Genomic DNA, 115343 nt, shown 5'->3' with positions numbered 1-115343 from the left:
GATGCGCCCCGGCCCGCAGTTCGCCGACCAGGATGCCGAGGGCGCCCTGCAGGGTCTGCGCTTCTCTGACACGTTCGGCCGCGCGCCGCGACCGCCGCCAGCGGAGCCCGGCGGTCCCGACCACGGCCGCACCCGCCAGTGTGACCGGCAGCGGCAGGACGACCAGCGACGTCACCGCGACCGCTGCCGCCACCACCCACGGCATCCGCGCTCCGCTACGAGACCCGAATCCCTCCAACCGTTTTCGCTGCCCGAGGCGCCTGACGCCGCCCGGCCGGGGCGCGACCAGCACAGCCAGTGCCAGCATCAGCGCGGGACTCACGACCGGCCCCGAGCTGCCAGCAACTCGCCCAGCGCGGGCCGCCCAGGGCCGAGGCCCCGCTCGACGTGCCATGCGGTCACGGCCGTGACAGTCCCGTCCGGGGCGCGGCGCAGCACCGCGATCTCGCTCAGGTGCCGTCGCCCATCACGAGCACGCGCGGTGTGCAGCACCACCTGGCACGCGGCCGACAGTTGCGAATGCAGCGCCGCCCGGTCCAACCCGCCGACCGCCGCCAACGCCTCCATACGGGCGGGCACCTCGGCGGGGCTGTTCGCGTGGACCGTCCCGGCACCGCCCTCGTGGCCCGTCTTAGATGCCTACTCCGTGAACGTTCGGTACGTCCGCGGAGAGTCTCTTTCCCGGCGTCACGGACGCCCAGTAGCAATGCGTTCGTCACATTGCTACTGGGGAGGTTGGGACTTGCTCGAAGATGGATTCACTGTCCGAAGGATCGGTCACTCCGGTGGCCGGCAGTCGTACTGGATTTTCACGCCGTCAGGGGAACTGCACCGGCCATCGCTGGATGTCTTGACCCGGTTCGGCCCGTCAACTCAAGAAACGTATGCCTACAGCCTGGTTGATCACCTCAACTGGCTTCACGTGAACCGCAAGCCCACGACCGCGGTGACGCTCGATGACCTGCGCCGCTATATGAATGGGCTCACCGGGCAAGCTGACGGTGTCTACGGGGTGCCCTGGCGGGCGCCGAAGCAAAAGCCGTTGGGCGCGGCGGCAGCAGCCAACGTGGCCACCATCGTGAAGGCCTACTACCTCGCCTTGGCAGCGAAAGGACAGGCCAGCGGTGAACTGGTCGCCGGCTTCGAGACCGCGCCCAGGACGGCGAAACGCAAAGGCTCGCGGCAGGTCACATCAAATCCGTTGGCGCCCCGCAAGTCTGCACGCCGACCACGATTCCTGGCGGACTCAGTGGTGGCGTCGTTGTTCGAGCCGTCGGTGCTGACCACCGCGCGTGATCTGATGATCGTCACCTGGCTTCACGACGGTGGTCTGCGGGTCGGCGGCATGTGCGGCCTGCGTTTTTGCGACCTTCACCTGTCCGACAACCACCCGTGCGGCCAACGCGCCGACCCGCATATCCATATCGTCGGCCGGGATGACAACCCCAACCGGGCACGAGCCAAGGCGTATGCGTCTGCCGGTCTGAGCGTGGACGGCTATGTCCTGGACGGGGTCATCCGCGCAGTGAGTCCGGCCATGATCAGCACGTTCTATGGGTACCTGCTCGACGAGTACCACCCGATTGCGCATCTGGTTGACCACGAGCAGGTGCTGGTGCATCTGCGGGGCACCTCGCCGGGCCGGGCGCTGACCACCTCGGCGGTGCGCAAAATGCTGCGACGCTCGTGCCAGCGCGCCGGTCTGAATGCCCGCATCACCCCGCACGCGTTCCGCCACCGGGCCGCAGCAGCGTTATATGCGGAAACAGATTTCAACGCGGAGATGGTCGCTCAGGAGTTCGGCTGGACCAGCCCGTCCATGGTCACCGAGTTATACGGAAAGTCGGCGAACCGCGAGGCGATGAAGCACCTGCATCGTGTGTGGGAGTCGGCCCCCGGATTGTCCAGCGGCACCGACGGCGACGGAGCCCAGGCATGAGCACCGAAGCCGCGCTCAGCGAGCTCTCCGGCCCTACCCTGGTTGATACCGCCTCGGACTATATGCAGCTGCCCGCGCAGCAGCGGTACGAGCTGATCAGCCAGAAGTTTCCAGCGTGGTTGTTGGCGGAGCCGATCGTGTTCCCGCGCAACCATTCCACCTACGGGTGGGCCTGCCCCGTTGAGGGGTGCCTGGGCCTGCCCGGGCAGACCTACACCAGCATCATGTGCATCCTCCACGCACAGGAATTCGCTGCGATCAAAGAGTCGACGACTCTCGCCGAGTTCGTCGCCACCGCACGCCCGACAGGTTCCCGAAGCTGGGGGTGGGGCTTGGAACGCCGCCCGGGGTGCTCCATCTGCGGTGACAACCGAGAAGCAATAGGCAACGGACTGTGCTCGCAACATGCTAAACGTCGGCGCAGAGCCAGTCGCGAGGGCGACTTCAGTGAAACTGATTGGTGTGCAACACAAGAACCACTACCGCCCTTCGGCACCGAGTGCTCGGTGCGGCTCTGCGTCCGAGACGCTGACTGCGGTCAGTTCGAGGGCCCAAGCAAGCGCAACCTGTGCCGCACCCACCTGAGCGGCTGGCAGCTGTGGAGGAGGCGACGCGGAACCCCGCCGTCGGTGGCGATGTTCGAGGAATGGCTGGCCTCACCCGCGACGCGTGAAACGGTGCGGACTCCCGATAGTCGCGGAGAACTGCATTTGGCTGGCCTGCCCGCGGGTTTGCAGCGCGAAATTCGCTACGGGCTCGACCGTCACGCAAAAACGGCGCGGCGCACGCAGTGGCGGCCCTGGGACATCCAGGCGGTAGTGGACCAACTCGCGAAGTCGGGTGCTATATCGCTGATCGACCCGTTCGTGGATGCGATGGCCGACGATCAGGACAACAGGGCCCAGCAGCGCATCTGGCGGGATCTGCCCATCGCGGCGCGCAGCCTTCTGCTGACTAAAGAGACCGCGAAAGAGGCGGGCTGGTTTGACCATGTCGTCTCTGGGGGGAAAGCGTTTCCCGGCAGTCAAATTGGTGAGCGGCGTCGTTCGGTGTGGGACCTCACACGCATCTCCCAGCGTTGGCTGCGAGACGCGCTGTGGGATTACCTCTATGACCAGTCCCTTGAACCCGACGGGAAACGGGTCTCGACGGGGACGGTGTTTTACCGACGCTCGGGAACCGTGCTGTTGTCGTACGTTCTGGAACAAATACGCCCGGACCGCGGGAACGATCCGGCGCTGCTGCATGCCGTCGACGCGCTCACGATCAAAGAACTGGTCAATCTGTGGTTCAAGGAGCAGATCCCTGTCCCACCGCTGATTGACGAAGCCCGAAAGGCTGACGGGGTGCTGGTCGAGCGCTCCCGCCACGTCTTGATGCGCAATGCGCATATTGTGTTGGCGCACAGTAAGGAACGCGGCCGGGCATCGACGGTGCCCGAAGATTTCCTTCTGCGGTTTCCTGATTTCCCGGTTCCCGCCAGAAACCCGCTGCCCCGGCCGTTGAGCTTCGGTGATTATCAACTGCTCGTCGATCCCGACAATTTGCGTGCCCTCGACGAATTGGATTCCGCCGAGGTGGGCTTGTCTGACATCTGGCTGGTACAGGCTTTTCAGGGTGGCCGGATCAGCGAGGTTCTGAACCTTCGCCTGGGCTGCATCGGGATGGTCGGGGTCGCGCAGCCGTACCTTTGGCGCGACATCAGCAAAATCAACGTGGTCGATTACGGAATACCTTGCCACGTACCGGTTTACGAGCGTCTATTGCGCCGCCAGGCGATCACCAAGGCCAAGCTGCGCAACCGTTACCGCAAGCGCCTTGCTGCGCTCGACGGTTCCGGGCGTGAGCGGCTCGAGGCCGAATGGGAACGAACGATGCCGTTGTTCCCCGGTGCGCATCTGAATCCGGATCTGACCTTGGAGGTGTCCTACACCTCGTTCAGCAATGCGTGGAGGAAGTGGTTTGCCGGTCTGGGCCTGTCCGGGATCACCACCCACCAGACCCGTGCAACGCTCGCGACATCGCTGCTCAACAGCGGCGCCCCGGCAGAACTGGTCCGCCAGCTGCTCGGTCATTTCTCCGACGAAGCACTCGCGCACTACGCCCGCTACAACGACGCAAGTATGGCCAAGCACCTCAAGCAGATCTGGGCCGCCGGACCAGGAACCAACAAGCCCGGCACCATCCTGCTGCGGCCCGGCGACCTGGACGCCGATCCGGCGGCGGTGCGCGACAGGATCGACTTGGCGGTGATACCGGTGGAGCACGGCATCTGCCGATACGGCCCCGTGGTCGGCGGCGAAAGCTGCCCCTTCTCGAAGAACTGCACCAGCGGTCCTCAGGGCCCGTGCGAGCACTTCGCCCTCACCGGTGCTGATCTGGCGTACTGGGAACGCAAGCGCGACGCCGCTTTTCACTTCGCCGAGGGCGCCCCTAACGAGGACGCCCGCGACTACATCCTGTCCGCGTGGGACCCTTGGCAACCCGTTCTCGCCGGACTGCGCGAGGCCCTCGATGAGCTCGGCCTGCTCGAAGAAGCCGAAAAGCTCGACCTGCGCAGCCCGACACATGACTACTTCCATCCCGTGTTCACCACCGGATGGACGCTCGACCAACTTGCGCCACCGGCCCAAGGATCGGAGACGACGACCGCATGACTGCGCACAGTCCAAATCCACGAGTTGCCGCAAAGCGCCGACGCCCAGTGGAAGCGATCGAGAAGCGGGCACACCGCAGCATCGAGTGTGAACAACGGGTCCGAAAAGCGTTGAGCAGACTCACGAAAACCGGTATTCCGTTCACCGTCAAAGACGTGTGCGACCTCGCCGGGGTCGGCAAGACATTCATCTACGACCCGCGCCATCCCGAGCTGACCCAGGCCATCCTCGACGCGCGCAACGCCTCGCAAATCGCCGTTACGACCCGGGCTGAAGACCGCGTTGACGGTCGAACCTCGTCCTGGCGCGAAAGAGCCATCAACGCCGAAGGGCTCGCCAAGAAACTCAAAGCCGATCTAGCCGAACGGGATTCACGCATCGCCGATCTTATCGGCCAACTCTACGACCCCGACGGCGTGCATCTCGTTGACGAGAACGCACGTCTGCGAGGCCTGCTAGCCGTAGCCAATCAGAACCTCAAAGACGCGCACATCGAAGTGCAGAAACTCACTCGATCACTCGACGGGGCGCGGGCCAACGTCAAACGCGAACGACAGCGCAACGTGACGCAACTATTTGGCGCTGGCGGCCCGGAGCTGCGTTAACGCGGCCAGACCGAAGCGTCGTAGCGCAGTCACTCGAAAAGGAGACCTATGAGCCAGTCACAAAGGCCGGTGTGTGTCGAAATGGGCGATCGCTCCGGTGCACTCGAGCACGTCGATCACCAGACCGGCGTCAGTGAGCCACCGGTGGGCGTCGGTCCGTGTGCCCGCAGGGCCAAACGCGCCCGCAGCCCGCAGCCCGGTCATGTAGATGTCAGCGCGGCGGAGTTGTCCACGAACGGCGAACTCGCCGATCAGACGACCGCCTGGGCGCAAACACCGCGCGATCTCCGCCACCGCGGCGGCCGGCTCCGGGACACAGTGCAACCCGTTGAAGCACACGCACAAATCGAACCGGCCATCGTCGAAAGGCATGTGTTCGATGCTGCCCTCGATCAGGGTGGTCCGATCGCGATGTTCGGCAGGAATTCTGCGGCGGGCAAGCTCCAACATCGGCGCCGAAATGTCCAAGCCCACGTAGCTGACGTCCTGATCGGGTCGCAACCGACGCATCGCGATCCCGCCACCACACGGCACATCGAGAATCTCTGCACCGCTCGGCATGTCGCCGATCACGTCCATCGCGCGATAAACACGATCAACGTCAGCACCCATCACAAGACGGCCAAACCGGCGAGCGGCAGACTCCTGGCCCATCGCCCAGTCATACGACGCCCCCACGGTCTTCGCGAATGTAGGACTTTGCCAAACCCGACTCACATTGGCCACAGCGCCCAACCTAACCACTCGGAGAACTCCAAGCGGGGCATCGCCCCGTCCCTAATGCCCCGCACCCTTCGCACTGTCGCGAACGCGTCCTCAACATTGTCAAGTGGCCAAATGATGGTTGACGAAAATTTTTGGCAACTAATGGGTGGGTTGAGCGCGGCGAGCAGATCCACGACCTCCGCACCGCGCACTTCGCCGACGACGATGCGATCGGGGCGCATCCGCAGTGCCTGCCGAACCAGGTCGCGCACCGTCACCGCGCCGACGCCTTCGACGTTGGCGCCGCGAGCCACCAAGCGGACCAGGTGCGGATGGCGCGGCGCCAGCTCGGCGGCATCCTCGACGCAGACGATCCGCTCGGCGGGATCGACGGCCCCCAGGAGCGCCGACAGCATGGTGGTCTTGCCGGCTCCGGTTCCGCCGGAGACCAGGAACGCCAGCCGCGCCGCAACGATGTCGGCGATCAACGAGGCGGCGGGCGGCGCGATGGCCCCGGACCCGACGAGGCCGGTCAGGTCTTGGGTCGCGGGTCGCAGCACCCGCAGCGACAGGCAGGTGCCTGCCGCGGCGATCGGGGGCAGCACGGCGTGCAACCGCACATTCAGGCCACCGCCGATCCCACCGAGGTGGCCGTCGACCCAGGGTTGCGAGTCGTCCAGGCGGCGGCCGGCAGCCAGCGCCAGCCGTTGCGCCAGGCGCTGCACGGCGGTCTCGTCCGGGAAACGGATCGTGCTGCGGCGCAACCCGTTTCCGTCGTCTACCCACACCTCGTCGGGTGCGCTGACCAGCACGTCGGTGGTACCGGGTGCCCGCAGTAGCGGTTCCAGAATCCCGGCACCGGTCAGTTCGGTCTGCAGCAGCCGCATGCCGGCGAGCACGTCGCTGTCGGCGAGCACACCGCCGGACTCCGCGCGGATGGCGGCAGCCACCGCGTTCGGATGCAGCGCACCGCTGGTCTGCGCGGCCAGTCGTTCCCGGACGCGGTCCACCAATGACGACGTCATGCCGCCTCCCCCGGCTGCTGGTGCAGCACCGCGAGCACACGGCGGGCGGCCACGGTCAGTGGCGACCGGCGCCGCAGACTACGACCGAGACCGCCCCGCTCCAGCGCACCGTCGAGGTTGCTCTCCGCACGCATGGCCGCCAGCAGCGGCAGCCCCAGGATCGTCGCCATCTCCGCAGCGCGAAGGCCGCCGGGCGCGGGGCCCCGGACCACCAGGCCGACATTCGGGTTGACCGCCGTCACCCAGTCGGCCACCACCCGGGTCGCCGCGCAGGACCGCAGCTCCGCCGGTGCCACCACGACCACGAGATCGGCTGCCGCCAGCACCGTCTCGGCCGCGGGCGACGACTGCCGCGGCACGTCGCAGATCACGGTGGCGCCGGCGCGGCTCCCGGCCTCGACCACCGCGGCGAGCGCCGTCGGTCTCAACTCGACGCCGGCGCGTCCGGCCGACAGGACCACCACCCCGCGCCGGCGCGGCAGCGCATCACGCAAGGCCGGAAAGCTGAGCCGCCCGCCCGCTGCCGCGAGATCCGGCCAGCGCAGGCCGGCATCACACTCGGCGCCGAGGGCCAGGTCGATGCCGCCGCCCCAGGCGTCGACATCAACGAGCAGACACTCGCGGTCCGGTTCGGCCGCGGCCTGCGCCAAGGCGATCGCAAACACCGATGCACCGCCGCCCCCGCGGCCACCGATCACCGCGACGACGGCGCCGCGGCGCCCATCGGATTCGCCGGCCGCGGCTTCGGACAGGACACCGACCAGTCCGGACTCCTGGCCGGGCAAGGTGATGACCGCCTGCGCACCGATCACCATCGCGGCCTCGAACTCGCGGGTCCCCGGCGTGTCGGCGGCGATCAGGAGCACCGCGGGCCGCCGTGGCATCCCCAGCTCGCGACAGCGCTGTGCTGCCTCGACATCGAGCAGCACTGCCGCGGCGCCGACCCAGGCTTTACGGCCGGAAGGCTCTGCCGCGTACACCACCCGAATCCCCGCCGCCGCCGCGATCCGCTCGATCTCAGCGCGCAGTCCGGCGTCGGAGATCAGCGCCAAGGCCCCGGTGGTTGCCATGGGTCCACCGTGCTGCGCAGCAGGCCGCGGCACCAGAGCGCACACGCAGAATGTGGATGGATCGCAAACTGTGGACAACTTTATTGACGGACTCGTGAGAATGTCGTTCCGCAACTTTTCGCGGACTACCCGCGATGTTCGGAGAACCGGGATTGCGGTGGCCGCGCCACACGCGGAAAAGAAAAGTCTGGCGTCGATAGAAAGGCGCCGAAGAGGCCCCGCCTCGGGAAAATTCACCACCCCTGAAAAAGGGACGACCCCCGCCAGGGGGGGAGGAGGCGGAGGTCGTCGTGGATCAGCCCCGGGGGGTCGGGCTGATGCACACCCGGCGCTAGCCGGGTAAAGCCCACTATACACACGTCAACAGGGCTCTGCGCAACTGTTGATTGTCTGTGAAAGGGGCGTGTCAGCACGTCAATCGCCGCGACAGTCACGCCACCGGCGACCGACACGGCGACGCCGTTGCCAACCCGGTACTGACGTTCCGGGGCATATGCTGGGAGCCGTGACCGCATCCGATCCGGCCGCCCAGGCCGCGGCCGCGCCGCGCCAGGAAGCCGAGTCGAGCGGTCCGGTGCGCACCGCAGCCTTCTTCGATCTCGACAAAACGGTGATCGCCAAGTCCAGCACCCTCGCTTTTAGCAAACCTTTTTTCAACCAAGGTCTGCTGAATCGGCAAGCTGTGCTCAAGTCCACCTACGCCCAGTTTCTGTTCCTGATGTCAGGTGCCGACCACGATCAGATGGACCGGATGCGGTCCTACCTGACCAACATGTGCACCGGCTGGGACGTGGAACAGGTCAAGTCGATCGTCTCCGAGACGCTGCATGACATCGTCGACCCGCTGGTCTTCGCCGAGGCCGCCAACCTGATCGCCGACCACAAGCTGTGCGGCCGCGACGTCGTGGTGGTCTCGGCGTCCGGCGAGGAGATCGTCGCACCCATCGCCCGCGAACTCGGGGCCGACCACTCGATGGCCACGCGCATGGTGGTCGAGGACGGCAAGTACACCGGCGGCGTCGACTTCTACTGCTTCGCCGAAGGCAAGGTCCAGGCAATCGAGGAGCTAGCCGCCCGCGAGGGCTATGTGCTCGAGCACTGCTACGCGTATTCGGACTCGATCACCGATCTGCCGATGCTCACGGCGGTCGGTCACCCCGCGGTGGTCAATCCCGATCGCGCCCTGCGCAAGGAGGCCGTCGCTCGCGGCTGGCCCGTGCTGACCTTCACGCGTCCGGTCTCGCTGCGGGACCGGCTGCCGGCTCCGTCCGGCGCTGCGGTCGCCACCACTCTGGCCGTCGGCGCCAGCGCCCTCGCCGCCGGCGCGGTGACGTACTCGCTGCTCCGCCGCCTGAACTTCTGAAAGCTACTGGCGAGTTGCTGGGTCCCTTGGAGTAACAATCACAAATCGCCGGCGATTGGCCCTTGATGTGACTGCGGTCACGTAGTACAAAGGAAGCACGGAAGCCCCCAAGGCCAAGACCGAACCGGAAGAGAAGGTTCGACCTCCCGAAGCGGGCATCCCAGCACGGAATACCGGCACCCACGCGGAGCACATACCGCGATGATGGTAAAAGCGTTGTGGGCCTGCGTAATTGCGAAGAGCGAACGGCTAAGAGAATTCCTTGGGTGGAGTTGTAGCCGCAGCGCATTGCAAGGACGCCGAGGCCACCCACACAACCCAACAAGCACGCTTGGTAACCGGGGTTCCGTGCTAGCGGGCGGCGAGCCGAGTCAGATGCACTCTGACGACGGAGCGCCGCCCGCTTTTATGTCTGCGTGTTTGCTGGAGGGCGGTCGCGCCGGGCCGCTACTTGGCGGAAGCCTGTGCGATCGACAGCGCTTCACGAGCCCCGGAATGCAGACCGCGACTGCTGAAGATCAACCACGCGGTCAGCCCGTCAGCCGTCCCCGACGCGAAGCCCCGTGCCACGGCACGGTATTGGCCGACCTCGCGCATCCAGTACATCTCGGGCACCCCGAGGCCGTGCGGGTCCAGTCCACTGGACATGGTGATCAGCCTCGACACCGCACGCGCCACCACACCGTCGGCCACACCGAACGGAGCCAGGCTCAGGAGTTCGCCATGAGCGACGGCCGCGAGCACCGTCGCCGGCACCCGGCTCCCGCCACCCACGAGCTCGCCGAGCAGCTCCAGCCGCCGGCCCACGTCGGGGTCATCGGTGCGAGGCCGGCCGAGCTGGTCCGCGTCGGTGAGATCCGCGGCCGCCAGCGAATGCAACCGGGCCATCGCCTGCAACGGCGCCCGCTGCCACACTCCGACCAGCGCTGTCGCGCCACCTTCGAGGGCCTCGGCCACCCGCAGCGCACCGGCCAGCACGGCGTCGGCACGCTCGCCTTTCGCCGGGGCCTCGCCGTCCTTACTGAAACTCAGGGAGCCACCGTCGAGCACCGACGACGCCCGCGCAGCCCGCATCGAGGCCTCGGCCGCGGTGGCCGGCCAACCACGCAGGTTCACCTTGTGCCGATGGGCCTTACCGAGCGCTTCACGCGCCTCGTCTCCGGCCTCGGCCACGCCGGGCAGTTCTGCCAAAGGAGCCAGCGGGTCAGGTGCAGCCACGACCGCACAGGGTAGTGCCACCAGGTGGCCACCACCAACGTCACGGTGGCGGGCCACCACCAACGTCATTGCAACCTGCCAGTGACTACGCTCACAGCCATGACACAAGACACCGCTGTGCCACAGGCTTACCCGCCGCCTGCCGAGTTCGCCGCGCAGGCCAATGCCACTGCCGCGCTGTACCAAGAGGCCGACGCCGACCGCCTGGATTTCTGGCGCCGCCAGGGTGAGCGGTTGTCCTGGGCGACCCCGTTCACCGAGGTCCTGGACTGGTCAGGCGCACCGTTCGCGAAGTGGTTCGGCGACGGCAAGCTCAACGTCGCCTACAACTGCGTGGACCGCCACGTCGAGGCCGGCAACGGCGACCGTGTCGCGATCCACTGGGAAGGCGAGCCCGTCGGGGACGCCCGCGACATCACCTACGCCCAACTCAAGGACGAAGTCAGCAAGGCCGCCAACGCCCTGACCGCCCTGGGCCTGCGCGCCGGCGACCGCGTCGCCATCTACATGCCGATGGTGCCCGAAGCCATCGTCGCGATGCTGGCCTGCGCCCGGCTCGGCGCGATGCACTCGGTGGTGTTCGCCGGGTTCTCGGCCACCGCGCTCGCCGCCCGCGTCGAAGACGCCCAAGCCAAGCTCGTCATCACCACCGACGGCCAGTACCGCCGCGGCGTGGCCGCCTCGCTCAAGTCCGCCGTCGACGAAGCGGTCGCGAACCAGCCGTCGGTGCAGCACGTCCTGGTGGTCAAGCGCACCGGCATCGACGTCGACTGGACCGAAGGCCGCGACCTCTGGTGGCACGAGGCCGTCGACTCACAGTCGACCGAGCACACCCCGGAAGCGTTCGACGCCGAACAGCCGCTGTTCCTGCTGTACACCTCCGGCACCACCGGCAAGCCCAAGGGCATCGTGCACACAAGCGGCGGCTTCCTGACCCAGGCCTCCTACAGCCACCACAACGTCTTCGACATCAAAGCCGACGACGTGTACTGGTGCACCGCCGACATCGGCTGGGTCACCGGGCACACCTACATCGTCTACGGCCCGCTCTCCAACGGCGTGACGCAGGTGGTCTACGAGGGCACGCCCACCTCGCCCACCGAGCACCGGCACTTCGAGATCATCGAAAAGTACGGCGTCACCATCTATTACACGGCGCCGACGCTGATCCGCACCTTTATGAAGCTGGGCCACCAGATCCCCGCGGCGCACAACCTGTCGAGCCTGCGGGTGCTCGGCTCGGTCGGCGAACCCATCAACCCCGAAGCCTGGCGCTGGTACCGCGAACACATCGGCGCGGGCACCACGCCCATCGTGGACACCTGGTGGCAGACCGAGACCGGCGCCATCATGATCTCCCCCCTCCCGGGTGTCACCGCCGCCAAGCCCGGCTCGGCCATGACCCCGCTGCCCGGCATCAGCGCCAAGATCGTCGACGACGACGGCAACGAACTGGTCCCCGGCGCCGACGAGGAAGAACACGTCACCGGCTACCTGGTGCTCGACAAGCCGTGGCCGTCGATGCTGCGCGGCATCTGGGGCGACAACGAACGCTTCAAGGACACCTACTGGTCCCGCTTCGCCGAGCAGGGCTGGTACTTCGCCGGTGACGGCGCCCGCTACGACGCCGACGGCAACATCTGGGTCCTGGGCCGCATCGACGACGTCATGAACATCTCCGGCCACCGCATCTCCACCGCCGAGGTCGAATCCGCCCTCGTCGGACACTCCGGCGTGGCCGAAGCCGCCGTCGTCGGCGCCACCGACGCCACCACCGGCCAGGCCATCTGCGCGTTCGTCATCCTCAAAGAATCCGCGCACGGCGGCTCGGCGAACATCGTCGAAGAACTGCGGGCCCAGGTCTCCACCGAGATCTCCCCCATCGCCAAACCACGCGAAATCCACATCGTCCCCGAGCTGCCCAAGACCCGCAGCGGCAAGATCATGCGCCGCCTGCTGCGCGACGTCGCCGAAGGCCGCGACCTCGGCGACACCTCCACCCTCGTCGACCCCAGCGTCTTCGAGGCCATCCGCGCCAGCAAGTAGGTCCACGCGAAACGGCCCCTTCTCCGACGAGAAGGGGCCGTTTCACATTGATGGGCTAGATGGGCTGGTAACCCGCACCCGGCCGGCTCTTGGCGTCGAGATCGGCGATCACCGCGTTGATCGACACCGTCACGGCCGGGGTGTGCAGCGGCACGTACTTGACGACGCACGTCGGCAGGTCATCGCTGAAGGCCCCGTGGATCATGCCGACCAGCTTGTTGTTCACGGTGACCGGCGCACCCGAATCGCCCGGCTGGCCGCACACCTGGTCCACGATGGTGCCCGGGTCCTGGCCCGGGCCCCAGGTGACGCCGCAGGTGTAGCCGGTGGTGCGGCCGAGCTTGCACGCCACCTCACCGAAAGCCGGGTCCGGGCCGATGCCGTCGATCTGGAATCCGTTGACGGTGTTGAGAGGCTGCACCTTGGCCGGGTCGAATTCGATGACGGCGTAGTCCAGGGGCTGGCTGCCGGCCACCATGACGCCGAGCGTGCCGCGGTTTTCGGCGCCCTCAGCCGACACCAGGTGGCCGGGACCGCCGCAGTGTGCCGACGTGAAGCCGACCAGCTTGCCGCGGTTGTCATGCCCGATCGTGGTCAGGGTGCAGAAGGTGTCGCCGTCCACGACGATGCCCGAGCCACCGCCCAACGGGACCGGTGCGTCCGCGTGGGCAGGTACCCCGACCGACGTACCGAACAGGGCAATGGCCATCCCAAACATCGAAGCAAGCACGGGTGCCGAACGCATCGGGGCAGTGTATCGCTGGCCCGGATCGTTAACCGGCGCCCTACGTGGCAACATATGCCAGGACTACACCGACGCCGGGAGGACGTGTTCGTGAGCAATGGCGATCGCAAGAATGGCGCAGTTCCAGCCACGGTGACCTCGATCCCGCTGGTGGATCCGCATGCGCCCAAGGCTGATCCGTCGATCGGCGATCTGGTCAAGGAAGCCACCGCGCAGATGTCGACGCTGGTGCGGGCCGAGGTCGAACTGGCGCGCGCCGAGATCACTGCTGATGTGAAGAAGGGCCTGACCGGCAGCGTCCTGTTCATCGCCGCACTCGTGGTGCTGTTCTACTCGACGTTCTTTTTCTTCTTCTTCCTCGGTTCGCTGCTGGAGCTGTGGCTGCCGAGCTGGGCGTCGTACCTGATCGTCTTCGCGCTCATGGTGCTGACGACCGGTGCGCTGGCATTCGTCGGGTTCCTCAAGGTCCGCAAGATCCGCGGCCCACGAGACACCATCGCGACAGTCAAGGAGGCCAAGGTGGCGCTGACGCCTGGCCACGACAAGCCCTCGAGTCAGATCACCGCCCGCTCGGCCTCTAGCGACACCTCAGGCTGGTAGTGCCGCCACCTGATCCGTCGGTCGTCCGGATCGACGGTCCGTGGCGACACCTTCAGGTGCACGCGAACGGGATTCGCTTCCACGTCGTGGAGGCAGATCCGGGCTCAAGCCAGACCGGTTCGTCCGGCGAGCGCCCGCTGGTGATCCTGCTGCACGGATTCGCCTCGTTCTGGTACTCGTGGCGGCATCAGCTGCGCGACCTGCGCGGCGCCCGGGTGGTCGCGGTGGACCTGCGCGGCTACGGCGGCAGCGACAAACCGCCGACCGGCTACGACGGCTGGACCCTGGCCGGGGACACCGCCGGCTTGGTGCGCGCTCTGGGGCACAGTTCCGCTGTGTTGGTGGGGCATGCCGACGGCGGCCTGGTCTGCTGGGCTACCGCGATGCTGCATCCGCGATCAGTGCGGGGTATCGCGCTGATCAGTTCACCGCATCCGGTGGCGCTGCGCTCGTCGACGCTGACCGATCGGGACCAGCGCGCGGCCCTGTTGCCTGCGATGCTGCGCAACCAGGTGCCGTGGTGGCCCGAACATGTCCTCACCCGCCGGGGCGGCGCCGCCGTCGAGCAGCTGGTCCGCAGCCGCGCCGGCGCTGCCTGGCCGGCGTCGGAGGATTTCGCCCAGACCGCCGCGCACCTGCGCACCGCGATTCAGATCCCCTCGGCGGCGCACTCCGCGCTGGAGTACCAGCGCTGGGCGGCGCGCAGTCAGGTCCGCGGCGAGGGCCGGCGCTTCATGCGGGCGATGAAACAGCGCACCCCGGTACCGATCCTGCACCTGCACGGCACCGCGGATCCCTACGTGCTCGATGATCCGGTCCGCCGGACCCAGCGCTACGCCCCGCAGACCCGCTTCGTATCCGTCACCGGCGCAGGCCATTTCGCGCACGAAGAGCAGCCGTCGACCGTCACCTCGGAGCTGTCGACGTTCCTGCACCAGCTACCCGGCTGAGATGCACTTTCCGGTCGGCACCGCTTCGGAGTTGTCGACCTTGGCCATCTGCTTGGCCACCTCGTCGGCGGTGAGGACGAAGCCGGTATCCGCGTCGTCGACCGCGGCGCCGAACACGACGCCGAGCACCTTGCCACTGCCGTCGATCAGCGGGCCACCCGAATTGCCTTGGCGGACATTGCCTCTGATGGTGTAGACCTCACGCGTGACGGTCGTGGAGTGGTAGATGTCCGGCCCGTTGAGTTTGATGACCTCGCGGATGCGGGCCGGGGTCGCGGCGAACTCGCCGCCGCCGGGGTAGCCCATCACCACCGCGCCGGTCCCGGTCGCGGCCTCCTGCATGTCGAACTTCAGCGGCGGCGCGGGCAGGTCGGGTGCGTCGAGAATCGAGATGTCGGCCTCGGGGTCGTAGGAGACGACCTTGGCGTCGTAGCTCTTGTCGTCGACCTGGACGGTGACGCTGTTGGAGCCGGCCACCACGTGGGCGTTGGACATCACCCGGCCGGGCGCGACGACGAAGCCGGTGCCCTCGAGCACTTTCTGGCAGCTCTGTGCGACGCCGCGGATCTTCACGACGCTGCCCTTGGCCGCGGCCACCGCCGGATCGCCCACGAGCGCGGGATCAGGAGCCGAGACGCTGACGATCGGGGTGCGGCCGAACGGTTGCAGCACCGATGGCAGGCCGGAGGTGTTCAGCAGCGCCGAGAGCCGGGTGGGCACGCGCTTCAGCCACGCCGGCGCGAGGTCGTTGACCTCCGAGAGCACCCGCGAGCCGTTCACCGCCGCAGCCAGATTCGGCTGGTCGGACGACGTCAGCGGCGTGGCCAGCAGCCAGGCGGCGACCAGCACCGCGACCAGTTGCAGGGCCATCCCCACGACCGAGTCGAGACCGCGCACCACCTCGTTGCGCATGGCGCCACGGACCGCGCGGCCCAGCACCACACCGGCGATCTCGCCGACCACGACCAGACCCAGGATCAGGAACAGCGCGATGAAGAGCTTGCTGCGGGCGCCGTCCACGTGCGCCACCACATGGGGCGCGAGCAGCACGCCGGCGACCGCGCCGAGCACCACACCGAGAAAAGACAGCAGCGAGCCCAACGCCCCGGACCGCCAGCCCGAGACGGCGGCGACGAAGGCGACGGACAGAACGGCCAGATCCAGCCATTGTGAAGGTGTCATGGTTGATCCACACGGTAGCCGTTGGAGTCCCCCAGCAGCGCCATTGCCGCCTCGAGTTCGTAGTCCCGGTCGGCGTTCCACGGCTGTGCCCAGCCCGCTACTTCCAGGATCGCCGAGATCACCTGAGCGGTGAAGCCCCACACCAGCATCTGGTTGAGCAGAAATGCCGGACCGGCGAACCGCCGGGTGTTCTCCTTGCGGTACACCATCAACCGGTTCTCCGGATTGACGAAGGCGCGCACCGGAACCCGCGCGACGATCGCGGTCTCCGCCGGGTCGACGGCGAGGACCGGACCGGGATCGGGCGAGTACGCGAGCACCGGGACAACGTGAAAACCCGAGGGCGGGATGAACATTCGGTCCAGCGTCGTCAGCACGTGCAGCCGAGACGTGTCGATACCGGTTTCCTCGGTCGCCTCGCGCAATGCGGTCCCGACGGGACCGTCGTCCTCCGGATCGGACGCACCGCCCGGGAACGCGGCCTGCCCGGCATGGTGCCGCAGCGTCGAGGCGCGGACGGTGACCAGCAGGTCGGCGTCGGGCGGCAGCGCACCGGCCGGGGCGTCCGGCGCCCCGGAGAACAGCACCAGGACGGCGGCGTCGCGCTTGTTGCCGGTCAGTGTCGCGGTGGCACCCGCTGCGGTGATGGCCGCCAGCACCGTCGCCGGCACCCGGCGGCGGTAGGCCTGCGGCAGGTCCGGTGCGTTGTCGACGAGTGGCCGCAGCCAGGCCGGGGCGGCCTGTGGGTTCAGCACGTTCACCCCGACACTCCTAACGCTTGAAGATTCACCACTTTGAATTCACTGCACTGGCGATCTCGTCGGCACTGGTGAACGGCCGGGGCAGGACCTGAGCAACGCTACCGTCCGGGCGCAGCAGCACGGTCGCAGGCATCACGTTGGGCACGCGCAGCGCGGCAGCGATGAGGCGGCGGCCGTCCTGCAGCATCGGCAGCTTGACGCCGAGGTCGGCCAGGCGCAGCAGGCCGGCGGTCTCGTTCTCGTCCTGATGCACCGTCAGCACCGTCACCTTGGTGCCCATGCGGCGCTGATACTCGGCCAGCGCGGGCAGTTCGTCGGCGCAGGGGCCGCACCAGTAGGCCCACAGGTTCAGCACCACCGCGCGCCCGGCGACGGACTTCGCGACGTCGACCGGCACACCGTCACCCGCGCAGTCGACCGTGATGCCCTGCAGGGCCTGCGGTCCGGGCCCGGCCTGCGGCGCGGGACACGGCGGCAGCGCCGCCTTGGCACGCGGTCCGGCCAGTGCCGCCGGGGTGTCGGCGTCGCGATGGGCCCGGGTCCCGTTCAGCTGGCCGGTCTGCTGGCCCGACGGCCCGGATGCGGTCCGGTCGTCGCCGAGTTGACGCCACAGCGCCACACCGAGAACGACGAACACCGCCAGCACGACGACGGTCCAGCGGGCGGACCGACTCACTCGGTGATCCCGGCCAGCGCCAGCAGATGCTCGGTCTCGGGTCCCTTCACCAGGGCCGCGGCGGCCGCGAGGTCCGTCGGCCCGATGCCGTAGGACGGGCAGTCGCGGGCCAGCACGCACACGCCGCACGCCGGCGTGCGGGCGTGGCAGACCCGGCGTCCGTGGAAGATCACGCGGTGCGACAGCAGGGTCCACTCCTTGCGCGGGATCAGTTCACCGACCGCGAATTCCACCTTGACCGGGTCCTCTTCGGCGGTCCAGCGCCAGCGCCGGACCAGCCGGCCGAAGTGGGTGTCCACCGTGATGCCCGGGATGTCGAAGGCGTTGCCCAGGATGACGTTGGCGGTCTTGCGGCCCACCCCGGGCAGCGTGACGAGTTCGTCGAGGGTGTCCGGCACCTCGCCGTCGAAGCGGGCCACCAGTTCCTGACCCAGCCCGATGATCGAGTTGGCCTTGTTGCGGTAGAAACCGGTGGGCCGGATCAGCTCCTCGAGCTCGGTCCGGTGGGCCTGCGCATAGTCCAGCGCGGTCGGGTATTTGGCGAACAGCGCCGGCGTCGTGAGGTTCACCCTCTTATCCGTGCACTGCGCCGACAGGATGGTGGCCACCGCGAGCTCCAGCGGATTGGTGAAATCCAGCTCGCAGTAGACGTGCGGGAACGCTTGCGCGAGTTCACGATTCATTCTCCGAGCGCGACGCACCAGACCCAGGTGGGTTTCGCGGTCGTATTTTGCGGTGGATCGTCGCGCAGGCACGCCGGTAAGCGTACTGAGAGAAGTCGGTAAGGATACTTTGACCGGCGTCGTTTCGTGATCACCCTGAGACATTCGGCGTGTTTACTTCTGCGTGTGTCCTGGTTGCTGGTTGTGTGCATTCCCGGGTTGCTGATGTTGGCAACCTTCGGGTTGAGCCGCCTCGAAGCCATGCTCGATACGTCCAAGGAGACGTACACCGCAGCCGACGTCAAAGCGTTCGTCGACAAGGTCAAGACCGCGTGGTCACAGCAGGCGGCGGCCGCGGACACATTGCCGCACCGATCGGCACCCCGATTCGAGGAACCTCGCGCGCTGGCGGCCCCGTCGCCGACGCGGGACAACCCGCTCGGAGCCTTCGGTGAACCCGAACTACCCAGCCGCACCTATGCCCACTATGCGAGCAATCCGCAATTTCGCGAGACTCGCCAGGCGAATCGTGTGTAGCGTGGCTGGTTGCGAAACGGCTTACCACTAGACTGACTTTGTTAACCAGTTCACTGGCTAGCTTGCGCGCGTTTTTTATCACTCACCAGCCTTAGGGAGCAACGTGGACGAGATCCTGGCGAGGGCCGGAATCTTCCAGGGTGTCGAGCCCACCGCGGTATCCGCACTGACCAAACAGCTGCAACCGGTCGACTTCCCCCGTGGACACACCGTGTTCGCCGAGGGCGAGCCGGGCGACCGCCTCTACATCATCATCTCCGGCAAGGTGAAGATCGGCCGCCGGTCACCGGACGGCCGCGAGAACCTGCTGACCATCATGGGTCCGTCGGACATGTTCGGTGAGCTGTCGATCTTCGATCCGGGTCCCCGGACGTCGAGCGCCATCACCATCACCGAGGTGCGCGCGGTCTCGATGGACCGCGAGGCGCTGCGGGCGTGGATCGCGGACCGCCCGGAGATCGCCGAGCAGCTGCTGCGCGTGCTCGCCCGCCGGTTGCGCCGCACCAACAACAACCTGGCCGACCTGATCTTCACCGACGTGCCCGGTCGCGTGGCCAAGCAGCTGCTGCAGCTGGCCCAGCGGTTCGGCACGCAGGAGGGCGGCGCGCTGCGCGTCACCCACGACCTGACCCAGGAAGAGATCGCCCAGCTCGTCGGCGCCTCCCGCGAAACCGTGAACAAGGCGCTCGCCGACTTCGCGCACCGCGGCTGGATCCGGCTCGAGGGCAAGAGCGTGCTGATCTCCGACTCGGAGCGTCTGGCGCGCCGAGCGAGGTAGTTCTGACGCAGATGCCCCCGCACGCACCGCGTGTCGGGGGCATCGCTGTTTGGTCGTCCTAAGCAGTCCGCAGGTAATCCAGCTGGGCCTGCACCGATTTCTCGGCGGCGTCCCACAGCTTCTGGTCGACGTCGGTGTAGACGTGTTCGACGACCTGCCGCGCCGACGCCTCGTCCCCGAGCACCCGCAAGGCGCCGCGCACCTGATCCAGTCGTTCCTCGCGGTGCGCGAGATACATGGCCGTCACCTCGGCGAGGTCGGCGAGGTCCGGACCGTGGCCGGGCAGGACGGTCCGCCCGCCCAGCCCCTGCAGTCGCCGCAGCGATTCCAGGTAGTCGCGCAGGCTGCCGTCCTCGTTGTCGATGACGGTGGTGCCACGGCCCAGGACGGTGTCAGCGGTCAGCACGGCATCGTCGACGACGAACGACAGCGAATCCGCGGTGTGTCCGGGCGTCGCCATGACCTTGATCCGCAGACCCGCCGCGTCGATCACCTCGCCGTCGGTGAGCGGTCCGCCCAGGCCCCGCAGAAACCCGCTGCCCACCGACCGCACCACGGCCCCGGTCATACCGACCAGCTTGTCGATGCCGCCGGTGTGGTCCTCGTGCTTGTGACTGATCAGCACCAGCGGAACCTTGCCCAGCGCCGCGATCCGCTCCAGGTGCGCATCGTCGTCGGGCCCCGGGTCGACGACGACCATCTCGTCGCTACCCGGCCCGCGCAGCACCCAGGTGTTGGTGCCGTCGAGTGTCATGATCCCGGGGTTGTCGCACAGCAGCACCGAGGCCGACTCCGTTACCGGCCGCAGCACGCCATACGCGGGATGATTCATAAGGACACAACCGCCCTCCCGATGGTCGATCGCTTACGCGATCTCCACGATGAGCTCCACCTCAACGGGAGCATTCAACGGCAACTCGGAGACGCCGACCGCCGACCGGGCGTGCGCGCCGGCCGGGCCGAACACCTCGCCCAGCAATTCGGACGCCCCGTTGATCACCGCGGGCTGGCCGTTGAAGCCAGGCGCCGAGGCGACGAATCCGACAACCTTGACGATCCGCACCACCGAGTCGATGCCGACCAGCGCGTGCACGGCGGCCAGCGCGTTGAGGCCGCAGATCCGGGCCAGCGCCTTGCCGTCGTCCGCGGTGACCTCAGCGCCGACCTTGCCCTCGGCGGGCAGCTGGCCGCCCTGCATGGGCAGCTGGCCGGAGGTGTAGACGAGGTTCCCGGTCCGGACCGCGGGAACGTAAGCGGCAAGTGGCGCAACAACTTCCGGCAGTTCGATACCGAGTTCGGCCAACCGGTCCGAGACGCTCACTTGGGCCGCTTCAGGTATGCGACGTGCTGCTCACCGCTCGGGTTGGCCAGTACCGAAACCAGCTCCCACCCGTCCTGGCCCCACTGGTCGAGGATCTGCTTGGTGGCGTGGATCAGCAATGGGACGGTGGCGTACTCCCACCGGGTCGGTTCGCTCATGTCGCCGAGCTTATCGGCCGAGGGGTACCGCATGGTTAACATGCTGGGGTGACCTCCGAATCCACGGGCCAAACCCATACCGGTTGGCCCGCGCGCCTGGACCAAGCGCGCCTCCATTTCGTCACCGGCAAGGGCGGTACCGGCAAGACGACGGTCGCCGCGGCGCTGGCGCTGGCGCTGGCCGCCCGCGGCCGCAGCGTTTTGCTGGTCGAGGTCGAGGGACGTCAGGGCATCGCCCAGCTCTTCGACGTGCCACCGCTGCCGTACGGGGAACAGAAGATCGCCACCGCCGAGGGCGGCGGGCTGGTCAACGCGCTGGCCATCGACACCGAGGCCGCGTTCCTGGAATACCTGGACATGTTCTACAACCTCGGCATCGCCGGCCGCGCCATGAAGCGCATCGGCGCCGTCGAGTTCGCCACGACGATCGCTCCCGGCCTGCGTGACGTCCTGCTCACCGGCAAGATCAAAGAGGTCGTGGTCCGTAACGGCAAGACCGCCAAGGAACTCAAGGGACAGCGCCCCTACGACGCCGTCGTGGTCGACGCCCCGCCGACGGGCCGCATCTCCCGCTTCCTCGACGTCACCAAGGCCGTCTCGGACCTGGCCAAGGGCGGCCCGGTCCATTCGCAGGCCGACGGCGTCGTGAAGCTGCTGCACTCGGAGCTCACCGCCATCCACCTGGTCACGCTGCTGGAGGCGCTGCCCGTGCAGGAGACCCTGGAGGCCATAGAGGAGCTCCGCGAGCTCGAGTTGCCGATCGGCAGCGTCATCGTCAACCGCAACATCCCGGCGTACCTGTCACCGGACGATCTGGCGAAGGCAGCCGAGGGCGTCGTCGACGCCGACGCGGTGCGTGCCGGACTGTCCGACGCCGGAATCACGTTGTCCGACGGCGACTTTGCCGGACTGCTCACCGAGACCATCCAGCACGCGACGCGCATGATGGCGCGCGCCGAGAGCGCCGACCAACTCGACGCCCTCGAAGTGCCCCGCCTCGAACTGCCCGCCCTCCCCGACGGGGTCGACCTGGGCAGCCTGTACGAACTCGCCGAAGCGCTCGAGCAGCAAGGGGTTGGCACCAAATGAGCGGCAAGCCCTTGAAGCTGGACATGCACGCGATCCTGTCGGACACCGCGAACCGCGTCGTGGTGTGCTGCGGCGCAGGCGGCGTCGGCAAGACCACCACGGCCGCCGCGATGGCGCTGCGGGCCGCGGAGTACGGCCGCACAGTCGTGGTGCTGACCATCGACCCGGCCAAGCGCCTGGCGCAGGCCCTCGGCATCAAGGACCTGGGCAACACCCCACAGCGGGTGCCGCTGGCTCCCGAGGTACCGGGTGAGCTCTACGCGATGATGCTGGACATGCGCCGCACCTTCGACGAGATGGTGGTGCAGTACTCCGGCGAGGATCGAGCCGACTCGATTTTGGAGAACCAGTTCTACCAAACCGTCGCCACGTCACTCTCGGGCACGCAGGAGTACATGGCGATGGAGAAGCTCGGCCAACTGCTGGCCGAGGACAAGTGGGATTTGGTCGTCGTCGACACCCCGCCGTCGCGCAATGCCCTGGACTTCCTGGACGCGCCAAAGCGGCTGGGCAACTTCATGGACAGCCGCCTGTGGAAACTGCTGCTGGGACCGGGCCGCGGCATCGGCCGCCTCGTCACCGGGGCGATGGGCCTGGCGATGAAGGCGCTGTCCACCGTGCTGGGTTCGCAGATGCTCTCCGACGCGGCCAGTTTCGTTCAGTCACTGGACGCCACGTTCGGCGGGTTCCGCGAGAAGGCCGACCGCACCTACGAACTGCTCAAGCGCCCCGGCACGCGGTTCGTCGTGGTCTCGGCCGCCGAGCCCGACGCGCTGCGCGAGGCGTCGTTCTTCGTCGACCGGCTGTCTCAGGAGCAGATGCCGCTGGCCGGCCTGATCCTCAACCGCACCCACCCGATGCTGTGTGAACTCACCGCGGACGCAGCCGACGAGGCTGCCGCCAAGCTGGAGAAGTCCGGTACCGACGGCGACGCTCTGGCCGCGGCGACGCTGCGGATCCACGCGAACCGCACCATCATCTCCAAGCGTGAGGTGCGGTTGCTGTCGCGATTCACCGGAGCCAACCCGCACGTGGCGTTGGTGGGCGTGCCGTCACTGCCGTTCGAGGTATCGGACCTGGAGGCGTTGCGGGCCATCGCCGATCAGATCACCGGCGACATCGTCAAAGCCTGAGCCCTGGCGCCGTTCAGGTTCCGGCGCGCTCGACGGAGATTCCGGTGAGGCACTGCTCTTTGTCCCGGATCCCGAAGTTGAGCTTGCCCCAGCTGTAGCTGACGCTCCACACGAACTCTTCGTACGCGGAGTGGCCGGTCGGTGCGTGCGTCTGTTCCGCAGCCGGATACCGCGCACGCACCATGTCCGTCGTGATGCACGGGTTCGGGTCGACGTCGACGGACGCGAACAGCCACTGCCCGTCGTTGCCATACGTCCTGGGGTTTCGGCGCGGCCACGCTTACTCCCTGTGTCGGGTGTGAGCATGCGGCGGCGAGCAGGACACAGGTGAGAACAGCAACGAGCATTCTCACGGCGGTGGCCCAGAGCATGGCGTGATGGGCAGCAGGTTACCGCAGGGAACTGCGGTAATGCGTTGCGCTACAAGAAAATCAGACCGCGTTGCGGTGCTTGCGCTGGGTGGCGAAGAACTCCGCCCAGGACACCACCTCGGGGTGCTGCTTGAGGAGGGCACGGCGCTGGCGCTCGGTCATGCCGCCCCAGACGCCGAACTCGACGCGGTTGTCGAGGGCATCGGCACCGCATTCGACGATCACCGGGCAATGCCGGCAGATGACCGCGGCCTTGCGCTGCGCGGCGCCGCGGACGAACAGCTCATCCGGGTCGGCCTGTCGGCATCGGGCCTGGGAAACCCAGGCGATTCTGGCTTCAGCTTCAGGTTGGACCACACCCTGCATCGCGCCGTTTCCGGCCTGGGGAGCGATAGTCGCGCGAACTACTGGCTGTGTACCTGCCACCAGCGATCCCTTCGTCACACCGTCTCCCGACGGCTGAGTCCTCCCGAGTAGACCACTGATGCGATCTACGCCACATTGCGGCTAGTAGTGTTACCTAGATCGCATTGTGTGTTCAAGTTAGGTGGTCAGGGGCCGATTGCGCAATGGGTCTGGGGCCGCTTTTTTGGGACGTGTGTCCAAACGTTAATTTTTGCCCGTGTCGCAGCCCCCTAGATGCCCTAAGGACGTGGTAATCGACCAGCACTCGGCCGCTGGCTACCACGGTCGCTAGGCTGTACCCCATGTCCGAGCGACCGCAGAATCGTCCGCCGACCGCGGTCACCGTCATCAAGATGACGTGGTGCTGCCTGCTCGCCAGCGTGGTCCTCGCCGCGATGATGTTCCCGCTCATCGGGGGTGTCGGCCTGATGTCCAACCGGGCATCCGACGTCGTGGCCAACGGTTCGGCACAGCTGGTCGAAGGTGACGCGCCCGCCGTATCGACCATGGTGGACGCCAAGGGCAACCCCATCGCCTGGCTGTATTCGCAGCGTCGCTTCGAGGTTCCGAGCGATCAGATCGCCAACACCATGAAGCTGGCCATCGTCTCGATCGAGGACAAACGGTTTGCCGAGCACAACGGGGTGGACTGGAAGGGCACCCTGACGGGCCTGTCCGGCTACATGTCCGGCTCCGCCGATACGCGCGGTGGATCCACCATCGAGCAGCAGTACGTCAAGAACTATCAGCTGCTCGTGGTGTCTCAGACCGACGCCGAACGGCGGGCCGCCATCGAGACCACACCGGCCCGCAAGCTGCGTGAGATCCGCATGGCGCTGACCCTGGACAAGACGTTCACCAAGTCCGAGATCCTGACGCGCTATCTGAACCTGGTGTCGTTCGGCAACGGGGCGTTCGGCATCCAGGACGCCGCCCAGACGTACTTCGGCGTCAACGCCTCCCAGCTGAACTGGCAGCAGGCCGCGCTGCTCGCCGGTATGGTGCAGTCCACCAGCGGACTGGACCCGTACGTCAATCCCGACGGCGCCCTGGCACGTCGAAACCTGGTGCTGGACACCATGATCCAGAATGTCCCCCAGGAAGCCGAAGCGCTGCGGGCCGCCAGGGCCGAGCCGCTCGGCATCCTGCCGCAGCCCAACCAGCTGCCCCGTGGCTGCATCGCCGCCGGTGACCGCGCCTTCTTCTGCGATTACGTGCTCGACTATCTGTCGAAGGCGGGGATCAGCAAGGACCAGGTGGCCAAGGGCGGCTACCTGATCCGCACCACCATCGACCCGGACATCCAGAACTCGGTCAAGTCGTCGATCGACGGCATCGCCTCCCCCGGCATCGACGGCATCGCCAGCGTCATGAGCGTCATCCGCCCCGGCAAGGACAACCACCAGGTGGTGGCGATGGCCAGCAACCGGACCTACGGCCTGAACACCGCGGCCGGGGAAACCATGCAGCCGCAACCGTTTTCACTGGTGGGTGACGGCGCCGGATCCATCTTCAAGCTGTTCACCACGGCCGCCGCCATGGACATGGGCATGGGCATCAACGCGCAGCTGGACGTGCCCGGCCGGTTCGAGGCCAAGGGCCTGGGCAGCGGTGGCGCCAAGGGCTGCCCGAAGGACAAGTGGTGCGTCGAGAACGACGGCCGCTACCGGGCCAGCATGAACGTCACCGAAGCGCTGGCATCGTCGCCGAACACCGGTTTCGCCAAGCTGATCTCGCAGATCGGTGTCCCGCGCACCGTCGACATGGCGGTCAAGCTGGGGCTGCGGTCCTACGCCGCGCCGGGCACCGCCCGGCCGTACGACCCGAACAGCAACGAGAGCCTGGCCGACTTCATCAAGCGGCAGAACATCGGCTCGTTCACCCTGGGACCGTTCGAGGTCAACGCCCTCGAGCTGTCGAACGTCGCGGCCACGCTGGCCTCGGGCGGCACCTGGTGCCCGCCCAACCCGGTGGACAAGGTGTACGACCGGCACGGCAACGAGGTCTCGGTGACCACCCAGACCTGCGAGCAGGCGGTCCCCGAGGGCCTGGCCAACACATTGGCCAACGCGATGAACAAGGACGCCATCAGCGGCACCGGCGCCGCGGCCGCGCAGTCAGTGGGCTGGACCTTCCCGGTATCGGGCAAGACCGGTACCACCGAGGCCCACCGGTCGTCGGCGTTCCTGGGCTTCACCAGCGCGTACGCCGCCGCCAACTACATCTACGACGACTCGCCCACGCCGTCGGACTTGTGCTCGTTTCCGCTGCGCCAGTGCGGCCGCGGTGATCTGTACGGCGGCCACGAACCGGCCCGGACCTGGTTCACCGCGATGAAGCAGTTCACCCCGCCCAACGTGGTGATGCCGCCGACCGACCCGCGCTACGTGGACGGTGGACCGGGCTCGAAGGTGCCGAGCGTCGCGGGCATGGACATCGACCTGGCACAGACCCGGGTGAAGGAAGCCGGCTTCCAGCTGGCCCCGCAGCCGTCGTGGGTCAACAGCGCGTCGCCGTCCGGTTCGGTGATCGGAACCTCGCCGTCGGGACAGACCATCCCCGGCTCGATCGTCACGATCCTGGTGAGCAACGGCATCGCGCCGCCTCCGCCGCCACCACCACCAGTGGGGATTCCGGGCCTCGACGGCTTGCCGCCGGTGCAGATCGGGTCGACGGTCGTGGAGATTCCGGGCCTGCCGCCGATCACCGTGCCGGTGCTCGGTCCCCCGCCCCCATAGGCCCGGCCGAAACCTCAGAACGACCTAAGCCAACCCTGTGGGCTTTCTAACGATGACCAGCGACAACGGGCGAATTGCCGCAGCGAGCAAGTAGGCTGCCTGCATGTCTGCCATCGCCCGCAACGCCGCCGTCACAGTCGCCGGATCACTTGCTGCAGGCCTCGCCTACGCGTCGCTCATCGAGCGCAACGCGTTCGTGGTCCGCGAGGTCACCATGCCGGTGCTGACGCCCGGTTCGTCGCCGCTGCGGGTGCTGCATCTGAGTGATCTGCACATGATGCCGGCGCAGCGCCGTAAGCAGGCGTGGCTGCGCGAGCTGGCCCGCTGGGAGCCGGATCTGGTGGTCAACACCGGAGACAACCTCTCGCACCCGAAGTCGGTGCCGGCCGTGGTGCAGGCGATGGGCGATCTGCTGGCGGTGCCCGGCGTGTTCGTGTTCGGCAGCAACGACTACTTCGCGCCGAAGCCCAAGAACCCGGCCAACTACCTCTTTAGCAAGCACAAGCGGATCACCGGCCGGCCGCTGCCGTGGCAGGACCTGCGCGCGGCGTTCACCGAGCGCGGCTGGCTGGACATGACCCACACGCGGCGTGAGATCGAGGTCAACGGTCAGCTCATCGCCGTGGCCGGGGTCGACGACCCGCATCTGGGTCGCGACCGCTACGACACCGTCGCCGGACGGCCCAACCCGGCGGCCAATCTGTCGCTGGGCGTCACCCACGCGCCGTACACGCGCGTCCTGGACCGCTTCGCCGACGACGGCTACCAGCTGGTGCTGGCCGGGCACACGCACGGCGGGCAGCTGTGCGTGCCGTTCTACGGCGCGCTGGTGACCAACTGCGACATCGACACCTCCCGGGTGAAGGGTCCGTCCCGCTGGGGCGCGCACACGCAGCTGCACGTGTCCGCCGGTCTGGGCACCTCGCCGTACACGCCGGTGCGCTTCTGCTGCCGGCCGGAGGTGACGCTGCTGACGCTGGTGGCCGCACCGACCGGTGGCGGGCACGCCGGCATCGGCGCCGACATGACGCAGCCTGCCGTCTCGGCGCGGTGACCGCACCGGTGGCGGCGCGCAACGTCGACCGGGACTGGGTGGACAACGCTGTCCGCCTGATCGAGGCCGACGCCCGGCGCAGCGCCGACACCCATCTCCTGCGTTATCCGTTGCCTGCCGCGTGGAGCGCGGGCGTCGACGTCCAGCTGTATCTCAAGGACGAGAGCACACACATCACCGGCAGCCTCAAGCACCGGCTGGCCCGGTCACTGTTCCTGTACGGGTTGTGCAACGGCTGGATCGGACCGCAGACGACCGTCATCGAGGCGTCGTCCGGGTCGACCGCGGTGTCCGAGGCCTATTTCGCGGCGCTGCTGGGGCTCGAGTTCATCGCGGTGATGCCGTCGTCGACCAGTGCGACCAAGATCGAGCTCATCGAAAACCAGGGTGGCCGTTGCCATTTCGTCGAGCAATCGTCTCAGGTATACGCCGAGGCCGAACGCCTGGCGCGCGAGACCGGCGGCCACTACCTGGATCAGTTCACCAATGCCGAACGGGCCACCGACTGGCGCGGCAACAACAACATCGCCGAGTCGATCTTCTCGCAGCTGCGCGACGAGACCCATCCGATTCCCGAATGGATCGTGGTCGGCGCCGGCACCGGCGGCACCAGCGCCACGATCGGTCGGTTCCTGCGCTACCGGCGCCATGCCACCCGGCTCTGCGTGGTGGACCCGGAGAATTCGGCGTTCTATCCGTCGTGGGCCACGGGCGACCGGGAGGTGTTCACAGGGGCGTCGTCGCGCATCGAGGGCATCGGCCGGCCGCGAGTGGAGCCGTCGTTCCTGCCCGGCGTGGTGGACGCCATGGTGTGCGTCCCCGATGCGGGCTCAGTGGCCGCAGCGCGGCATGTGAGCAAGGTTCTGGGCCGCCGGGTGGGTCCGTCCACGGGGACGAACATCTGGGGTGCGTTCGGGCTGCTGGCCGAGATGGTGGCGCAGGGCCGTAGCGGTTCGGTGGTGACGCTGCTCGCCGACAGCGGCGACCGCTACGCCGATACCTACTTCGACGACGCGTGGGTCAGCAGCCGCGGGCTGGACTCGACCGATGCCGTGGCGGCCTTGACGGAGTTCGAGCGCTCCGGCCGCTGGGCGTGACCCTGACGGCCGATCCAGGCCGTCCGGTAGTCAGAAGTCGCGAACAGCCACAGCGCCGCCAGACCGAAGAATCCGCAGTAGAGCAGAGCTCCCAATCCGGTCATGTTCATCCCTCGCTTCGTCGCGTTCGGCGGTCGTTTCACCACAGTTACCGGATTAAACGCACGATGCGGGTAAATGCATCCCGATGACGGACGTGATCTTCGCCGCTGGCCCCATCTACCTGCGGCTACATCACCCGGCAAGGGCCGTTTGGCTTCTGAGGGCACCGGTGCGATACGCTGTCGTGGCTTCACACGGGGTGTGGCGCAGCTTGGTAGCGCGCTTCGTTCGGGACGAAGAGGTCGTGGGTTCGAATCCCGCCACCCCGACTCGTGTGATCGCAGGTAGAGGCCCTGACCGGGAATTCCGGTCGGGGCCTTCTTACTTCCCAGTCCGCAGCTGGTCCGCAGTGGCTGCCAGAGACCGCATTCGCGCGGCATCTAGTGCAACTGAAACTTGCTCCAGGTCGTCGGGGAACAGGTCGGCATACGTATCCAGGGTCAAGACCGCAGAAGCGTGTCCCAGCATCGTCTGAACAGCCTTGACGTTGGCCCCGGCGCTGATCGACAAGGACGCTGCCGTATGACGAAGGTCGTGAGGCGTGACGGTGGGATACGCCGGGTCTGCTTCCTGAAGCCGTTGGACAGCCATGTTGAACACCCGCGGCCGCCACGTCGACACTCGCAACAATGCTCCGCCGGGTGACGTGAACACCAAATCGTCTCGTCGCTTGCCGATCATGATCGCGGCCAGCGGATCAGCAAGGAACGCAGGGAAGGGCACCGAGCGACGCTCGTGGGATTTGGGTGACGACCACACCACACGTCCCTTGACCTCGGCGACCGCCTCACGGATATTTACCCTCCGGCGGAGCATGTCGAAGGACTCCACCCGTAGCGCTGCCATCTCGCCCCAGCGCAGCCCGGTGTAGGCCAGGAATCGAACAACAACGGCGTACTCGCCGACCTCGCGGGCCAGAAGCTCCACCTGCTGGTGTGTCAGGTAGCCCCGCGCTCGGTGCTGTCGTCGCGGCGACTTCACTCCTGTGCACGGATTGCGGGGGATCCGTCGATCGTCGACGGCCATCTCCAAGATCTGCCTCAGGACGCTGAGCGCGTTCTCGATGGTGGCCGGTTTGGCTCCGCCCGCCGCCAATTGCTGCACCCACGCCCTGATATCCGACGATTGCACGTCGGCTACAGCGACCGCGGCCCACCGGCCTTCGACGTAGCCCGACCAGGCGAATGCGCGTGTCGCAACCGTCGTCTCCTTCAAATGACCCTGTGTGCCAAGCCATTTCCCATGCAGCTCACGGACGGTGATGCGCCCGGCTTTCGGCGCGACATAGGTGCCGATCGTCTGAGCGGCCGTGATCTCATTGAGAAAGGCCTGAGCGTCCACCTTGCGGTCGAACGAACGCGTGTTCTCCCCGCCTTGATCGTCGACGTAACGGGCCAACCAGCGGCGGCCCATACCGCTACGTGCGGTGGGGCTCCCGTCTGATCGACGCCACCGGTCCTCGACACCAGCCCGACGGTTTCGTCGCTGCAAGTCGACCACCTCCTCTACCGCCAGTTTCACACCGACCACCGACAGCCGACGAAAGCGTTCGGCTGAAGTCAATTTGTAGGCGAAGTTGAGGGTACTGGTGGACAAATGCAGGGCGCCACCACCACCGTTGGATTCGTTGACAGAACCCACCATTGAGGAGCAGCTACATGGATCTACTGAGCGCCAAACAGGTTTCGGACATCATCGGCGTCCCCGTTGGAACTCTCCGCTACTGGCGCCACTGCGATATCGGGCCGGCCAGTTTCACCTTGGGCCGCCGGGTCGTGTACCGGCGCGACGAGGTACTGCGATGGATCGCGGAACAAGAAACCGCGACCCGGCGGGGAGGCGGAGACGCCGCGTGAACCGCGCCCACGAAAAAGACCCCGGGGCCTAGCCGAGGTCTTTGTTCGAACCACCTGATCATCCGACACGGAAGTTCCACATGAGAATAGCTCGTCAACGCAGCCTGCATAAGCACGGTGTGCAGGAAATCCTATGAGCGACAACACCGAGACGGACAAGAAGTCGGTGGCCGCGCGCTTGGTCGGCATGGCACAGGAACGCTACCTGCTCGGACTCTCCGATGAGGGTGAGCCGTTCGGAGCTGACCGCGATCGCCCGCACTTGGTCATGCTCCTCCGCGCCGGCAAGGCCGGTCTACGCGCCGACCTAGCCGCACGGTACTTCGCCGAGACCGGCGCGGTCGCCGGCGGCCAGGCCCTGACTGACGCCACGCTGATCCTTGAAGGATTGGCTGCCACGAAGCCGCCCGAACGCCTGAACCTCCGCGTCGCTGACGATGACGGCACGATCTACATCGATACCGGACTACCCAACGGCCAGGTGATTCGTATCCGACAGGGCCGGTGGACGCTGACCGAGCGGGCACCTGTGCGCTTTCTACGCACCAAGTTGACCGGAGCGATGCCGCTGCCGGCTCAGGGCGGGGATATCGAGAAGCTCTGGGATTTCGTTAACGTCGACTTCGAAGACCGACCGGTCCTCCTCGCTGCCCTCATTGCCGCTCTTGTCCAGACCGACGTCCCACACCCGATCTTGGCGCTGTTCGCCGAGCAGGGCAGCGCCAAGAGCACAACCACACGCATGCTGGTCGATCTCATCGACCCGTCACCGGTTCCCCTACGGCAGGCACCGCGTGATTCCGATTCGTGGGTCACTGCGGCGTCCGGGTCGTGGGTTGTTGCCTTGGACAATCTGTCGACGATTCCGCCCTGGTTGTCGGATTCCCTGTGCCGTGCCGCCACAGGCGACGGCAACGTCAAACGGGCGTTGTACACGGACTCCGATCTCGCGGTGATCAAATTCCGGCGGTGCGTCATCATCAACGGCATCGACGTCGGCGCAGTGCGACCCGACCTCGCGGAGCGACTGGCGACAGTCGACCTGCGACGCATTGATCGCCACATGCGACAACCGGAAGCCACGATGCGACAACAGTGGCGCACGGCTCTACCAGGCATTTTGGGCGGGCTTCTTGATCTGGCCGCCGTGGTTCATCAACGGCTGGAAACCATTTCGGTCGACGTGTCGCCACGGATGGCGGACTTCAGTCGCACGCTGGCGGCCGTTGACGAGATTCTGTCGACCCATGGCTTCCGGCGTTACTTGTCACGCGCCAGTCAACTCTCCGAGGACAGCCTGTCCGCCGACCCGTTCATCGAACAGCTAAGGCTGCACATCCGGGAACCACTCATCGGAAAGTCCGGCGGCGACCTGCTGGCGACAGTCACGCCGACCGGCGACACCTGGCGCAGACCAAAGGAGTGGCCTCGGAACGGCCGGGATGTCACAGCCGTCCTGCGACGGCACGCACCTGCGCTCCGGAGTCTGGGTTGGGCGATCGAAGACGATGGCGCTCGAAATCATCGGAACGTGCTGCTGTGGACCATCTATCCGCCCTACAAAGATGTGTCGGCCAAACAACCCTCGCAATCCTCGCGTCCCTCGCGCATTTCGGCTCCGCGTGAGCTGTCGTCCTTTGTTCAAGATCTGCCGGCGCCCCGCCAGACCATCCCGAACAAGCATTCGGGCGACAATCTCGACGTCGAGGCCTCATGACCGCGCTCGTCGTCACGGCTGCGCCGGACCTTTCGGGCACAATCAGCACCACGTCCCTCTACGTGAGGAGTTGGTGTCCGTGAGCGCGCAATTCGAGGCGATCGCCCAGGCGGTCATCCACGACTGGCCTGACTACGGGTGGTCCGGCCGATTGGAGGCGGCCATCAAGCAGCTGTATCTGTCAGAACTTACTTATCCGGCAACATGGTCCAGCGACCGTTGCGAGGAGTTCGCAGAGAGCCACGCCGGCGACGACGCGCTCCTTCTCACCAGCTCACTGGACGACCTCATCGATACCGTCACAGATTGCTATGTGCGCGATCACGGAGTTCTCCCCCATCGTGACGATTCAGCTCTGTTACTTACAGCGGCGCGTCGGGACGTGCTCGACGAGCTGGAGCTCCGGTTCGCGGCTGACCTACCTGCCGAGATCGCCGCGTTGACAGCCCACGGTGTTGGAAGGGCAAATGGCTCTCTGACGGCGTGCGGGCCGGCCCAACGGCGGCAGAGCAGCACACTGCGCCTAAGCCGTTCTTAGGTAGGTTCCGTTTTGCGGCGGCACCATCCGCTTCGAAATGGCCTTTCGCACTCCCGTGTCGACAGACGAGATGCGATCGAGCGGCGCATAGATCCCTTGAAGCCGCGTTCGCTATTTCCGGACCGGGGGCGCTGCCTCTCCTGCTCCTCATCTCTGACGATAGCGCCTACACTTGTCGGTAGGTGCATCTAAGGTGCATCTCTATGGACAGGACAGTATGACCATCGATCCACACACACTTCGCCCAGCTGAGGACGTTCCATTGGGGGGGCTGCCCTCGGCCGATCCGACCCTGCTCGGAAACGCTCCCCTCGAAGTCGCAGTGATCGAGATCCGGTATACCGCCCGTACCGACGAGATCACACCGGAGGTCGCCGCTGCTTTCCGGGACGACCTTGTGGAGAACACGGGGGTGGACTTCCCGAGCATTCAACCCACCGTTCAACAGCAGATGAGGATCGACTTCGGGGCCAACGGCGTTGCCCAGGTGGCAGCGGAGTCCAGTGGGTGGCAAATTGCTTCCGCGGACGGAGCACACGTCACGCTCATGCCCGACATCCTGATCATGCAGGTCAACCGCTACGAGCGGTGGCGTACCAGCATGAAGGCTCCGCTAACCGTTCTGGTCGAATCTCTCGGACGGTTAGTCAAGCCATCGTTGGTGCACCGCATCGGTCTGCGGTACGTCGACCGCTTCCATGACAGTGGGTTCAACTCTGCAGAGGCTTGGCGTGGCCGGATCGACGACACCCTTCTGGGCCCTGTGCTTAACCCAGTGTTCGGCGGCAGTGTTCGAGGTGCTCAACAGCAGGTGGAGATCCGGCTTGATGATCATCACGGCGCGTTGCTGCGGCATGGACCAGTTCGCGATGATTCGGGCAAGTGCGTGCAGTATCTACTCGATACGGACGTGTTCCGCCACTCCTCATTCACGTTCGACGTGCGAGAGGTCGTCATCTCAGCGGAGCGGCTGAACCGCACTTCGTTGTCACTTTTTCAGGCGTCGGTTACCGATACCTACCTGAAAGAGCTTCGAGAAGGGAGCGCGAAATGACGATCATGGAGCAGCAGCCGACCGGCTCCCGCGTGCTCCGGTCACCTTCCTGGGCCCGAGCACAAAAGGGCCTGTACCCGGCCCCTTGCGAGGACGGACTCTGGTCCAGCACGTTCGTGGAGATGAGTTCATCGCCGGGGTTGCGGGATGTCGTCGCGCATTTCTCTGGAGCCCTCGACCCGTGCGGATGGGATCAGGTTCGCGTCGAAGTTTTCAAGAGTCTCGACGGGCAGATGAACCTTCCGGGCTCGGCGCTGTGGTTGACGATGCCGTATACATTCATCGATACGGTGCTGTCCGACGAGCAACAGGTCGACGAGACGGTCGACGTTCTTGATGCCTTCGAACGAATCCGAGCCGAACTGGGCCTAACGCAGAAGGAGATGTTCAAGGCCACCGGCATCAACAAGCGCACGTTCCACTCGTGGGCGGCAAAGCCCCCCGCCAGCCGGCCCCGTGTAGCCAGCTTGGGTGGACTGTGGGAGTTGGCGGACGCCGTCGACGACCTCCGCAGCACACTGGACCAGCCGATGAACAGGTGGCTGCGTGCCGACAAGAAGCGAGCCTCCGCACTACTCGACGGCCGGTTCGACGACCTCGTTGACCTGGCTGTGGATCGGACGCCGTTCCCTCGGCGAGAGATCGGCACTTCGGTATACGAGGGGATCGCCGAACACGTCGAGACACCGATCATTCGAACCGGTGGTCCGGTGGTGACCGAGAACGTCGAGGACGGATTCGCCCGGTGACTATTGATCGACTCCTGCCGGAGCGATGGCCCCCGCACACGCTTCTCGCTCTGGAGCGGTGGCGGCAAGGGCATCTTCTCCCGATGGATCGCGGCGCATGGATCGTCCCAGCGTGGGTAGATGACCCTGTAACCGGAGAACCCGCTGCCGATGGAGCGTTGGGTGAGGTGCGTGCTCGGTCAGCACCATTGAGCGACAGCGGGTATGCCGCGGTGGTGTCACAGACCTGCGACATTGCGGGCGGTCCCGGGATGCGGCATCCGCTGGTGCAGGCATGCCCGGTACGCGACATCTCAGTCTTTTCGACGGAGAAGGTCCAGCAGATCAAAGACCATCAGCTCTCCGACTACGTCTGGCTAAGTGAGCCTCCGGTTCCTGGAGCGGTTTGGGCCGTGGACCTGCGCGCGATCGTTCCGGTCAGCAAGGGTTTGCTCGCTGCGCAGGAACCGGTCGTGGGGTTCGCCTCGATTGAGGACGAGCTCATTCTCGGACAGCGCCTTGCCAGCAAACTTGGCCGGCCTGCTGTGCACGATGCGCTTGCCGGTCCGGTATTCGAAGCTCTGCGCAAACTCATTTCGAAGGCGAAGAAGTCGCAGGACTGGTGCGATGACGTCGAACAGCTTCGTTTGGAGATCGTCGAGGGGACCACACTGTATCCGAAGCGTGTGCGACTACTCGTGCTGACAGACGTCCGCTTCGGACCGTCGGAGAAGAAACCGCTTCGCGACGAATGGAAGTCCCATCGGAAGTCATTGAACGCCGCCGGGATTACTTGGGAACCAATCCATTTCCTCACGGTCGACAAATGCCCCGTGCGACTCTATCGCGCGTCGGTACCCATCGAAGCGCCGACTCTCGAGCGCGGACGGTTTGCATAGACCCACTCGGGGTGTCCGCCTCACCAATCGCACAGCTGATTTCGGACAGGGTGGCCCCACGTACCTATCGAAGCACGCCGCGGTCCGCTCCCGGCCGGATCGCGGAGTCAGAAGGCAGGTTACGAGCGACTGCGCTCACTGGCGACGGATCCGCCCTAGGGCGCTCGGCAACGCCGATGCCGATGTTGCGCAGGACGCACATCGATTGCCTGGCGGGTTATCTGCCACGTGACCCAGGTTACGCAGCGCGCATCACGCGGGCACAACGGGCGTTGACGACCAGATGATCGATACGGTTGCTGAGCCGTTCAGGCGCGATACGGATAAACAGCTTTGGCGAGATCACGCGCCGCCGTCAGAGTCGCTCGGTCGAGGTCCTTGTGCCGTGCCCGTTCCGTGAGCCTCGCTAGCAGCGTGCACAGCGCCCGCTCGTCCCGGGAGGCAATGTCTGCGGCGTCGAGCGCGCTGACAGGGACAGGAGCCGGTGAATCTTCAGGCGTCAGGGCGAGGTCGGTCGCGGAACCGGCCCTCGGCACCTCGACGACGCGGATCGGCGTTCCGTGGCGCTCGGCAGCCATGCGTGCAGCAGATGAGTCGCGCCGACACGTGTCCGAGCAGTAGAGCCGGCGGCGTCCGCGACGTGGCCTGTCTTCAGGATCCATCATCAACACATCGCATCGCACGCACCGCGGCCACTCCGTGTCCACACGAGCGTCGCGCCATGCATCAGCGCGCGCAGCCGGTTGCTTCTTAACGGTTTTCGCCGCCTTGCTGCGCAGCAGCGCGCGTATCTCTCTGACATCAACACCGACCAGCTCGGCGATAGCCGCCAACGTCGCGCCACGTTCCCGCATGTCCTTGATCGATGCACAGGCTTCCGCGTAATAGCGGCTGCGCCTGCGCTGCGCCTCCGCCTCCGCTTGCTGGCGAGACTGCGCGACGCGACGGGCCTGCCATTCGTCCACATCCTGCAGGCGTCCGATCAACGCCCGAACGGCGGTCGCGTCATCGGCGTTGGCACGGTCCTGCTGCGCTCGCACTTCGTTCGCTCGGCGTTGCGCCTCGACGGCGCGACGACGCGCCTCCAGTTTCGACACAGCAGTCATGTCGACAACCTACGAAGCAACACGAGGTTTGGTCCACGACCACAGCCACATTCGTCTCAGTTCCGCGCGTCGCTCAGCGTCACTTCCGATGGCGCGCCCCGGCCGCTGTCGTCACTGCCGAGTAACCCGCCCCGCTTGCCACCAAGCCATCCCTGCCAGCCAGTTCCTCCAATTCCGACACACCTCTTGCACTCTGGGGCCAGCACGATCACTTTTCGTCGGACGATAAACACGCATCCATCCGCAATGCCATTGACGAAAGTGCTACGGGGTCTCAACGCGAGCAACCGCACTGCGAACGCTGAGGCGGTTCACGTCGCCTGGCCCGACATAGTCGTCGTGGGCATGCCTGCGATCTGCGTGCACGGCCCCTAGCGAGTGGCGGCGAACATTTCGCCGGTGCCATCGCCGACGTGACTGGAGTGCAGAGGAAAGTTCGAAGACCAGCCAGACTGGGCGCAGTGAAACTCGTTGTGCTAGAGGGCTATGCGAGCGGTCGCCCTGCATGCAGACTGGCGGCCTTCACGCGCTTGGTCTCGCCATCGTCGCTCTTGCAGTGGGCGGCGAGAAAGTCGTCGACGAGGTTGGCGCAGTCGTCGTGAGTGATGGTGCGGATCCCGGTCATTCGGGCGAAGGCGAGTGGGCCGACCAGTTGGCACAGCGCCAGTTCTCGGTCGAAGTTCTCCAACTCGGCTTGTGCCTTCGGGCTAGAGAGTATGGCGTCGAACGGTTGCCGGTACTGGTCGACGACTCGGGCCCGCAACGCGCCGGATGTGTGTCGATCATCGGCTTCGTTCGTCGGGCCGGTGGGACCAAGGGACAGCCATGCCAGGGTCGTGACATGCAGTGGCGCGTCGTTGAAAAGAGCGGCTTGGCGGCTTAGCAATTCGATCAGCTGGTTACGCAGAGGGCCGCTGGTCGGTGTTGGAGTTGCCACCTGTGGAAGCAGTCGCTCGAACGTGGCTGCGAGCAGATGGGACGAACTTTGGAAATGGCGGTAAAGCGTGGTTCTGGCCACTTTGGACGCTTTGGTGACGGCATCGATCGTGACGGCTTCCACGCCGCCAGTGCTCAGAAGGGTCGCGGCTGCATCCAGCAGTCGATTTCGGGACCGGATTCGCCGCGGGTCCACGTCATCGTCAGGGACCGGCGCTGGCTGACTGTCGCTCACTCAATTCACCTCGGCGGTCGATTTCACGCGATGCTGTCCTGTCAGTCTAGCATTGTGGTACTAACGGTATCGAAGCGAAACCGATAGTATTGGAGCGTGATTGTGCCGGAAAGCGCGTCGCTGCCGAAGCGGTTACCTTCGCACACGACAACGTGCATGGGTTGCGGCCCGGACAATCCCCACGGACTGCAGTTGGTGGTGCACCGCAGCGGCGACGCGGTGTACTCCGACGTGATTTTCGACGAGCGCCACATTGGGGCTCCTGGGCTGGCCCATGGCGGAGCAGTTGCGGCGGCGTGCGATGACGTCTTGGGATTCACATTGTGGATCGCCGGCACACCAGCGGTGACTCGCAGCCTGACAGTGGAGTATCTGCGGCCGGTACCTCTGCATCAACCCCACAGGATCACCGCCCACATCCGGTCCCGCGAAGGACGGGCTCTGCACGTCATGGCGACGGGCACTGATTCCGATGGGGCCAACCGCTTCACCGCCACTGCGGTATTTGTCGCGGTCAGCACGGATCACTTCGCTGCGCACGGCGACGTCAGTGCTTTTGGCGGCCTTCTCGAACAGTTCTCACGCCACGGCGGCCTCGACGACGGGCGATCATGACGCTCCCCCTTTCTCGCAGCCATGGCAAAACCCGACCGCTGGAGGCAAATTCAGCCGGCGGCCGGACGCGGACCGCTGTAGCGCCCGCCTCGCATTCATCCACCCAGCGCCGGGAAGCGATTCTGGACGCGGCCCTGCTCGTGGCCACGTCAGGTGGCTATGAGGCGGTTCAGATGCGGTCGGTCGCCGAGCGGGCCGGTATCGCCGTCGGCACGCTCTACCGCCACTTCCCGGCGAAAACCAACTTGTTGGTGGCGGCGCTGACGCGCGAGTTTCGCCGACTCAACTCGGCTGACGACTGGGCTAGCGGTGACGGCACGCCACTGGAACGGCTCGAACGTCTCACCACACACCTACATGACCGCTGGCAGCGCGACCCCTGGCTGACATCAGCCATGACACGAGCCTTCGCCGTTGCAGACACCCGGGCAGCCGCAGAACTAGACAGCGCCGCCGCCGAGATTCAGAACCTGCTGGCCCGCACGCTCAGGGGCGGCGAACCGACTCCCGCCGATTTACACATCGCCGCGATCATCTCCGACGTGTGGCTGGCCAACCTCGTGGCCTTCAGTGGCCACCGAGCGTCGGCCGCCGCTACCCGCGAACGCATCGACCTGGCCACTCGGCGCGTGGTGACCAGCCGCGCACGACCCGCGGAAACCGCATAACGATACTAGTAGTATCGCAGCGCTACCTAAAGTACCCTTAGGGCGAGGCTCGATGACGCGGCGAAGGAGAGTGCCATGTATACCCAATGGATCGAAAATTGTGTCGTGCAACGCGTCTCCGTGCGCGACGGCCTGGTCCTGGACCTGGACGACTACAACGAGATTGTCATCTCGTGTCCCTTGCTGCTGACACTGCCTGCGTTCGACCGGTATCCCGTAGAAGCGGTGCGCATCGATCCACTCAAGATCGCGACAGACGAACGCCCGTTGTTGAACCTCGCCGGCGCGGTGTGCACTCAAGCCTGGTCCGGCGACGATGGAGGGCTACACCTGAGGTTCTCGCGTGGACACAGCATCGACGTCGACCCCGATTCCGAGGAAACGGCATGGGAGTTGTACGGCAAGCGCCACGGCTACATGGCATGCCTACCCCGGGGGCGGGTACGCGTGGTTCGCCACGACCTCCCCGACAGCGACGACGCCAACATCGTCAACAACGCCGCACAACTGTCGGCGGGGTCGGCGCGACAGACGCACTAAATGCGACCGCGGACGGGGACGGGTCAACTTCGGCGGCAATGCGTGGATCAGATTGAACGTGGACCGGACTGCCCTGGCGACATCGAGGCGGGCGAGCATTCCCGAATGATGCTGTCGAGGTTTTGCTGCACGCGCTCGGGAGCGATGCCAACCGATGGTGAATACAGCATGATGTGGTCCAGGACGCCGTCGTAGCGGCTCAGTTGTTCACGGACCTCGTCTGCCGTCCCGGCGACACCCATGGTGTCGATCATCTCCTCCGACACCGCGGCGAACATCGCCGGGAAATCGCGCTGGGCGAATGCTTCCCGGATGGTTCGGCCTTCGCTGGCGAAGCCGTTTACATCGAGTACCGTCTCGTACGATTTGACCGAGGAGTAGAACGCAATCTGCTGCGCCAGTTCGCGCCTCGCAACCTCGGCGTCGTCGTGAATGGCGCACATCACCATGGAAATGATTTCCACGTCATTGGGGTCGCGGCCCGTGTGCGCGGCACCCCGGGCGATAGCGGGCCGGACGATCTCCTCTACGTAGGTGGTCGTGAACAGGGGATGTCCGGCCAGGCCGTCGGCCACCCGCCCGGCCGCCTCGCACATCCGGGGCCGGACACCGGCGGTGACGATCGGGATCGGCCGGCTGGAGGGTCCCACGTCGCCGGTCGGCGTGAGATTCATTCTGTAAAAACGACCCTCGTGATGGATCGGGCCTTCATGCAGGTTCCATATCCGGCGCAGCAGCATCACGAGTTCTTCCATCCGCAGCGCGGGCGCGGAGGTGTCGGGCACGCCGTGCCAGTCGCTCATCATCCGCTTGGTGCCGTTGCCGATGCCCAGCACCAGCCGTCCGTTGGAGAGTTCGTCGAGATCACGCGCCTCGGTGGCCAGCACCAGGGGGCTTCGGCCGACGCCGTAGAGAATGGAGGAACCGATCCGGCAGTTCTGTGTGCAGTTGGCCATCGCGGCCATGGAGATCGAACCCGACCGGGAGTAGAACTCCGAGGCCCATACGGCGTCGAACCCGGCCGCATCGGCGGCGTGTGCGGTCTGGGCCAGTGACTTCAAATCCGCGCCGAGAACCGACAGGCCGTAGGTGCTCATGACCGGTCTCCTGTGCGCGGGCGCGGGCCGTCGAATACGACGGCGCTGACCCGTGGCCGCCGTCTGGTGGAGGTGATCCTCGGCGACCAGGTACATGAGTGCGTTGATGATGTTTGCGTCGAGCGGGGTAAGAGACGTGGAACGCGCGCGGCCAGCCGTGCGCCACCTCCAAGGCTGGTGCTCAGCATCTTCCCTCCCTGGGTGACCGCACAATGCAGGGTGTCGAAGTCGCCTTCTGTATGGAACTAGTGAAGTGCGCCATCGTGACGACGACGAATAACCCTGAGGCGGACGCGACTAGCTGACCGGTAGTCTCCTCGCGCAATTCTGTCCGGACTTCGAGTTTCCGGCCGGTCTTGGACACCAGCTCCGCGCTGACCTCGTAGGGGACCCCCAGCAACACCGGCGCGTAGAACTCGGTATCGAACCTGCGGGTGACGGCCATCTCACCGACGACGTACAGCAACATGCCCACCATGTCGTCGAGTACGGTCATGACTGCGCCGCCATGTGCGATACCGGGTGCGCCGCGATGTCTGCCGTCGAAGATATGCCTGGCACCCACCCCGTCGCCATGCCGACGCGCTCGCAGGCGATGACCGTGCGGATTGTCTGTGCCGCAACCAAGGCACCACGGGTGGTGCGCATCAAGGTAGTCGCCGTCGGCGGCGACAGCACGATCCTGAAAGCTATGCCACCATGCGATGGCCGAATCTTCTTCCGCTTGCTCTTCGATGACGAAACCCTCCTAAATAGACCCTCGTAGCGCGTGGTTCACCACACGACTGAAGAATTGCGCCGGCGTCGACTGGGCTGATCGCCGGTAGATATGTATGTAGGACTCGTTAGCCCGCCGAGATCATCGCTGCGACACACCTTCCGATTAGGACACTGTCGGCTATCTGGTCCTGCCCGTAATCCCTTGGACTGCAGTGTATTCATAGCCGGCCAGATCGCGTCACAATGAACTGGCACACAGTCCGCAGCGCCTCACAACTCCTGGGAGAAGGCGTCACGCTGGGCTCCAGCACCAGCCATGAGCGGGCCGTACCGGTGATGCAACTCTGTAACGATGTCGGTGAAGGGGAGATCGTGGTACCAACCGCGGTCGTTGAGGTACTCCATGTGTTGGCTTCCCCCACCGTCGTAGGCATGGAGGAGCGCATCGGTGTGGCCGTCGAAGTCGATCGGAGGTACACCGAATCGCGCGCAGAGCTCGGCATTGAACGCCGGAGTAGCCTTCACCCAGCGGTTGTTGAGTTGTAATTCGCTATATCCGTGGTAGACGAACACGTCGGTACCTCCCATCCGGGCACGCAATGTGGTGGTCTGCAGATGGTTGCGCACGTCCGCGAATCCGAGCCGGGCCGGAATGCCCGCCGCACGAGCTGCCGCGGTCAGCAGCACCGCCTTCGGTATGCAATACGCCCTCGACGCTGTCGCTACATAGCTCGCCCGATAATGCTCGGGATCGTCGTCGGTGCTATAGGGATCGTACCAAATCCTGTCCCGCACAGCGGTGAAGATCAACCTCGCCTTCTGCACAGGGTCACGAACGTCACCGACCGCGTCCTCGGTGAAGCGCTGTACATCGTCGTGCTGCCAATCGAGGAACCCAGTTGTCTCCAGGAAACTCGATTCGTTTGAAGTGTCGCTCACAGATAGCCTTTCAGATAAGCCTCGAGGCCGGTATCGACAGTGCCAACGGATCGACTGGCCGTTTCGAGGGCTTCGACGAGGCGTGTTTCGGAGTCCGGGATCGTCGCGGCGATTTTGGCCGCAGCGAGACTACGACTCCGTAGCGATGTGCCGGCATCGGTGGCTGCGGCCGCAAGCTCAGACCACGCTTGGGAAGCGTGTCGGGCCGCGGCCGCCGCTTCGGCTGCGGCGGCGTCCCCGAGGAGATCGGCGATATTCTGGCAACCTTGTGCTTGCAGCATACGAAAGAGCCCGCCACCGGTTCCGGCTTTCTCGATGAACGCCCCGAGCCCGAACAATGCCGCGGTCAGGGCGTCGTCATCAAACACCGTTGGCCAATGCCGTACGTCATCGGCGAACTCCTGCACACCCTTCAAACCGGAAGCCTCGACTTCAGCTGCCTCGATGCGCAGTAGCGGCGCACCTACGGCACCGCCGCGCATGAAAGCTGCGCTCGCGGCTAATGCAGTGGCGGCAATCGGCCCAAGGTCGGGCACTCGCTCCGGCCAGTCGACGTGATATGTGGTGTGCCGGGTCGGTGTAGGGAACCCTACCGAGGACCGCGCCCGGCGCAGGTCATCATAAGCCACCGTTTGGGTGGTCTCGCGGTCATTATCGACCACATAGGCAACCCCTTGTTCGTCATCATATCCGGTGATGACGATGTCGTGACGGCTCATGTGCAATCGGACGCGCAGGTAAGGAAGTTCGCCGATGTCAGCCCAGACCATGACGGGTCGGCCCTTGTCGACTTCGTCGGTAACAAATGACCATCCCACGTCTGCGTCATCGGTCGATCGCACGACGCAGTTTGCACCAACTCGGGAGAGGTAGTCTTTTTCCAGGTCGCTTCCTCGTCCTACCAGGTAGATCTGGGGAAACAATTGCGTAGAGCGGACGTACGAGAAGTCCAAGGCTCCGCCGAGGGTGAAGACCAATCCTTCACTGAGTGTTTCTGTCCCCCATCCTAGTTGTGCCCATTCAGTAAGGTCACGCAGCGCACCGGAACCACAGTGCCCTCCTCTCCTATGGAGATAGGGAATTTCAATCCTCGCCATCGCCGCTTCCTCTCTTATCCAATAGCACTGTTAACACTCATCGAAAGCTACATACCATCAAGGCGTCCCGGCTGGCGGTAGGTGCCAGAACTGTTCGACCGCAGCCAATCTCACCCGCGCAGCTCGAGCGCCTATGACTATGGGAAACATTGCTTTCGATCGCTATCCCGCATCGAAGCGTCAACGGTGAGAGCCCCTGACCCGCAGCATCGCCATCGTTGTACTGAGCTCGCTTGGTGCCGTTTTGCGCTTCCCTGCTTTGGGTGCTCTGTCAGAATCGGATGAGTCCTCGGATGTTGCGGCCTGACCGCATGTCGTCGTAGCCCTCGTTGATCTGATCGAGGGTGTACTCACGGGTGATCAGCTCGTCGAGTTTGAGGTGTCCGGAGTTGTAGAGTTCGACGAGCCGCGGGATGTCGTGGGCGGCGTTGGACGAGCCGTAGAGGGCGCCGCGGATCTGCTTTTCATACAGCGTTAATTCCAGCAGTGAACCCGACATCGATGTGTCTTCGGGGTGCCCGATCGCGGTAACGACCACACGACCGCGTTTACCGACCAAGGACAGCGCCTCACCGATGTAGGACCCTTCGGCGACATCGGTGGTCAACACGCAGACATCGGCGAGTTTGCCGCGGGTGATGTCACTGATCAGTGACCAGGCCTCGTCGACCGTGCCAACGGCATGCGTCGCACCGAAACCACCGGCTTGTTCACGCTTGAACGCCACCGGATCGACAGCCACGATGTTCAACGCGCCCGCGATGCGGGCACCCTGAATCGCATTCATACCGATGCCACCGGCTCCGATCACCACCACGGTGTCCCCGGCACGCACCTCACCGGTGCGCACCGCCGACCCGTACCCGGTCGTCACACCACACCCGATCAACGCCGCCTTGTCCAGCGGTGTCCCCTGGTCGATTTTGACCAGAGACGCCTTGGGGACCACGGTGTATTCCGAGAACGTGCCCAGCAGGCACATCTGGCCGACGTCCTCACCGCGGGCATGGAAACGGTACGTCCCGTCGATCTGGGGTCCCATCATGAGCGCCGCACCCAAGTCGCACATGTTGCCCATCCCCCGCGCGCAATAGGAACAGTGCCCACACGACGGCAGGAACGTCAGGATCACCGAATCGCCCTCGGCGACGTTCTCGACACCCGCACCCACTTCGACCACGGTGCCGGCACCCTCGTGGCCACCGACGACGGGCAGCGGAATGGGCAGGTCACCGGTCACGAGGTGCTCATCTGAATGGCACAACCCGGTCGCGGTCAACCGGACCAGCACCTCATCGGGGCCGGGCGGATCCAACTCGACCTCCTCGACCTCCCACTTCTCTCCCAGGCCCCAGAGCACTGCAGCGCGTGTCTTCATATGTGTCTCCTTAACATCGATGTTTCGGTCGCAGTGGATTGATGATTCACGCCAGTGTCTCGACGGTGAGATCACCGTCGGCGTACTGGCGGCGCAGCTTCTTCTTGTCGAACTTGCCGGTCGAGGTCAGCGGAATGTCGGTGACGAACGCCCACCGTTCCGGTAGCCACCACTTGGCCACCCGCGGACGGAGGAACTCGGTCAATTCCGCGGCGGTGGCGGTGCGGTCGGCAGCCAGGACGACCACCGCCAGCGGTCGTTCCTGCCACTTGTCATCGGGAACCCCGATCACGGTGGCGGTGCGCACCGCAGGGTGAGCGGCCAAATCGTTCTCCAGCTCCACCGAGGAGATCCATTCGCCCCCGGACTTGATGACGTCCTTGGAACGGTCGGTCAGCGTGATGAACGCATCCGGGCTGATCGTCCCGACGTCTCCGGTGCGCAACCACCCGTCCGGCGACACCGCCGAAGTGTCATGCTCGTAATACGACCCGGTGATCCACGGGCCGCGGATCTGAATCTCCCCCACCGACTTTCCGTCCCAGGGCTGCTCGGCGCCGGCGTCGTCGACGATGCGGGCTTGCACACCGGCCACCACTCGGCCCTGGGTTCCGCGCAGGTAAAGGGACCTCTCCGGGGTGTCGCTGTTCCGCGGCAATGCGACCGCGGCCAGCGGGGACGTCTCGGTCATCCCCCAGGCCTGCACAATGCGGACGCCCAGCTCGTCATAGGCGGTCATCAACGACCGCGGAACCGCCGAACCACCGCAGGCCACCATCTTCAGCGAACTCACGTCGTGGCCGGGATTGTCGCGAAGATAGTGCAGAACGTCGGTCCAGATCGTCGGCACAGCGCCCGCCATCGTCGGGCGCGCGGCCTCGATCATCTCCACCAAGGGCGCCGCCTGCAGGAAACGGTCGGGCAGCAGAAGCTGCGCGCCCGCCATCATCGCCGCGTACGGGAGCCCCCACGCGTTGGCGTGGAACATCGGAACGATCGCCAACACCGTGTCGTCAGGACCGATGCCCAAGGCATTCGTGGTGCACGCCGCCTGAGAGTGCAACCACGTCGAACGATGACTGTAGACAACGCCCTTCGGGTGCCCGGTGGTACCGCTGGTGTAGCACATCGCGGCGGCCGACTGCTCGTCGACGTCGGGCCAGTCGAACGTGCTCGGCTGGTCGGCCACCACGTCGTCGTACCGAAGGACGTCCTTGCCGCACCCCTGGACCGCGGCGAGGTCACCCGTGCCGGTCACCAGCACCGTGCGGACCGAGGTCATCGACGGCAACGCCGTCGCCAACAGGCCCAGCACCGTACCGTCGACGATGATCACCCGATCATCGGCGTGATTGGCGATCCACGTCAGCTGGTCCGGCGGCAGCCGCAGGTTCAACGTGTGCAGCACCGCGCCCATCGACGGCACCGCCGCGTAGGCATCCAGATGCTCCTGGTTGCTCCACTGCAGCGTCGCGACACGCTCGTCTCCACGAATGCCGATCTCGCGCAACGCATTCGCCAGCCGTGCCGCGCGCTCCCCCACCTCGCGGTAGGACACCCGAGAGATCTGTCCGGGCCCTCGCGCCGTCAGCACATCGCGATCGCCGTGGATCGTCGAGGCGTGGCGCACGATCCCGGCCACCGTCAACGGAACATCCTGCATGGTGCTCTTCATCGCACGCCCGTCCTGCAGCCCGCGGTGAAGCGTCGTTCACGCATCGATGAGGTCCTGCCGATTCTCGTTCTGCAACAGCAACCGGTACTCCGGGAACAGGTTCTTGGCCTGCGGGATCATTTTGATCAGCTTCGCCGCCGGGCCCTTTGCGCGCACCGTTCCCCTGGCCATCGCCATCGTCAGGTTCACCTTGCCCAACCAGAACTTGTTCCCGGTGTCTGCCGACATGAACAGCTCGACATTGGGCACCGCGGTGCTGTCCGCACCCGTCTCCACCACCTTGTTCGCCATGTCCACTGTCACCACTGCGTCCGGATCGGTGTAGTGCACCCGCAACACCACACCCGAACTCACGAGCTTATCGGCCAGCCCTTCCTTCTCCAGGCCCCGCCGAAAGATTCCAGCCAGAAAGGTATAGACCTCGTCCTCATCCTTGAAAACCGCCATCGTCAACCTCCACCAATCTCGTTGTCAGCATTAAAATATCGCGAGCATCGACTCCATCACGATGCCCTCACTGGATAGTAAACCGTCACACCGCTTCGCAAACCCCACTCGGTCCTCATGCCGGACGCCGCCCAGAACGCGGGCGTACGACCGGGGTCCGCACGAGGCGGGGCGGCCGCGCAGCGGCGGGGTCTTCGCCTCAGGCCGAGCCGGCGAGCACCAGTTCGGCCCGGTCGACGGGGACCTGCTGCGTGATGACCCGCTTGCTGAACATGAAGTCGCGGGGGCGGTTGACGCAGTCGGCGGCGATGAGCTCGCCGGCGCGCAGGTAGAAGCAGGTGAAGTCGCGGTCCCGGGTCGGGTCGCCGCTGAGGACGACCTCGTCGTAGCCGGTGTTAAGACCGGCGATCTGGAGCTTGAGGTCGTATTGATCTGACCAGAACCAGGGCAGCGCCGCTATCGTCTTGGACTTCCCGCAGATGGTCGCCGCGGCGACTTTGGCCTGCTCGGCCGCGCTGGGCACGGACTCCAGGCGTATGCGGCGCCCGTAACGGGCCATGTCGTGGCTGACGCAGTCCCCGGCGGCCACGATCGCGGGGTCGCTGGTCCGGGCCTGGTCGTCGATCACGACGCCGTTGTCGACGACCAAGCCCGCGGCGGCGGCGAGCTCAGTGTTCGGCTCGACGCCGATGCCGACGATGACGAGGTCGGCGGGAATCGATTCACCACCGGCCAGGACTACTTCGCGGACCCTGCCGTCGCCGGACAGAGCCTCGACCAGCGCACCCGTCCGGATGTTGACGCCCTCCTCCCGGTGGATCCGGTCGAAGAACGCCGATACCTCCGGGGCGGTGACCCGTTCGAGGACACGCTCGGTCGCCTCGAGCACGGTGACCTCCAGGCCCAACGCACGCAACGAGGCGGCCGTCTCCAGTCCGATGTAGCCGCCGCCGACGATCACGGCTCGACGCCCCGGTCTGGTGGCGTCTCGGATCTTCTCGACGTCCGCCGCGGTGCGTAGGTAGAAGACTCCGGCCAGGTCGGCTCCCGGGGTGGGGAGCCGACGAGGGCGGGCGCCCGTGCACAGCGCGAGCCTGTCGTAGGGCAGCGACTCGCCGGTGCTCAGCGAGAGGTGGCCCGCCGCACGGTCGACCGCCTCCACCGTCGCATCCAGGAGTTGGATTCGCTGCTTGGTGTAGAACTCGGCGCTGCGGATCGCGAGCTCCTCGAGGGTGCACTTGCCGGCCAGGTATGCCTTCGACAGCGGAGGGCGTTGGTAGGGCAGCGCCGACTCGTCGCCGACGAGGACGATCTCACCGGTCCACCCTTCCTGGCGCAGACTGGCCGAGAGTTGGGCCCCGGCATGGCTGGCCCCGACGATGAGCGCCCGCTCCAATGTCATGCGTCGGATTTCGGGGTGAGGCGGACCATCAGCTTGCTGATACCCCTCACGAAGTTGGACTGCACGTACTCGGGTTCGCCGACGACCTCGATGTTCTCGAAGCGAGGAAGCAGCTCCTCCCAGAGAATCCGCAGCTGCAGCTCGGCCAGCCGGTTGCCCATGCAACGGTGGACACCGAAGCCGAAGGAGATGTGGTTGCGGGCGTTGGCCCGGTCGATGATGAAGTCGTCGGGCTGATCGAATACGCGCTCGTCGCGGTTGCCCGAGGCGTACCACATCACCACCTTGTCGCCCTTGCGAATGAACTGCCCGTTGAGCATGGTGTCGGCCGTGGCGATCCGGCGCATATAGGCCAGCGGCGTCTGCCACCGAATGATCTCCGAGTTCATGTTGGGGATCAGGTCGGGGTTGGCCTTCAGCTTCTCGAACTGGTCCGGGTACCGGTTCAACGCGAGAACACCGCCGCTCATCGAGTTCCGGGTGGTGTCGTTGCCTCCGACGATCAGCAGCACGAGGTTGCCCAAGAACTCCATCGGTCGTTTGATCAGATCCTTGGTGCTCTCGTTGCTCTGCAACATGGTGATCAGATCGAAGCCGGGTTCCTCCCCGGCAGCGGTCCGGGCCGCCTTGTCGTGCCAGTGCTCGCTGAGACCCCGCGCCATATCGCGCATGCCTGCGAACGTCTCGTCAAGGTCCGAGGGACCGCCATTGGCCTGCTCCATCGAGGTTGCCAGATCTGACCACTCGACGAGCTTGCGACGCTGCTCGTACGGGAAGTCCAGGAGGGTCGCAAGCATCCGAGCGGTCAGCTCGATCGAGACATTCTGCACCCAGTCGAACGGCTGATCCAGGGGCAGATCGTCCAGCACCTCCTGGACGCGCGAGCGGATCAGCCCCTCCATCTCACGCAGGTTCTTGGGCGCGACCACCCCTTGGACGGCGGCCCGCTGCCTGTCGTGGCGTGGCGGATCCATCGCGATGAACATCGCGACATCCAGGAAACGAGGGGGGGACCCGATGACGATGAACGGCTCGGAGGAGAAGACCTCATGGTTCTTCTCGACGGTCACGATGTCGGCATGCCGCGTGACCGACCAGAACGGACCGAACGGACTGTTGGGCTGGTAGTGGACCGGAGCTTCGTTGCGCAGGCGCTCGTAGTACGACTGCCAGAGCCCCTGACGATAGAGGAAAGGGTTGCTGAGGTCGATGTCGGCGAGTTCGACGTCCTCGACCGGCGGGAGGAGGCTCTCGACGAAGATCTTCTTGCCGTTCGTTCCGGTCACCAAACGCCGGGTCTTGTCATACAGGTGTGCACCTTGAATCTGCAGGTCGATCGGGATGGTCGCCTGAACTTTCTCGGTGATTGCTTCAGAAACCTTCATTACGTCTTATTCCTTTTCGCTCGTCATTACATCTGGAACTCGGGCAGTTGGACGATCAAGCCGTCCCACTCCTCGGAGACCGGCATCTGACAGGACAGCCGGGAGGTCGGGTGACGCTCCGGGTTCATCGCGAGCATCTCTTCTTCAGCGGGGCCGGAGAGGCCGACCTTGTCGGTCCATTGCGGATCGACGATCACATGGCAGGTGCCGCACGCGGCTTCGCCTCCGCAGTCGCCGTCGATGCCGGGTACCGCATTGTTGGTCGCGACCTGCATCAGTGACTGGCCTTCATCGAGAGGCACCTGGTGCTTGTCGCCGTCGTGGGAGACAAAAGTGACAACGGCCATTACCGACTCCTCTTAAGTTGCCCTGAATGTGAATACTTGTTAACAGGATTGTCCAATCCGAGCGCTTCCGCTATGTTTGCGCGGATCAGGAACTTGTGGATTGGGCTCAGGGGGCACGATCGGTGAAGTTCAGCAACGCCGGTGTGCCTCCGGTCGCGTTCGTGCAAATGCTGGAGAGCCAGGCACTCGACCCGGACGCCGTCGCGCGGCTTCGCACCATCATGGCGCGCGAGGGAACCGACGAGGCGACGCTGATGCAGCACGATGTCCAGGCGCCACTGCGGTGGTTTCGCGATCTGTACCCCGATCTAGACGTCGACCGGGCAACCCTGCTCGGCTTCTCGTTTGCAGGACAGGCACAGTTGACATCTTTCGGCCCGTTGAGCGTCCCGCTGGTCAGCGCAGGCTCGGTAGCCGAGATCGTCGAGCTGCTCACCTATCTACCGTTGATCACCACGGCGATCAATGCACAATTCCGTCCAAACGACCAAGGTCTCACCGTCGGGCTCTGGGGGCACACAGGCGATCGGGCCCTGGACTGCTTAGCAGTCACATATACCGGCTTGGCGTTGTTACGACTGCTGGACATGCTCGTCAGTGACGCGCTGACCGTCACGCTCCACTTGAGTTGGTCAGCGCCGGTCTCCCTGAACAAACTCGCGGCAGAGATGGTACTAGCCGGGCGCCTGTTCTTTGACGCACCGATGTCCTACCTTCATGTTCCCGTCAACGCGCTCAATGAAGTGTGCCGGTTCTCCGATCCCCTTGCGTATCGACTCGCCGTCGCCGAGCTGAGGCGGACCCTCGACGAGCAGAGCGGAGCCACGTCCTTCTCCAAGAAGGTGAGACGGTTGTTGGACGAGGATCCCGGACAGCGAAGTTGCCAGCGGGTCGCAGACGAACTCTCGGTATCCACCAGCACACTCAAACGCCGGCTCGCCGAAGAGGGCACCACCTTTCGCGAGTTGCGCCAGTCGTGTCTGCGGGAGAGCGCGATGATGCTGTTAATCACCCGATCAATGTCGGCAAGCCAGATCGCGACCGAGCTCGGATACGGCGATCTTGCTAACTTCTCACACGCCTTCAAGCGATGGACCGGCCGCTCTCCGAGCGAGTACCGACGCTCACAACGCTGAGGATGTCCCCGCACGCCCGGAGATAGCCGGTCATGGGTAGCTTCTTCTTCTGAAAAGATGTAACCGGTGCTTAAGAATCAGCCACGACGTCACCGAACGGCCGTGGAGGCCGCTGACCGAAGTCGAGTGAGTCATCAGTAGCAGGCCAAACCGTGCCCGACACGGCGACTGAACGGCAGAGCCGGGCGCTGGTGTGAATAGTCATTCGCTATTGTCGATACATGCCAGCGAAGACAGTCCGCACCGAACTCACCTCGGGCGCCATCGAAGGATTCACGCGGGACGGCGTCAATCGCTGGCGTTCCATTCCCTACGCCAAGCCACCAGTCGGCGCGCTGCGGTTCAAGGCTCCCCAGCCGGTCGAAGCGTGGGACGGCGTCCGACCCTGCCACCGATTCCGCTACTGCGCTCCACAGCCCCGCCGATACACCATCGTCGGTCCGGGCAAGTTCCAGCCCATGAGCGAGGACTGCCTCACCCTCAATGTCGTTGCACCCGACGGCGGCTCGGACCGACCTCTGCCCGTGATGTTCTTCATTCACGGCGGGGCGTACTTCCTGGGCAGTTCCGCGACACCGATCTATGATGGCGCGTCGCTTGCCCGCAGCGGTTGCGTGTACGTATCGACAAACTACCGCCTCGGCGCGCTAGGGGCTGTCGACCTGTCGTCGCTGTCCACCGCAGACATCCATATTGACGACAACCTCTACTTGCGTGACCTCGTGTCGGCGCTCAGGTGGGTACGCGAGAACATCGCGGCATTCGGCGGCGATCCCGATAACGTGACGATCTTCGGAGAGAGCGCGGGCGCGCACGCCGTTACCACTTTGCTGGCCGTGCCAGCGGCTAAAGGGCTTTTCGCACAGGCTATCTCACAAAGTCCGGCCGGCGCGCTATCCCGCTCCCAGGAGCTGGCCGCGGAGTTCGCCGCCAAGTTCGCATCCATTCTCTGCGCCGACGAGCGGGAGCCCGCCCGCCTCCTGTTGGCGGCGCGTCCGGCTCAACTGGTGAATGCATTCGATCGCTTGCTCACCACGAGTGCATCGGACCTTGCTGGCGGTTACCCGGTGGGATGCACATTCGGAACCGACTATCTACCGTCCGAGCCCATTCAAGCGATGCGCGACGGCAAGGCGTACCGTGTGCCGCTGATCGTCGGTACGAACGCCGACGAGGGCCGGTTGTTCACTCGCTTCCTCAAACTCCTCCCGACGAACGAAGCCAAGATCGAAGCGTTACTAGCGGGAGCGGAACCCACCTGTCGCGAGCGAATTACTGCTGCCTATCCCGAATATCCGGCCCCCGATGCCTGTATCCGACTGGGGGCCGACTTCACATTCGGATCGACACTGTGGCAGCTCGCGGATTCCCACAGTCGGCACGCCCCCACATATCTGTACCGCTATGACTTCGCCCCGCGAACTCTGCAATGGGCCGGGCTGGGTGCCACCCATGCGACGGAGCTTCTTGCGGTGTTCGACGCCTACCGCACGCCGCTCGGTCGGCTACTCAGCGCCGGAGCCGATCGCCGCTCGGCCCTACGCGTGAGCGACGACATGCAAGGGCGCTGGGATGCTTTCGCACGCACCGGAGTTCCAGGAGACGGCTGGCCGCGCTACACCAGCGACGCCCGTCCGGTCCTCGTCTTCGATCGCGCTTCGCGAGTGGACAACGACCCCCACGCCGACCGCCGGAAAGCATGGGAAGGTTTTCAAGTCCTCGGACGCTGACGAGCGGTTCCCCGCGGCGACGCATGCGTTCACAGCATTTGGCACCGATTGTTTCTGGGAGCCAAGGGTGAAACGGTGGCAAGGAGCACCTCCGGCGTGCCAATCCCAAAAGGCCGAAGAGGGCCACATTCTTGCCGAGGACTTGACGTACGAATGCAACCCCGTGTTGCGGCCTTGGGATCCGATCTCGTCAATCGCTCGAACCGAATGCGGCCGACGAGGTGGCGAACCCAACATTTACGGAGCTGGCCACGCCGGTCGGGTTGCGCCGCCGGACGCAACGCGTTCGCTCACCAACTGGTCCTCGCGACATTCTGCCGGGTAACGTACTGCGAGTGAACGAGCCCTCACATCGGGAGGGCGGGTGCCGATCAGGACGGGGATTGATGAGCGAGGAAGCGATCACCTACGAGGTCGTCGACGGGGTGGCCTGGTTGACGATCAATCGCCCCGAGGCACGGAACGCGCTCAACGGGGCGGTCCGGCAGGGACTGTTCCACAGCGTTCACCGCTTCAACGCCGACGACTCCGCCAAGGTTCTGGTGCTGACCGGGGCAGGCGATAAGGCGTTCTGCGCCGGAGGGGACCTTAAAGAGATGGCGGAGACGGCGCTCACGGTTCCGCCGCCAGACTTCGCGCCGCAATTCGGGCGCAACATCCAGGTCGCCAAGCCGACCATCGCCGCGGTGAACGGCGTCGCCTTCGCCGGCGGATTCCTACTGGCCCAGCAGTGCGACCTCGTCATCGCAGCCGAGCACGCCAGGTTCGCGGTCAGCGAGGTCAAGGTAGGCCGCGGCTCGCCATGGGCTGTCCCGCTGTCGTGGCTGCTGCCGCCGCGGATTGCGCTGCAGATTTTGATGACCGGCGACCCGATCACTGCCGAGCGCGCCCGCGAGGTAGGCATGGTGAACGAGGTCGTGCCCGCAGCGGAGCTGCGGGTACGAGTTCAGGAGATCGCCCTGCGGATCGCTTCCAACGCACCGCTGTCCGTACTCGCGGCAAAAAAGACCGTATACCTCTCCGCAGCGCACCACCTGACGGAGGCCTACGCCCACGCCGACCAGATATGGGAGCCGGTGTACCTCAGCGCCGACGCGCTAGAGGGTCCCGCCGCGTTCCGCGAGAAGCGCACACCGGTTTGGAAGGGACGTTAGACGTGGCCGTGCCGATGGAGTCCTTGATCACCGACATCGGGGCGGAAACGGCCGAGCTGTGGTCACTGATCGCCGAGCTGCCCGAGGGGCAAGCCGGGTGGGACGCGCCCACCCCCGCGGCAGGCTGGGCGGTCCGCGATCAGATCAGCCATCTTGCGTTCTTCGACGACGCCGCGGTGCGCTCAGCCACCGACCCCGAAGGGTTCACGGCCGAGGTGCTGCCCGTGCTCGCCGACGGCCGGATCTCCCCGGACACCATCGCCGAGCGCTACCGGCCGATGCCGACAGCGGAGCTGCTGTCCTGGTTCGACGGCGCGCGCCGCGCCCTCGTCGCTGCCTTCGCAGCGATCGACCCCTCGATGCGGGTGCCGTGGTTCGGCCTCCCTATGAGCGCGGCTTCCTCGCTGACCGCGCGGATCATGGAGACCTGGGCGCACGGTCAGGACATCGCCGACGCGCTGGGAGTGACCCGTGTGCCCTCGGCCCGGTTGCGCCACGTCGCCCACATCGGCGTGGGAGCGCGGGCGTTCAGCTACATGGCCAACGGCCTGGAGGTGCCCGAGGAACCCGTCCGTGTCGAGCTCACCGCACCGGGGGGCACGCTGTGGACCTGGGGCCCCGACGGCGTGCCCAACCGGGTCACCGGCACTGCGCACGACTTCTGCCTGCTCGTCACCCAGCGCAGGCATCGCGACGACACCGCACTGCACGTCACCGGTCCGCTCGCCGAACAGTGGCTCTCCATCGCGCAGGCCTTCGCCGGACCTCCCGGTGGCGGGCGCACCGCAGGACAGTTCGACGGAGGTGTGTCGTGAGGGACCCGGTACGCATCGGAAATTGCTCGGGCTTCTACGGCGACCGGATCGCCGCGGCGCGGGAGATGGTCGAGGGCGGGACGGGCGAGCAGAGCATCGACGTGCTGTGCGGGGACTACCTCGCTGAACTGACGATGCTCATCCTGGCGAAGGCCCAGGCGAAGGATCCGGCGGGCGGTTACGCGCGCACGTTCCTGACCCAGATGGAGCAGGTGTTGGGCACCTGTTCCGACCGCGGTATCAAGATCGTGGCCAACGCCGGTGGGCTCAACCCGGCCGGGCTGGCCGTCAGATTGCGCGAGCTTGCGGACCGGCTCGGTATCACCGTCCGGATCGCCCACATCGAAGGTGACGACTTGCGCGGGAACCTCTCCGCGATCACCCCTGCGGTCGGTGAGGTCAAGCCGGTCTCGGCCAACGCCTACCTCGGGGGTTGGGGTATCGCCGAAGCGCTGGGTGCGGGCGCCGACGTCGTCGTCACCGGACGGGTGACAGACGCCTCGCTGGTCGTCGGCCCGGCCGCCTGGTGGCACGGGTGGGAGCGCACCGACTGGGACCGGCTCGCCGGTGCCGTCGTGGCCGGCCACGTCATCGAATGCGGACCACAGGCCACGGGCGGCAACTACGCCTTCCTCGACGAGATCACCGACCGTCGCTACCCGGGCTTCCCGATCGCGGAGGTGGCGGCCGACGGCTCGTCGGTGATCACCAAGCACGCCGACACCGGGGGGCTGGTGTCGGTCGGTACGGTCACCGCCCAGCTGCTCTACGAGATCGCCGAGCCGGCCTATCTGGGGCCCGACGTGGTGACTCACTTCGACACGATCTCGCTGGCCCAGCAGGCCGAGCACCGGGTGGCGATCACGGGTGTCACCGGCAGCCCGCCACCGGAGACGCTCAAGGTGGCGCTGAACGAGGTCGGGGGCTACCGGAACACCATGACGATGGTGCTCACCGGCTTGGACCTGGAGGCGAAAGCCGCGTTCGCGCAGCAGCAGCTGTTCGACATCCTCGGCGGCCGGGGATCCTTCGCCGAGGTCGACGTCCGGTTTCTGCGTTTCGACACACCGGACGCCCCCACCAACGACCAGGCGTGCGCGCACTTGCGGATCACGGTCAAGGACACCGACCCGCGCAAGGTCGGCCGGGCGTTCTCGAGCGCAATCATGGAGATCGCTCTGGCCGGGTATGCCGGCTTCCACACCACCACGCCACCCACGTCGGAGTCAGTGTTCGGCGTGTATCGCCCAGCGACCGTGCCCCGGTCGAGCGTGACGCAGGTCGTGGTGCTGCCCAACGGTGAGCGCCGGAGGATCGCCGATCCGCCGACCGGTAGCGTGCCGGCCGCGAAGGTCCGGGGCAGCGCGGCAGCCGCGCCGCCGACCGAGCCGACATGCCGCGCGCCGCTGGGCGCGGTTCTGGGCGCGCGGTCCGGCGACAAGGGCGGCAACGCCAATATTGGTCTCTGGGCCCGCGACGACGCCGGCTATGCCTGGGTGCGCGAGCACTTAACCGTCGAGCGACTGCGCGGGCTGCTCGGCCCGGAGGCTGCGCAGCTGCGCATAGAGCGATTCGAGCTGCCCAACCTGCGTGCGCTCAACGTTGTGGTGCACGGGCTGCTGGGGGAAGGCGTGGCATCCTCGACCCGGCCGGATGCCCAGGCGAAGGGCTTGTGCGAGTACCTGCGCTCCCGCATCGTGGACATACCGCAATCCCTTGTCGGCGCGACCTGACAAATCCCGAATTTGGAGTAGCCGGGCCACTCTGTCGACGTATCGCCAATCAAGTCGCCGTCCTCTGCCTGCTGCTTGACGTAGCCCCTTTGCCAAAGCCGTGTTGCCGAACGATGTGATGACGATCGGATGACGCCAACAGCGTCCGGCAGACGGAGAGATGGCTTTGTCCAGTTCCTTGCCGAACTGGACATCCAAAGAGGGCGCAGCGATCTGCCCACGCGGTTGCCGATCTTGGCCAATGAGCGGGCACATCCACGAATGGGGATCACACGCGCAGGCGCCAGCCACCTGCCACTGGGCGTCTACATTTCAACTCAACCTGGGATTGTGAGCAGGTGTTAACGTTCGTAGTGTAGCTCCCGGCGCTGCAGTGCTGCGCGAGCCCTGGTTGCGAGCGAAGGAAGGTAGTAGTGAACAAGGTGGTCGTTGCCGGACGTACCCGGGTCGGCGGCGAACGTCGGGAACGGATTCTCGCCTCTGCCACCGAGTTGATTGCCGAGCGGGGCTACCACGCTGTCTCCATGGCCGACATCGGCGTTGCATCAGGGGTCGTCGGGCCGGCCATCTATCGCCATTTCAACAGTAAGAGCGACCTACTGGCGGCCCTCTTCGAGCGTGTGGTGGACAAACTCCTAAAGCGTGCGACGGCGATCGTGGAGCAGTCCCGCGACGAGGCGGAGGCGCTGACCCTGCTGGTGTCAGATCAAGTCGCCTTGGTAATGGATCAACGCGAGCTGGCAATGGTGTATTACCGCGAGGTGCACAATCTGTCGGATCACCACCAGAGCCAATTGCGCCGAAAGCAGCGGCTCTATCTGGAAGAGTGGGTACACCTCGTGGGGGAGTTGCGGCCCGCGGTCGACGAGATCGAACTTCGGGCGATGGTTCATGGGGCGATCGGAGCCATTCAATCGATCTTGCACTACCGCGGCACTGGTTTGGCTCCCGAACAGACCTCCGCGCTGCTCGTTGCGATGGGTCACGCCGTGCTCGGCGTCCCCGCGTCTAGCTACCAGATGGGTGCCGTGACCACTGCTCGATCCTGTCCTCGTCCTGGCACGCCGCAGCACTAGGGACATTCTGAGGGTGTCAGCAACACACGAAGACGACTTCGCTCAGTATGGTCTGCTCGACGGTCTCGAGGGCAACAGCCGCCAGGAGAGGACTGATCTTATTGCCTGGCTGCATGCCCAGGGCTTCACGACTGATCAAATCCGACTGGCGGCTCCAACCCCTCTCCTGCTTCCTACCGGCCGCGTACTGGGTGATGAGGGGCGGTACATCTCTCTGCGCGAGCTGAGCACAGAAACCGGAATGGACCCAGAGCTCCTCACACGGCTGCTCGATGCTGCCGGCCTCCCTCGACCGGAAGACCCCTGCAACGCGGAACTGCTTCGTGCCGACGGTGACGCAATCGCACGCGCACGACACTTCATCGACATGGGCGTTAATCCAGACGAAACAGTCGCCATATTGCGGGCCCTCACGGCAGGCATCGGGCAGGCCACAGAGATGATGCGTGACTTCGTGCTGAACATGTTGCTTGTTCCGGGGGGGGAGCGAGATCCAACTCGCTGACGCCCTCCAAGAGTTCGCACGACGAGCGAGGCCAGACTTGTTATCCGCGGTTGGCGAACTTTTCCTCATGAGTCTCCGCAGTTCGTTGGAGGCAGAGGCGATCACCGCTGGCGTGTTCCCACTGACTGAGTCCAACCAGTTTTAGAGTCCTGTAGCCCGATGTCGGGCGAGAAGGGACGATGAACGTATGGCTGGTCGGAAGCGGAATTCCGCGGAGGACATCGTGCGCAAGTTGCGCCGCGCCGATGAGTTGGCTGCCGAAGGCAAGACCGGCGAGGAAATCGCCACCGAGCTGGAGGTGTCGCCGGCGACGTTGTACAACTGGCGCCGCTCCTACGGTGGCATGGACACCGACGCCGCCAAAGAGCTCAAGGAGCTGCGCGAGCAGAACGCCCGGCTCAAGCGCCTGCTCGCCGAGGCCGAGCTGGTCAAGGACGCTTTGCGGGAGGTCGCGAAGGGAAAATTCTGAGCCCAGCTGCCAAGCGCCGCGCCGTCGATATGCTCACCACCGCGTTGGGCATGTCGGAACGGTTGGCGTGCAAAGCCGTTGGGCTGGCCCGCTCCACCTGCCGACGTCTGCCGTTGTCGCAGACCCCCGCCGATCCTGACGCCGAGATGAGGGCCTGGCTGCGTTCCTACGCGGTCAAGCACCCGTGTCATGGGTTCCGGCGTGCCTGGGCGGCGTTGCGCTACGACGAGCGCCGTGAGGTCAACAAGAAGAAGGTCCACCGTCTGTGGCGTGAGGAGGGCCTGCAGGTGCGGGTCCGTAGTCCGCGTAAGCGGGCCGGGGTGTCCTCGATCCCGCCGATCGTGGCCGACGCCCCGAACGTGGTGTGGGCGATCGACTTCCAGTTCGACTCCACCATCGACGGCAAGGCCATCAAGATCGCGTCGATGATCGACGAACACACGAGGGTGTCGCTGCTCAACATCGTCGAGCGCTCGATCACTGCCGAGCGGCTTGTCGACGAGCTCCAGACGGTGTTCGCCGTGGCTGGCGGGCCGCCCAAGGTGCTGCGGATGGACAACGGTCCGGAGTTCATTTCTCAAGCACTGCAACAGTTCTGCGACGGGAGGTTCGGCATGTCGTATATCCCGCCGGGCACACCCTGGAACAACGGACATATCGAATCGTTCAACAACCGCCTACGCAAGGAGTGCCTCAACCGCAACCACTGGAACACCCTGCTCGAGGCCCGCGTGGTCATCGGCGACTTCAAGGCCGACCACAACCACCGACACCGACACTCGGCCCTGGGCTACCGCACACCGGCCGAGTACGCTGCGGTCTGCAGGTGCACCCACACCCCGATGGCCTGCAGCATCAACTGAATCTGGATCACACCAACCCGACTCTAGAAACGGGTGGACTCAGAGACGGGGACTCGCCACCGCCGCAGAACGAGCAGCAGGACGGCTGCCGGAAGCGCGCGAGATAACCGTTGCATTCGCCGACGTGGTGGGGCTTACCGAATTGGGCGAAAAGCTTCAGCCCGACGATTTGGAGAGGCTCGCGAATCGACTTGCGACTGCTGCGCGCGATGCAGCCAACCCACCGGTGAGATTCGTAAAATCCATCGGGGACGCGGTCATGCTGGTCTCGTCACAACCGACGCCGCTGGTAACGACGATGCTGGACCTGGTCGACAGCGCGTCGGCAAACGACCTGCCTTCCTTGAGGATTGGCGTGGCGTCCGGGTCAGCGGTCTCGCGGGCGGGCGACTGGTTCGGCAACCCCGTGAACCTGGCCAGCCGAGTGAGCGCGGCGGCGCGGCCAGGGGCAGTGTTGGTGGCGGACTCGACGCGGGCGATCGTCGACGACGACGCAGGCCTCCGGTGGTCGTCCGCCGGCGCATACCGTCTGAAGGGCGTCAGCAGCAAGGTCAACCTGTCGCGGGTGAGGCGCGCCCAGGCGGCTGAGTACCCCGTTTGAATCGAGCTCACTAGCGCCCGCCTAATGAACAAGTCAAGACCTACTTGATAAGCCGAACGCCACCTCGCTATCGCGGCCCCTCGTAACCAATCTAGCGGTCGAATTCGATCTAAAGCGACCGAGCAATGATCTCCTTCATAATCTCGTTTGTCCCACCGTAGATCTTCTGAACGCGAGCATCGGCCCACATCCTGCCGATGGGATACTCGGTCATATAGCCGTAGCCGCCGTGGAGCTGCAAGCAGTCATCAAGGGCGACCATCGCACGCTCAGTAGTCCACCACTTCGCCATCGCGACAGTGGGGATGTCGAGTTCACCGCGCAGATGGCGGGCGACGCAGTCGTCGATGAAAACGCGGCTGATATGGGCATCGGTGGCGACCTCGGCAAGTTTGAACTTGGTGTTTTGGAAGGCGAAGACAGGCTTGCCGAAGGCATGCCGATCCTTGGTGTATTCAACAGTGAACTCGAGCGCTGTTTCTAGTACTGTCACTGCACCAAGCGCAAGGATCAATCGCTCTTGGGGAAGTTGCTGCATCAACTGAATGAATCCCAGTCCTTCAGTCGTACCCAGGAGGTTCTCTACGGGAATGTGCACGTCTTCGAAATAGAGCTCGGAGGTGTCCTGGCCGCGCTGACCGACCTTGTCCAACACCCGACCCCGCCGGAAGCCCGGCCGATCGCCTTCGACCAACACCAACGAGATTCCGTTAGCTCCGGCAGTCGGGTCGGTCTTGGCGACGACGATGATCAAGTCGGCCTGAGCGCCATTGGTGATGAATGTCTTGGAACCGTTGACAACGTATTCGTCTCCAACGCGCAGTGCCTTGGTCGTAACAGATTGGAGATCGGAGCCCGTGCCTGGCTCCGTCATCGCAATCGCGCCAACCATCTCACCAGTTGCCAGTCGGGGCAGAAAACGTTCCTTCTGCTCGTCGGTGCCATACTCGAGCAGGTAGTGGGCGACGATTCCGCTATGCAGCGCCGCACCCCATGCTGAATCACCGATGCGGGCCTGTTCCTCGATCAAGACCGCCTCATGGGCGAATGTTCCACCACCTCCGCCGTACTGTTCGGGGATTGACATGCACAGCAACCCCAGATCACCCGCCCGGGTCCACAGGTCTCGATCCACGTGGTGCTGCTCGATGAAGCGGGCACTGTGCGGCGCGATCTCCTTCTCACAGAACGTGCGCGCCAAATCGCGGAGTGCATCGAGGTCGTCGTCCATCCAGCTAGAGCGATTGGCTGCCATTAGAGAGTCCTCACTGTTATTACTTGCGCACCGATCCCGCAATGGGTCTCGCTACACGCTTATGGGTACATGGTGTACCACGAAACGGACACTGGGTACAACACGTACCCAGAACTTTCCAGAGCGCGGGGCGCTACGGTGAGCATCGTGGAGCGAAAGCAATGGGCGGACACCACAGCGGGACGCCGTGCAACCAGTAAGTTGCCAGGCCGCGAACTACGTCGTGAACAGATCATCGAAGCAGCGCTCAGCGCAATCGAAGACAACGGACCCCACGCACTCACCGGCCAGATCGCAGACAAGGCCGGTTTAGTCCGCACGCACTTTTACCGCCACTTCGCAAGTAAAGAAGAACTCGATCTGGCCGTCGCCCGCCACGTCCACCGCGAACTCACTGCAAAGATTCGCCTAACTCTGGATGTGCAGGGATCACCGCTAGACGTGATTCGCGCGCCGGTCACACAGCACGTCATATGGGCTGACGAACACCCCAACCTCTATCGGTTCTTGGTGAACCGACACTATCGGCGCAGCACCGAGAAAACCTCGCCCGGCACCAGTGCATTCGCCTCCGAACTCGCCGTCGCGGGTGCCCGTTACTTTCCTCGCTACGGCGAGGACTCAGAGGCGGCAGACCGCAATGTCGCCGCCATCATGGGCCTGATGGACGCTTCGGTCCTATGGTGGCTGGACCATCGCGACTCCACTCGTGACGAACTCGTCGTTCGATTGACACGGCAAACCTGGTTGATAATCAATGACAGGCTGCAGGAACTGGGATTCCAGCTTGATCCCCACTTACCACTCTGCGAACCGAAAACCTCATCAGGTACAACTCGAGCCTCCCCACGCTAAACCCTCCGTCTTAGACACCGCCATCAACGATGATTGCGTTGGCGCCGCTCACCAACGCCGCGCATCAACGCGAAAGCTTTCAACCCGAGCGACGGCGCAGCATCGCTAGTGCGCGCAACTACGCCGCGCCACCGAGGAACTACCCGGAATATCTGGCGACTCTCCAGCAACTCGAGTCCTGCGCGGGCCACGGCCGCCGCATCCATTGGACGAGGTCCGGCGAACAGTAGCGCCGCCCCAGGGTCGGCGACTCGGTCGGTGACCATTTTCGTACTCACCACGTCGGGGCATAGCGCCCGGGCACGGATTTGCAATCCCGCATGGTCAAGATCGCCTTGCAGCGATGTGGTGAACGACAATACGGCGGCTTTAGTGGCTGCGTACATCGCGAGTCCAGGGATGGGGGCCAGAGCCGAGAGCGACGCGATGTTGAGGATCGCACCCCCACCTGCGCCCATGGCGGCAACTGCCGCGTGTGACCCGGCAACGACACCTCGTACATTTACATCGAGGATCGACGCAATCTCGGCATCGCTGTGACTCCAGCTGTTACCCGCGATTAGGATCCCAGCGTTGTTTACCCACACCGCCAGAGGGCCAGCGGCTAAAGCCTGAGCAGCGACTTCCCGATGACCCGACGGATCTCGTACGTCGTGCGTGGCGCTCCAAGCGCCACCGCCGACCTCGGTGGCAGCGCGCTCCGCCGCGTCGCCATCGACATCCGTGAGCAAAACCTTGTGACCGGCAGCGGCGAGTTGTCTCGCGATCTCCAGACCAATCCCTCGACCTGCTCCTGTGACGACGGCTGTTGATGGTTCTAGCATGACCATCCTTTCCGGCAGTTTGCGTAGGTTTGCCGACTACGGTTCGCCGGGGTTTGTTGAGGATCTCCGAGGCCACTTGGAGGACTGCGTCGATTCTGCCGGCGCCCTGTGAGGGCGATGTGCTCGGCCAAGCACTCAAAAGTCTCGTGGAATGACCTAGATATCATCGGCGACACAACGTAATAGGTAGGCCGTCGACAGGGACAGGCAGGGACGTATTGTCCCACCGAACGCGGTAGCCGTCATCCAGACTCCAGGTGAATTCCCGCAGCATCTCGTGCAGTATTGCCTTCACCTCCAAGGTGCCGAAGTGCATCCCGATGCACTTGTGCGCGCCTCCTCCGAACGGAAGCCAGGCGAAGCGGTGGGCGTGATCCTCGCGCCGTGGCGGCTCGAATCGCGTTGGGTCAAACCGGTCCGGCTCGGTCCACACTGTGGGCGCAAAGTGGTTGACCGCAGGCGTGATGGCGACAAGCACTCCGGAGGGGACGTAGTAGCCATCAATTGCGGTGTCGGTCACCGTCTTACGCATAACCAACGGTACCGGTGCAACTAGTCTGAGCGACTCCTTGATGACCAAGTCCATCGCCGTGAGCCCCTCCAGGTCCTCAATGTCCGGCAGATCGTCGCCTAGACGGTCAGACTCAGCACGAAGTCGATCCTGCCATTCAGGATTCTTCGCCAAGAAGTACGCCACAGCGGCAGTGGTGATCGTTGACGTGTCATGAGCGGCCATCATCAGAAAGATCATGTGATTTATGATGTCCGCATCAGTGAAGCGTTCGCCGTCCTCGGCGCGCGCCTCACATAGCGCGGCGAATAAATCATCATTCTGCCCCGAGCGTGCCGCCGGTAAGTGCCGGGCGAAGTACGCCTCCAGCAACCGGCGACCGCGCACTCCGGCGCGGTACCGCGTCCCGGGCAGAGGAGCACGCACGATCGCACTGGCAGCGCGGACGGTTGCTACAAAGGCTCGATTTACTGAACGGCTGTCCTCTTTCCCGCGGCCGCCCATGAACACATCGGTTGCCACGTTGAGCGTCAAATCCTTCAACAGGGGATACAAGCGGACACCCGAACCGGTCGGCCACTTCGGTACGCTAGAACGAACCGATGGCCCGACCTGCTTGACATAACCGGTTAGTCGCGGACGTGTGAACGCCTCCTGCATGATTCGCCGATGCATCAGATGCTCATCGAAGCTCATCAGCATCAGCCCCCGATGAAAGAACGCATCGATGAGAAAACCCCAACCATCTTGCGAGAAAGCCTTGGCTTTGGTGGTGAGTGCTTCTTGAGTTGCCTGCGGTCCCGCAATGACGACCATCTTGGTGCCAAACGCCCCCATCCACGAGACCGAACCAAATCTCTCGTACCGCTCTCTACTGAGGTCAGAGCCGAAGCGAATGTAGTCCAGTGTGTGGCCAACGAGAGGCAATCCCTGATCGCCGATAACTGGCTTCAATCCGCTACCTGTCGGCGGCGCGGCAAGTTCGCGAACCGGCCATCGTCGACTCACCTCCTGGATAGCGCGCTCGACGCGCTGCGGGAGGGGATTCAGTAGTACCGACGACAGACGGTCACGGGACTTGCTTGCCGAACCGGACGGCGATTTGGTCATCGAGTGCCCCCTTGATGTTGTTTCTCGCATTATCGGAAGGATTTCACCCATCGTTTACACCGGTGACCACCCTGTCAACGGCGATCACAGTTGCCGCTCGAATGTCAGCGACTCCCCGCCGTCCTCGGATACCCGTCACTGAACAGAGCCGCCACTAGTCGACGCTATCGGCCCCGCTGGGGGCATAGGGCATGTCGGCCAGATGGGTGTTGGCCGGCTCGGGTGTCCCCCTGCGCGACGAGTTCGCGGGCGCGGGACGCGACAGGACGTAAGCGCGCCGCTTCGGCCTGCGCGCACGAAGGCGATACAGGAAGGTCGGGCTGGGCCAGTTGGTGGATATCGAACCGCGCGCCGAGCGATACCAGCTCGTGCACATAGTCCACACGGATTTGTCCAGGCGGCGACCCAACCGGTCGTTGAAGCGCTTCTCCACGTCGGCACGCACCTCGATGACACTTCGCGGATGGGCACGGAGAACCTTCATCAACCTGACGATGTGTCGGGCCTGCGACTCGAGCATGTAGACAATCGACCCGGATCCCACGTTGGTGTTCGGCCCGTACATCATGAGGAAATTCGGGAAATCTGGCACCGACAGGCCGTAGTAGGCGTGCGCGCCATCTGCCCACACGTCCGACAATGTTCGGTCCGAACGGCCGTGGACCTCCATCGGGGAAAGAAACTCGGTGGCACTAAAGCCGGTGCCGTAGATGATGACGTCGGCGGCATGGAATTCGCCGTCCACCGTGCGAATTCCGCCGGGTTCTACTGCCTCAATATCGTCGGTCACCAGTGCGACGTTGGGACGGGCGAGTGCGGGGTAGTAGTCGCTGGAGAACAGGATCCTCTTGCATCCGGGCGCATAGTCCGGTGTCAGTTGGGAACGCAGCCGCGCGTCGTGCACCTGGCGACCTAGGTGCCTGAGGGCGACGCCGCCAAGGACTCGCGCCACTGGCTTCGCATCGACGAGTGCCAACGCCAAGAACTCGAATATCGTCCAGATCATCAGACGTTCGCTGAGCCGCAGAATGGGTAACTTGCGCAGCAGTTGGTGATGCCGCCCACCGTACTGACGATCGAATTTGGGCAGCACCCATGGGGCTGACCGTTGGAAAACATCCAAGTGCGCGGCGCATGCAGCGACCACCGGGACGAATTGCACCGCACTTGCGCCAGTGCCGACGACCGCAATGCGCTTGCCGCTGAGATTCAGATCGTGGTCCCAATTGGCGGAATGAAACGACGGGCCCGCGAACCCCGACATTCCAGGAATGTTCGGGATCGAAGGGCGCGACAGCTGTCCCACGGCCGAAATGACGACATCACACTCCAATTCTTCGTTGGAAGTCGTGGTCAGACGCCATGTGTTCGAGCGCTCATCGAAGGCTGCCTTGGCGACTTCGGTCTTCGTCCGAAGGAGGGGCAGCAATCCACTTTCGTCGACGACGCGGCGAAGGTAGGCGAGGATGTCGCGTTGTTCCGCGTAACGCCGGCCCCACGTGGGATTTGGCGCCGAGGAGATCGAGTACAGCTGCGACGGGACATCACAGGCAGCCCCCGGGTAGGTGTTCTCCCGCCAGACTCCCCCGACACCATCGCCCTTTTCGACGATGAGGACCCTGTCGAACCCCGCGCGTGTGAGGCGGAGTGCCAGGGTAATTCCGGCGAAGCCGGCGCCGATGATGACGATCGAGGGGTTACCAGGGGGATTGTCCTGGGTTTGTTCAAGTTTCACGGGTTTCATCGTTAGCTCATACAACCTTCGTGCTGGGGCGCCTCGTGGTCAAGGCGTGCGCAGGGACGCTGTCAACGGACGGTGGCCGAAGTAGCCAAGAACTCGCCACCGAGCCTGAGGGCCTCACGCGCTTCGGGCAATAGGCGAAACATCGCCTGGAAGACATGGATCTGGCCGCGGAAAACTTGCAACTGCGAGGAGACCCCTGCAGTCTGCAGACGTTTGGCAAAGACTCTGGAGTCGTCGAGCAACATCTCTCGTCCGCCGACCTGAATCAAAGTTGGTGGCATGTCCGTGAGATCAGCGTCGAGCACGCTTATCCTCGGGTCGGCTGGATCGGCGCCCGCCACGTACAGACCCATTGTTCTCGACGCAGAGATGGCGGACGCAAAGGGGTCCCGTCTGCGCAGATCACGGTCCATCGCAAGTTGACATGTCAAATCCAGCACCGGCGACATCAGCAGCATGGCATCCGGCGTCGGCAGTCGATGTTCCCGAGCGCCAAGCGCCGTCGCCGCAGCAAGCTGGCCGCCTGCGGAATCTCCGGCGAGCGCCACCGTGCCAGAAGACGCGGTGATCGCGCTTCCCTCTGTCAACCATCGATAAGCGATCAGTGCATCATCTGCGGCCGCCGGGAAGGGATATTTCGGGACCAATCGATAGCGCACGGCAAATACCGGCCTGCGGGCGGCCGCGGACAGTTCGCTGATGAGGCCACGGTGGGTCTCGGGAGAGCACATAGAAAATGCGCCGCCGTGTATATAAAGAATCGGCGGAGCATCCGAGGCCACGTTGGCCGCCTTGACCCAGTCGCCTCGCACACGTTCACCGGCGAAGGGCGTGTCTACCTTCTCGACACTGATTGCGCGCCTTGGCCGCGACACCACGAGTGTTCCCCGTAGCACGCGGTCCATGACCGCGAAGCCATGCTCGTTGGCCGGAATCACCTGCGTGAGAGGTCGAAGAACGCGTCGCGCCGTTGCCGCGACCAGGTGGCTCGCCATGCTCGGATTCGGCCTGGCAGGTGAACTCATCCGGCGGTGACCACCTTCTGTGGGGCAGTGTCCGCCTTTTTCGCCGGTCGTCGTTCGAAACGGTAGTCGGCCAGGTCGAATCGTCGACTGCGCCAGATCGACTCGACCGTCGTCGTCGGACGCAGAGGCACGTCCCCATGCTTGTCGAAGTAATAGCTGTTCGCGCCCGCGCAGCTGTCCTGCCAGAAGACCTGCGTATGCCGCCGTGCCAGCATCTCCGCGAAGAAGCGTTGATTCGCCTCCTCGCGTACCTCGACGTAGTTCGAGCCGGCCGTCCTGGCCTGCCGGAGGCAACGGAGAATGTGACCCGCCTGTGCCTCGATGAGTGCGAAGTAGGACGAGCCGTTGTATCCGTACGGGCCAAACACTGAGAAATGGTTCGGGAATCCTGGCACGCTGACGCCCTCATATGCCTGGAGTCGGTTCTCGTCCCACCACTGTGCCTGGTCTCGGCCGGCGACACCTCTGAGCGAGTAGGTGGGCATGCTGTCCGATTCCATGACCTTGAATCCCGTTGCCAGCACGAGCACGTCGATCTCGTGTCTGGCGCCATCGGCCGTAATTACCGCGGTTTCATCCACCCGGGTGATGGGGTTGGTTTCAAGATGGACGTTGCCGCGGTTGAACGTCTTGAGATATTCGTTGTGAAAGCTTGGCCGCTTGCAGCCCAGCGCGTAGCGCGGTGTCAGCTTATCCCGAACGACCGGGTCTGTGACCTGCCGACGCATGTAGCTGATCGCTGCACGCTCGATCGCCGACGCCAGCGGTATGGCGGTATGGAAGTGCGCTGCGACGGGAAAGGTGAGTTCGACAAACGCCTGGCTGGCTGCCCGCGCGGCGATCTGCGCTCCGGGTGCGAGCCGGAGAAGAGCACTCAGCGGGCGGGGCACCGCGAAGTCGAATTTCGGTAGACACCATATCGGGGTGCGCTGAAAGACGGTGAGTGTGTCCACGTCCTTGGCTATCGAGGGGATCAGTTGCACCGCCGAGGCGCCCGTCCCGATGACGGCGACCCTCTTTCCGGTGAGGGTCTGCTGGTGGTCCCAGCGCGACGTGTGCATCGTGACCCCGCCGAAGTCCCCGACCCCCGGTATGTCCGGCGTTTTTGGTCGCGTGAGAACCCCGGAGGCATTGATGACGAACCTGGCTGTCAGTTCCTCATCTGTCGAGGTGAACAAACGCCACAATGTCGATTCTTCGTCGAACTCAGCCCTCACAACCGTGACTCCGAAGCGGATGCGCGACGCGAGGCCATATTTTTCCACGCAATGCTTCGCGTAGTTCTTCAGTTCGATCCCCGGCGCATAGGTACGTGACCACGACGGGCGTTTCTCAAAGGAGAATTGGTAACTATATGACGGAATGTCTACTGCAATCCCCGGGTAGGTATTCCAGTACCAGGTTCCACCCACCCCTTGGGCCTCATCAACGATGAGGAAGTCTGAGAAACCTTCCTTCAGCAGCTTGATGCCCACCCCGATCCCGGAGAATCCAGCTCCGATGACCAATATCTCGTGGGTGGGGACCTCGTGGGTGGGGACCTCGTACGTAGAGGCTCCGGAGGTGGGGGCATTCTCGTCGCCCGCGACATGGACACTCAAGCGTCTTTCCTCACTCTCGAGGCTGCGCGCTTAGGCGGTACTTTCCCGACGCCCACGTCCAGGATGTCGGCTTTGACGTCAGACCGCGTTGGCAGGGCGCCTGCGCTTTTTCGGCCCTGGGTTACCTTGGCCTTGCGGCCCTGGGCAACCTTGGCCACATTCGAGCCGTTTTGGGCGTGTTCGGTTGGGTGGTGCTCAGTTCGTGCGGTTGTCGGGGTCGTTACATAATCACCCATGTCGACCTTGGACAGTGCGCGCACGAACTGGGTGGCGAAACCGGGGTACATGGTGCCGTTGTATCCGTCATTCGTGAGGTACCAGCTCTTGCAACCCGAATTCCAAGTCGTACTTCCCAACCGCTGCTGTACCTCGCCGTGGTAATTATTTTGCCGATCTTCGCGGACCTCGAGCGTACTGAGATCATTCGCGATGATCGCGCCGATGGCTTTGACGATGTAGTTGATCTCGGCCTCCATGTACACGAGGGCCGAGTTATGGCCGGGCCCTGAATTCGGACCGAAGGTGAAGAACAGATTGGGATAGCCCGCAACGGTGACGCTCCGGTACGCATAGGCGCCCTGGGACCACTCGTCGGAGAGCTCACGACCAGCTGCGCAGATGGGAAAAGGCGTGCCGGCCTTGCATACATCGAAGCCGGTGGCAAAGACGATGCAGTCCACTTCGTGTTCGATGCCATCTGCGGTCCGTATGCCATTCGGCGACAGGGTCGCGATCGGCCATGAGATGAGCTTGCAGTTGTCGCGTTGAAGAGCGGGGTAGTAATCGCTGCTCATCAGCATCCGTTTGCAGCCGGCGCGGAAGTTCGGCGTCAGCTGGCGCCTGAGCCAAGTATCCGATACCTGCCTCCGTAAATTCGCCTTCGCCACCAGCTGGATGCCGGTGGTGACCGGGGTATCCCAGACCATGCCGACGGCCATGAGCTCGTGCACCCAGAACCACGCCTGCCGTGCGGCTTTCTGCACGAGAGGCGCTCGACGAAACGCCGTGCGCGCCCACTGCGGATGGGAGAAGTCGGGCCGAGGGAGGACCCAGCCGGGGGTGCGTTGGAAGACCTTCACCGACCGCGCAGTCTTCACCAGTTCGGGAATGATCTGAACAGCGCTGGCTCCGGTGCCGATCACGGCGACACGTTTGTCGCTCATGTCGTAGTCGTGATCCCAACGCGCACTGTGGATCTTGTGACCATCGAAGGTGTCCAGTCCGCGGATGTCCGGCAGGCTCGCATTCGCCAGCGGCCCACTGGCCATCACTGCGGTGCGCGCCGTGAACTGCGAGCCGTCAGCTGTCTGCGCCGTCCACAGTGCGCTTTCCTCGTCGAACTCCAGACCGGTGACGTTCACTCCGAACCGGATGAAACGCGACAGCGAGTACTTGTCCACCATCGTCTTGATGTAGCCGAGGATCTCGGCGCTGCCCGAATACGCGCGGGACCAGTCCGGATTTTGCTCGAACCCGTAGGAATAGAGCAGCGACGGGATGTCGCACGCCGCGCCGGGATAGGTGTTGTCCCGCCAGGTACCACCCACCTCGTCGGCACGTTCAAGGACAACGAAATCGTCGATACCCTGTTGTAGCAACCGGATTGCGGTTCCCAGGCCGGCGAAACCCGCACCGACGATCAAGACGGTCGTGGTGTCGCTCATCTGGCCACCGGTTCGTAGGTCAGCTCTTCTGTCCACGTCGGTGACTTACCGAGCACCTCGGTGGGGAAGTGGTCGATCGCGGTACCCAGCCGCTGCGAAATGAAATGCAATGGCTGAGAACGCTTGATGCTGGCGGACATGTGAGCCTTCAAGATGTGGTAGCCCGGAACGCGGCGCGTGAACTCACTACGATCTCCGACGTTCTCGTACCGCATCACCGCGTTGTAGAGCTTCTCCTCCGACAATCCCATGGCGTTGAGATTGGTCAACATCCTGGTGAGCAACGGCACGTAGAGGACGCCGCCGAGAAGGATTCTCGGGTCGATGAGCGCCCCCATCGTCTGAGTCGCATGAATGCGCATGGGGCTGGCGCCGAGGTCGTTCAGAACCTGGAATCCCACTGCCAAGTGCCGCGATTCGTCGTTGTTGACCTTGTTGAAGACCTCGGCGCAGAGCGGATCCTGCACCTCGTCGAGAAGGAACTTGAGCAATGCTCCGTCGAGCGCAGTCTCCAAGGCTGGGATCGCCGCTCCGATCACCGTCAGCGGGAGGGCCTCGGCGTATCGGTCGATCCACTCGATGACCAGTCGAATATTCTTGTTCGGCACCGGGATTTCCCCTTCCTCGAGCATCCCCCACCGCTGCATGAGCGCCAGCTCCGCGTTGGCGTGCCGCTGCTCCTCGGCATGGAAATACCGGTAGATGTCACCTAGAGCCTCGAACGGCGCTTTCGGCGCCATGGCGGCGAACGCGCGTGCACCGACGTGTTCTATCCACACCACGTCAGCCATGAACTGCTTCAGTTCGGGCCGCTGCTCATCAGTGATTTTATCGGCGCCCGGCGCATCCCAATCGATGTCGGCCAGCGCCCACTGCCGATTCTTGATCGTCTCGAGCATATCGCTGTATTTGAATGCCATTGGAGTCTCCTTTGTCTTTGTCTGGAATGACTTAGCGCGCGATTCGCTCAACCAAACCGAGCGCACGGGTATACGTGGCAGGCACTGCCCGCTTAAATAACCAGAGAATCTTCGCGTCGACTTGGGGTAGGACGTGCAACTGACCGCGATCGTTCGCGTCCAACGTTTTGCGCGCCACCGATTCCGCCGACACGCCGGTCCACTTCATCAAATTCGTTGCCAGCTTGGCGGCCGACTCCTCAATACCAGGGTTATCGACGATGTTGGTCTTGACAAATGTCGGGCACAGTACAGTCACCGCCACACCAGTACCACTCAGCTCGGCCGCCAAAGTCTCGGATAGCGAGAGCACTCCGGCCTTGCTGACGTTGTAGGCAGCCATCCGAGGCGCCGCTCCGAAACTTGCAGCCGACGCGACGTTGATAATTCCGCCGCTGCCCCTCGCGCGAAGCCGCGGTACGAAGATCTCGCAGCCGTAGATCACTCCCCACAAGTTGATTGAGAGCGTCGTCTCCCAGTCGCGTTTAGCCGTCGCGCCGATGACATTGCCACCGACTCCGATGCCCGCGTTGTTGATCACCAGGCTGGGCGACTCCCCAAACCACTCTTCAGCGCTGTGGGCGAGTTCGCGGACCTGTTCTTCATCGGAGACATCGCACACGATGTCGAGGCCATCACCGCCCGCTTGGACGACGAGACCGACCGTCTCCTTGGCACGCACGGGATCGATGTCGGCGCATACCACCCGCCCGCCTCTGCGGGCGAGCTCTACCGCAAAAGCGCGACCAATTCCACTGCCAGCCCCTGTAACAACCGCGTTCGCGCGGTCACTTCTGCGAGGCGACTTGCCCCACCACAAGAAATCCATCAGTACCGAGTCCTTGGCAGATCGGAGCATGCTGATCCGGTGAACCAAGCCAATCTGCTGCCGCTTGGTGGCAGTGAACACAATTGTGGTCGCATGCCACCAGTTTGGCGGGGGTGCTATGTCTTTGTCAAGATGTATGCGTGCGGACAAAGGCAGCAAGGTGGGGCGGGCGTACAGGCGCCGAACGACGGGCTGACCGGAGGCAGCGCCTAGTCGCCGCCGCAACAGATATCTGGACGGAAAGCGGATGGGCAGCGGTTACCATGCGTGGGGTCTGCTCCAGAGCCGCGCTGAACGACCGCTATTACTATGAGGAGTTCAAGACCCGCGATGAGTTGCTCGTAGCAGCGTGGGACGGTGTCCGAAACCAGATGCTCGGCGAGGTTTCAGCAACGTTTGCCGAACGCGTCGGTCAACCACCTGTCGAGACCATTCGCGCCGCGATCTCGATCGTCGTCCTCCGCATTTCGCAAGATGCCGGCCGAGCCCAGATTCTGCTGACGCAACACGTCGGCAGTTCAACATTGCAAGATCGTCGTGCGGTGGCCTTGCAGGAAGCCACCCAGCTCGTCATGGCCGCCAGCAAGCCGCATCTGAAGCCTGACGCAGACGAAATGGCCTTGCGCATGGACACGTTTGTAGCGGTCGGCGGCTTCGTCGAACTGATCAGCGCCTGGCACGCAGGACTACTCGTCGACGTAAGTCAAGTCGACATCGTCGAACATACGAGCAGACTTGCTGAAACACTGGCTCGCCGCTACGTGGTTGATACGTCTCGCTAGCTGGTACTCGGGATGCAATTTCCCGGTGGCGAAGGCTGCATTGGCCGCAGGGGGCGTGACACACCGTTGACTTACCTTAGAAACGGTGGAAGGTCCGTCTCGTCGACCTGCCAAGCCGACGCTCCTGCTGTCGAATGGCGGCTTCACTCAGAGGCCAATCTGCTTGGCGATGATCTCCTTCATGATTTCGGTGGTGCCGCCCCCGATACCCAGGATGCGCGAATCGCGATAGTGCCGTTCGACCTCGGTCTCGCGCAGATAGCCCATGCCACCGTAGAGCTGCACGGCGGTGTCGACGGCAAGCGCACAGGCTTCCACGGCCTGGTTCTTCGCCATCGAGACCATCCGCACGTCGGTGTCACCCGCGATGATGCGGTCCACGGCGGCGCGGGTATAGGTACGGGCAACGTCTACGGCCGTGGCCATGTCGACGATCTTGTGCCGCACCACCTGTCGGGTGGATAGCGGTCGACCGAAGGTTTCGCGCTGCTTGACCCACTCCAGCGTCAGGTCGAGGCAGCGCTGGGCCGTGGCGTAGCACTGGACGGCGATGAAAGCACGTTCGACTTGGAACTGTTGCATGATCTGCAGGAATCCGCTGCCTTCGGGGCCAACCAGATTGACCACCGGCACGCGCACGTCGCTGAATCCGAGTTCAGCGGTGTCGGAGCACAGCCAGCCCATCTTCTTCAGTGTCCGCGAGACCGCGAAACCCGCGGCGCCACGCTCCACCACGAGCAGTGAAATCCCCGACGGGCCCGGGCCGCCGGTACGCACGGCGGTGGTCACGAAATCGGCGCGGACACCCGAGGTGATGAACAGCTTCGCACCGTTGACCACGTAATGGTCGCCGTCGCGCCGTGCGGTAGTACGGATGCCGGCGACGTCAGAACCGGTGTCGGGTTCGGTGATGCCGAGGCTGCCGATCTTCTCCCCGGCCAGGGTCGGCACCACGAAGCTGCGGATCTGCTCGGGATCGCCCTGCGCGGCCATATGGGGCACTGCGATGTGATGCGTAAGTAGGCTGGCCAGCAAGCCCGAGGAGCCGCCGGCCTCCATCACGGCCTCGGTGAGCAGCACCAGGTCGCGCAGGTCACCGCCGGAGCCACCGATCTCTTCCGCGAACCCGATGCCCAGCAACCCCGCTGCGGCTGCGCGGCGGTGGAGTTCTCTAGGGAGTTCTCCGGCGTCCTCCCAGTCTTGCAGGTGAGGAACGATCTCCTTCTGGGTGAACGACATGGCGAGGTTGCGCAACGAGATGCGCTCGGGCGTCATCCACGGGTCGGCTGCGGCCGCCTCCGCTTCCCGCTGATCCGGCTGTTTCATGTGAGTTGCTCCTGCTGTGATCACTCGGGGACGGCACGATTGCCACGTCGACCCCATTGTCGTCGAATGTTAATGACCGATAACGTAGCGTGTCAGGAGATCGACGTTGATGTCACCTGGAGGAAAGTTGATTGACGTCCTGCCCGACCGGGTCGACACCCGCGCGCCGGTATACCTCGAGAATCGCGAGGGACTCATCGCGCAGCTCCATGCGCTCGCCGAACAGCTGGCGCTGGCCAACGGTGGCGGCGGCGAGAAGTACGTCGCCCGGCACCGTAGCCGCGGCAAGATGCTGGCTCGGGAGCGCGTCGAGCTGCTCATCGACCCCGACACGGCCTTCCTGGAACTCTGTCCGTTCGCGGCGTGGGGCACGAAGTTTCCGGTGGGCGGCAGCGTTGTGGTCGGCATCGGCATCGTCGAAGGCGTCGAGTCGATGATCATCGCGCACGACCCGACCGTGCGCGGCGGAGCCTCGAACCCCTACACCTTCCGAAAAGTGTTCCGGGGCATGGCAGTCGCCCGCGAGAACCGGCTGCCCATCATCAACGTCGTCGAGTCGGGCGGGGCGGACCTGCCCACGCAGGCCGAGATCTTCGTGCCCGGGGGCCAGCTATTCAACGACCTCACCCAGCACAGCGCGCAGGGCCTGCCGACACTGGCGCTGGTATTCGGTAACTCGACGGCAGGCGGCGCGTACATCCCCGGCATGTGTGATTACGTGGTGATGGTCCGCAACCGGTCCAAGGTCTTCCTCGGTGGTCCGCCGCTGGTGAAGATGGCGACCGGCGAAGTGTCCGACGACGAGTCGCTCGGCGGCGCCGACATGCACGCCCGCACCTCCGGGCTGGCCGACTACATGGCCGAGGACGAGCAGGACGCCATCCGGATCGGGCGGCGCATCATGGCCAGACTGAACTGGCGCAAGCTCGGGCCCGGCCCGACACAGCCACCGACCCCCCCGCTGCGAGACCCCGACCAACTCCTCGGGATCGCTTCGGTGGACCCGAAGGTTCCCTTCGACCCACGTGATGTCATCGCCCGAATCGTGGACGGGTCCGCCTTCGACGAGTTCAAGCCGCTATACGGCACCTCGCTGGTCACCGGTTGGGCCTCGATCCACGGATACCCGGTAGGGATCCTTGCCAACGCGCGCGGAATCCTGTTCAGCGAGGAGGCGGAGAAGGCCGCCCAGTTTATTCAGCTGGCGAACCAGATCGACACGCCACTGGTGTTTCTGCAGAACACCACCGGCTACATGGTCGGCGCGGAGTACGAGCAGGGTGGCATCATCAAGGACGGCGCGAAGATGATCAACGCCGTCTCCAACAGCGCTGTCCCACACCTGACGATCGTGATGGGCGCGTCCTACGGTGCGGGCAATTACGGGATGTGCGGGCGGTCCTACTCTCCCCGCTTCCTGTTCACCTGGCCCAACTCGCGTTCGGCCGTCATGGGCCCGGCCCAGCTCGCGGGCGTGCTGTCGATCGTGGCCCGCGAGTCGGCCGCCGACCGGGGGCTCCCGTTCGACGAGGAGGCCGACGCCCAGATGCGCGCTGCCGTCGAGGGCCAGATCGAGCGTGAGTCGTTGGCGCTGGCCAACAGCGGCAGGCTCTACGACGACGGGATCATCGACCCGCGCGACACCCGTACCGTTCTCGGGTTCTGCCTTTCCGTGGTCCACAACAGCGAGATCCGTGGCCAGCGTGGCTACGGCGTGTTCCGGATGTGATGGCGATGCCCGTGATCAAGAAGCTGCTGGTGGCCAACCGGGGAGAGATCGCCCGACGCGTGTTTCGCACCTGTCGCGAACTCGGCATCGCGACCGTCGCCGTGTACTCCGACGCCGACGCCGACGCCTGGCACGTGGACGATGCCGACGAGGCCGTCCGGCTACCGGGTTCCTCGCCGGCGGAGACCTACCTCGACGGTGACCGGGTGATCGCCGCCGCCCTCCTCACCGGCGCCGACGCCGTGCATCCCGGCTACGGCTTCATGTCGGAGAACGCCGGCTTCGCGCGGGCCTGCGCCGACGCCGGGCTCGTGTTCGTCGGCCCGCCGCCGGATGCCATCGACGCGATGGGTTCCAAGCTGACGGCCAAGGCGATGATGGCCGATGCGGGCGTGCCGGTTCTCCCGGGCGGCGACGCGACCGGCCTGGACCCCGACAAGCTGCGCAAGCTCGGCGCCGAGATCGGCTACCCGCTGCTGGTCAAGGCGAGCGCGGGTGGCGGCGGGCGCGGCATGCGGGTTGTCGAGTCGGCCGACGACCTCGACGGAGCCGTGGCCTCGGCCTCGCGCGAGGCGATGTCGGCGTTCTCGGACGGCACGGTGTTCCTCGAGCGGTACGTGCAGCGTCCCCGCCACGTTGAGATCCAGCTGTTGGCCGACATGCACGGCACGGTTGTCTCGCTGTTCGAGCGGGAGTGCTCGGTGCAGCGCCGCCACCAAAAGGTCATCGAGGAGGCGCCCTCGCCCGTCGTCGACGACGACCTGCGCGCCCGGATGGGCGCGGCGGCGGTCGCGGCGGCACAGGCCGTGGGTTACGTCGGGGCCGGAACGGTCGAGTTCGTCCTCGACGCGAACGGCGGCGATGACGACGGGACGTTCGCCTTCCTGGAGATGAACACCCGGCTGCAGGTCGAGCACCCGGTCACCGAACTCGTCACCGGGCTCGACCTCGTGCGCCTGCAGTTGCTGGTGGCGATGGGTCGGCCACTGCCTGCCGAGGTGAGCAAGCCGCGGATCACCGGCCACGCGGTCGAGGCCCGGCTCTACGCCGAGGACCCCACGAAGGGCTACCTGCCGCAGACCGGAACGCTGCGCACGATGCAGATCCCCGACCACGTCGGGGTCCGGGTGGACTCCGGCGTGCGCGACGGCTCGGTGGTCAGCCACCACTATGACGCCATGCTGGCCAAGGTGATCGCCTGGGCGCCCACCCGCGCCGAGGCGCTCGGCGCGCTGTCCGCCGCGCTCGCCGGCGCCCGGATCCACGGACTCACCACCAACCGGGATCTGCTGGTTCGCGTTCTGCGCCACGACGAGTTCGCCGGACGCGGCACCGACACCGGGTTCCTCGACCGCCACGACGTGGCCGACCTCGGCGCAGCCCTCATCGACCGCGACGGGGAGGGCTTGCACGCCATCGCGGCCACACTCGCCCAGGTCGCGGGACGCCGCGCGGCGGCCCCCGTCCAGCCGACGCTGCCTGCCGGGTGGCGCAACAACCCGTCCCAACTGCAGTCCACCGGATGGCTGACCGCCGACGGCCGCGAGCGTCGGGTGGGCTATGCGCTGCTCCGCGACGGCGTCGAGGTCGAAGTCGACGGCAAGCCCGTCGAAGACGTCAGCGTGCTCGTGCAGCGGCCGGACCGGGTGGTCCTGGAGACCGGCGGGGTGCGGCGCGGCTACGACGTCGTCCTCGACGCCGACATTGCCTATGTCGACAGCCCTGCCGGGTCCACTGCGTTTACGCAGGTACCACGGTTCCTGGACCCGAGCGCGCTAAAGCCGGCGGGCTCGCTGACGGCGCCTATGCCGGGTTCGGTGATCCGGCTGCCCGTCGCCGCGGGCGACGTCGTGACGGCCGGGCAGGCGCTGGTGGTGGTGGAGGCGATGAAGATGGAACACACCATCGTCAGCCCAATCGACGGGATCGTCGCCGAGCTTTCGGTCGAGGTGGGTCAGCAAGTGTCCACCGGCGATGCCCTCGCGGTGGTCGGAGCGGCCGCCGGTGCAGATCAGGATTGAGCACCATCGGACCCGTCACCGGCCCCGGTGGCCGGTGACATCGAAGTAGGAGAGCGGTATGGAACTGCACGAGACCGAGGAGCGGCGAGCGCTGCGCAAGGCCGTGTCCGAGATCGCCAAGGACTTCGGGCACGACTACTACGTGGCCAAGTCGCTCGGCGGGGAAAAGAGTTCGGAACTCTGGCACGCCGTCGGGGAACAGGGGTTCCTCGGGATCAACATCGCCGAGGAGTACGGCGGCGGTGGCGGCGGCATCTACGACATGCAGATCGTCGGTGAGGAACTGGCCGCGGCCGGCTGCCCGCTGCTGATGACGGTGGTCTCCCCCACCATCTGCGGCACGATCATCCAGGCTTTCGGCAGCGACGAACTCAAGGCACGCTGGCTGCCGGGCATCGCCAGCGGCGAGGTCATCATGGCGTTCGCGATCACCGAGCCGGATGCGGGCTCGAACTCGCACAACATCTCCACCTACGCCAAGCGCGTCGGCGGGGATTGGATACTCAACGGCACCAAGTACTACATTTCCGGCGTCGACGAGGCGGAGGCCATCCTGGTCGTCACCCGCACCGCGACCGACGACCGCGGACGCGGACGGCTGAGCCTGCTCGTGGTCCCGACCGACGCGCCCGGGCTGACCAAGACCCTCATCCCGGTACAGGCGGTGACACCTGAAAAGCAGTTCACGCTGTTCTTCGACGACGTGCGGGTGCCGGCCGAGAACCTGATCGGCGCGGAAAACGACGGTTTGCGTCAGGTATTCATGGGCCTCAACCCCGAACGCATCATGGGCGCCGCCCTGGGAAACGGCATCGGCCGCTACGCGCTGGACAAGGCCTCTGCCTACGCGCGCGAGCGCAAGGTCTGGGACGTGCCGATCGGAGCCCACCAGGGCCTGTCCCACCCGCTTGCGCACGCTAAAATCCAGCTGGAGCTGGCCCGGCTGATGACCCAGCGGGCGGCCTCATTGCACGACGCCGGCGATCCCGGTTCCGCGGAGGCGTCGAACATGGCCAAATACGCTGCGGCCGAGGCGGGCATCCTCGCCCTCGACCAGGCGATCCAGACCCACGGCGGCAACGGGTTGGCCACCGAGTACGGGCTGGCCACTCTCTGGGGCCCGGCACGGCTGATGCGGACCGCGCCGATCAGCCGAGAGATGATCCTCAACTACGTGGCACAGCACAGCCTCAACCTGCCACGATCGTACTGAGCATCCTTCATCCGTTCCTGTCCGCTTCCGTCTACCAAGACGGACAGTGGTGATCGGTCGCCCGCCGGGGCCGGGTCCTGCCTTAACGAGCATTTGTCAACCAAAACTGCCGAGGAGGCAAATCAACATGGATCGCGGTATCGGTCAGTGGGTCACCAAACGGGCCTTCCTCAACGGGCAGCGCACAGCGCTCGTCCAAGGTGACACCAGCTTCACGTACTCCGACTTCGATCGGCGCACCAACCAGGTGGCCTCGAGCCTGTTGCGTCTCGGTGTCCGTAAGGGGGACCGGGTGGCCATACTGCTGGTGAACTCGGTCGAGTTCCTGGAGGTCCTCCTCGGCTGCGCGAAGATCGGCGCCATCACCATCCCGATCAACGTCCGGCTCGCCGGCCCGGAGATCGGCTACATCCTCGCCGACTCCGGCGCCGACGTGTTCGTGTTCCACGCGCCGCTAGCAGCGGCGGCGGTCAGCGCGCTGACCGAGCCTGGGGTCCGGGTCCGCCACACCCTCCGGGCCGGGGGCGCCCCGGCCGACGGCGAGATCCCCTACACCGACCTGCTCTCCGACGGTGCGCCCGCGCCACTCGACAGCGACGTCGAGGGCCGCGACCCCGCGTTCATCATGTACACCTCGGGCACCACCGGCCGCCCGAAGGGCGCCATCCTCACCCACGACAACCTACTGTGGAACGCCATCAACGTGCTGGGCGCCGAACAAGGCCTGACCGGCAGCGACGTGACTGTCGCAGTCGCCCCGATGTTCCACATCGGCGGGCTCGGGGTACATACGTTGCCGTTGCTCTACGTCGGCGGGACCAGCGTGATCCTGCCGTCGTTCGACCCGGTGGGCACGCTCAAGGCGATGGCCGAGAGCCGGGCCACCGTCCAGTTCATGGTGCCGGCGATGTGGTCGGCGCTGACCCAGGTGCCCGACTTCGACTCCTACGACCTCTCCGCGCTGCGTCTGGCCATGGGCGGCGGCGCACCGATGCCGCTGACTGTCATCGACTTCATGCACCAACGCGGAGTCCCCTTCACCGAGGGATTCGGGATGACCGAGACCGCCCCCATGGTCTCGGTCTTGGACGCCGCCAACATCACCACGCGGGCCGGGTCGATCGGCCGGGTCGCCATGCACGTCGATGCCCGAATCGTCGACGCCGACGACCGGGACGTCCCGGCCGACACCGTCGGCGAGCTCCTGGTGCGCGGACCCAACGTGTTCGTCGGGTACTGGATGAAGCCGGCGACCACCGCCGAGGCCTTCCGGGGCGGCTGGTTCCACACCGGCGATCTCGGCCGGATCGACGTCGACGGCTACATCACGCTCGTCGACCGCAAGAAGGACATGATCATCTCGGGCGGGGAAAATGTCTACCCCATCGAGGTCGAGCAGGTGCTGTTCCGTCACCCCGGTGTGCTCGACGCCGCGGTCGTCGGCGGTCCGGACGACAAGTGGGGTGAGCGCGTCGTCGCCGTGGTGGTGGCCGACCCAGCCGCCGAACAGGTACCCGGCGCCGACGAACTGATCGCCTGGTGCCGCGAACGGCTGGCGCATTTCAAGTGCCCGCGCGAGGTGCACTTCCTTGCCGAGCTGCCCCGCAACGCCACCGGCAAGCTCCTCAAGACCGAGCTGCGCAGGCGATTCACCGGTGTCGAGGGCGGCGTCGTCCAGCGCTGAGGCACGACACCGGAGGCGGAGCTCGGGTTTGGGAAGTGTTGTCGCGACGAGTAGCCAAGGTCACCGCTGCAAATAGCTGAAGATGTTATTTGTCGCTAACGTTTAGAGGCGCAGGGTTGGGACTTGTCGGCCGAGACAACCGGGAGGAACACGACATCCGGCATGTGTTGCGGGTGGGTCTTGCCATGCGCTCGCCTGTCACCTTGCGATAGGTGCTTGAGCGTCCCTGACGCCCATGAGCTTCGGCGAAAGGGGGGTGCTTCAGTGTCGTACGGCGGCGACCGACGACTCCACCCGATCAGCCTTCCCGCAGTAGAGCCCGGTGGCAGCGTCGAAACATGAATCGGACTCGGACCACGAGGCCCGAGACATCCGGATCGCCGTCGGTCACCACACCCATCCGTCCGAGACTACCGGTGTTACTACGCTGCGAGGAGTACCGCGGTCGACTGCGGCCAAGCCCACGCTCTGGCGTGGCGCACCCAGCTGAGATCCACCGTCACCGATTACGCGTTGATTCACGCATCGGTTTCTCGGACAGTCCTCGTTCATCACCGCGCGGGTGTCAGCCGAATCGGCAGATAAGTGGTGCCCCGAAGTGAGCTGTTGGTTGACCAGGTGGCCGAACCGGCCGCTGCGATGGCCGAGGCTTGGGAAGTGAGTTCGCGGAGCACCGCCTGGCCCTCCATGCGACTGAGGGTTGCTCCGATGCACATGTGAACGCCGTAGCCGAATGCGATGTGATTGCGCGGATTTCGGTCAGCGCGGTAGGTATCGGGATCCTCGAAGACCTCAGGGTCGCGATTGGCCGCGCCGAATGCCAACAAGAGCCGCGACCCGCTCGGGATAGTCACCTCGCCGACCCTGTAGTCGGTGCGAGTGTAGCGGTACAGGTTTTGGATGGGCGCCGAGTACCGCAGCTGTTCCTCGACAGCGCTGGGGATCAGGTCGGGATCGTCTCGGATCATGGCGAACTGATCGGGGGCGTGGGCAAGGGTGTCGAACATCCCGCCGATGAGGTTGGTGGTGGTTTCATTCCCAGCGAATAACAGGAGCATCGCGATGAAGAAGAGCTCGTCGTCGGAGAGCTTGCCGTCCTCGTTGTTATCGACGAGCCGACCCAGTACGGTATCTGACCCCTTGAGCTTGCCCGAGGCCAACTGATCCTTGAAGTACCGGCGCAGTGCCGCAATCGCCCGAACCCCCTTGAGCCCCTGCCGCAGCCCGGCGGGGCTCACGCCGGCATTGATGACGCCGACACCGTCTTCGGACCATGATCGGAAGTTCTGGACATCTTCGGGCGGAATCCCGATTATGTGCGCGATCATTCGGATGGGCAAAGGCACGGCGAGGCGCTCCATAACGTCGCAACCGGGGTTGGCGACGACGTCGGCGACGAGTTCTTTGGCGAGTTGGTCTGCCATCCCCTGCCAGTCGCTCATAGCTCCCCTGGTGAACCCGGGTTGAACCTGTTTGCGAAGCCGGGTGTGGTCATCGCCGTCGGTGAGCACCAAGATCGGTGCCGAGATCTTCATTCGGGTGACGCCCTGGCTACTTGTGACGGCGTCGGTGTCGCGTAGGGCTGCTCGGATGTCTTCGTGTCGGCTCAGAATGAAGGTCGCACGTTTGGGGTTGTAGTGCACCCGCCCTCCGGCGTGCAGCGCGCGATAGGCATCGAATGGCTGCGCCGCGGTCGCTGGATCGAGTGGATCGTAATCGGTGTTTACCGCACCGGTCCATCCTGCATAGCCACGGCGCCGGACCCGTACGGCCGCAGCAATGTTCATTCCGACAGCCGCCACCACCGGTGCCCCGATTTGCCGCACCGCGCTATCCGAGAGCCATCTACTCATCGGTAGTCCCCGCTAAGGTCGCCGGACGGTTGGTGCCTGAGCGCGCTGCGCAGTATGTCATGGCATCAAGGCTGGCCAACGGCGATCCACCGCGTCAATGGTGCGGCAACAGTTGATAGGAAATCGTCTGCCCTCGGCGGGTCTGGATTATCACTATAGAGCTGTGAAATGCTAATACTGCGATTGGGAGAGTCTATTAATTCTCATTCCGAGAATTCTCCCAAGCCGACCAGGGGTGTCGAACATCGGAAGGCCTTGGAAGTGACAGGCAACGACTGGCTACTCGAGCAGCCCAGAGCGGCCGCTGCGACTGAAAGGATTCTCCAGGCGGCCGCGAGTTTGATCGGACGCCGAGGCTTCGATGATTTCTCCATCCACGAACTCGCCGCGTCGGTCCACTGTTCGCCGGCAACGATCTACCGTCACGCGGGTGGGAAAGCCGCGATTTGCGAAGCGGTCGTGGTGAGGCTGTCGTCGCGCATCGTAAACGCCGTGGACGACGCAATCTGCGATTTGACAGGGCATGAGCGGATCGTCGTCGCCGTCAGCGTGGCCCTACACCACCTCCGCACGGAACACATTGTCCAACAACTGCTTCGGTCATCCAATCCGAAGAACCGGCGATGGATCGAGACCTCGCCCATCGTCACCGGCATCGCGACAAGCATGATCGGCTCAGACCGTCACGACGAGGCCGCCGCCCAGTGGTTCGTACGCGCAGTGCTTGCGCTGTGGCACTGGCCGGCAAGCGTTCCTGGCACAGAACGTGAGATCATTGAGCGGTTCCTCGGGCCAGCTTTGAGCGCGTAAAGAGCGTGCCACTGAGCCCAGCAAGGCCTTCGCCTTCGTCTCCCCAAGCCGATCTCATTGTCGATGTTGACGACGGTTGAAAACCCGGCCAGTTGCGACGTTGATAGAACTCATCCCGGAACTACCTCCTCGCCTTTCGGCCGGATATGACAGCCGCGGGGTGTTGGGATCCGGGTGTGCAGCGTCGAGTTCCGTGGTCGGCGTCTTGTGCTCCGGGCCCCGCTGGAGGTGTGGACGTGGAAGCTCATCTTCGTCGGTCTGGCCGTTGCTCGGTCTGGCGTTGTCGGTATTTTCGTTTGGCATCGAGGCCTTCGTACCCGCGGATGTGCAACCCCCCCGAGGAATGCGTTCACGGAAGCGGTTCGTGAGGCCTTGACAACCTGACGTCGCCGGGCCGCGGCCATCGCAAGGCCCTGAAAGACGCTCAGTCCGACGAGTCGTTCAGCGTGCGGTCGAGAAAATCTGCGACTGCCGAAGTGAAGGCGTCGTTGTCGTCGCCCGCAACCATGTGGCCCGTGCCCGAAACGTCGACAGCCTCGGCGTGCGGTACGACTTCGAGGAACTCCTCGACCGACTGCTGCGACGTCACGTCGGAGTGAACGCCGCGAATGAGAAGCGTTGGTGCTCGCACGCGGCGGGCCCCTTCGATGAGAAGGTCGCTTATGGCGCCGAATTCTTTGGCACCAGTTGCTGGGTCGCCCTGCAGGAACTCGAAGTTGGAAGCTATGAACGCCGGATCCCATCGCCAGATCCACCGACCGTCGTCGCGCTGCTGCAAGACCTTTCGGAGACCGTCCAAGTTCTTGGGCCGAGCGCGATGCCGGTTGTACTGGGCAATGACGTCCGCGGCCGCGTCGAGCGTATCGAATCCGTCGGGATGGGCGCCCATGAAAGACACGACGCGGCGTGCTCCGTGAAACTCCATTCGCGGAGTTATGTCGACCAGTACGACGGCTCCCCACAGATCGGCAGGCGCCACCAAATGCGTTCCCAACACCGTCATGCCGCCCAAGGATGCGCCAACGACAGCTGGCGGGCGGCCATCGCTGGCATATCGGCGAATCGACAGCAGGTCGGATGCAAGTCGGTCGAGATCGTATCGACCATCGGGGTCCCACTCGCTGTCGCCGTGACCGCGGGCGTCGTAAGCGACGACGGTATACCCGCGCGCGTGTAAGCGGCGCGCCGTAGTCGCCCAGGCATGGCGGTTCTGTCCACCGCCGTGCAGCAGTATGACGACCGCGCGGGCGGATTCGTGTCGGTAGACATCGGCTGCAAGGGCGGTTCCGTCTTCGTTGCGGACGCGCTCGAACGTTGAGGTCATTTGCTGTGTCCTCGATGGTCGCCTTGGGCAGCGTTCTCGTTCCGCGACCGGATCACGAGGCGCTCTGGGCGACGACGGTCACTGTTCCCTGTGCGGCGCATACCGGGCGTCCCGTATTGGTGATGTCGATCCTGGCGACGCCGCTACGCTTCCCCAGCGCGATGATGTCGGCGACCGCAACGCAGACTCCACTGGACACCGGACGTAGGAGGTTCAGTTTGAATTCGGTTGTGGCCACCCATGACCCAGGTGGGATCACCGGATAGAACACCACGCCCAAGCAGTGGTCGACCATCGCTGACAGGCATCCGCCATGCAGAGTGCCGAAAGGAGTCAACAAATCGGCTCGGGCGTCCATTTCCACTACCAGTCTCCCGGCGGAGAACTCGATGTGGCGGAAGTCCAAGTACTTGGCGAGCCCTCCCGAGGTTCCCCCCGCGTGCTGGAGCTCCTCGGCTATTTGCTTGTTGAACTGGGGGAAGTCCATGGTCAGCGCCTCGTTTCGTTCAGCGATACCGATGCCATCGCTGAGACACTACTCCGCAGTTGTCGCAGCAATGCAACTGTGAGTGTCGGCCAGTAGCGCGGGAAGCAGGAATCGGCGCAAGAAAGCATCGATTCCTTCGGGGCTGCGGTGCCGGGGGCCGCGAACCGCGAGCAAGCTGAGGATGATGCGCAAAATCCATTCGGCGGCGTCATCGACCGAAACGCCGGCTTCGAGTTGATGCCAGTGTGCGGCGAACACGGGTCGCAGAAACTCGGCGACGAGTTCGAACAGCGCCACCGACGTTCCCTCGGCCAGTCCCACGCCGGCGAGTTCATCGTCGCTGGCGAAGAGCATGCCGATTATCGGTTCGCGGCGTGCCGCGCGCACCGTGACTGCAACGAAGTCCAATATGGCAGAGCCCAAGTCGGTGTGCGCCAAGATCCGTCCGCTGGTGCGGTGCAGGTAGCGTTCCGCTGCGCGGACGATGACACCGGATACGACGGATTCGCGACTAGCGAAGTAGCGATAGACCGTGGCGCGCGATACGCCCGCATGCCTGGCGATATCCTCCATCGTGGTGCCCGACAGCCCCTTGCCTTGCAGGCACGTTTCGGCGGCGTCGAGTAGGCGATCGCGCGCCATATCGCGGTTTCGCCCAGGAGTCGCGTCGCCCCGCCGCAACGATCTCTTCGTCACGGGTACGAGTATGCCCTGTCAAGGGACTCGCTCTGTCGAACACCCGCGGTTGTCGCATGGAAACGGATGTGACAATATCGCAGTCGTGTCGCATAGAAGACCTCGACGATGAGCGTGATCTGACCGTTGGCCATCCCACCACGCACTCCGGTTGTCGTCGGCGTCGGTGAACTCACACATCGCGGTGAAGGCACCGTCGATCCCATCGATTTGGCCGCCGAGGCCGCGCGTCGAGCGCTGCATGATGCTTCGGCCGCGATCGGGCATCGCATCGATACCGTGGCGACGCCCGGAATCTTGATGATCCCACGCGACAACCCCGCGTCGAGGATTGCCGAAGCGACTGGGCTGACGCCGGATCATCGCATCAGTTGTCCGGTCGGCGGCAACACCCCCCAGTATCTGGTCGAGGTCCTCGGCCGCCGCATTTGGCGCGGCGTCAGCGACGCGGCTCTGATCGTCGGAGCGGAAAGCGGCGCGTCAGCACGCAAAGTCGCATCCGGTAGCGCACTTTTGGAGCCCAAACCCATCGCAGCACAGGACGAGTCACTCGGTGACACCCGCCCGGGACTGAGCGAAGCCGAGGTGGGCGCCGGGTTACATTGGCCGCACGAGGTGTACCCGATCTTCGAATCCGCGATCGCGGCCCGATCAGGCCGCACATTCGACGAACAGCGCCGCTGGCTGGGTGACTTGATGGCTCCGTTCACGGTTGAGGCGTCCCGACATCTCGAGCAGGCCTGGTTTCCGCGTGCCCGTAGCGCAGACGAGCTCAGCACGGTCTCCCCGGCTAACCGGATGGTGTGCGAGCCGTACCCGAAGCTGCTCAACAGCATCATCGCCGTGGATATGGCTGCCGCTTTCGTGATCATGGCCGCCGAAGTCGCCGAGGAACTCGGAGTGCCCAGTGATCGTTGGGTCTTCCCGTGGTCGTCGGCCACATGCAACGACGTGTATTTCCCGGTTCAGCGGCCTGATCTGGGTCGTTCCGCCGGAATAAGGGCCGCCGGCAAGGCGGTATTGGCGGCCAGTGGACTTCACATCGACGACATTAGATGGTTTGATTTCTACTCTTGCTTTCCTTCCGCGGTCGAGGCGGCGATCGACGCCTTGGATCTCGACCCGGCGGATGACCGCGGGTTCACGGTGACCGGCGGACTGCCCTACCACGGAGGGCCGGGTAACAACTATGTCAGCCATTCGATCGTCGAGATGGTGCGACGCTGCAGGAGCGACCCGGACGCCGTCGGGCTCGTGTCCGGACTGGGCTGGTACATCACAAAGCACTCGCTGGGTCTGTGGTCGGCGACTCCACCGCCAACGGGATGGCAGACTCCGGACATGGCCGATGCGCAGTCTGCGATCGACGGCACCTCCCTCCCGGTCGCTTCTCCCGCCGACGCATCCGGAGAGGCGACCATAGATGGATACACCGTCGTGCACGACCGTGACCAAGGCCCCTCCTGGGTGCCGATTTTCGCGCGCATGACCGACGGCCGCCGCGTCGCGGCGCGCAGTGACGATGCCGAGGTGGCGGTGGCAATGTCACGAGACATGTGCGTCGGACACCAAGTCGCCGTGCGGCAGGCGGACGGACACGTCGAATTCGAACTGTCGTGAACGCCGACGCGCTCGTGCTGACCAAGCCGCGCACCCTTGAACGGCGGCATCTTCCGGTGCCGCGCATCGACGACGAGTCCGGTCTCCTGCGGATCGAGGCGTGCGGGCTCTGCGGAACCGACCACGAGCAGTTCAGCGGACACCTGCCGACGGGGTTCGCCTTCATCCCCGGACACGAGATCATCGGCGTCATCGAGGGAATCGGTGACGCCGCGCGCGAGCGTTGGGGCGTCTCGGTGGGTCAGCGAGTCGCCGTCGAGGTGTTCCGATCGTGTCGGGAGTGCGACTCGTGCGGCCGCGGCGAGTATCGCAGGTGCTCGAGCAACGGCCTCGCCACCATGTTCGGCTTCGTCGACGTGAACATCCCGCCCGGCCTGTGGGGAGGCTATGCAACCCACCTGCATCTGCCGTTCGATTCCATGCCGTTGCCGGTCCCGGACGGACTCGACCCGATCGTCGCGACGTTGTTCAATCCGCTTGGGGCAGGGATCAAATGGGCTGCCATGTTGCCCGAGACAAGCCCGGGCGACGTCGTCGCGGTCCTCGGACCAGGGATCCGCGGGATTTGTGCTGCCGTAGCCGCCAAGGAGGCCGGAGCGGCATTCGTCGCGATGACCGGGGTCGGCCCTCGCGACCGAACTCGGCTAGCCGCAGCCCACCAGTTCGGCGTGGACCTGACCATCGACGTCACCGAAGACGACCCGGCGCAGGCCCTGCAAATGGCGACCGGCCGGCTCGCAGATGTCGTCGTCGACGTCACCGCGAAGGCGCCAGCCGCATTCGCGGACGCCGTCGCACTCGCGCAGCCCGGCGGACGCGTGGTGGTCGCGGGCACACGCGGCGGCGGCGGAGCGCCGGGCTTCGAGCCAGACCTGCTCGTATTCAAGGAACTACGCATCTTCGGTTCGTTGGGGGTCGACTACCCCGCCTACCAGAGCGCCATCGAGCTGCTGGTCTCTAGGCGTTGGCCCTTCGAAGAATTGCACCGCGAGATCACCGGTTTCGCCGGCCTGCCCGGGCTGCTCGACCTTCTGGCCGGCAACGAGCCGGACCGGGTCCCCGCTCTGCACAACGTCTTTGTGCCGATCGCCTGACAGCGCCAACTAGCGCCCAACCGGAAGGATCCACCGTGAGCAGCCAAAGCCGGGTTGACATGCTTGCCCTGACAGATGCCCGCGAGCGCGCCGCTCAATGCGGGATTCCGGACGCCATGGCTGAACTGTCTGTTTTCAGGATCGCGCTTCATCAGCCCCCTGTAGCCGTCGCATTGCATGGAATGCTGGAGGCGTTGCTGTGGAAAGGCGCGCTGGATGCGCGGCTACGGGAGCTGATCATCATGCGAATCGGCTGGGTCACTAATTCGGTCTATGAGTGGACGCAACACTGGAGGGTTGCCCGCTTGCTCGATGTGCCCGAACGCGACCTGCTCGGGGTGCGCGACTGGCAGAACGCCGGCCACTTCGGCGAAGCCGAGCGGGCGGTACTGGCGGCGACAGACGAGACGTTGCGTGACGGCACCATCTCGGATGAAACCTGGGCTGAGTGTCAGCGCGCGTTGCACGGGGACCCGGCCGTCCTCGTCGAACTCGTCGCCGCGATCGGGAATTGGAGATTGTTCTCAGCGCTGCTGCGGTCCTTGCACGTGCCGCTAGAAGACGGCCTCGAAGGATGGCCCCCTGACGGAGTTCGACCCTCCGTTGACTGAAGGGTGATCGGCTCGCCATGTCGACTCCGTGCTATGACTCTGCCCCTAGCACCTGTTGGTCGGGATCTGACGATGTCGAACGGTCGGGCGGTTGCATCTGCAGACGGCGATTCCACCACCGAGGATTGCGCCGGGCCTGAAGACTGAGCCGACGGAATTCCATCCGCTGCAGTCGAAGGAGAACTGGAACACCCAGCAGCGGGACGATCGCACCACGGACCGCACCTCGGCGACCATTCTCCAGCAATCCGGCTACAGCACTGAGCCCCGAAATGTAAAGAATACCGTTGTAAGGCACCAGGATTGGGCCGCATAGTCCTTCGCACTCGGACAGGCTTGGCACACCAAATCTCCAGCGCTTCGGCCAGTGTATGAAGTGAGCCAACACGGTCGTCAGGAACAGGCCGTTCACAACACCGAGGACAGCCTCGTGACGCTTATCGGCACGTTCCGCCATGCGAAGTACTACTGCGGTGCTCATGCCCCAACCCGTCGCTGCCGGCACCGGACCAATCACCGACGCGAACGGCATCGCAACTCCGGACAGCAATTCGTAGAAGACATGCGCGCTCGCTGACACGGCGCCAACTTGTGTGCAGATTTGCCGGGACGTCTTCGGACGCTGACGGGACGGCGGTAATGGCCCTTCCGCCCGCATCAGCGGAATGCCTGAACGCGCGATGCGGCCACGGCGCAACGCACTTCTTCGTGAAGAGGTCGTTCCATATGGCGGCTTTCACCACAAAAGTACTTGTCGACCTACACGTTACTCCGTAGCTGTTGGCCGCCATCGGCGTCGAAGAGTTCCTTGGTCCAACGTTCGAGGATTTCTGCGCTATCCCAGTCGTCGGGATGGAACCCGGCGTGGGTGTAGGAACGGAAGCGCTCAATCGCTGCTCGGCTGAACAGCGGGTTATGACGGAAGGCTCGAAGGCTGCGCAGCAACCGCACCGGGTTGTAGGCGGCACGATCGCCGGCCAGAGAGCGGGTGGTCTGGATGACCAACTCGGTGAACAATAGGAGACTGGCGATCCGCATTCCCCAGACCCTGGTGCGTTCGCTTCCACCGACCGTCTCGTAGACATCGAAAGCGACGGCCTTGTGCTCGCATTCCTCCAGTGCGTGCCAAAGCAGAATCGGCCGCACCTCGGTGTAGCCGATCAGTTCTTGAGCTTCGTCGCTGGTGAGAATGATCTCGGCGAATGTCGCCGTGTAGTGCTCGAGGGCTGCCGTCACAGCCAGGCGCATCTTGGGAGAAAAACGCTTCTCGAGTCGGCCAACCAACTTCTTGATATGCCGATCGATCCCCTCGGTGGGATAGCCCATCGCTTGAAGGCGATCGTTGAGCAGCCGATGCTGGTGCCGGTGGGTGGCCTCTTGAGCGATGAATCCCTTGACCGCCTCCTTCAGGTCAGCGTCGCTGATGTGGTCCCGGTACTCGCGGACTGACCGGATGAAGAAGTCTTCGCCTTCGGGGAACGTGGCCGACAAGGTGGACACAAAGTGGCTCATCACCAAGTCGCCATCGACGAAGTGCTGCCGACTGGTCTCAGCAGGCATGTCGAATCGGACACGGCGGGGCTTCGGGACGACCCGCGTGGTGGGCCGTGTGGACGAATCGTCGCTCATGTTGTTCTCCTGTTGTCATGGGCACTGATGATCTGACTTTACGCCTAGTCAGAATTAGATGGCAAGCTATGCGTTGTGCGATCGGTGCGGGTGTACAGCGGGATGTCCGCCGAGGAGCGTCACCGGAACAGGCGCACGCGTCTCATCGAGGCCGCGATGGAGTTGATCGGCACGCACGGCGTTGCCGCCGCCACGGTGACTGCCGTATGCGCTGAGTCCGGCGTGACGTCACGCTACTTCTATCAGCATTTCCCTGACAGAGACGCCCTCTTGCGAGCTGTCTACCAGCAGCTCTACGCAACCTTCCAGGAGGTGATAGTTGACGCGATCCCCGATGCCGGCGCCCCACCCGAGGTGCTCGCGTACGCGCCGATCCGCGGGCTGGTCAGCATGATCAACAATGATCCTCGACTGGGTCGGATCTTGTTCGTGGAATCTGCAACGGAGCCGCTGCTTCGGGAGTTACGCAGCGACATGATGACCGGTTTCACCGACCTCGTATTGCGTGAGGCCAGACTTCACCTTGACATCGCCGACTCCGCAGTGGGCGTTGCCCATTTGGCCTCGACATTGGGTGTGGGTGGGTTATTCGAAGTCTTGCGCCGCTGGCTCGACGGAGAACTCGAGTTCACCACCGATGAACTCGTTCAGCACTGCGCAGGTTTCCTGGGCAGCCTCGGCAGCTATGTGCTGCTGCAGAACGCAGTCGAGTCGGCCACGACCAAAGCCAAACCTCAGAGTTAGCTTCTGGCGCCTCCCGGCCGCGCTTCGCGAATGTCGAGGTGCCTCCGCTTGCTTCATTCCGGACTGAACACATGAACGCCGCTGTACAACATTAGAGGCCAGCGTCGTCGACCAAATAACGTTCGGCGAGCGTCTCGGCAAGCCGACTCGTGTGCTCCACGATCTCCCCCTGGATGACGTCAAGCAAACCTGCATGCCATGCGGTGATCAATTCGACGAAGCCACCAACGGCCACCAGTGTGTCCATCCGAAGGGCGGTTTCATCGGCTTCCGGCCTCAGGTGTGGCTCACTGGCTGCGATCACCAGGTGTGTCGCCTCCTGCAGTGCGACAGCGCGCCGATCCTGAAGCGGGGAACTGCCCACGTGTTGAGCCAGTAGAATCTTCGCCCTGCCCGGATCCTCTGCAATCCGGTCGACCACCGCGGCGATGGTCACGCGGATGGTCTCCATCGGCGGCTGCCCGATGCGTTCTGCGAGCGTCGCAGAAACCTCACCGAGCATCTCGTTGCGCACGCCGTCCCATGCAGCGACAAGTAACTCGTCGCGGGTCTTGAAGTCTTCGTAGAAGTAACGGTCGTTCAGGCCGGTTTTGGCGCACACTCCTCTCATCGTGACTGCTGCCCAACCGCTTTCACTCCAGATTTCCGTCGCGGCATCAATGAGGCGCTGACGGCGCTCCGCCCGGCGTTCAGCACCGGTACGCCCGCCCCATCTCTTCGACCGCGTCCGCACATGTCCATCTTGGCAAACCACAGTAGGTCGCAACACTTTGGTAGCATCCGCCCCCAATGGGGGCGCGTGCCACCATAGGACTCCGCGGAGGGCAGCGATTGACGATCAGAACGCTCAAACTTCGAGTTCTCAGAGACGTGGCAGCGGCTGTCGTCATTCCCGCCCCCAGCAGTGATCGTGCGGCACTGGCGACGGTGGCGGTAGGAGGCGCCCTGCACGCCGTGCAGGTATTCGCGGCCGACTGGCCCGCCGCAATCCCGTAGGGAGTCGACTCATCACGCTCTTGAGCGAGGCCCCCACCGGTCGCCGTCACCACTTGCACTACGTGCGGTAGCGTACCGATACCGGCAGTATCGCTACCAGTGGAGGCCAAGTGACCGACGGCAGTGCAGATGCCCCAAGCCAGGCCAAGCGGCCTGGTCGGCGCGCCAACGGATCCACCGATCCGGCCGACACTCGCGAGTACAGCGAACGGTTGGCGACCCTGGCCCGGTTCACCCTCCGACACAAAGCGCTCGTCATCGGGGTATGGCTAGGCGCCGCGGTGGTTCTCGCGCTGCTGTTCCCACAGCTGGAAACCGTGGTGCGCCAACAGTCGGTGGACCTCATTCCTCGCGACGCCCCGTCCTTGCAGACGGTTGACCGCATGAGCGCCGCGTTCGGCGAAGAAGGCTCGAAAACCATGGTGTTCGTCGCCATGGAAGACCCCACTGGCTTGACTCCAACTGCACGGCAGCGCTACGGCGAACTCGTGCGCCGGTTGCAGGCCGAGGGCGACCACGTCCTGCTGGTGCAGGACCTGCTGGCCGATCCGATTACCGAAGCTCAGGCAGTCAGCGCCGACCGCAAAGCCTGGTATCTGCCCGTCGGTGTCACCGGCACCCTCGGAGACCCCACGGCAGCCGAATCCTTGAACGCGGTGCGCGACATCGCCGCGGAGGTGTTCACCGGATCGACCACGACCGTCCAAGTGACGGGACCACCGGCGACCTTCAGCGACATGATCGCCTCCGCCGAGCACGACCTGCTGTTCATCTCGATCGCTACCGCCGGCGTGATCGCCCTGATCTTGCTGATCGTCTACCGGTCAGTGTTCACCGCGCTGTTGCCACTGCTGGTAATCGGGTTGAGCCTGGCGGTTGGGCGCGGCGTGCTATCCGCCCTCGGCGAGATGGGCATGCCGGTCTCCCAGTTCACCGTCGCATTCATGACGGCGATCCTGCTCGGCGCCGGAACTGATTACACAGTTTTTCTGATCAGCCGGTACCACGAGCAGCGCCGCGCCCAAGTACCCGCCGATCAGGCGATCATCCACGCCACCGCCAGCATCGGGCGCGTCATCCTGGCGTCCGCCGCCACCGTGGCACTCGCGTTCTTGGCCATGGTCTTCGCGCGGCTCAGCGTCTTCGCCGCCCTGGGCCCCGCGTGCGCCATCGCCGTGCTGTTCGGATTTCTGGCGACCGTCACCCTGCTGCCACCCGTGCTGTCGCTAGCCGCCAAACGCGGCATCGGTGAACCCAAATCCGATCGCACCCGCCGCTACTGGAACAGCGTCGCCGTCGCCGTGGTCCGCCGTCCGGTGCCACTGCTGATCGTCAGCCTGGCCATCCTGCTCGCCCTATCGGCAGCCGCTGCGACCATCAAAATCAGCTACGACGACCGCAAGGGACAACCAGACACCACGGCCAGCAACCAGGGCTACCAACTTCTGGACCGCCACTTCCGCAAGGACGTCGTCATCAGCGAGTTCCTCGTCGTAGAGAACCCGACCGACATGCGGACCGGGAGGGGGCTGGCCGATCTCGACGAGATGGCCTCTCGCGTCTCCCAGATCCCCGGCGTCACCAGGGTGTCCGGAGTCACCCGCCCCACCGGGGAGCGCCTCGACCAAGCAGAACTGGCCTGGCAGAACGGCCAGATCGGCGACAAAATGGCCGGCGCGGTCGCCGAGGGCAACTCACGCAAAGACGACCTCGCCAAACTCACAGGCGGCGCCGACCAGCTCGCCGACGGCCTCGCCCAACTCGATGGCACGGTGCGCACCGCCCTCGCGCCACTGGCCGGAATCCTCACCCAAGCTCAATCCGCGGGAACTCAGGTCAACCAGTTCCGCCCGCTGCTGCAACAACTTTCCGCCACCGCCCCCGCCGTCGACCAAGCCATCCAATCCGGCCCAGGACTGCGACCGCTGGCCAACCAGGCGCAGAACGCGATCACCCAGCTCGATCCACTCGTGGGCGCGCTCAACACCTCACCGTGGTGTGCCGCCACCCCGCAGTGCGCCCAAATTCGTGACCAGGTGAAGATTTTGGTCAGCCTGCGCGACAGCGGATTCTTCGACCAGATCGCCGACCTCGGGGACCGCTACGATCCCGCGACCAATGCCACCGTTGGTGGCACCCTCGCCAACGTCCAGAACGCAGTCGCCTCGCTGGACAAGGCATTCGGAGCCCTGGGTGATCCCGACGACCTGGCCACCAACCTCCGCCGACTACAGGAGGGAATCGGACAGCTGGCCTCCGGCGCTCAAGCACTCGCGACCGGTGTCCGCACCCTCGCCGACAGCAACATCGAAATGCTGTCCGGTATGAGCCAGATCGCCACCCAACTACAGAATTCCTCACGCGCAGCGGCGGACTCCGACTCCTCGAGCGGTTTCTACTTGCCCGCTAATGCATTCGAGAACCGGCAATTCACCGATGTTGCCAAGCAATTCCTCTCACCGGACGGCAAGACCGCGCGGTTCATGATCGAAAGCAGCCACGACCCTTACAGCGTCGAAGCCATGGAGCTCGCCAGCCGCATCACCGACACCGCCAACACCGCACGACCCAACACGTCGCTCGCCGACGCCACCGTATCCGTCGCCGGCTTCCCCGCCGTCAACTCCGATATCCAACGATTCCTATGGGCCGACTTCGCACAACTGGCCGTCGCCACCATAATCATCGTCGGCGTCATCCTGGTCCTACTGCTGCGCGCACTCCTGGCGCCGCTCTACCTCTTAGGCACCGTCGTGCTCAACTACCTCGCCTCGCTCGGCATCGGCGTTGTGGTATTCCAATGGGGACTGGGCTACGAAATCGCTTGGCCCGTACCATTACTGGCATTCATCATCCTCGTCGCCGTCGGCGCCGACTACAACATGCTGCTCGTCTCACGGCTCCGCGAAGAATCCGGGACCAACATCCGCGTCGGCGTCCTGCGCACCGTGGCAAACACCGGAGCCGTCATCACCTCAGCTGGTCTGATATTCGCCGCCAGCATGTTCGGCCTCATGGTCGGCTCAGTCGCCATCATGATCCAAGCCGGCCTCATCATCGGCTTCGGATTGCTGCTCGATACCTTCCTCGTGCGCACCCTCACCGTGCCCGCCATCGCCACACTTCTACGCGAAGCCAGCTGGTGGCCTTCCAAAGCAACGCGGACCCCAGTAGCTGACACCGCCACGCAGAAATAAGGAGCAACGCACTACTAGTGGAAGCGAGGAATGCGAGGAACGCGAGGTCCATTCGCAGACGTGATCTTTGGTTGCGGATCCGTCGTGATCTGGTGTTGCAAGCCCGTCGAGTAAGCGTCCAAACTGACATCCTGATTTCAAGGTTCCCGCTCTCGGTAAATCAAAGGCGGCCTTGACCACCAAGGTGTCTCAGTCCGCAGGCAGTCCGCAGTAGATTTTCGCGACTCCTGCGCGCGCCAACCCACCCAATGCAGCTGAGCTGGGAAAACTTACGCGGGCCAACGTACCCAACGTCATCAAAACCCCAGGTGGCGTGGTTCGGGACGAAGAGGTCGTGGGTTCGAATCCCGCCACCCCGACAAGTGAGCAAGGCCCTGACCAGGGAAATCTGGTCGGGGCCTGCTTTGTTTACAAAGCAGGCCCACCCGCACATTTCCGCAGTTCGCCCATAGCAGTGCTATAGCTTTGTACGGACATCCGCCGTACGCTCGTAGCTACGCAGACGCGTAGCTAGGAGGTGTCACCGATGGCTGCAAAAACGGAACGAGTGGAGTTCCGAATGGAAGAGGAGAGCTTGGTGCGCATCCAGCGTGCCGCAAGCGCGGTCCACGAACAGACCTCAGAGTTTGTACGCAAGGCTGCACTTCAGCGCGCGGAAGATGTCTTGCGACAAGAGCTGGTGACGGTCATGGAATCCGAACAGTTCGATGCGTTGATGTCCTCACTGGACGTTGCAGATGCTGCGCCGCGACTGGCCGCAGCAGCGCGTAAGCCTGCGGTGTTCAAGAGGCGCTGATGTACTTCGAGTCCGCGCGGTTAGACGACGACCACATACTCGAGGGGTTCGACTGCGGAAAGGAGCCGTTGAACAAGTGGTTGCTAGACGATGCTGTCCGCGCGGACAACAGTGGGATCGCACACGTCTATGTATGGACTCCGGTTGATGAGCCCAAGGTTTGCGCCTACTTCGCCATATGCCCTACCGAGGTGGTCCGCAAAGATGACGGGGTATCAGGCCGCCTCGCAGGCGGATACTCCAGAATCCCGGGGTATCTCATAGCACGACTAGCCCTCGACAGTTCGCTTCGCGGAAGTGGCTACGGGGAACAGCTACTAGTCGACGCGCTCGGCAAAGCCGTAGCTGCTTCTGAGATCGGCGGCGGCCGCCTAATTGTGGTGGACGCCATTGATGCCGAGGCAGAGGCGTTCTACGTGCATTTCGGCTTCAGTCCTGTGAAGAACCGCGAAGGCCGCTTGGTGATGAAGGTCTCCACCGCAGCGAAGGCGCTTGGGGAACGCTGGCGCGACTAGCGCCTACACACGACGCCCGCTAAGACTCCCTGCGCCCGACAGCCACCCCGCCAAGCGCTCAAGGCACTGACCAGCGAAATCTGGTCGGTGCCTTGAGCGTTTATGCGGCCGGTTCGCCGTTCGGTTGCGTGCGGACACCAAGGACCGGTTGCCTACGGCGACCGTGGCTCCACCCTCGATCCCACGGCCAGCAACCACGGGCATCGGTCCACACGAGTTGGAACGCACGGATTCGCGGGCTACACAGTGCGACCGCATTCTTCAAATGCACATCCGGATGTTCGACATCGATGACCTCGAACATGAATTCACCCTGATAGTCGATCTGCATGGCTGGCCGCAAAAACGTGCCATCCTCGACAATCTGATGGCCGAGTGAATTCAGCACACGACCGGCCGTTCGCGGAGGCAAACCCGTGACCAGCAACTCGGGCAATCCCAAGTGGTGCAGGCCGATTGTGTACGCGAATGGCCGACGATCGTCTTCAACAAACTGGACAGCCCATCCGTGGTCTTTCATGATCCCGCGCAACATGTCGAGGTACTCCTCAGTGGTGCCGTTTGGGTTCTCGCATTTCCAGCACATACCCACCCCTTCCCGATCGATTGAGCCCAGCCTGCACCCGCCCACCGACAAGTTCGGCTCGGGCCAGCAGAAGAGGTCGTGGGTTCAAATCCCGCCACCCCGACAAGTGAGCAAGGCCCTGACCACGGAAATCTGGTCGGGGCCGGCTTTGTTTCAGGACAACAGCGGCCACCCACCCGGGCCGCAACCCGACCCGGGAATTGGCGCCCAGCCGGCCTTACCTCCGAAGGCCCGGTCGACTTATGCGCAGATGCTGACAAACGGAACGGTGACGCACGGCGGCGGCCACCCGGGGCCACCCCAGCCTTGATCGCCGCCGCCCCAGCCACGGTGGCCCCAGCCCCAGCCGTGGTGGTCATCCCAGTCGCCGCCGCCCCAACCGTGGTCCATCGGAATCATGCCCGGGTCATGTGCCGGCGAGGCGCCGGCAGTTCCCGAACCGATACCCAGAACCGCAGCTACGAGGCCCGCGGCGAGTGCTGTTGTCGATGCAATCTTCCTGTACGTGGCCATGGCCCGCCTCCGGAAACTAACAACTCAAAATCAGTAATAGATACCGTCAAGTCTAGTTTTTTGACGCCGCGGATGACATGGCCCGAGTCCCCGGAAATGGTTGGCCCGCCCCGCCTTGGTGAGCTCCATCTCCATATTGGGACATATATGTCCTATTTTCGATCAATCGTGCTACTTTTGATGCATGGCTGAACTGAAATCGCTCGACACCGGTGTGCGTTCGCGTACCCGGAAGGCGATCCTCGACGCCGCCACCGCCGTCCTGGCGACCAACCCCGCGGCGTCGTTGAGCGATATCGCCACCGCCGCGAACGTCGGCCGCAGCACGCTGCACCGCTACTTCGCCGAGCGCTCCGAGCTGATCCGCGCCGTCGCCCTGTACGTGCACGAGATATGTAACGCCGCCATCGACAAAGCCGAGCCGACCTGCGGCCCGCCGCTCGCGGCGCTGCGCCGCGTGGTCGAATCCCAATTGGACCTCGGCCCCATCGTGCCTTTCGTCTACAACGAGCCGACCATCGTCGCCGATCCGGAGCTGTCCGCGATCCTCGACACCGGCGACGAGGCGATAGCCGAAGTGCTGGCGCGGGTTTCGGCACGACCGCAGACCAGCCCACCGGAGTGGCCGCGCCTGGTTTTCTGGGCCCTGCTCGACGCCGGATACGAGGCACTGCGCCGGAACATCGCGCCGCGGGTCGAGATCGTCGACGCCATCATGGCCAGCCTGACGGCCGGCACCATCACCCCGGATCCATCCTGATCCGCCTGAATTTGCTTTCACCTCAACAAGTTAGGTAACACCCATGTCCATCAGTCTCGTCACCAACGAGGTGACGAACCGGACACCGCAACGCCATTGGTGGGCGCTGGCAGTGCTGATGCTGCCCGTGCTGCTCATCTCCATCGACAACACGGTGCTGGCCTTCGCGCTGCCCAGCATCGCCGCAGAGTTCCGCCCGTCAGCCGCCACGCAGCTGTGGCTCGTCGACATCTATTCCCTGGTGCTGGCAACACTTTTGGTGACCATGGGCAGCCTCGGCGACCGGTTCGGCCGGCGCCGGCTGCTGCTCATCGGCGCCGTCGGGTTCGCCGTCATCTCGGCCGCTGCGGCGTTCGCGCCCAGCGCCGGCTACCTGGTGGCCGCTCGTGCCGCGCTCGGTGTCTTCGGCGCCATGCTGATGCCGTCGACGCTGTCGCTGATCCGCAACATCTTCACCGAAGCCACGTCGCGCCGGCTCGCCATCGCCGTCTGGGCGTCGTGCTTCGCGGCCGGCTCGGCCCTCGGCCCGATCGTCGGCGGCCTGCTGCTGCAGCACTTCCACTGGGGTGCGGTCTTCATGATCGCCGTGCCGATCCTGCTACCGCTGCTGGTGCTGGCGCCCAAGCTGGTGCCTGAATCGCGGGACCCGAACCCGGGCCCGGTCGACGCGCTCAGCGTGCTGCTGTCGCTGGCGGCCATGCTGCCGGTGGTGTGGGCGATCAAGACCGCCGCGCACGACGGCATCTCGGCTCTGACGCTCACCGCCGTCGCCCTCGGCGTCGCCGCGGGCATCTGGTTCGTGCGTCGGCAGAACAGCAGTGCCACACCGATTCTCGACATGCGACTGTTCGGTCACGGCCCCTTCACGGCGTCGATCCTGGCCAACTTCCTGTCGATGGTCGGCCTCATCGGGTTCCTGTTCTTCGTCTCGCAGCACCTGCAGCTGGTACTCGGGCTGGACCCGCTGACCGCTGCGCTGGTCATGCTGCCGGGTGCGGCGGCCTCGACGATCGCGGGCATCGGCGTGGTGCGGCTGGCCAAGCGGTTTGCGCCGCAGACGCTGATGGTGACCGGCCTGCTCCTGGTCGCCGCCGGCTTTCTGTTGATCCTGATGTTCCGCCACGACCTGACCATGGTCGGGGTCATCGCGTCGTTCACCGTGCTCGAACTGGGTGTCGGCGTCTCGCAGACGATCTCGAACGACACCATCGTGGCGTCGGTGCCGCCCGAGAAGGCCGGCGCGGCGTCAGCGGTGTCGGAGACCGCCTACGAGTTGGGTGCGGTGATCGGCACCGCCGGGCTGGGCACCATGTTCACCGCGTTCTATCGCGCGAACGTCGAACTGCCCGGGGCACTTTCACCCGGTCAGTCGGCCGACGCCGGGGAGAGCATCGGCGGCGCCATCTCGGTGGCCCGGACCCTGCCGACCGAGCTCGGCAACCACCTGATGGAGTCGGCACGCGTCGCCTTCGATTCGGGGATCGGCGCCACCGCGGCGACCGCCGCAGCGCTGGCACTGGTCGCCGCAGCGATCGTCGCCGCCGCCTTCCACGGCCGGCAATAGTCGCTGAACGTACTGTGGCCCCAACGCCTTTCGGCGTTGGGGCCACAGTCCGCTGTTCGGCTACTTGCTGCTGCCGGTCTTGCCCTTGGGGGCCTTGGTGGCACCCTTGATCGCGTTGGTGATCGACTTCGCCACCTTTGACACGGGGTTCTGCGCCTTCTTGGTCTTGGGCGCACCGTCCTTGGGCGTCGTCACCTTGTCGGCGCCCTTGGTGTCAGTGCCCTTGGCATCGGCATCCTTGGTCGCGCCCTTGGCATCGGCATCCTTGGTCGCGCCCTTGGCGTCGGCGCCCGTCGCGTCAGCAGACTTGGCGTCGGCGTCCTTCTTGTCGGCGTCCTTCGCGTCGGTGGCCTTGCCATCAGCAGCCTTGGCGTCGGCTTCCTTGGTAGAGGTGTCCTTAGCCGAGGTGTCCTTCGCCGCGTCGGTGGCCGGTGCCGCCTCGGTCGAGGTCGCCGCAGTGGCCGTGGCCGCCTTCTTGGTCGTCGCCGGAGCCGGGTCTGCCGCCGAGGTGTCCGTCGCCGTCTTCGTGCTCTCGGCCGCCGTACCCGCCGCCAGCGCCGCAACCGGCGCTGCGGCCAGAGGAACGGTGACACCACCAGGAGCATTCGGGTTCACGTTCAGCGCCGTGATGATCCGATTCACGATGTACGGCACGGTGCCGGTTTCAAAATCCGTGACATTCTTCTGAATGTTCTGCACGAGGCTCACCACATTGTTGAGCACGCCGTTGTAGATCGTGCCCGGATTCAGGGTGAGTACCGACTGCAGAATTCCCGTCACGCTCTTGACCACCTGCTGAACCACCGGAGTTGTTCCGAGGCAGGAGCCGCAACCAATTCCGACTGTCGAAATCGCCAGGCCGGCGACCAATGCGGTGACCGAATCAAGCACCGCGGGCACCAATGCCTCGCCCACCGCCAACGGTTGCTGCAGGATGTTCTGCACCGGACCGTTGATGCCGGTGATCAACTGCAGTCCGCCGGGAAGCAGACCACCCACCAGCGAGTCGATGGCGCCGTTGACATTGAGCGTGCCGAGGTTCCCCAGCACGTTGACGAGAGTGCCCGGCAACGCGCCACCGAGGGTGAAGGTCGCGCCGGTGATGTTGCCGATCAACTGCATGCCCTGTTGCACGCCGTAGTTCGCATCGAGCACCACCTGGCGCACCAGCGGATTCACGCTGGTCTCCACCATGTAGCTGGTTTGCCCGACCGTCTCGGCGAGGGCGTTGTAGATGTTCCCCAGCGCCACGATCGGGTTGACCAAGGCTGTCAGGTGCACGTCGGATACCTGCACGTGAGGAACTGCCGGCAGGTGCGTTGCCGTTTGCGGCACCATCGGCGCCACAGCAATCACACTCGCCCCCGCGAGAGCAACGCCCGCAGTGAGATACGGCTTCATGGTGAGCTGCATTCGAATCCTCCCAGTTATCGCGACACCCGTGTGACGCAGAAACTTACCCCTAGTAAATGGGTGTTTTTGACGAACACACACATTTTCCAGCTAACCAAAATCGATCGACCGGGAAATTATCGATTGCGTTAGATTGCTGTTTTAGCAGGCAAGTTAGGCGTGCTACCGAATCAGCAAATTTGGCCAGCAGGACCGCCCAAATCCGCATTTACGACGTCACAGCCACTTCACAGCAGGGCGAGACCCACGTCACACCCACAATTGAGCGACGGACCGCAACTGCGAGCCGTCGATAAATTGCGACTTCAGCAAATTTCGCTACGCGTAATTTTCGTGCGCGTCATTCATAGCCGCGGCCAACATTCCGGGAACGCTCGACGCCGGCCCCGATTCCACATACTGAGACGGTGCGTCGAGCCTTACGGCGTGGCGAAATTCAGGCGGCGGCAGTTTGCCGACGCTTGGCAATGCTGCCGGCAACGGACGTCGCCACGACGGTCAACAACGCGCCCAGAATCAGCGCCGACGGCTCCCCCGGACTCAGCAGATGCTGCTGGGTACCCAACGTGGCAGCAGCCACCGGAACACCCAATTGCGCTGCCGCCAGGACCCCGAGCGAAAGCGGTTGCCCGAACAGCCGGCCACTGAGATGCGCAAGCACCGCCCCCACGCCCAGCGCCACGCCGAGCGCGATCAAATCCGGATGCTCCCCGAGTTCCCGCACCTGCAATGACGCGCCGAGCCAGACGAAGAACAACGGCGCGAAGAAGCCCTCGGTGATGCCGAACAGTTGGCGCGCGAGCCGTCGGGGCTCTCCGACCGCCGAAAGGCACAGTCCCAGCGCAAAACCCGCGAGCATGATCGAGACATGCGTCGACTTCGCCAGCGCCGCCAGGCCGAACAGCACGATCAGGCTGATCCTCAGTTCCAGCGCCAGGTGCCGGCTGTGCGAGTACTTGTGCATCCGCTTGAGCCATCCGCGCTTGGCTTCGTACTGCAGAAAGAAGTAGAGCAGGACCGCGCACGCAGCGATCGCCAGCGCCCCCACGGCCGCACGCGCAGCACCGGCCGGGTTGATGGCCAACGGCAACAACACAATCGACGCGGCATCCGCGATCGCGATCTGGGCGGTAACGGACAGCACCGGCGGCCCCGTCAGACCCAACGATTGGATCACCGGCAGCGCCAGCGCCGCCGACGAGGACGCCATGAGTACCGCGTACAACGGTGCGTGGCCCGTGCCGAACAGATGCGCGATGACGGCACCGAGTACCGCCGCGAATGCGCCCACCACGATCACCCGCAACAGCGCTCTAGGCAGATCACCCCGTAATGACTGGTCGCGCACCGGCACATGGGTGCCGACGATGAACATCACCAGCGCGAACCCGATGTCCGCCAGCAGCACGAACGTCGGGTTGTCCGCGTCGACGATGCCGAACCCGGTCCGCCCCACGATGATTCCGGCCACGAGTTCGCCGACGATCACCGGCACCCGCAGCTTCGGCACCGCCGCCAACAGCGGCCCCACCAGTCCGATGACGGCCAGCAGCGCCAGGGCATGGAATCCGAAATCGCCCATCGGTCAGCCGGTCAACGTCGTGGTCAGGACTGCCACGACACGAGCCGGCAGGGGATGCCGGTGTTCTCGTCGGTCAGATAGCTGGCGCACACCCGGTGGTAGCCGTCGCCGATCTGCAATGGCGCCCCGCTGTGAACATCGCCGCGTACCAACAGGATCGGCGAGAGCTTCTTGCCGTCGCTGATCTTGCCCAGGTCGGCCCGCACATGGGCGTTCGTCTCCGGCAGCAACGGCAGTTGTGCCGCGCGCAGGATGTCTTTCGCTTTCCGCGTCGTCGTCTTCGCGGTCTTGAGCGCTGCGACCACCTTGGCCACCTCATCCTTGGAGGCCAGCATGGTCAGGTAGTCGGCCGCCGCGTCGTAGTCATGATCCTCGGGATCGTCCAGCCACTTCACCGCCATCGCCACACCCTAATCGCGGCCGCGGCGGTGCGGGCTGCGCGCGGTGAACTCTCAGCGGACGGGCAGGCATCGACGTACATCACAGCCCGACCTGTTGCCTTCCGATAGTTTCCGATATATCGTTAATGCATCGGGGGCGCGCTAGGTGCCTCCCTCCCGAAAGAAGAACACATCTATGGACACCCCATTCACTCCACCTGGCCGCCCGTTCGACGGCGGCCCTTTCAATCACCCATCGCACGGCGGCGGCTTCGGTTTCGCGCCCGGCGATCGTTCACCGTTCGTCGGCCCTGCTGACCGGCGCGCCCGGCACGACGAGCGCCGCGCAACCCGCAGGGACATGCGCGAACAGTTCCGTGACCACGTGCGGGAACACCGCGGCGAGGGCGGCCCCGGCTTTGGCTTCGGCCCAGGCTTCGGCGGCCCCGGCTTCGGTTTTGGTCCCGGCTTCGGCCCCGGATTCGGCGCGGGCCCCTTCGGACCGGGCGGTCCCCGCGGACGACGTCATGGCGGCCGAGGACGTCCCAGTGGCCGCAGCCGGCGTGGCGACGTTCGCGCCGCCATCCTCAAGCTGCTCACCGAGCGGCCGATGCACGGCTACGAGATGACCCAGGAGATCGCCGCACGCAGCGACGGCCTGTGGAAGCCCAGCCCCGGCTCGATCTACCCCACCCTTCAACTCCTGGAGGACGAGGGTCTGATCAAGCCCGCCGAAAGTCATGGCAGCAAAAAGACTTTCGAGCTGACCGACGACGGCCGCACCGCCGCCGACGCGATCGAGACCGCCCCCTGGGAAGAGATCACCGAGGGTGCCGATCCCGCCGCCATGAACCTGCGCAACGCGCTCGGCCAGTTGTTCGGCGCGGTCGCTCAGTCGGTGCATTCCGCGAATGCCGAACAGCAGCAACGCATCCTGGACATCGTCAACAACGCCCGCCGCGAGATCTATCAGATTCTCGGCGAGTCCGACTAGCGTTAGCCTGGCTACATGACGACGTACGCGCTCGGTCAGTACCAGGTCCACCGGGTCGGATTCGGGGCCATGCAGCTGCCCGGGCCCGGCGTCTTCGGTCCACCACGCGACCGTGACCAGGCGATCGCCGTGCTGCGACGCGCGGTAGAGCTCGGTGTCAATCACATCGACACCGCGCAGTTCTATGGCCCTGACGTAGCCAACCAGCTGATCCGCGAGGCCCTGCACCCATATCCGCAGGGCCTCGCTCTGGTCAGCAAGGTCGGCGCCCGCCGCGACCAGGCCGGCAACTGGTTACCGGCACAACAGCCCGACGAGCTGCGGGCTGCCATCGAGCAGAACCTGGCGACCCTCGGCACAGACCGGCTGGCAGCGGTGAACCTGCGGGTGATGGGCCCCGACGGCGATCCCAGCGCACCGGGCGAGGTCGACCGCGACCTGTTCGACCGCCAGCTCACCGCCATGATCGCCGCCCGCGACGAGGGGCTGATCGACGGCATCGGCCTGAGCAGCATCTCGCTCGAACACCTGGAGCTCGCGCTGCAGCGCACCGACATCGCGTGCGTGCAGAACGCCTACAACCTGCTCGACCGCTCCTCGCAGCCGGTGCTGGACGCCTGCGCCGCGCGCGGCATCGCGTTCGTTCCGTTCTTTCCGCTGGGATCGGCGTTCAATCCGGAGAACCCCGTGCTCGGCCACCCCGAAATACGGCAGTCCGCAAGCGAACTCGGCCGGACTCCCGCACAGGTCGCGTTGGCCTGGACGCTGGCGGCGGCGCCCAACATGCTGCTGATCCCTGGCACGTCCTCAGTCGCGCACCTGGAGGAGAACCTCGCGGTGGCCGACATCGAGGTACCCGCCTCGCTGACAGCCGCGCTCGGATGAGCACCGACATCGATCGCATGCCGCGCGGCGGCCCGCAGGCGTCGTGCCTCGATCGGGCGTTGCAGACCGACCTGCCCGAGTATCTCGACCGCGACGACGTCGACCCCGCCGTCAAGCGCAGCGTGGTCCGCGCTCTGGAGCTCACCGGCAACTGGTTCGGCCTCCATGAGCGCTTCGCCCACATCGCGATGGAAGAGGTCGCCGACATCCCGGACCCGCGCATCCTCGAGCTCGGGGCCGGCCACGGCGGGCTGTCGAAGAAGGTGCTCGAGATGCACCCCACGGCAACCCTTACGGTCACTGATCTGGAACCGGATTCGGTTGCCGCCATCACCGCAGGAGACCTGGGATCCGATCCGCGGGTGACGGTGCGCGACATGGATGCGACGGCCATCGACGCGGCCGACAGTGCTTACGCCCTGGCCGTTTTCGCGTTGTCGTTCCATCATCTGCCCCCGTCCGCCGCGGTCCGGGTGCTCGCCGAGGGCACCCGGGTGGCGGACAAGTTGCTCATCATCGACCTGCCCCGGCCACCGTCACCGCTGCACGTGATGCGGCTGGCCGCCATGCTCCCGCTGGCCCCGTTCGTACCGTTCGTGCATGACGGCGTCATCAGCTCGCTGCGGGCCTACAGCCCGGCCGCGCTGCGGGCGCTGGCCGATCGAGCCGGCGTCGACATCGAGTTGCGCGGGGGCCTGTGCACGCCGCAAATCGCCATCGCCACTCGCAGGTAGGTCCGCGTACGTTGGAACCCATGACGGACTCCTCCAACGAAGTGATGGACTGGGACAGCGCATACCGTGAAGAAGGCGAATTCGATGGGCCGCCGCCGTGGAACATCGGCGAACCGCAGCCTGAGCTCGCCGCATTGATCGCCGCAGGCAAGGTCACCGGCGAGGTACTCGACGCCGGCTGCGGCTACGCCGAACTCTCGCTCGCGCTGGCTGCGGACGGTTACACCGTGGTCGGCATCGAACTCACGCCCACCGCAGTGGCCGCAGCGAAAAAAGCTGCCGCCGAACGGAATCTGACCAACGCCACGTTCGTCCAGGACGACATCACGTCGTTCACCGGGTTCGACGGCCGGTTCGACACCATCATGGATTCGACGTTGTTCCACTCCATTCCGGTGGAGGGCCGCGACGGTTATCAGCAGTCCGTGTTCCGTGCCGCCGCGCCGGGCGCCAAGTACTACATCCTCGTGTTCGCCAAGGGCGCGTTCCCCGCCGAGGCAGAACAGAAGCCGAACGAGGTCACCGAGGCCGAGCTGCGTGAGGCCGTCGGCAAGTACTGGGCGATCGACGAAATCCGGCCGGCGTTCATCCACGCCAGCATGCCTGGCCGAGCACCCGCTGGTCCCGGGCAGCCCACCTTCGAAATGCCGCCACACGCCCTCGACGAGAAGGGCCGCATGAAGATGCCGGCGTTCCTGCTCACGGCACACAAGGCCTGAGCGTCAGGTCGACGCGGCAGTCAGCGCACCGGCGAAGGACTCCAGTTCTTCGCCGGTGACGTCGACATGCGGCGACACCCGCAGCACGGGAATCTTCATCTCGTGCGGGGCCCGATCGATCCCCGCCACAGTCGTGACGATGCCGTGGTCGGCAATCAGTTTGGCGCGCACGGCATTCGGGTCGGCGCCGCGCGTCGGCTCCAACGTGGTGATGGCCGTGGGCTCATCGACATTCTCGACCACCCGCCAACCCGGCAGGGCCGCCAGCGCGGTCCGCGTGAGCCGACCCACCTCGGCCAACCGCGCCCGCACCAGTTCCGGCCCGGCCACTAGATGTTCCTCAAGCGCAGTTGAAAAGGCCACTCGGGCAGCCACATTGGCTTCGCCGAGGTCCAGTCGCTTCAGCACCGGCAACGGCGTCCCCCATTCCGGCAGTGGGATGCGCGGCCGAAGCCGGTGCGACACAGACGAACTGATCGCCAGCAACCCGACCCCGCGCGGCCCGGCCAGCCACTTACGCGACGATGCGTAGATGACGTCGGGTGACACCGCGCAGTCCAGATGGCCCAGCGCCTGTGCCGCGTCCACAGCCACCGCCACGCCGATCGCGTGGCACGCCAGCACGAACTCGGACAACGGCTGTGCCACGCCGCGGTGGCTGCCGAGCGCCGTCAGATGGGCCAGAGCCGGCGGATCGCTCTGCAAGAGCGCGACTGCTACCTCGACGTCGAGCCGCCCTTGTTCGTCGACCGGTAGCTCGCGGACGGTGAACCCGTTGGCTGCCATCACCACCAGGTTGGGGCCGTACTCGCCCGGCAGGCAGGCAATGGTCTTCTCGCCATCCCAACTGCTGAGCAGCAGATTGAGTGCATTGGACGACCCGGTGGTGAACACGACGTCACCGGCGGACATCCCGGTCAGCGCGGCCACCGCCGCCCGCCCGCCTTGCAGGACGGGTTCCGCGGATTCGGCTGCGACATAGCCGCCGACCTGTGCTTCCAATCTGGCGTGCTGGGCGGCGGCGTCGATGACGGCGAAGCTCTGCCGCGAGCAGGCGGCGTTGTCGAAATGCAGGCCAAGCGGTTTGGGCCGGGCAGCACGCCACAGGCGCGCGACGGTGGGATCGGCCCCGCTCACGTCCGCAGGTCCGGCTTGACCGCCAGTGACAGCCCGAAGTCCCCGGCCGGGTCGGTCCACCACTCGGTCTGCTGCAGCCCGGCGGCCGCTAGCTCGGCCGCGACGCCCTCGGGGCGGAACTTGCACGACACCTCGGTCAACATCTCCTCACCCGCCTCGAACTCCACCGACAGACCCAACTCGCGTATCTGAATCCGTTGCGCGGCAACGGACCTCAGCCACATTTCGATACGCTCGTATTCGGTGTTCCATCGTGCCACATGTTCGAAGCCATCGAGATCGAAATCAGCGTCCAGCTCCCGGTTCACCACTGCCAGGACGTTGCGGTTGAACTGCGCGGTGACCCCGGCGCTGTCGTCATAGGCCGCGACCAACCGGGTGGTGTCCTTCACCAGGTCGGTGCCGAGCAGCAACGTGTCACCCGGTCGCATCGCCTCGGCCAGGCTCGCGAGGAACTCCGCCCGCGGACCGGCCGTCAGGTTACCGATCGTCGACCCGAGGAACACGATCAGCCGGCGGCCCACGACGGGCAGCTCGCCCAGGTGCTGCTCGAAATCGCCTCGCACCCCGCTGATCTCGACACCGTCATACTCGTCGGACAGCTGGGTGAGTGCCGCGCTGAGCACGTTCTCGTCGACGTCGAACGCCACGAATCGGCGCAGCGCGGCGGCGTCCCGGAAGGCGTCGAGCAGGATGCGCGTCTTCTCCGACGTCCCACTGCCCAGCTCGACCAGCGTGTCCGCACCGGATGCCGACACGATCGCACCGGCCGCCTCATGCAGGATGTGCGCCTCGGTGCGGGTCGGGTAGTACTCGGGCAGCCGGGTGATCTGATCGAACAGGTCACTGCCGACGGCATCGTAGAACCACTTGGGCGGCAAGGATTTCGGCGACTGCGACAGGCCGTCACGGACATCGTGCCGCAGGGCACGAGGTGCCCAGTCGGCGGCGAGATGGTTGGTCAGCAGCGGTGCCGTCTTGCTCGGTGTCATTGTGGTCCTCTCCAGTTCATGCCAGTGCCGTCACCTCGACACCGGCGGCCGTCACCTCGACGAGGTGCCGGTCCGGGATGTCCTGCCAGTCCGGGTGGTCGTCATAGGGCTCGCTGGCCAGCACCACTCCATCAGGTCGGCGCAATACCGACAGCGTGTCGCCCCACACGGTGGCCAGCATCCGGGAACCGTTGGCCACCAGGATGTTCAGCCGCGCCGACGGGTCGGCTTCCCCTACCGTGCGCACGCTGTCCGCCAGGTTGTCCAGCCCTTCGGCGAAGATGTGGGCGGCCAGGATCGCGCTGTCGACCGTTGATTCCGCGGACCGTGACACCGGCAGCACCGCTCGGTCGACGACGCCGTTGTGCGACAACAGCCACGCTCCGTCGGTGAACGGCGCCGACGCCGACGGCTCGATGGGCATCCCGACCGTGGCCGAGCGGACGGCGGCCACCACACACCCGCTGCGCAACGCCGGCGCCACCGACGCCAGTGACGCATCGCCCCACAAGGGCGCGGCACTACGCCAGCGGCGCGGTGCCGCGCCATCGAAGAACCCGACGCCCCAGCCATCGGCATTGAGCAATCCGTGCTTCTGCCGCCGAGGCGAATAGGACTGCACCAGCAGGCCATTCGCAGGTTCCAAGATCAGTGACGACACCGAGACGGGGTCGCCGAGCCAGCCCAGGTGACGACACATCAGCTGTCCACCGACCAGGCCAGCCGCACGCCGGAAAAAATCTGCCGCCGGATCGGGTGGTCCCAGTTGCGGAAGCTGGGCCGCAGAATGTCGCCCGCCACCGCCCAGGAACCCCCGCGCAGGACCCGGTAGTCACCACTGCCACTGCCTTCGAAGAACGGCTGTGAGTACCGGTCGTAGATCATCGGCGTGAATCCCGGCCAGGGCCGCAGCGGGGACGTGGTCCACTCCCACACGTCGCCCAGCATCTGCTCGACTCCGTAGGCCGATGCGCTGTCCGGATATGCCCCCACGGGCGCCGGCCGCAGCGCGGCGCCGTCGAGATTGGCCCGGTTCCCGTCGGGTTCGGTTGCGCCCCAGGGATATCGGCGCCGCGCGCCCGCCGCGGGATCCCAGACGCAGGCCTTCTCCCACTCGACCTCGGTGGGCAGCCGCGCACCGGCCCAGGCGGCGTAGGCCTCGGCTTCGTAGAAGCTGACATGCTGCACGGGTTCGCCGGCGGGCAGTTCCTCGACATGACCGAACCGGACTCGCGTAGCGCAATCTGCACTCCAGAACTGCGGCGCGACCAGGCCCGCCTGTTGCCGATGCTCCCAGCCGGCGGCGGACCACCAGCGCGCCTGTCGATAACCACCGTCGGCGACGAACTCGCGCCATTCGGCGTTGGTGACCGGCACCCGGCCGATCCGGAACGACGGCACATCGACGACGTGCGCCGGGCCCTCGTTGTCGAGCGCGAAGGGCTCAGCCGATGCGTCGACACCGAGCACGAACGGTCCGCCGGGCACCAGCACCGACGTGCCCGCGACCCCGGCGCGCCCCTGCGGCAAAACAGCGCCCGGACCCAACAGCGGTGGGCCGCTGCGCAGACTCAGGGCCTGCAGCATGGTCTCGTCGTGCTGGTTCTCGTGACTGATGACCAGAGCGAACGGAAATTCGGCGCCGGCCTCGTCGGGCAGCCGGTCAAGAGCGTCAAGGGCTTTGGACCGGATGGTGCGGCAGAAGGCGCGCGCGTCGGTCGGCGGTAGCAGCGGCAGGGACACCCTGCTGGCGCGAGAATGCACGAATGCGTCGTACAGGTTGTCGACGTCCGGCGGTAGCAGCCCGGGGCGATTCGGGTCGCCGCCGCGCAGCAGCCACAGTTCCTCCTGCTGGCCGATGTGCGCGAGATCCCACACCAGCGGGCTCATCAGCGGGTCGTACTGGCGCAGCAGTTCGGCATCGTCGAACTCGACCAGGGCCAGAGTCCGGTCCCGGGCTCGGGTCAGCCCTCGGGCCAACAGCTCGCGCGTACTCACACCCCACCTTTCAGCCGATCATCAAGTGCCAACCCGGTGATCGCCGAATCGATTCCGTGCGCGACGACCTGGTCCGCAAAATCGTCGGCCGCACTACGGCCCTGCATCACCTGCCGCAGCAGCCGGTCCATCGAGCCCGCCACATCAGCCGGCGCAACCTCGGCAGCCGCTTGCACGCACTGCACCGCCGCGGCCCGCAGCCGCGGATCGGCCAGCCCCACCCGCGCCGCCTGATCCCACGCGGTGGCCACCGATTCTGTTGCTTCCCAAGCGATCTGCGACAGCCGGGCATCGTCGAGCAAGGAGACCAAGGTGAACACCACTGCCGGCCACAGGTCGTCGGACAGGGCGTCGAGGTAGCGGATCTCCAGCCAGCGCCGCGGCCGAACCGGCGGGAACAGCGTCGTCAGGTGGTAGTCCAGGTCGGCCTCGGTCGGCCGGCGCCCGCCGAGCAGCGTGCGCCCGTCCGCCCAATCCGCGAACGGCACCCATTCGGTGACAGGTTCCGCCTCGGGCGTGTGCACGAGCATCACCGGCGCTTTGAGCGCATAGCGCGCCCAGTCGCTGGCGGGATCGTCACCGCTGGCGCCGAGGATCGGCCCGCAGCGCGCGGTGTCGAGCTGTCCCCAGATCCGCTGGCGGGTGCTCTGCCATCCGGTGAACTCACCGCCCAGCATGGGCGAACTCGCCGACACGGCGATCATGGTCGGACCCAGGGCGTGGGCCAACCGGACGCGGTCAGCCCAACCGTCACGCGGGCCGGCGTCGATATTGATCTGCAGCGAGGCGGTCGAGGTCATCATCGCCGCCCCGGCCGCACCCGTCCCACCGGCCGCGAAGAACGCCTCCATGGCCCGATAGCGACCGCCGGGGTTCACCCGGGCCTGCGGACGGAGCGGGTCCACGCCGAGCGGCAGCAAGCCCAGTCCGCGGCGCCGCAACGATTCCCGCAGCACGGTCTGATCGGCCTGCATGGCCGCGATCGCGGCCCCGGCGCCGTCCAGCGGCGGTCCTGACAGTTCGATGGCGCCGCCGGGTTCCATGGTGATCGCGCTGCCGCCGGGCAGCTGCGGAACGGCTGCCACGGCTTCGCTCAGTTCATCCCACCCCGGCCGCCGCGTCACGTCGGACAGATCGAAGCAGTGCGCCTCGATTTCGAGGCCGACGCGGCCCACCGGCCCGTCCCGCAAGCACCCGCCGCCGGCCAGCAGGGCGGCGCCGTACGCGCTGGACAACTCGGGGTATTCGGCGTGCGGTCGACGCACGGCGGTAGCGGTGCCCATCTGAACATCCCCTTCCGAGATCCGGGTCGACCCCCGCATCCGTTGGTTGGTGTTCCCTAGTGTTCGTCCGACGATGCCATGAGGTACCGACAAAAATCTGCGCAATATCTCTGCGCGGCCTGACTCGCCCCGGCCACCGTCATTGCCCCAAGGCGTTCTGCATGGCCCCGGCCAGTACGTTGACCGCAGGACCGGCGTTGCCGGATTGGCAGACTTTCGCCTGCAGCAGAACGTTCTCCCGCAGCCGGGTCTGCACGAAACAGCGTCGATCGGTGTCTGCCTCCTGCTTGACCCAGGCGGCGTCGGTCGGGCCGGCCTGTGCGCCCGCGAAGCTCCAGATCTCGGTCCGGCCGTCCTCGAGGTGCATCGCGGTGGTCTGCCCCGAACATCCGACGGTCCGGTCGACGACCCGGTGGAACGCCCGTGCCGCGGCCTCGGGCGTGGCGAAGACGCCCACCGCCTGCTTGGCCGAGTGCCTGTCGTCGGTGGCCGTCGTCTGCGCTACGGCTCCGTTGAACGACGCCAGGTCGGGGTCGCCGTACACCTCGGGCAACCCGATGTCGCCCCAGTTGTTGCACACCGGGAGGTCGACGAAGAAGCCCTGGTAGGGCGCGGTGAAGGTGGACTCCCAGCCCATCGGGGCGCCGACCACATTGCCGACCGAGCCCTTGCCGAGGACCGCGTACGACACCACGCCGGGGTCCGACGGTCTGGCGGCCGCGACCGGCGCCAGGGCGAGTGCAGCGGTGACGCAGGCTGTGAACCAGATCGGGCGCGCAGTCATGGTTTCGATGATGCCAGCTGCGGCCGACGTGACCAGCGGCGCGATGTCAGCCGGTCAGTCGGGCGGTGGCACCCGCGTCGACCGGCAAGACCGTCCCGGTGATGTGTGTGCTGTCCGGGTGTGCCAAGAACATCACTGCGCGGGTGATTTCAGCCGGCTTCATGAAAGCCACCGGCTGCAGATGCAACGACCCGAACACCGATTCCACGTCGGCGAGAGTCGGTTGGTCCAAATCAGGACGCATGGCTCCGAACAGCGCATCGTTGAAGGTCATCGGGGTTTCGACATTGCCGGGGGCGACGGCGTTGACGGTGATCCCGAAGCCGGCCAGATCGTGCGCGGCGACCTTGGTCAATCCGATGACGCCCCATTTGGACGCGGCATACGCGGCCTGGCCGAAATTCCCGCTGCGGCCGAGCATCGAGGACACCGTGACAATCCGCCCATACCCGCGGGCGATCATCCCCGGCGCCACCGCAGCGATCGTGTTGAACGTCCCCGTCAGGTTGGACCCGATGACTTCATCCCACTGCGCCGACGGGACGTCGGGCAGCATCGCGATCGCGCTGACACCGGCATTGGTGACTGCGATGTCCAATCGGCCCAACCCCGACTCGACGTCGGCCACAAAGCGTTCCAGCGCGCCACGGTCGCTTGTTGACAGTTTCGCTGTGAGGCAACGTCTTCCGGCCGCTTCGACCATTTCAGTGGTGGCGGCCAGATCCGATTCTGTCGCCAGCGGGTAGGCGATCTGCTCGTTGTTCTCGCATCGGTCACAAATGGCAATATCCGCGCCCGCCTCGGCCAGCGCCACCGCGTGCGACCTACCCATACCCCGAGCCCCACCGGTGATCAACGCAACGAGGCCGTCAAAGTCGCCCATACAACTCCTATCGCAGTAATCGACAATCCCGGGCACCCGCCGGTTCAGTCGGGCTTGCCGGTCACCACACAGTGGGTGTGGCTGTAGATGGTCGGCATGCACAGATTGCAGTGTGTGCAGCCCGATTTGACGCTGCGGTCCGCTTGAATCCGGTTGAGCAGATCCGGTTCGGCCAGCAGAGCAC

109 protein-coding genes, 1 tRNA gene and 3 pseudogenes (1 of these 113 running past the window's edge) are annotated in these 115343 nt (G+C 65.1%); 54 read left to right on the top strand and 59 right to left on the bottom strand.

Annotated features, from left to right (window positions below; translation table 11 throughout):
* Together TL10_RS07055 and TL10_RS30055 are read right to left on the bottom strand one after the other, a co-directional pair.
* Nucleotides 1-307, bottom strand: the 5' end (the start) of a protein-coding gene (locus tag TL10_RS07055) for a type II secretion system F family protein (protein WP_082067876.1). The gene continues 467 nt to the left of window position 1, outside the view; the window shows 307 of its 774 coding nt (coding positions 1-307); the start codon lies at nt 305-307; the stop codon falls past the left edge of the window.
* Nucleotides 308-318: 11 nt separating this feature from the next.
* Nucleotides 319-639 (bottom strand): annotated as a pseudogene (locus TL10_RS30055) (TadA family conjugal transfer-associated ATPase); the annotation flags it as partial.
* A 283-nt stretch (nt 640-922) separates the two neighbouring features.
* On the opposite strand from TL10_RS30055, the gene TL10_RS07050 reads away from it, so the two are divergent.
* From TL10_RS07050 to TL10_RS07040, 3 genes are read left to right on the top strand one after another with little or no spacing between them, the layout of a single operon-like run.
* Nucleotides 923-1939 carry a tyrosine-type recombinase/integrase gene (locus TL10_RS07050; protein WP_234711390.1) on the top strand — a complete coding sequence of 339 codons (1017 nt, stop codon included), beginning with the start codon at nt 923-925 and terminating at the stop codon, nt 1937-1939.
* Complete coding sequence (locus tag TL10_RS07045; protein ID WP_043985077.1) at nt 1936-4596, top strand: tyrosine-type recombinase/integrase; 2661 nt, start codon at nt 1936-1938, stop codon at nt 4594-4596. The genes TL10_RS07050 and TL10_RS07045 overlap by 4 nt, the downstream gene beginning before the upstream one ends.
* A 47-nt stretch (nt 4597-4643) precedes the next feature.
* Complete coding sequence (locus TL10_RS07040; protein ID WP_234711389.1) at nt 4644-5201, top strand: hypothetical protein; 558 nt, start codon at nt 4644-4646, stop codon at nt 5199-5201.
* 57 nt (nt 5202-5258) lie between these two features.
* Here TL10_RS07040 and TL10_RS07035 read toward each other — a convergent pair whose 3' ends face one another.
* From TL10_RS07035 to ssd, 3 genes are read right to left on the bottom strand one after another with little or no spacing between them, the layout of a single operon-like run.
* Entirely contained in the window at nt 5259-5927 is a 669-nt protein-coding gene (locus TL10_RS07035) for a class I SAM-dependent methyltransferase (protein ID WP_043985075.1), read from the bottom strand.
* Nucleotides 5915-6931, bottom strand: a complete 1017-nt coding sequence (locus TL10_RS07030) for a TadA family conjugal transfer-associated ATPase (protein ID WP_234711388.1) — start codon at nt 6929-6931, stop codon at nt 5915-5917. Before TL10_RS07030 ends, TL10_RS07035 begins: the two co-directional genes overlap by 13 nt.
* Nucleotides 6928-8001 carry a septum site-determining protein Ssd gene (gene ssd, locus TL10_RS07025; RefSeq protein ID WP_043397285.1) on the bottom strand — a complete coding sequence of 358 codons (1074 nt, stop codon included), beginning with the start codon at nt 7999-8001 and terminating at the stop codon, nt 6928-6930. Before ssd ends, TL10_RS07030 begins: the two co-directional genes overlap by 4 nt.
* 493 nt (nt 8002-8494) lie before the next feature.
* Between ssd and TL10_RS07020 the strand changes: the two genes are divergently transcribed.
* Nucleotides 8495-9364: an HAD-IB family hydrolase gene (locus TL10_RS07020; RefSeq protein WP_043985074.1), complete on the top strand. Its 870-nt coding sequence runs from the start codon at nt 8495-8497 to the stop codon at nt 9362-9364.
* A 447-nt stretch (nt 9365-9811) separates the two neighbouring features.
* Here TL10_RS07020 and TL10_RS07015 read toward each other — a convergent pair whose 3' ends face one another.
* Nucleotides 9812-10582, bottom strand: coding sequence for a Fic family protein (locus tag TL10_RS07015; protein ID WP_043397460.1), 771 nt, complete (start codon nt 10580-10582; stop codon nt 9812-9814).
* A 99-nt stretch (nt 10583-10681) separates the two neighbouring features.
* Between TL10_RS07015 and acs the strand changes: the two genes are divergently transcribed.
* Nucleotides 10682-12628, top strand: coding sequence for an acetate--CoA ligase (acs, locus tag TL10_RS07010; RefSeq protein ID WP_043985073.1), 1947 nt, complete (start codon nt 10682-10684; stop codon nt 12626-12628).
* Nucleotides 12629-12683: 55 nt separating this feature from the next.
* On the opposite strand, the gene TL10_RS07005 is transcribed toward acs, so the two are convergent.
* The gene (locus TL10_RS07005; RefSeq protein ID WP_461786760.1) at nt 12684-13346 is read right to left on the bottom strand and encodes a S1 family peptidase; all 663 of its coding nucleotides are present in this window, start codon (nt 13344-13346) and stop codon (nt 12684-12686) included.
* 117 nt (nt 13347-13463) lie between these two features.
* Here TL10_RS07005 and TL10_RS07000 point away from each other — a divergent pair, with 117 nt between their 5' ends.
* Together TL10_RS07000 and TL10_RS06995 are read left to right on the top strand one after the other, a co-directional pair.
* A complete protein-coding gene (locus tag TL10_RS07000; protein ID WP_043397457.1) occupies nt 13464-13973 on the top strand; it encodes a phage holin family protein in 510 nt (169 codons plus the stop codon).
* Complete coding sequence (locus TL10_RS06995) at nt 13973-14923, top strand: alpha/beta fold hydrolase (RefSeq protein WP_043985072.1); 951 nt, start codon at nt 13973-13975, stop codon at nt 14921-14923. The genes TL10_RS07000 and TL10_RS06995 overlap by 1 nt, the downstream gene beginning before the upstream one ends.
* Here TL10_RS06995 and marP read toward each other — a convergent pair.
* Genes marP through nth form a run of 4 tightly spaced genes read right to left on the bottom strand, consistent with a single transcriptional unit; the run spans nt 14912 to nt 18369 of the window.
* Nucleotides 14912-16105 carry an acid resistance serine protease MarP gene (gene marP, locus TL10_RS06990; protein WP_043397273.1) on the bottom strand — a complete coding sequence of 398 codons (1194 nt, stop codon included), beginning with the start codon at nt 16103-16105 and terminating at the stop codon, nt 14912-14914. The genes TL10_RS06995 and marP overlap by 12 nt on opposite strands.
* Nucleotides 16102-16866, bottom strand: a complete 765-nt coding sequence (locus tag TL10_RS06985) for an NUDIX hydrolase (protein ID WP_043985071.1) — start codon at nt 16864-16866, stop codon at nt 16102-16104. Before TL10_RS06985 ends, marP begins: the two co-directional genes overlap by 4 nt.
* Before the next feature lie 25 nt (nt 16867-16891).
* A complete protein-coding gene (locus tag TL10_RS06980) occupies nt 16892-17542 on the bottom strand; it encodes a TlpA family protein disulfide reductase (protein WP_043397269.1) in 651 nt (216 codons plus the stop codon).
* Complete coding sequence (gene nth, locus TL10_RS06975) at nt 17539-18369, bottom strand: endonuclease III (protein WP_413784702.1); 831 nt, start codon at nt 18367-18369, stop codon at nt 17539-17541. Before nth ends, TL10_RS06980 begins: the two co-directional genes overlap by 4 nt.
* Nucleotides 18370-18429: 60 nt before the next feature.
* On the opposite strand from nth, the gene TL10_RS06970 reads away from it, so the two are divergent.
* On the top strand, nt 18430-18741 hold the full coding sequence (locus TL10_RS06970; RefSeq protein ID WP_131630696.1) for a hypothetical protein: 312 nt from the start codon (nt 18430-18432) through the stop codon (nt 18739-18741).
* Nucleotides 18742-18844: 103 nt separating this feature from the next.
* Nucleotides 18845-19519 carry a cAMP-activated global transcriptional regulator CRP gene (gene crp / locus TL10_RS06965; RefSeq protein ID WP_020100982.1) on the top strand — a complete coding sequence of 225 codons (675 nt, stop codon included), beginning with the start codon at nt 18845-18847 and terminating at the stop codon, nt 19517-19519.
* A gap of 58 nt (nt 19520-19577) precedes the next feature.
* Here crp and TL10_RS06960 read toward each other — a convergent pair whose 3' ends face one another.
* From TL10_RS06960 to sp36, 3 genes are read right to left on the bottom strand one after another with little or no spacing between them, the layout of a single operon-like run.
* Nucleotides 19578-20351 carry an MBL fold metallo-hydrolase gene (locus TL10_RS06960; RefSeq protein ID WP_043985069.1) on the bottom strand — a complete coding sequence of 258 codons (774 nt, stop codon included), beginning with the start codon at nt 20349-20351 and terminating at the stop codon, nt 19578-19580.
* A 33-nt stretch (nt 20352-20384) separates the two neighbouring features.
* Nucleotides 20385-20840, bottom strand: coding sequence for a RidA family protein (locus TL10_RS06955; protein WP_043985068.1), 456 nt, complete (start codon nt 20838-20840; stop codon nt 20385-20387).
* Complete coding sequence (gene sp36 / locus TL10_RS06950) at nt 20837-20998, bottom strand: Sp36 family protein (protein ID WP_090562576.1); 162 nt, start codon at nt 20996-20998, stop codon at nt 20837-20839. The genes TL10_RS06955 and sp36 overlap by 4 nt, the downstream gene beginning before the upstream one ends.
* 48 nt (nt 20999-21046) lie before the next feature.
* On the opposite strand from sp36, the gene bagA reads away from it, so the two are divergent.
* Nucleotides 21047-22087, top strand: coding sequence for an ATPase BagA (bagA, locus tag TL10_RS06945; protein ID WP_043985067.1), 1041 nt, complete (start codon nt 21047-21049; stop codon nt 22085-22087).
* On the top strand, nt 22084-23220 hold the full coding sequence (gene bagB / locus TL10_RS06940; RefSeq protein WP_043397253.1) for an ATPase BagB: 1137 nt from the start codon (nt 22084-22086) through the stop codon (nt 23218-23220). Before bagA ends, bagB begins: the two co-directional genes overlap by 4 nt.
* A 13-nt stretch (nt 23221-23233) precedes the next feature.
* Here the strand turns inward: bagB and TL10_RS31195 are convergent, their stop codons facing one another.
* Both TL10_RS31195 and TL10_RS06930 read right to left on the bottom strand, forming a co-directional pair.
* Nucleotides 23234-23404: a hypothetical protein gene (locus TL10_RS31195; protein WP_157850357.1), complete on the bottom strand. Its 171-nt coding sequence runs from the start codon at nt 23402-23404 to the stop codon at nt 23234-23236.
* Between the two features lie 247 nt (nt 23405-23651).
* A complete protein-coding gene (locus TL10_RS06930) occupies nt 23652-23957 on the bottom strand; it encodes a WhiB family transcriptional regulator (protein ID WP_020100988.1) in 306 nt (101 codons plus the stop codon).
* Between the two features lie 341 nt (nt 23958-24298).
* Between TL10_RS06930 and ponA2 the strand changes: the two genes are divergently transcribed.
* The 4 genes from ponA2 to TL10_RS06910 all read left to right on the top strand — a co-directional run bounded on the left by ponA2 (nt 24299) and on the right by TL10_RS06910 (nt 29256).
* A complete protein-coding gene (gene ponA2 / locus TL10_RS06925) occupies nt 24299-26734 on the top strand; it encodes a transglycosylase/D,D-transpeptidase PonA2 (RefSeq protein ID WP_043397251.1) in 2436 nt (811 codons plus the stop codon).
* Between the two features lie 103 nt (nt 26735-26837).
* Complete coding sequence (locus tag TL10_RS06920; protein WP_043397248.1) at nt 26838-27788, top strand: metallophosphoesterase; 951 nt, start codon at nt 26838-26840, stop codon at nt 27786-27788.
* Complete coding sequence (gene cds1, locus TL10_RS06915; protein ID WP_043985065.1) at nt 27785-28885, top strand: L-cysteine desulfhydrase Cds1; 1101 nt, start codon at nt 27785-27787, stop codon at nt 28883-28885. Before TL10_RS06920 ends, cds1 begins: the two co-directional genes overlap by 4 nt.
* A gap of 297 nt (nt 28886-29182) precedes the next feature.
* Nucleotides 29183-29256 (top strand) — tRNA-Pro (locus TL10_RS06910).
* Between the two features lie 52 nt (nt 29257-29308).
* Here TL10_RS06910 and TL10_RS06905 read toward each other — a convergent pair.
* Nucleotides 29309-30631, bottom strand: a complete 1323-nt coding sequence (locus tag TL10_RS06905) for a tyrosine-type recombinase/integrase (protein WP_109749372.1) — start codon at nt 30629-30631, stop codon at nt 29309-29311.
* A 14-nt stretch (nt 30632-30645) separates the two neighbouring features.
* Between TL10_RS06905 and TL10_RS06900 the strand changes: the two genes are divergently transcribed.
* The 6 genes from TL10_RS06900 (at nt 30646) to TL10_RS06875 (ending at nt 35779) form a co-directional block, all read left to right on the top strand.
* On the top strand, nt 30646-30843 hold the full coding sequence (locus TL10_RS06900; RefSeq protein WP_043985064.1) for a helix-turn-helix transcriptional regulator: 198 nt from the start codon (nt 30646-30648) through the stop codon (nt 30841-30843).
* Between the two features lie 133 nt (nt 30844-30976).
* Nucleotides 30977-32560: an AICE element replication initiation protein gene (locus TL10_RS06895; protein ID WP_043985063.1), complete on the top strand. Its 1584-nt coding sequence runs from the start codon at nt 30977-30979 to the stop codon at nt 32558-32560.
* A 79-nt stretch (nt 32561-32639) separates the two neighbouring features.
* Nucleotides 32640-33098, top strand: a complete 459-nt coding sequence (locus TL10_RS06890; RefSeq protein ID WP_083000306.1) for a hypothetical protein — start codon at nt 32640-32642, stop codon at nt 33096-33098.
* A gap of 217 nt (nt 33099-33315) precedes the next feature.
* Nucleotides 33316-34152, top strand: coding sequence for a TIGR04255 family protein (locus TL10_RS06885; RefSeq protein WP_131630695.1), 837 nt, complete (start codon nt 33316-33318; stop codon nt 34150-34152).
* Nucleotides 34149-34901, top strand: coding sequence for a helix-turn-helix domain-containing protein (locus TL10_RS06880; protein WP_043985060.1), 753 nt, complete (start codon nt 34149-34151; stop codon nt 34899-34901). The genes TL10_RS06885 and TL10_RS06880 overlap by 4 nt, the downstream gene beginning before the upstream one ends.
* An 83-nt stretch (nt 34902-34984) precedes the next feature.
* Nucleotides 34985-35779, top strand: a complete 795-nt coding sequence (locus TL10_RS06875; protein WP_070953155.1) for a hypothetical protein — start codon at nt 34985-34987, stop codon at nt 35777-35779.
* Between the two features lie 308 nt (nt 35780-36087).
* Here TL10_RS06875 and TL10_RS06870 read toward each other — a convergent pair whose 3' ends face one another.
* Nucleotides 36088-36885 (bottom strand): hypothetical protein, encoded by a 798-nt coding sequence (locus tag TL10_RS06870; protein WP_043985058.1) that lies wholly within the window; start codon nt 36883-36885, stop codon nt 36088-36090.
* A 484-nt stretch (nt 36886-37369) separates the two neighbouring features.
* Nucleotides 37370-38056: a TetR/AcrR family transcriptional regulator gene (locus TL10_RS06865; protein ID WP_043985057.1), complete on the bottom strand. Its 687-nt coding sequence runs from the start codon at nt 38054-38056 to the stop codon at nt 37370-37372.
* Between the two features lie 156 nt (nt 38057-38212).
* Between TL10_RS06865 and TL10_RS06860 the strand changes: the two genes are divergently transcribed.
* The 3 genes from TL10_RS06860 to TL10_RS06850 all read left to right on the top strand — a co-directional run bounded on the left by TL10_RS06860 (nt 38213) and on the right by TL10_RS06850 (nt 39879).
* Entirely contained in the window at nt 38213-38671 is a 459-nt protein-coding gene (locus tag TL10_RS06860) for a PaaI family thioesterase (protein WP_208411447.1), read from the top strand.
* Nucleotides 38668-39339 carry a TetR/AcrR family transcriptional regulator gene (locus tag TL10_RS06855; RefSeq protein ID WP_043985056.1) on the top strand — a complete coding sequence of 224 codons (672 nt, stop codon included), beginning with the start codon at nt 38668-38670 and terminating at the stop codon, nt 39337-39339. The genes TL10_RS06860 and TL10_RS06855 overlap by 4 nt, the downstream gene beginning before the upstream one ends.
* 75 nt (nt 39340-39414) lie before the next feature.
* Nucleotides 39415-39879, top strand: a complete 465-nt coding sequence (locus TL10_RS06850) for a DUF6188 family protein (RefSeq protein WP_043985055.1) — start codon at nt 39415-39417, stop codon at nt 39877-39879.
* A gap of 47 nt (nt 39880-39926) precedes the next feature.
* Here TL10_RS06850 and TL10_RS06845 read toward each other — a convergent pair whose 3' ends face one another.
* Together TL10_RS06845 and TL10_RS06840 are read right to left on the bottom strand one after the other, a co-directional pair.
* Complete coding sequence (locus tag TL10_RS06845; RefSeq protein WP_043985054.1) at nt 39927-40976, bottom strand: LLM class flavin-dependent oxidoreductase; 1050 nt, start codon at nt 40974-40976, stop codon at nt 39927-39929.
* Between the two features lie 181 nt (nt 40977-41157).
* A complete protein-coding gene (locus TL10_RS06840; protein WP_078281697.1) occupies nt 41158-41541 on the bottom strand; it encodes a PaaI family thioesterase in 384 nt (127 codons plus the stop codon).
* Here TL10_RS06840 and TL10_RS31420 point away from each other — a divergent pair.
* Nucleotides 41509-41742, top strand: coding sequence for a hypothetical protein (locus tag TL10_RS31420; protein WP_162291742.1), 234 nt, complete (start codon nt 41509-41511; stop codon nt 41740-41742). The genes TL10_RS06840 and TL10_RS31420 overlap by 33 nt on opposite strands.
* A 224-nt stretch (nt 41743-41966) precedes the next feature.
* Here the strand turns inward: TL10_RS31420 and TL10_RS06830 are convergent, their stop codons facing one another.
* The 8 genes from TL10_RS06830 to TL10_RS06795 form a co-directional block, all read right to left on the bottom strand.
* Nucleotides 41967-42635 carry a transglutaminase-like domain-containing protein gene (locus tag TL10_RS06830; RefSeq protein WP_043985051.1) on the bottom strand — a complete coding sequence of 223 codons (669 nt, stop codon included), beginning with the start codon at nt 42633-42635 and terminating at the stop codon, nt 41967-41969.
* Nucleotides 42632-43732, bottom strand: a complete 1101-nt coding sequence (locus TL10_RS06825; RefSeq protein ID WP_043985049.1) for a BtrH N-terminal domain-containing protein — start codon at nt 43730-43732, stop codon at nt 42632-42634. The genes TL10_RS06830 and TL10_RS06825 overlap by 4 nt, the downstream gene beginning before the upstream one ends.
* Nucleotides 43733-44003: 271 nt before the next feature.
* Nucleotides 44004-45110: an NDMA-dependent alcohol dehydrogenase gene (locus TL10_RS06820; RefSeq protein WP_043985048.1), complete on the bottom strand. Its 1107-nt coding sequence runs from the start codon at nt 45108-45110 to the stop codon at nt 44004-44006.
* Nucleotides 45111-45156: 46 nt separating this feature from the next.
* A complete protein-coding gene (locus TL10_RS06815; RefSeq protein ID WP_043985047.1) occupies nt 45157-46785 on the bottom strand; it encodes a fatty acid--CoA ligase in 1629 nt (542 codons plus the stop codon).
* Between the two features lie 36 nt (nt 46786-46821).
* Nucleotides 46822-47232: an SCP2 sterol-binding domain-containing protein gene (locus TL10_RS06810; protein ID WP_043985046.1), complete on the bottom strand. Its 411-nt coding sequence runs from the start codon at nt 47230-47232 to the stop codon at nt 46822-46824.
* Between the two features lie 199 nt (nt 47233-47431).
* Entirely contained in the window at nt 47432-48634 is a 1203-nt protein-coding gene (locus tag TL10_RS06805; RefSeq protein ID WP_043985045.1) for an NAD(P)/FAD-dependent oxidoreductase, read from the bottom strand.
* A complete protein-coding gene (locus TL10_RS06800; RefSeq protein ID WP_043985044.1) occupies nt 48631-50019 on the bottom strand; it encodes a cytochrome P450 in 1389 nt (462 codons plus the stop codon). The genes TL10_RS06805 and TL10_RS06800 overlap by 4 nt, the downstream gene beginning before the upstream one ends.
* 26 nt (nt 50020-50045) lie before the next feature.
* The gene (locus tag TL10_RS06795; RefSeq protein ID WP_043985043.1) at nt 50046-50366 is read right to left on the bottom strand and encodes a 2Fe-2S iron-sulfur cluster-binding protein; all 321 of its coding nucleotides are present in this window, start codon (nt 50364-50366) and stop codon (nt 50046-50048) included.
* Between the two features lie 122 nt (nt 50367-50488).
* Here TL10_RS06795 and TL10_RS06790 point away from each other — a divergent pair, with 122 nt between their 5' ends.
* The 9 genes and pseudogenes from TL10_RS06790 to TL10_RS31190 form a co-directional block, all read left to right on the top strand.
* Nucleotides 50489-51502 carry a helix-turn-helix domain-containing protein gene (locus tag TL10_RS06790; RefSeq protein ID WP_165605269.1) on the top strand — a complete coding sequence of 338 codons (1014 nt, stop codon included), beginning with the start codon at nt 50489-50491 and terminating at the stop codon, nt 51500-51502.
* A 221-nt stretch (nt 51503-51723) separates the two neighbouring features.
* Nucleotides 51724-53232 carry a carboxylesterase/lipase family protein gene (locus TL10_RS06785; protein WP_043985041.1) on the top strand — a complete coding sequence of 503 codons (1509 nt, stop codon included), beginning with the start codon at nt 51724-51726 and terminating at the stop codon, nt 53230-53232.
* 386 nt (nt 53233-53618) lie between these two features.
* Nucleotides 53619-54386 (top strand): enoyl-CoA hydratase/isomerase family protein, encoded by a 768-nt coding sequence (locus TL10_RS06780; RefSeq protein ID WP_011895438.1) that lies wholly within the window; start codon nt 53619-53621, stop codon nt 54384-54386.
* A 2-nt stretch (nt 54387-54388) separates the two neighbouring features.
* Entirely contained in the window at nt 54389-55201 is an 813-nt protein-coding gene (locus TL10_RS06775) for a TIGR03084 family metal-binding protein (RefSeq protein WP_043985040.1), read from the top strand.
* Entirely contained in the window at nt 55198-56934 is a 1737-nt protein-coding gene (locus TL10_RS06770; protein ID WP_011895440.1) for an acyclic terpene utilization AtuA family protein, read from the top strand. Before TL10_RS06775 ends, TL10_RS06770 begins: the two co-directional genes overlap by 4 nt.
* A 413-nt stretch (nt 56935-57347) precedes the next feature.
* Nucleotides 57348-58010 carry a TetR/AcrR family transcriptional regulator gene (locus TL10_RS06765; RefSeq protein WP_043985038.1) on the top strand — a complete coding sequence of 221 codons (663 nt, stop codon included), beginning with the start codon at nt 57348-57350 and terminating at the stop codon, nt 58008-58010.
* Nucleotides 58011-58023: 13 nt separating this feature from the next.
* Entirely contained in the window at nt 58024-58515 is a 492-nt protein-coding gene (locus tag TL10_RS30050) for an adenylate cyclase regulatory domain-containing protein (protein ID WP_157850356.1), read from the top strand.
* A gap of 187 nt (nt 58516-58702) precedes the next feature.
* Nucleotides 58703-59847 (top strand): IS3 family transposase gene (locus TL10_RS06750; RefSeq protein WP_423136059.1). Its coding sequence is split into 2 segments (ribosomal slippage): nt 58703-58967 and nt 58967-59847, totalling 1146 coding nucleotides; the frame shifts between segments, so codons are not numbered across the junction.
* Between the two features lie 61 nt (nt 59848-59908).
* A pseudogene (locus TL10_RS31190) lies at nt 59909-60448 on the top strand (adenylate/guanylate cyclase domain-containing protein); the annotation flags it as partial.
* Between the two features lie 109 nt (nt 60449-60557).
* Here TL10_RS31190 and TL10_RS06740 read toward each other — a convergent pair.
* The gene (locus TL10_RS06740) at nt 60558-61703 is read right to left on the bottom strand and encodes an acyl-CoA dehydrogenase family protein (protein ID WP_043985036.1); all 1146 of its coding nucleotides are present in this window, start codon (nt 61701-61703) and stop codon (nt 60558-60560) included.
* A gap of 138 nt (nt 61704-61841) precedes the next feature.
* On the opposite strand from TL10_RS06740, the gene TL10_RS06735 reads away from it, so the two are divergent.
* Nucleotides 61842-62558 (top strand): TetR/AcrR family transcriptional regulator, encoded by a 717-nt coding sequence (locus tag TL10_RS06735; RefSeq protein WP_234711386.1) that lies wholly within the window; start codon nt 61842-61844, stop codon nt 62556-62558.
* A 23-nt stretch (nt 62559-62581) separates the two neighbouring features.
* Here TL10_RS06735 and TL10_RS30045 read toward each other — a convergent pair whose 3' ends face one another.
* The 8 genes from TL10_RS30045 to TL10_RS06695 form a co-directional block, all read right to left on the bottom strand.
* On the bottom strand, nt 62582-63382 hold the full coding sequence (locus TL10_RS30045; RefSeq protein ID WP_234711385.1) for an SDR family NAD(P)-dependent oxidoreductase: 801 nt from the start codon (nt 63380-63382) through the stop codon (nt 62582-62584).
* A gap of 163 nt (nt 63383-63545) precedes the next feature.
* Nucleotides 63546-65003, bottom strand: a complete 1458-nt coding sequence (locus TL10_RS06725; RefSeq protein WP_043985034.1) for a cytochrome P450 — start codon at nt 65001-65003, stop codon at nt 63546-63548.
* Nucleotides 65004-65157: 154 nt separating this feature from the next.
* Nucleotides 65158-66747 carry a flavin-containing monooxygenase gene (locus tag TL10_RS06720; protein WP_043985033.1) on the bottom strand — a complete coding sequence of 530 codons (1590 nt, stop codon included), beginning with the start codon at nt 66745-66747 and terminating at the stop codon, nt 65158-65160.
* A 62-nt stretch (nt 66748-66809) separates the two neighbouring features.
* Entirely contained in the window at nt 66810-67772 is a 963-nt protein-coding gene (locus TL10_RS06715) for an alpha/beta hydrolase (RefSeq protein WP_043985032.1), read from the bottom strand.
* Complete coding sequence (locus tag TL10_RS06710; RefSeq protein ID WP_043985121.1) at nt 67769-69283, bottom strand: flavin-containing monooxygenase; 1515 nt, start codon at nt 69281-69283, stop codon at nt 67769-67771. Before TL10_RS06710 ends, TL10_RS06715 begins: the two co-directional genes overlap by 4 nt.
* 86 nt (nt 69284-69369) lie before the next feature.
* Nucleotides 69370-71037 (bottom strand): flavin-containing monooxygenase, encoded by a 1668-nt coding sequence (locus TL10_RS06705; protein WP_043985031.1) that lies wholly within the window; start codon nt 71035-71037, stop codon nt 69370-69372.
* On the bottom strand, nt 71034-71957 hold the full coding sequence (locus tag TL10_RS06700) for a hypothetical protein (RefSeq protein WP_011895451.1): 924 nt from the start codon (nt 71955-71957) through the stop codon (nt 71034-71036). The genes TL10_RS06705 and TL10_RS06700 overlap by 4 nt, the downstream gene beginning before the upstream one ends.
* A gap of 31 nt (nt 71958-71988) precedes the next feature.
* Nucleotides 71989-72825 (bottom strand): SDR family NAD(P)-dependent oxidoreductase, encoded by an 837-nt coding sequence (locus TL10_RS06695; RefSeq protein WP_043985120.1) that lies wholly within the window; start codon nt 72823-72825, stop codon nt 71989-71991.
* 140 nt (nt 72826-72965) lie between these two features.
* Here TL10_RS06695 and TL10_RS06690 point away from each other — a divergent pair, with 140 nt between their 5' ends.
* On the top strand, nt 72966-73607 hold the full coding sequence (locus tag TL10_RS06690) for a TetR/AcrR family transcriptional regulator (RefSeq protein WP_074243573.1): 642 nt from the start codon (nt 72966-72968) through the stop codon (nt 73605-73607).
* A gap of 147 nt (nt 73608-73754) precedes the next feature.
* Here the strand turns inward: TL10_RS06690 and TL10_RS06685 are convergent, their stop codons facing one another.
* Entirely contained in the window at nt 73755-74954 is a 1200-nt protein-coding gene (locus TL10_RS06685) for an acyl-CoA dehydrogenase family protein (protein WP_372508921.1), read from the bottom strand.
* Nucleotides 74955-75060: 106 nt separating this feature from the next.
* Between TL10_RS06685 and TL10_RS06680 the strand changes: the two genes are divergently transcribed.
* From TL10_RS06680 to TL10_RS06665, 4 genes are all read left to right on the top strand, one after another.
* Nucleotides 75061-76662 carry an acyl-CoA carboxylase subunit beta gene (locus TL10_RS06680; RefSeq protein WP_043985027.1) on the top strand — a complete coding sequence of 534 codons (1602 nt, stop codon included), beginning with the start codon at nt 75061-75063 and terminating at the stop codon, nt 76660-76662.
* Nucleotides 76663-76667: 5 nt separating this feature from the next.
* Nucleotides 76668-78683: an ATP-binding protein gene (locus tag TL10_RS06675; protein WP_011895456.1), complete on the top strand. Its 2016-nt coding sequence runs from the start codon at nt 76668-76670 to the stop codon at nt 78681-78683.
* Between the two features lie 58 nt (nt 78684-78741).
* The gene (locus tag TL10_RS06670) at nt 78742-79896 is read left to right on the top strand and encodes an acyl-CoA dehydrogenase family protein (protein ID WP_043985026.1); all 1155 of its coding nucleotides are present in this window, start codon (nt 78742-78744) and stop codon (nt 79894-79896) included.
* 127 nt (nt 79897-80023) lie between these two features.
* Nucleotides 80024-81580, top strand: coding sequence for an acyl-CoA synthetase (locus TL10_RS06665; protein WP_043985025.1), 1557 nt, complete (start codon nt 80024-80026; stop codon nt 81578-81580).
* A gap of 551 nt (nt 81581-82131) precedes the next feature.
* Here TL10_RS06665 and TL10_RS06660 read toward each other — a convergent pair.
* Complete coding sequence (locus TL10_RS06660) at nt 82132-83433, bottom strand: cytochrome P450 (protein ID WP_043985024.1); 1302 nt, start codon at nt 83431-83433, stop codon at nt 82132-82134.
* A gap of 261 nt (nt 83434-83694) precedes the next feature.
* Between TL10_RS06660 and TL10_RS06655 the strand changes: the two genes are divergently transcribed.
* The gene (locus tag TL10_RS06655; protein WP_043985023.1) at nt 83695-84243 is read left to right on the top strand and encodes a TetR/AcrR family transcriptional regulator; all 549 of its coding nucleotides are present in this window, start codon (nt 83695-83697) and stop codon (nt 84241-84243) included.
* 424 nt (nt 84244-84667) lie between these two features.
* Here TL10_RS06655 and TL10_RS06650 read toward each other — a convergent pair whose 3' ends face one another.
* Genes TL10_RS06650 through TL10_RS06640 form a run of 3 tightly spaced genes read right to left on the bottom strand, consistent with a single transcriptional unit; the run spans nt 84668 to nt 86696 of the window.
* Nucleotides 84668-85567 (bottom strand): alpha/beta fold hydrolase, encoded by a 900-nt coding sequence (locus TL10_RS06650; RefSeq protein ID WP_011895462.1) that lies wholly within the window; start codon nt 85565-85567, stop codon nt 84668-84670.
* A gap of 52 nt (nt 85568-85619) precedes the next feature.
* Nucleotides 85620-86054, bottom strand: coding sequence for a PaaI family thioesterase (locus tag TL10_RS06645; RefSeq protein WP_011895463.1), 435 nt, complete (start codon nt 86052-86054; stop codon nt 85620-85622).
* 48 nt (nt 86055-86102) lie between these two features.
* Nucleotides 86103-86696 (bottom strand): TetR/AcrR family transcriptional regulator, encoded by a 594-nt coding sequence (locus TL10_RS06640; RefSeq protein ID WP_011895464.1) that lies wholly within the window; start codon nt 86694-86696, stop codon nt 86103-86105.
* Nucleotides 86697-86876: 180 nt separating this feature from the next.
* Between TL10_RS06640 and TL10_RS06635 the strand changes: the two genes are divergently transcribed.
* From TL10_RS06635 to TL10_RS06625, 3 genes are read left to right on the top strand one after another with little or no spacing between them, the layout of a single operon-like run.
* Nucleotides 86877-88370 carry an acetyl-CoA acetyltransferase gene (locus tag TL10_RS06635; RefSeq protein WP_041800306.1) on the top strand — a complete coding sequence of 498 codons (1494 nt, stop codon included), beginning with the start codon at nt 86877-86879 and terminating at the stop codon, nt 88368-88370.
* The gene (locus tag TL10_RS06630) at nt 88367-89464 is read left to right on the top strand and encodes a zinc-dependent alcohol dehydrogenase (RefSeq protein WP_043985022.1); all 1098 of its coding nucleotides are present in this window, start codon (nt 88367-88369) and stop codon (nt 89462-89464) included. The genes TL10_RS06635 and TL10_RS06630 overlap by 4 nt, the downstream gene beginning before the upstream one ends.
* A 35-nt stretch (nt 89465-89499) precedes the next feature.
* Complete coding sequence (locus TL10_RS06625) at nt 89500-90075, top strand: carboxymuconolactone decarboxylase family protein (RefSeq protein ID WP_043985021.1); 576 nt, start codon at nt 89500-89502, stop codon at nt 90073-90075.
* A 31-nt stretch (nt 90076-90106) separates the two neighbouring features.
* Here TL10_RS06625 and TL10_RS30885 read toward each other — a convergent pair whose 3' ends face one another.
* Both TL10_RS30885 and TL10_RS06620 read right to left on the bottom strand, forming a co-directional pair.
* A complete protein-coding gene (locus TL10_RS30885; protein ID WP_052537336.1) occupies nt 90107-90655 on the bottom strand; it encodes a hypothetical protein in 549 nt (182 codons plus the stop codon).
* 179 nt (nt 90656-90834) lie between these two features.
* Nucleotides 90835-91704, bottom strand: coding sequence for a metal-dependent hydrolase (locus TL10_RS06620; RefSeq protein ID WP_011895469.1), 870 nt, complete (start codon nt 91702-91704; stop codon nt 90835-90837).
* A gap of 102 nt (nt 91705-91806) precedes the next feature.
* On the opposite strand from TL10_RS06620, the gene TL10_RS06615 reads away from it, so the two are divergent.
* Nucleotides 91807-92448: a TetR/AcrR family transcriptional regulator gene (locus TL10_RS06615; protein WP_011895470.1), complete on the top strand. Its 642-nt coding sequence runs from the start codon at nt 91807-91809 to the stop codon at nt 92446-92448.
* Nucleotides 92449-92539: 91 nt separating this feature from the next.
* On the opposite strand, the gene TL10_RS06610 is transcribed toward TL10_RS06615, so the two are convergent.
* Entirely contained in the window at nt 92540-93181 is a 642-nt protein-coding gene (locus TL10_RS06610; protein WP_085981140.1) for a TetR/AcrR family transcriptional regulator, read from the bottom strand.
* Nucleotides 93182-93554: 373 nt separating this feature from the next.
* On the opposite strand from TL10_RS06610, the gene TL10_RS06605 reads away from it, so the two are divergent.
* From TL10_RS06605 to TL10_RS06595, 3 genes are all read left to right on the top strand, one after another.
* Nucleotides 93555-96641, top strand: a complete 3087-nt coding sequence (locus tag TL10_RS06605) for an MMPL/RND family transporter (RefSeq protein ID WP_043985018.1) — start codon at nt 93555-93557, stop codon at nt 96639-96641.
* 526 nt (nt 96642-97167) lie between these two features.
* Nucleotides 97168-97437, top strand: coding sequence for a type II toxin-antitoxin system TacA family antitoxin (locus TL10_RS06600; protein WP_043397243.1), 270 nt, complete (start codon nt 97168-97170; stop codon nt 97435-97437).
* Nucleotides 97437-97952 carry a GNAT family N-acetyltransferase gene (locus TL10_RS06595; RefSeq protein WP_043985017.1) on the top strand — a complete coding sequence of 172 codons (516 nt, stop codon included), beginning with the start codon at nt 97437-97439 and terminating at the stop codon, nt 97950-97952. Before TL10_RS06600 ends, TL10_RS06595 begins: the two co-directional genes overlap by 1 nt.
* 100 nt (nt 97953-98052) lie before the next feature.
* Here the strand turns inward: TL10_RS06595 and TL10_RS06590 are convergent, their stop codons facing one another.
* Complete coding sequence (locus tag TL10_RS06590) at nt 98053-98487, bottom strand: DUF4262 domain-containing protein (protein ID WP_234711384.1); 435 nt, start codon at nt 98485-98487, stop codon at nt 98053-98055.
* A 291-nt stretch (nt 98488-98778) separates the two neighbouring features.
* Nucleotides 98779-99051, bottom strand: a complete 273-nt coding sequence (locus TL10_RS30040) for a hypothetical protein (protein WP_081936730.1) — start codon at nt 99049-99051, stop codon at nt 98779-98781.
* Nucleotides 99052-99235: 184 nt separating this feature from the next.
* Between TL10_RS30040 and TL10_RS06585 the strand changes: the two genes are divergently transcribed.
* The gene (locus tag TL10_RS06585) at nt 99236-99811 is read left to right on the top strand and encodes a TetR/AcrR family transcriptional regulator (protein ID WP_043985015.1); all 576 of its coding nucleotides are present in this window, start codon (nt 99236-99238) and stop codon (nt 99809-99811) included.
* A gap of 43 nt (nt 99812-99854) precedes the next feature.
* Entirely contained in the window at nt 99855-101375 is a 1521-nt protein-coding gene (lfrA, locus tag TL10_RS06580) for an efflux MFS transporter LfrA (protein WP_043985014.1), read from the top strand.
* A gap of 60 nt (nt 101376-101435) precedes the next feature.
* Here lfrA and TL10_RS06575 read toward each other — a convergent pair whose 3' ends face one another.
* The 3 genes from TL10_RS06575 to TL10_RS06565 form a co-directional block, all read right to left on the bottom strand.
* Entirely contained in the window at nt 101436-102788 is a 1353-nt protein-coding gene (locus tag TL10_RS06575) for a hypothetical protein (protein WP_131630693.1), read from the bottom strand.
* A gap of 436 nt (nt 102789-103224) precedes the next feature.
* Nucleotides 103225-104370 (bottom strand): cation:proton antiporter, encoded by a 1146-nt coding sequence (locus TL10_RS06570; RefSeq protein ID WP_043985012.1) that lies wholly within the window; start codon nt 104368-104370, stop codon nt 103225-103227.
* A 23-nt stretch (nt 104371-104393) separates the two neighbouring features.
* The gene (locus TL10_RS06565; protein WP_043985011.1) at nt 104394-104771 is read right to left on the bottom strand and encodes a hypothetical protein; all 378 of its coding nucleotides are present in this window, start codon (nt 104769-104771) and stop codon (nt 104394-104396) included.
* 175 nt (nt 104772-104946) lie between these two features.
* Here TL10_RS06565 and TL10_RS06560 point away from each other — a divergent pair, with 175 nt between their 5' ends.
* The 4 genes from TL10_RS06560 to TL10_RS06545 are packed head-to-tail and all read left to right on the top strand — an operon-like array spanning nt 104947 to nt 108082.
* Nucleotides 104947-105744 (top strand): PadR family transcriptional regulator, encoded by a 798-nt coding sequence (locus TL10_RS06560; RefSeq protein WP_043985010.1) that lies wholly within the window; start codon nt 104947-104949, stop codon nt 105742-105744.
* Between the two features lie 15 nt (nt 105745-105759).
* Nucleotides 105760-106629 carry an oxidoreductase gene (locus TL10_RS06555; protein ID WP_043397219.1) on the top strand — a complete coding sequence of 290 codons (870 nt, stop codon included), beginning with the start codon at nt 105760-105762 and terminating at the stop codon, nt 106627-106629.
* A complete protein-coding gene (locus TL10_RS06550) occupies nt 106626-107363 on the top strand; it encodes a class I SAM-dependent methyltransferase (protein ID WP_192830195.1) in 738 nt (245 codons plus the stop codon). The genes TL10_RS06555 and TL10_RS06550 overlap by 4 nt, the downstream gene beginning before the upstream one ends.
* A gap of 20 nt (nt 107364-107383) precedes the next feature.
* A complete protein-coding gene (locus TL10_RS06545) occupies nt 107384-108082 on the top strand; it encodes a class I SAM-dependent methyltransferase (RefSeq protein ID WP_043397217.1) in 699 nt (232 codons plus the stop codon).
* Between the two features lie 3 nt (nt 108083-108085).
* Here the strand turns inward: TL10_RS06545 and egtE are convergent, their stop codons facing one another.
* From egtE to TL10_RS30570, 8 genes and pseudogenes are all read right to left on the bottom strand, one after another.
* Nucleotides 108086-109219, bottom strand: coding sequence for an ergothioneine biosynthesis PLP-dependent enzyme EgtE (egtE, locus tag TL10_RS06540; RefSeq protein ID WP_043397216.1), 1134 nt, complete (start codon nt 109217-109219; stop codon nt 108086-108088).
* Nucleotides 109216-110211, bottom strand: a complete 996-nt coding sequence (gene egtD / locus TL10_RS06535) for an L-histidine N(alpha)-methyltransferase (protein WP_043397214.1) — start codon at nt 110209-110211, stop codon at nt 109216-109218. Before egtD ends, egtE begins: the two co-directional genes overlap by 4 nt.
* Nucleotides 110212-110227: 16 nt before the next feature.
* Nucleotides 110228-110911 carry an ergothioneine biosynthesis protein EgtC gene (gene egtC, locus TL10_RS06530; RefSeq protein ID WP_043397211.1) on the bottom strand — a complete coding sequence of 228 codons (684 nt, stop codon included), beginning with the start codon at nt 110909-110911 and terminating at the stop codon, nt 110228-110230.
* Complete coding sequence (gene egtB / locus TL10_RS06525; RefSeq protein ID WP_043397208.1) at nt 110911-112209, bottom strand: ergothioneine biosynthesis protein EgtB; 1299 nt, start codon at nt 112207-112209, stop codon at nt 110911-110913. Before egtB ends, egtC begins: the two co-directional genes overlap by 1 nt.
* Nucleotides 112206-113492 carry an ergothioneine biosynthesis glutamate--cysteine ligase EgtA gene (gene egtA / locus TL10_RS06520; protein ID WP_043985009.1) on the bottom strand — a complete coding sequence of 429 codons (1287 nt, stop codon included), beginning with the start codon at nt 113490-113492 and terminating at the stop codon, nt 112206-112208. The genes egtB and egtA overlap by 4 nt, the downstream gene beginning before the upstream one ends.
* A gap of 139 nt (nt 113493-113631) precedes the next feature.
* A complete protein-coding gene (locus tag TL10_RS06515; protein WP_043397205.1) occupies nt 113632-114276 on the bottom strand; it encodes a sensor domain-containing protein in 645 nt (214 codons plus the stop codon).
* A 46-nt stretch (nt 114277-114322) separates the two neighbouring features.
* Complete coding sequence (locus TL10_RS06510) at nt 114323-115159, bottom strand: mycofactocin-coupled SDR family oxidoreductase (RefSeq protein WP_043397197.1); 837 nt, start codon at nt 115157-115159, stop codon at nt 114323-114325.
* A gap of 44 nt (nt 115160-115203) precedes the next feature.
* Nucleotides 115204-115343: pseudogene (locus TL10_RS30570) on the bottom strand (NADH:flavin oxidoreductase); the annotation flags it as partial.

Origin of the sequence: Mycolicibacterium llatzerense, assembly GCF_000878195.1 — a bacterium.
GTDB lineage: Bacteria > Actinomycetota > Actinomycetes > Mycobacteriales > Mycobacteriaceae > Mycobacterium > Mycobacterium llatzerense.
This window is presented reverse-complemented; position numbering and strand designations above follow the sequence as displayed.

What these genes read in the sequence shown, in the direction of transcription:
- TL10_RS07045 (WP_043985077.1), top strand. Translation starts at nt 1,936, where the DNA reads ATGAGCACCGAAGCCGCGCTCAGCGAGCTCTCCGGCCCTACCCTGGTT.
- TL10_RS07030 (WP_234711388.1), bottom strand. Translation starts at nt 6,931, where the DNA reads ATGACGTCGTCATTGGTGGACCGCGTCCGGGAACGACTGGCCGCGCAG.
- ssd (WP_043397285.1), bottom strand. Translation starts at nt 8,001, where the DNA reads ATGGCAACCACCGGGGCCTTGGCGCTGATCTCCGACGCCGGACTGCGC.
- TL10_RS07020 (WP_043985074.1), top strand. Translation starts at nt 8,495, where the DNA reads ATGCTGGGAGCCGTGACCGCATCCGATCCGGCCGCCCAGGCCGCGGCC.
- acs (WP_043985073.1), top strand. Translation starts at nt 10,682, where the DNA reads ATGACACAAGACACCGCTGTGCCACAGGCTTACCCGCCGCCTGCCGAG.
- TL10_RS07005 (WP_461786760.1), bottom strand. Translation starts at nt 13,346, where the DNA reads ATGTTTGGGATGGCCATTGCCCTGTTCGGTACGTCGGTCGGGGTACCT.
- marP (WP_043397273.1), bottom strand. Translation starts at nt 16,105, where the DNA reads ATGACACCTTCACAATGGCTGGATCTGGCCGTTCTGTCCGTCGCCTTC.
- nth (WP_413784702.1), bottom strand. Translation starts at nt 18,369, where the DNA reads ATGTCTCAGGGTGATCACGAAACGACGCCGGTCAAAGTATCCTTACCG.
- TL10_RS06970 (WP_131630696.1), top strand. Translation starts at nt 18,430, where the DNA reads ATGTTGGCAACCTTCGGGTTGAGCCGCCTCGAAGCCATGCTCGATACG.
- TL10_RS06960 (WP_043985069.1), bottom strand. Translation starts at nt 20,351, where the DNA reads ATGAATCATCCCGCGTATGGCGTGCTGCGGCCGGTAACGGAGTCGGCC.
- sp36 (WP_090562576.1), bottom strand. Translation starts at nt 20,998, where the DNA reads ATGAGCGAACCGACCCGGTGGGAGTACGCCACCGTCCCATTGCTGATC.
- bagB (WP_043397253.1), top strand. Translation starts at nt 22,084, where the DNA reads ATGAGCGGCAAGCCCTTGAAGCTGGACATGCACGCGATCCTGTCGGAC.
- TL10_RS31195 (WP_157850357.1), bottom strand. Translation starts at nt 23,404, where the DNA reads ATGGTGCGTGCGCGGTATCCGGCTGCGGAACAGACGCACGCACCGACC.
- TL10_RS06930 (WP_020100988.1), bottom strand. Translation starts at nt 23,957, where the DNA reads ATGCAGGGTGTGGTCCAACCTGAAGCTGAAGCCAGAATCGCCTGGGTT.
- ponA2 (WP_043397251.1), top strand. Translation starts at nt 24,299, where the DNA reads ATGTCCGAGCGACCGCAGAATCGTCCGCCGACCGCGGTCACCGTCATC.
- TL10_RS06920 (WP_043397248.1), top strand. Translation starts at nt 26,838, where the DNA reads ATGTCTGCCATCGCCCGCAACGCCGCCGTCACAGTCGCCGGATCACTT.
- TL10_RS06905 (WP_109749372.1), bottom strand. Translation starts at nt 30,631, where the DNA reads ATGGTGGGTTCTGTCAACGAATCCAACGGTGGTGGTGGCGCCCTGCAT.
- TL10_RS06900 (WP_043985064.1), top strand. Translation starts at nt 30,646, where the DNA reads ATGGATCTACTGAGCGCCAAACAGGTTTCGGACATCATCGGCGTCCCC.
- TL10_RS06895 (WP_043985063.1), top strand. Translation starts at nt 30,977, where the DNA reads ATGAGCGACAACACCGAGACGGACAAGAAGTCGGTGGCCGCGCGCTTG.
- TL10_RS06885 (WP_131630695.1), top strand. Translation starts at nt 33,316, where the DNA reads ATGACCATCGATCCACACACACTTCGCCCAGCTGAGGACGTTCCATTG.
- TL10_RS06880 (WP_043985060.1), top strand. Translation starts at nt 34,149, where the DNA reads ATGACGATCATGGAGCAGCAGCCGACCGGCTCCCGCGTGCTCCGGTCA.
- TL10_RS06875 (WP_070953155.1), top strand. Translation starts at nt 34,985, where the DNA reads ATGGATCGCGGCGCATGGATCGTCCCAGCGTGGGTAGATGACCCTGTA.
- TL10_RS06870 (WP_043985058.1), bottom strand. Translation starts at nt 36,885, where the DNA reads ATGACTGCTGTGTCGAAACTGGAGGCGCGTCGTCGCGCCGTCGAGGCG.
- TL10_RS06860 (WP_208411447.1), top strand. Translation starts at nt 38,213, where the DNA reads ATGGGTTGCGGCCCGGACAATCCCCACGGACTGCAGTTGGTGGTGCAC.
- TL10_RS06855 (WP_043985056.1), top strand. Translation starts at nt 38,668, where the DNA reads ATGACGCTCCCCCTTTCTCGCAGCCATGGCAAAACCCGACCGCTGGAG.
- TL10_RS06850 (WP_043985055.1), top strand. Translation starts at nt 39,415, where the DNA reads ATGTATACCCAATGGATCGAAAATTGTGTCGTGCAACGCGTCTCCGTG.
- TL10_RS06845 (WP_043985054.1), bottom strand. Translation starts at nt 40,976, where the DNA reads ATGAGCACCTACGGCCTGTCGGTTCTCGGCGCGGATTTGAAGTCACTG.
- TL10_RS31420 (WP_162291742.1), top strand. Translation starts at nt 41,509, where the DNA reads ATGTCTGCCGTCGAAGATATGCCTGGCACCCACCCCGTCGCCATGCCG.
- TL10_RS06825 (WP_043985049.1), bottom strand. Translation starts at nt 43,732, where the DNA reads ATGGCGAGGATTGAAATTCCCTATCTCCATAGGAGAGGAGGGCACTGT.
- TL10_RS06820 (WP_043985048.1), bottom strand. Translation starts at nt 45,110, where the DNA reads ATGAAGACACGCGCTGCAGTGCTCTGGGGCCTGGGAGAGAAGTGGGAG.
- TL10_RS06815 (WP_043985047.1), bottom strand. Translation starts at nt 46,785, where the DNA reads ATGAAGAGCACCATGCAGGATGTTCCGTTGACGGTGGCCGGGATCGTG.
- TL10_RS06810 (WP_043985046.1), bottom strand. Translation starts at nt 47,232, where the DNA reads ATGGCGGTTTTCAAGGATGAGGACGAGGTCTATACCTTTCTGGCTGGA.
- TL10_RS06805 (WP_043985045.1), bottom strand. Translation starts at nt 48,634, where the DNA reads ATGACATTGGAGCGGGCGCTCATCGTCGGGGCCAGCCATGCCGGGGCC.
- TL10_RS06800 (WP_043985044.1), bottom strand. Translation starts at nt 50,019, where the DNA reads ATGAAGGTTTCTGAAGCAATCACCGAGAAAGTTCAGGCGACCATCCCG.
- TL10_RS06795 (WP_043985043.1), bottom strand. Translation starts at nt 50,366, where the DNA reads ATGGCCGTTGTCACTTTTGTCTCCCACGACGGCGACAAGCACCAGGTG.
- TL10_RS06785 (WP_043985041.1), top strand. Translation starts at nt 51,724, where the DNA reads ATGCCAGCGAAGACAGTCCGCACCGAACTCACCTCGGGCGCCATCGAA.
- TL10_RS06780 (WP_011895438.1), top strand. Translation starts at nt 53,619, where the DNA reads ATGAGCGAGGAAGCGATCACCTACGAGGTCGTCGACGGGGTGGCCTGG.
- TL10_RS06740 (WP_043985036.1), bottom strand. Translation starts at nt 61,703, where the DNA reads ATGGCAGCCAATCGCTCTAGCTGGATGGACGACGACCTCGATGCACTC.
- TL10_RS30045 (WP_234711385.1), bottom strand. Translation starts at nt 63,382, where the DNA reads ATGCTAGAACCATCAACAGCCGTCGTCACAGGAGCAGGTCGAGGGATT.
- TL10_RS06725 (WP_043985034.1), bottom strand. Translation starts at nt 65,003, where the DNA reads ATGACCAAATCGCCGTCCGGTTCGGCAAGCAAGTCCCGTGACCGTCTG.
- TL10_RS06720 (WP_043985033.1), bottom strand. Translation starts at nt 66,747, where the DNA reads ATGAAACCCGTGAAACTTGAACAAACCCAGGACAATCCCCCTGGTAAC.
- TL10_RS06715 (WP_043985032.1), bottom strand. Translation starts at nt 67,772, where the DNA reads ATGAGTTCACCTGCCAGGCCGAATCCGAGCATGGCGAGCCACCTGGTC.
- TL10_RS06705 (WP_043985031.1), bottom strand. Translation starts at nt 71,037, where the DNA reads ATGAGCGACACCACGACCGTCTTGATCGTCGGTGCGGGTTTCGCCGGC.
- TL10_RS06700 (WP_011895451.1), bottom strand. Translation starts at nt 71,957, where the DNA reads ATGGCATTCAAATACAGCGATATGCTCGAGACGATCAAGAATCGGCAG.
- TL10_RS06695 (WP_043985120.1), bottom strand. Translation starts at nt 72,825, where the DNA reads ATGGATTTCTTGTGGTGGGGCAAGTCGCCTCGCAGAAGTGACCGCGCG.
- TL10_RS06675 (WP_011895456.1), top strand. Translation starts at nt 76,668, where the DNA reads ATGCCCGTGATCAAGAAGCTGCTGGTGGCCAACCGGGGAGAGATCGCC.
- TL10_RS06670 (WP_043985026.1), top strand. Translation starts at nt 78,742, where the DNA reads ATGGAACTGCACGAGACCGAGGAGCGGCGAGCGCTGCGCAAGGCCGTG.
- TL10_RS06665 (WP_043985025.1), top strand. Translation starts at nt 80,024, where the DNA reads ATGGATCGCGGTATCGGTCAGTGGGTCACCAAACGGGCCTTCCTCAAC.
- TL10_RS06660 (WP_043985024.1), bottom strand. Translation starts at nt 83,433, where the DNA reads ATGAGTAGATGGCTCTCGGATAGCGCGGTGCGGCAAATCGGGGCACCG.
- TL10_RS06650 (WP_011895462.1), bottom strand. Translation starts at nt 85,567, where the DNA reads ATGACCTCAACGTTCGAGCGCGTCCGCAACGAAGACGGAACCGCCCTT.
- TL10_RS06645 (WP_011895463.1), bottom strand. Translation starts at nt 86,054, where the DNA reads ATGGACTTCCCCCAGTTCAACAAGCAAATAGCCGAGGAGCTCCAGCAC.
- TL10_RS06640 (WP_011895464.1), bottom strand. Translation starts at nt 86,696, where the DNA reads ATGGCGCGCGATCGCCTACTCGACGCCGCCGAAACGTGCCTGCAAGGC.
- TL10_RS06620 (WP_011895469.1), bottom strand. Translation starts at nt 91,704, where the DNA reads ATGAGCGACGATTCGTCCACACGGCCCACCACGCGGGTCGTCCCGAAG.
- TL10_RS06615 (WP_011895470.1), top strand. Translation starts at nt 91,807, where the DNA reads ATGTCCGCCGAGGAGCGTCACCGGAACAGGCGCACGCGTCTCATCGAG.
- TL10_RS06600 (WP_043397243.1), top strand. Translation starts at nt 97,168, where the DNA reads ATGGCTGCAAAAACGGAACGAGTGGAGTTCCGAATGGAAGAGGAGAGC.
- TL10_RS06595 (WP_043985017.1), top strand. Translation starts at nt 97,437, where the DNA reads ATGTACTTCGAGTCCGCGCGGTTAGACGACGACCACATACTCGAGGGG.
- TL10_RS06590 (WP_234711384.1), bottom strand. Translation starts at nt 98,487, where the DNA reads ATGTTGCGCGGGATCATGAAAGACCACGGATGGGCTGTCCAGTTTGTT.
- TL10_RS30040 (WP_081936730.1), bottom strand. Translation starts at nt 99,051, where the DNA reads ATGGCCACGTACAGGAAGATTGCATCGACAACAGCACTCGCCGCGGGC.
- TL10_RS06585 (WP_043985015.1), top strand. Translation starts at nt 99,236, where the DNA reads ATGGCTGAACTGAAATCGCTCGACACCGGTGTGCGTTCGCGTACCCGG.
- lfrA (WP_043985014.1), top strand. Translation starts at nt 99,855, where the DNA reads ATGTCCATCAGTCTCGTCACCAACGAGGTGACGAACCGGACACCGCAA.
- TL10_RS06575 (WP_131630693.1), bottom strand. Translation starts at nt 102,788, where the DNA reads ATGCAGCTCACCATGAAGCCGTATCTCACTGCGGGCGTTGCTCTCGCG.
- TL10_RS06570 (WP_043985012.1), bottom strand. Translation starts at nt 104,370, where the DNA reads ATGGGCGATTTCGGATTCCATGCCCTGGCGCTGCTGGCCGTCATCGGA.
- TL10_RS06565 (WP_043985011.1), bottom strand. Translation starts at nt 104,771, where the DNA reads ATGGCGGTGAAGTGGCTGGACGATCCCGAGGATCATGACTACGACGCG.
- TL10_RS06560 (WP_043985010.1), top strand. Translation starts at nt 104,947, where the DNA reads ATGGACACCCCATTCACTCCACCTGGCCGCCCGTTCGACGGCGGCCCT.
- TL10_RS06555 (WP_043397219.1), top strand. Translation starts at nt 105,760, where the DNA reads ATGACGACGTACGCGCTCGGTCAGTACCAGGTCCACCGGGTCGGATTC.
- TL10_RS06550 (WP_192830195.1), top strand. Translation starts at nt 106,626, where the DNA reads ATGAGCACCGACATCGATCGCATGCCGCGCGGCGGCCCGCAGGCGTCG.
- TL10_RS06545 (WP_043397217.1), top strand. Translation starts at nt 107,384, where the DNA reads ATGACGGACTCCTCCAACGAAGTGATGGACTGGGACAGCGCATACCGT.
- egtD (WP_043397214.1), bottom strand. Translation starts at nt 110,211, where the DNA reads ATGACACCGAGCAAGACGGCACCGCTGCTGACCAACCATCTCGCCGCC.
- egtC (WP_043397211.1), bottom strand. Translation starts at nt 110,911, where the DNA reads ATGTGTCGTCACCTGGGCTGGCTCGGCGACCCCGTCTCGGTGTCGTCA.
- egtA (WP_043985009.1), bottom strand. Translation starts at nt 113,492, where the DNA reads ATGGGCACCGCTACCGCCGTGCGTCGACCGCACGCCGAATACCCCGAG.
- TL10_RS06515 (WP_043397205.1), bottom strand. Translation starts at nt 114,276, where the DNA reads ATGACTGCGCGCCCGATCTGGTTCACAGCCTGCGTCACCGCTGCACTC.
- TL10_RS06510 (WP_043397197.1), bottom strand. Translation starts at nt 115,159, where the DNA reads ATGGGCGACTTTGACGGCCTCGTTGCGTTGATCACCGGTGGGGCTCGG.